General features: G+C 56.8%; 99 protein-coding genes, 5 tRNA genes, 2 pseudogenes and 1 riboswitch (1 of these 107 running past the window's edge). Of the genes and pseudogenes, 66 read left to right on the forward strand and 40 right to left on the reverse strand.

Features of this window, described 5'->3' with window-relative positions; genetic code table 11:
* Window positions 1–10: 10 nt before the first annotated feature.
* Complete coding sequence (gene gap / locus ABVN21_RS01505; RefSeq protein ID WP_339556095.1) at window positions 11–1,012, reverse strand: type I glyceraldehyde-3-phosphate dehydrogenase; 1,002 nt, start codon at window positions 1,010–1,012, stop codon at window positions 11–13.
* Between the two features lie 220 nt (window positions 1,013–1,232).
* Here gap and edd point away from each other — a divergent pair, with 220 nt between their 5' ends.
* From edd to ABVN21_RS01565, 12 genes are all read left to right on the forward strand, one after another.
* On the forward strand, window positions 1,233–3,059 hold the full coding sequence (gene edd / locus ABVN21_RS01510; RefSeq protein WP_339556096.1) for a phosphogluconate dehydratase: 1,827 nt from the start codon (window positions 1,233–1,235) through the stop codon (window positions 3,057–3,059).
* The gene (locus tag ABVN21_RS01515; protein WP_339556097.1) at window positions 3,056–4,006 is read left to right on the forward strand and encodes a glucokinase; all 951 of its coding nucleotides are present in this window, start codon (window positions 3,056–3,058) and stop codon (window positions 4,004–4,006) included. The genes edd and ABVN21_RS01515 overlap by 4 nt, the downstream gene beginning before the upstream one ends.
* A 173-nt stretch (window positions 4,007–4,179) precedes the next feature.
* Window positions 4,180–4,911, forward strand: coding sequence for a response regulator transcription factor (locus ABVN21_RS01520; RefSeq protein ID WP_339556098.1), 732 nt, complete (start codon window positions 4,180–4,182; stop codon window positions 4,909–4,911).
* On the forward strand, window positions 4,901–6,370 hold the full coding sequence (locus ABVN21_RS01525) for an ATP-binding protein (protein ID WP_339556099.1): 1,470 nt from the start codon (window positions 4,901–4,903) through the stop codon (window positions 6,368–6,370). The genes ABVN21_RS01520 and ABVN21_RS01525 overlap by 11 nt, the downstream gene beginning before the upstream one ends.
* Window positions 6,371–6,577: 207 nt before the next feature.
* On the forward strand, window positions 6,578–7,837 hold the full coding sequence (locus ABVN21_RS01530) for an AGE family epimerase/isomerase (protein WP_339556100.1): 1,260 nt from the start codon (window positions 6,578–6,580) through the stop codon (window positions 7,835–7,837).
* Between the two features lie 118 nt (window positions 7,838–7,955).
* On the forward strand, window positions 7,956–9,257 hold the full coding sequence (locus ABVN21_RS01535; protein ID WP_339556101.1) for an ABC transporter substrate-binding protein: 1,302 nt from the start codon (window positions 7,956–7,958) through the stop codon (window positions 9,255–9,257).
* A gap of 155 nt (window positions 9,258–9,412) precedes the next feature.
* A complete protein-coding gene (locus tag ABVN21_RS01540) occupies window positions 9,413–10,321 on the forward strand; it encodes a sugar ABC transporter permease (RefSeq protein ID WP_034149180.1) in 909 nt (302 codons plus the stop codon).
* Window positions 10,314–11,159: a carbohydrate ABC transporter permease gene (locus tag ABVN21_RS01545; RefSeq protein ID WP_056852625.1), complete on the forward strand. Its 846-nt coding sequence runs from the start codon at window positions 10,314–10,316 to the stop codon at window positions 11,157–11,159. Before ABVN21_RS01540 ends, ABVN21_RS01545 begins: the two co-directional genes overlap by 8 nt.
* A gap of 2 nt (window positions 11,160–11,161) precedes the next feature.
* Entirely contained in the window at window positions 11,162–12,322 is a 1,161-nt protein-coding gene (gene ugpC, locus ABVN21_RS01550; RefSeq protein ID WP_339556102.1) for a sn-glycerol-3-phosphate ABC transporter ATP-binding protein UgpC, read from the forward strand.
* Between the two features lie 198 nt (window positions 12,323–12,520).
* Window positions 12,521–13,867, forward strand: a complete 1,347-nt coding sequence (locus ABVN21_RS01555; RefSeq protein WP_339556103.1) for a carbohydrate porin — start codon at window positions 12,521–12,523, stop codon at window positions 13,865–13,867.
* A 142-nt stretch (window positions 13,868–14,009) separates the two neighbouring features.
* Window positions 14,010–14,864 carry a D-hexose-6-phosphate mutarotase gene (locus tag ABVN21_RS01560; protein WP_339556104.1) on the forward strand — a complete coding sequence of 285 codons (855 nt, stop codon included), beginning with the start codon at window positions 14,010–14,012 and terminating at the stop codon, window positions 14,862–14,864.
* A 365-nt stretch (window positions 14,865–15,229) separates the two neighbouring features.
* A complete protein-coding gene (locus tag ABVN21_RS01565; protein WP_339556105.1) occupies window positions 15,230–16,549 on the forward strand; it encodes a PAS domain-containing methyl-accepting chemotaxis protein in 1,320 nt (439 codons plus the stop codon).
* Window positions 16,550–16,642: 93 nt separating this feature from the next.
* Here ABVN21_RS01565 and ABVN21_RS01570 read toward each other — a convergent pair whose 3' ends face one another.
* The 4 genes from ABVN21_RS01570 to ABVN21_RS01585 form a co-directional block, all read right to left on the reverse strand.
* Window positions 16,643–17,203, reverse strand: coding sequence for a hypothetical protein (locus tag ABVN21_RS01570; protein WP_339556106.1), 561 nt, complete (start codon window positions 17,201–17,203; stop codon window positions 16,643–16,645).
* 167 nt (window positions 17,204–17,370) lie between these two features.
* Window positions 17,371–18,795: an MFS transporter gene (locus tag ABVN21_RS01575; protein WP_339556107.1), complete on the reverse strand. Its 1,425-nt coding sequence runs from the start codon at window positions 18,793–18,795 to the stop codon at window positions 17,371–17,373.
* A 143-nt stretch (window positions 18,796–18,938) separates the two neighbouring features.
* Complete coding sequence (locus tag ABVN21_RS01580; RefSeq protein WP_339556108.1) at window positions 18,939–19,577, reverse strand: glutathione S-transferase; 639 nt, start codon at window positions 19,575–19,577, stop codon at window positions 18,939–18,941.
* A gap of 109 nt (window positions 19,578–19,686) precedes the next feature.
* Window positions 19,687–20,718: a LacI family DNA-binding transcriptional regulator gene (locus ABVN21_RS01585; RefSeq protein ID WP_339556109.1), complete on the reverse strand. Its 1,032-nt coding sequence runs from the start codon at window positions 20,716–20,718 to the stop codon at window positions 19,687–19,689.
* A 215-nt stretch (window positions 20,719–20,933) separates the two neighbouring features.
* On the opposite strand from ABVN21_RS01585, the gene ABVN21_RS01590 reads away from it, so the two are divergent.
* Together ABVN21_RS01590 and ABVN21_RS01595 are read left to right on the forward strand one after the other, a co-directional pair.
* Window positions 20,934–21,467 (forward strand): gluconokinase, encoded by a 534-nt coding sequence (locus ABVN21_RS01590; protein ID WP_339556110.1) that lies wholly within the window; start codon window positions 20,934–20,936, stop codon window positions 21,465–21,467.
* Between the two features lie 82 nt (window positions 21,468–21,549).
* Window positions 21,550–22,902: a GntP family permease gene (locus tag ABVN21_RS01595; protein ID WP_075945384.1), complete on the forward strand. Its 1,353-nt coding sequence runs from the start codon at window positions 21,550–21,552 to the stop codon at window positions 22,900–22,902.
* 157 nt (window positions 22,903–23,059) lie between these two features.
* On the opposite strand, the gene alaC is transcribed toward ABVN21_RS01595, so the two are convergent.
* Window positions 23,060–24,277: an alanine transaminase gene (alaC, locus tag ABVN21_RS01600; protein WP_339556111.1), complete on the reverse strand. Its 1,218-nt coding sequence runs from the start codon at window positions 24,275–24,277 to the stop codon at window positions 23,060–23,062.
* Between the two features lie 139 nt (window positions 24,278–24,416).
* On the opposite strand from alaC, the gene ABVN21_RS01605 reads away from it, so the two are divergent.
* From ABVN21_RS01605 to ABVN21_RS01615, 3 genes are all read left to right on the forward strand, one after another.
* Window positions 24,417–25,079 (forward strand): LysE family translocator, encoded by a 663-nt coding sequence (locus tag ABVN21_RS01605; protein WP_339556112.1) that lies wholly within the window; start codon window positions 24,417–24,419, stop codon window positions 25,077–25,079.
* Between the two features lie 67 nt (window positions 25,080–25,146).
* Entirely contained in the window at window positions 25,147–25,632 is a 486-nt protein-coding gene (locus ABVN21_RS01610) for a GyrI-like domain-containing protein (RefSeq protein ID WP_339556113.1), read from the forward strand.
* 97 nt (window positions 25,633–25,729) lie between these two features.
* Complete coding sequence (locus tag ABVN21_RS01615) at window positions 25,730–26,218, forward strand: N-acetyltransferase (RefSeq protein WP_339556114.1); 489 nt, start codon at window positions 25,730–25,732, stop codon at window positions 26,216–26,218.
* A 124-nt stretch (window positions 26,219–26,342) separates the two neighbouring features.
* On the opposite strand, the gene ABVN21_RS01620 is transcribed toward ABVN21_RS01615, so the two are convergent.
* Complete coding sequence (locus ABVN21_RS01620) at window positions 26,343–26,828, reverse strand: GNAT family N-acetyltransferase (protein WP_339556115.1); 486 nt, start codon at window positions 26,826–26,828, stop codon at window positions 26,343–26,345.
* A 141-nt stretch (window positions 26,829–26,969) separates the two neighbouring features.
* Here ABVN21_RS01620 and ABVN21_RS01625 point away from each other — a divergent pair, with 141 nt between their 5' ends.
* From ABVN21_RS01625 to ABVN21_RS01635, 3 genes are all read left to right on the forward strand, one after another.
* A complete protein-coding gene (locus tag ABVN21_RS01625) occupies window positions 26,970–27,395 on the forward strand; it encodes a nuclear transport factor 2 family protein (protein WP_339556116.1) in 426 nt (141 codons plus the stop codon).
* 67 nt (window positions 27,396–27,462) lie between these two features.
* Window positions 27,463–27,807 (forward strand): YciI family protein, encoded by a 345-nt coding sequence (locus ABVN21_RS01630; RefSeq protein WP_339556117.1) that lies wholly within the window; start codon window positions 27,463–27,465, stop codon window positions 27,805–27,807.
* A 1-nt stretch (window position 27,808) separates the two neighbouring features.
* Window positions 27,809–29,041: an RNA polymerase sigma factor gene (locus ABVN21_RS01635; protein ID WP_339556118.1), complete on the forward strand. Its 1,233-nt coding sequence runs from the start codon at window positions 27,809–27,811 to the stop codon at window positions 29,039–29,041.
* 117 nt (window positions 29,042–29,158) lie between these two features.
* Here the strand turns inward: ABVN21_RS01635 and ABVN21_RS01640 are convergent, their stop codons facing one another.
* Window positions 29,159–30,013, reverse strand: coding sequence for a LysR family transcriptional regulator (locus ABVN21_RS01640; protein ID WP_339556119.1), 855 nt, complete (start codon window positions 30,011–30,013; stop codon window positions 29,159–29,161).
* An 89-nt stretch (window positions 30,014–30,102) separates the two neighbouring features.
* Between ABVN21_RS01640 and ABVN21_RS01645 the strand changes: the two genes are divergently transcribed.
* Window positions 30,103–30,537: a multidrug/biocide efflux PACE transporter gene (locus tag ABVN21_RS01645; RefSeq protein ID WP_339556120.1), complete on the forward strand. Its 435-nt coding sequence runs from the start codon at window positions 30,103–30,105 to the stop codon at window positions 30,535–30,537.
* A 120-nt stretch (window positions 30,538–30,657) separates the two neighbouring features.
* On the opposite strand, the gene ABVN21_RS01650 is transcribed toward ABVN21_RS01645, so the two are convergent.
* Together ABVN21_RS01650 and ABVN21_RS01655 are read right to left on the reverse strand one after the other, a co-directional pair.
* Window positions 30,658–32,271: an inorganic phosphate transporter gene (locus ABVN21_RS01650; protein WP_339556121.1), complete on the reverse strand. Its 1,614-nt coding sequence runs from the start codon at window positions 32,269–32,271 to the stop codon at window positions 30,658–30,660.
* A 166-nt stretch (window positions 32,272–32,437) separates the two neighbouring features.
* On the reverse strand, window positions 32,438–33,460 hold the full coding sequence (locus ABVN21_RS01655) for a transporter (RefSeq protein WP_339556122.1): 1,023 nt from the start codon (window positions 33,458–33,460) through the stop codon (window positions 32,438–32,440).
* A gap of 472 nt (window positions 33,461–33,932) precedes the next feature.
* Here ABVN21_RS01655 and ABVN21_RS01660 point away from each other — a divergent pair, with 472 nt between their 5' ends.
* Window positions 33,933–34,361 carry a hypothetical protein gene (locus ABVN21_RS01660; protein WP_339556123.1) on the forward strand — a complete coding sequence of 143 codons (429 nt, stop codon included), beginning with the start codon at window positions 33,933–33,935 and terminating at the stop codon, window positions 34,359–34,361.
* A 57-nt stretch (window positions 34,362–34,418) separates the two neighbouring features.
* On the opposite strand, the gene ABVN21_RS01665 is transcribed toward ABVN21_RS01660, so the two are convergent.
* Window positions 34,419–34,724, reverse strand: a complete 306-nt coding sequence (locus ABVN21_RS01665; protein ID WP_339556124.1) for a PepSY domain-containing protein — start codon at window positions 34,722–34,724, stop codon at window positions 34,419–34,421.
* Window positions 34,725–34,885: 161 nt separating this feature from the next.
* Window positions 34,886–36,013, reverse strand: a complete 1,128-nt coding sequence (locus ABVN21_RS01670) for a glycerophosphodiester phosphodiesterase (RefSeq protein ID WP_339556125.1) — start codon at window positions 36,011–36,013, stop codon at window positions 34,886–34,888.
* A gap of 197 nt (window positions 36,014–36,210) precedes the next feature.
* On the opposite strand from ABVN21_RS01670, the gene ABVN21_RS01675 reads away from it, so the two are divergent.
* Window positions 36,211–36,537 (forward strand): DUF2025 family protein, encoded by a 327-nt coding sequence (locus ABVN21_RS01675; protein ID WP_339556126.1) that lies wholly within the window; start codon window positions 36,211–36,213, stop codon window positions 36,535–36,537.
* A gap of 199 nt (window positions 36,538–36,736) precedes the next feature.
* On the opposite strand, the gene ABVN21_RS01680 is transcribed toward ABVN21_RS01675, so the two are convergent.
* Window positions 36,737–37,270 carry a DUF1003 domain-containing protein gene (locus ABVN21_RS01680; RefSeq protein ID WP_339556127.1) on the reverse strand — a complete coding sequence of 178 codons (534 nt, stop codon included), beginning with the start codon at window positions 37,268–37,270 and terminating at the stop codon, window positions 36,737–36,739.
* Between the two features lie 125 nt (window positions 37,271–37,395).
* On the reverse strand, window positions 37,396–38,007 hold the full coding sequence (locus ABVN21_RS01685; RefSeq protein ID WP_339556128.1) for a TetR/AcrR family transcriptional regulator: 612 nt from the start codon (window positions 38,005–38,007) through the stop codon (window positions 37,396–37,398).
* Between the two features lie 215 nt (window positions 38,008–38,222).
* On the opposite strand from ABVN21_RS01685, the gene ABVN21_RS01690 reads away from it, so the two are divergent.
* Entirely contained in the window at window positions 38,223–39,281 is a 1,059-nt protein-coding gene (locus tag ABVN21_RS01690) for an MBL fold metallo-hydrolase (protein ID WP_339556129.1), read from the forward strand.
* Between the two features lie 47 nt (window positions 39,282–39,328).
* Here ABVN21_RS01690 and ABVN21_RS01695 read toward each other — a convergent pair whose 3' ends face one another.
* On the reverse strand, window positions 39,329–39,646 hold the full coding sequence (locus tag ABVN21_RS01695) for an XRE family transcriptional regulator (protein WP_339556130.1): 318 nt from the start codon (window positions 39,644–39,646) through the stop codon (window positions 39,329–39,331).
* Window positions 39,647–39,765: 119 nt separating this feature from the next.
* The gene (locus tag ABVN21_RS01700; RefSeq protein WP_339556131.1) at window positions 39,766–40,737 is read right to left on the reverse strand and encodes a hypothetical protein; all 972 of its coding nucleotides are present in this window, start codon (window positions 40,735–40,737) and stop codon (window positions 39,766–39,768) included.
* 116 nt (window positions 40,738–40,853) lie between these two features.
* Here ABVN21_RS01700 and ABVN21_RS01705 point away from each other — a divergent pair, with 116 nt between their 5' ends.
* Genes ABVN21_RS01705 through ABVN21_RS01720 form a run of 4 tightly spaced genes read left to right on the forward strand, consistent with a single transcriptional unit; the run spans window position 40,854 to window position 43,443 of the window.
* Window positions 40,854–41,159 carry an IS3 family transposase gene (locus ABVN21_RS01705; protein ID WP_008047186.1) on the forward strand — a complete coding sequence of 102 codons (306 nt, stop codon included), beginning with the start codon at window positions 40,854–40,856 and terminating at the stop codon, window positions 41,157–41,159.
* Window positions 41,156–41,851: an IS3 family transposase gene (locus ABVN21_RS01710; protein WP_353637217.1), complete on the forward strand. Its 696-nt coding sequence runs from the start codon at window positions 41,156–41,158 to the stop codon at window positions 41,849–41,851. The genes ABVN21_RS01705 and ABVN21_RS01710 overlap by 4 nt, the downstream gene beginning before the upstream one ends.
* Window positions 41,793–43,169 carry an IS30 family transposase gene (locus ABVN21_RS01715; RefSeq protein ID WP_353637218.1) on the forward strand — a complete coding sequence of 459 codons (1,377 nt, stop codon included), beginning with the start codon at window positions 41,793–41,795 and terminating at the stop codon, window positions 43,167–43,169. Before ABVN21_RS01710 ends, ABVN21_RS01715 begins: the two co-directional genes overlap by 59 nt.
* Window positions 43,153–43,443 carry an integrase core domain-containing protein gene (locus ABVN21_RS01720; RefSeq protein WP_339555510.1) on the forward strand — a complete coding sequence of 97 codons (291 nt, stop codon included), beginning with the start codon at window positions 43,153–43,155 and terminating at the stop codon, window positions 43,441–43,443. Before ABVN21_RS01715 ends, ABVN21_RS01720 begins: the two co-directional genes overlap by 17 nt.
* A 447-nt stretch (window positions 43,444–43,890) precedes the next feature.
* Here ABVN21_RS01720 and ABVN21_RS01725 read toward each other — a convergent pair whose 3' ends face one another.
* The 5 genes from ABVN21_RS01725 to ABVN21_RS01745 all read right to left on the reverse strand — a co-directional run bounded on the left by ABVN21_RS01725 (window position 43,891) and on the right by ABVN21_RS01745 (window position 48,250).
* Window positions 43,891–44,640, reverse strand: a complete 750-nt coding sequence (locus ABVN21_RS01725) for a hypothetical protein (RefSeq protein ID WP_339555511.1) — start codon at window positions 44,638–44,640, stop codon at window positions 43,891–43,893.
* A complete protein-coding gene (locus ABVN21_RS01730; protein WP_339555512.1) occupies window positions 44,633–45,421 on the reverse strand; it encodes a hypothetical protein in 789 nt (262 codons plus the stop codon). The genes ABVN21_RS01725 and ABVN21_RS01730 overlap by 8 nt, the downstream gene beginning before the upstream one ends.
* Window positions 45,396–47,309: a hypothetical protein gene (locus ABVN21_RS01735; protein WP_339555513.1), complete on the reverse strand. Its 1,914-nt coding sequence runs from the start codon at window positions 47,307–47,309 to the stop codon at window positions 45,396–45,398. Before ABVN21_RS01735 ends, ABVN21_RS01730 begins: the two co-directional genes overlap by 26 nt.
* A 42-nt stretch (window positions 47,310–47,351) precedes the next feature.
* The gene (locus tag ABVN21_RS01740) at window positions 47,352–47,573 is read right to left on the reverse strand and encodes a hypothetical protein (protein ID WP_339555514.1); all 222 of its coding nucleotides are present in this window, start codon (window positions 47,571–47,573) and stop codon (window positions 47,352–47,354) included.
* 191 nt (window positions 47,574–47,764) lie between these two features.
* A complete protein-coding gene (locus tag ABVN21_RS01745) occupies window positions 47,765–48,250 on the reverse strand; it encodes a very short patch repair endonuclease (protein ID WP_339555515.1) in 486 nt (161 codons plus the stop codon).
* Here ABVN21_RS01745 and dcm point away from each other — a divergent pair.
* On the forward strand, window positions 48,216–49,961 hold the full coding sequence (dcm, locus tag ABVN21_RS01750) for a DNA (cytosine-5-)-methyltransferase (RefSeq protein ID WP_339561670.1): 1,746 nt from the start codon (window positions 48,216–48,218) through the stop codon (window positions 49,959–49,961). The two genes, ABVN21_RS01745 and dcm, sit on opposite strands and share 35 nt — an antisense overlap.
* A 104-nt stretch (window positions 49,962–50,065) precedes the next feature.
* Here dcm and ABVN21_RS01755 read toward each other — a convergent pair whose 3' ends face one another.
* Together ABVN21_RS01755 and ABVN21_RS01760 are read right to left on the reverse strand one after the other, a co-directional pair.
* The gene (locus ABVN21_RS01755; protein ID WP_075945352.1) at window positions 50,066–51,313 is read right to left on the reverse strand and encodes a ribonucleotide-diphosphate reductase subunit beta; all 1,248 of its coding nucleotides are present in this window, start codon (window positions 51,311–51,313) and stop codon (window positions 50,066–50,068) included.
* A 549-nt stretch (window positions 51,314–51,862) separates the two neighbouring features.
* On the reverse strand, window positions 51,863–52,126 hold the full coding sequence (locus ABVN21_RS01760; RefSeq protein ID WP_339555517.1) for a DUF2790 domain-containing protein: 264 nt from the start codon (window positions 52,124–52,126) through the stop codon (window positions 51,863–51,865).
* Window positions 52,127–52,575: 449 nt separating this feature from the next.
* Here ABVN21_RS01760 and acs point away from each other — a divergent pair, with 449 nt between their 5' ends.
* The 7 genes from acs to argR all read left to right on the forward strand — a co-directional run bounded on the left by acs (window position 52,576) and on the right by argR (window position 60,618).
* On the forward strand, window positions 52,576–54,531 hold the full coding sequence (gene acs, locus ABVN21_RS01765) for an acetate--CoA ligase (RefSeq protein ID WP_339555518.1): 1,956 nt from the start codon (window positions 52,576–52,578) through the stop codon (window positions 54,529–54,531).
* Window positions 54,532–55,233: 702 nt separating this feature from the next.
* On the forward strand, window positions 55,234–56,007 hold the full coding sequence (locus ABVN21_RS01770; protein WP_339555519.1) for an ABC transporter substrate-binding protein: 774 nt from the start codon (window positions 55,234–55,236) through the stop codon (window positions 56,005–56,007).
* A 92-nt stretch (window positions 56,008–56,099) separates the two neighbouring features.
* On the forward strand, window positions 56,100–56,789 hold the full coding sequence (locus ABVN21_RS01775; protein ID WP_339555520.1) for an ABC transporter permease: 690 nt from the start codon (window positions 56,100–56,102) through the stop codon (window positions 56,787–56,789).
* Window positions 56,786–57,484 (forward strand): ABC transporter permease, encoded by a 699-nt coding sequence (locus tag ABVN21_RS01780; protein ID WP_218441626.1) that lies wholly within the window; start codon window positions 56,786–56,788, stop codon window positions 57,482–57,484. Before ABVN21_RS01775 ends, ABVN21_RS01780 begins: the two co-directional genes overlap by 4 nt.
* Before the next feature lies 1 nt (window position 57,485).
* On the forward strand, window positions 57,486–58,598 hold the full coding sequence (locus ABVN21_RS01785; protein ID WP_339555521.1) for a M14 family metallopeptidase: 1,113 nt from the start codon (window positions 57,486–57,488) through the stop codon (window positions 58,596–58,598).
* A 27-nt stretch (window positions 58,599–58,625) separates the two neighbouring features.
* Complete coding sequence (locus ABVN21_RS01790; RefSeq protein WP_339555522.1) at window positions 58,626–59,390, forward strand: ATP-binding cassette domain-containing protein; 765 nt, start codon at window positions 58,626–58,628, stop codon at window positions 59,388–59,390.
* Window positions 59,391–59,637: 247 nt separating this feature from the next.
* Window positions 59,638–60,618: a transcriptional regulator ArgR gene (argR, locus tag ABVN21_RS01795; protein ID WP_339555523.1), complete on the forward strand. Its 981-nt coding sequence runs from the start codon at window positions 59,638–59,640 to the stop codon at window positions 60,616–60,618.
* A gap of 17 nt (window positions 60,619–60,635) precedes the next feature.
* Here argR and ABVN21_RS01800 read toward each other — a convergent pair whose 3' ends face one another.
* Window positions 60,636–65,660: a DUF6543 domain-containing protein gene (locus ABVN21_RS01800; protein WP_339555524.1), complete on the reverse strand. Its 5,025-nt coding sequence runs from the start codon at window positions 65,658–65,660 to the stop codon at window positions 60,636–60,638.
* 311 nt (window positions 65,661–65,971) lie between these two features.
* Here ABVN21_RS01800 and ABVN21_RS01805 point away from each other — a divergent pair, with 311 nt between their 5' ends.
* From ABVN21_RS01805 to astE, 7 genes are all read left to right on the forward strand, one after another.
* Complete coding sequence (locus ABVN21_RS01805) at window positions 65,972–67,192, forward strand: aspartate aminotransferase family protein (protein ID WP_339555525.1); 1,221 nt, start codon at window positions 65,972–65,974, stop codon at window positions 67,190–67,192.
* Window positions 67,193–67,429: 237 nt separating this feature from the next.
* Window positions 67,430–68,449 (forward strand): arginine/ornithine succinyltransferase subunit alpha, encoded by a 1,020-nt coding sequence (gene aruF, locus ABVN21_RS01810; protein ID WP_339555526.1) that lies wholly within the window; start codon window positions 67,430–67,432, stop codon window positions 68,447–68,449.
* Window positions 68,450–68,536: 87 nt separating this feature from the next.
* Window positions 68,537–69,562 carry an arginine N-succinyltransferase gene (astA, locus tag ABVN21_RS01815; protein WP_339555527.1) on the forward strand — a complete coding sequence of 342 codons (1,026 nt, stop codon included), beginning with the start codon at window positions 68,537–68,539 and terminating at the stop codon, window positions 69,560–69,562.
* Window positions 69,559–71,028, forward strand: coding sequence for a succinylglutamate-semialdehyde dehydrogenase (gene astD / locus ABVN21_RS01820; RefSeq protein ID WP_339555593.1), 1,470 nt, complete (start codon window positions 69,559–69,561; stop codon window positions 71,026–71,028). The genes astA and astD overlap by 4 nt, the downstream gene beginning before the upstream one ends.
* A gap of 165 nt (window positions 71,029–71,193) precedes the next feature.
* On the forward strand, window positions 71,194–72,540 hold the full coding sequence (gene astB, locus ABVN21_RS01825; protein ID WP_339555528.1) for an N-succinylarginine dihydrolase: 1,347 nt from the start codon (window positions 71,194–71,196) through the stop codon (window positions 72,538–72,540).
* A 61-nt stretch (window positions 72,541–72,601) separates the two neighbouring features.
* Window positions 72,602–72,892 carry a hypothetical protein gene (locus tag ABVN21_RS01830; RefSeq protein WP_034151456.1) on the forward strand — a complete coding sequence of 97 codons (291 nt, stop codon included), beginning with the start codon at window positions 72,602–72,604 and terminating at the stop codon, window positions 72,890–72,892.
* 12 nt (window positions 72,893–72,904) lie between these two features.
* The gene (gene astE, locus ABVN21_RS01835) at window positions 72,905–73,915 is read left to right on the forward strand and encodes a succinylglutamate desuccinylase (RefSeq protein ID WP_339555529.1); all 1,011 of its coding nucleotides are present in this window, start codon (window positions 72,905–72,907) and stop codon (window positions 73,913–73,915) included.
* Window positions 73,916–74,042: 127 nt separating this feature from the next.
* Here astE and ABVN21_RS01840 read toward each other — a convergent pair whose 3' ends face one another.
* Window positions 74,043–74,552 carry a 6,7-dimethyl-8-ribityllumazine synthase gene (locus ABVN21_RS01840; RefSeq protein ID WP_339555530.1) on the reverse strand — a complete coding sequence of 170 codons (510 nt, stop codon included), beginning with the start codon at window positions 74,550–74,552 and terminating at the stop codon, window positions 74,043–74,045.
* A 115-nt stretch (window positions 74,553–74,667) separates the two neighbouring features.
* Window positions 74,668–74,838, reverse strand: a riboswitch (FMN riboswitch).
* Window positions 74,839–75,034: 196 nt separating this feature from the next.
* On the opposite strand from ABVN21_RS01840, the gene ltaE reads away from it, so the two are divergent.
* From ltaE to ABVN21_RS01875, 7 genes are all read left to right on the forward strand, one after another.
* Window positions 75,035–76,039, forward strand: coding sequence for a low-specificity L-threonine aldolase (gene ltaE / locus ABVN21_RS01845; RefSeq protein ID WP_339555531.1), 1,005 nt, complete (start codon window positions 75,035–75,037; stop codon window positions 76,037–76,039).
* A gap of 146 nt (window positions 76,040–76,185) precedes the next feature.
* Window positions 76,186–78,810 carry an alanine--tRNA ligase gene (gene alaS, locus ABVN21_RS01850; RefSeq protein WP_339555532.1) on the forward strand — a complete coding sequence of 875 codons (2,625 nt, stop codon included), beginning with the start codon at window positions 76,186–76,188 and terminating at the stop codon, window positions 78,808–78,810.
* A gap of 91 nt (window positions 78,811–78,901) precedes the next feature.
* Window positions 78,902–80,143, forward strand: coding sequence for an aspartate kinase (locus ABVN21_RS01855; protein WP_034151451.1), 1,242 nt, complete (start codon window positions 78,902–78,904; stop codon window positions 80,141–80,143).
* Between the two features lie 187 nt (window positions 80,144–80,330).
* Complete coding sequence (gene csrA / locus ABVN21_RS01860) at window positions 80,331–80,519, forward strand: carbon storage regulator CsrA (protein WP_002554426.1); 189 nt, start codon at window positions 80,331–80,333, stop codon at window positions 80,517–80,519.
* A gap of 62 nt (window positions 80,520–80,581) precedes the next feature.
* Window positions 80,582–80,672, forward strand: a tRNA-Ser gene (locus ABVN21_RS01865).
* Window positions 80,673–80,780: 108 nt separating this feature from the next.
* Window positions 80,781–80,857, forward strand: a tRNA-Arg gene (locus tag ABVN21_RS01870).
* Between the two features lie 71 nt (window positions 80,858–80,928).
* Window positions 80,929–81,005 (forward strand) — tRNA-Arg (locus ABVN21_RS01875).
* A 19-nt stretch (window positions 81,006–81,024) separates the two neighbouring features.
* Here the strand turns inward: ABVN21_RS01875 and ABVN21_RS01880 are convergent.
* The gene (locus ABVN21_RS01880; RefSeq protein ID WP_339555533.1) at window positions 81,025–81,543 is read right to left on the reverse strand and encodes a cell envelope protein SmpA; all 519 of its coding nucleotides are present in this window, start codon (window positions 81,541–81,543) and stop codon (window positions 81,025–81,027) included.
* A gap of 320 nt (window positions 81,544–81,863) precedes the next feature.
* On the opposite strand from ABVN21_RS01880, the gene mgtE reads away from it, so the two are divergent.
* A complete protein-coding gene (gene mgtE / locus ABVN21_RS01885) occupies window positions 81,864–83,306 on the forward strand; it encodes a magnesium transporter (RefSeq protein WP_339555534.1) in 1,443 nt (480 codons plus the stop codon).
* A gap of 104 nt (window positions 83,307–83,410) precedes the next feature.
* On the opposite strand, the gene ABVN21_RS01890 is transcribed toward mgtE, so the two are convergent.
* Window positions 83,411–83,734: an Arc family DNA-binding protein gene (locus ABVN21_RS01890; RefSeq protein WP_339555535.1), complete on the reverse strand. Its 324-nt coding sequence runs from the start codon at window positions 83,732–83,734 to the stop codon at window positions 83,411–83,413.
* A gap of 578 nt (window positions 83,735–84,312) precedes the next feature.
* On the opposite strand from ABVN21_RS01890, the gene ABVN21_RS01895 reads away from it, so the two are divergent.
* Window positions 84,313–84,381 (forward strand) — tRNA-Arg (locus ABVN21_RS01895).
* Between the two features lie 133 nt (window positions 84,382–84,514).
* Window positions 84,515–84,586, forward strand: a tRNA-Arg gene (locus tag ABVN21_RS01900).
* 323 nt (window positions 84,587–84,909) lie between these two features.
* Here the strand turns inward: ABVN21_RS01900 and ABVN21_RS01905 are convergent.
* On the reverse strand, window positions 84,910–85,371 hold the full coding sequence (locus ABVN21_RS01905) for a helix-turn-helix transcriptional regulator (protein ID WP_339555536.1): 462 nt from the start codon (window positions 85,369–85,371) through the stop codon (window positions 84,910–84,912).
* A 130-nt stretch (window positions 85,372–85,501) separates the two neighbouring features.
* On the opposite strand from ABVN21_RS01905, the gene ABVN21_RS01910 reads away from it, so the two are divergent.
* The 5 genes and pseudogenes from ABVN21_RS01910 to istB all read left to right on the forward strand — a co-directional run bounded on the left by ABVN21_RS01910 (window position 85,502) and on the right by istB (window position 89,755).
* Window positions 85,502–85,897, forward strand: a complete 396-nt coding sequence (locus tag ABVN21_RS01910) for a hypothetical protein (protein ID WP_339555537.1) — start codon at window positions 85,502–85,504, stop codon at window positions 85,895–85,897.
* Window positions 85,898–86,124: 227 nt separating this feature from the next.
* Window positions 86,125–86,493 (forward strand): hypothetical protein, encoded by a 369-nt coding sequence (locus tag ABVN21_RS01915; protein ID WP_339555538.1) that lies wholly within the window; start codon window positions 86,125–86,127, stop codon window positions 86,491–86,493.
* Between the two features lie 252 nt (window positions 86,494–86,745).
* Window positions 86,746–86,874 (forward strand): annotated as a pseudogene (locus ABVN21_RS01920) (serine/threonine protein phosphatase); the annotation flags it as partial.
* A 588-nt stretch (window positions 86,875–87,462) separates the two neighbouring features.
* On the forward strand, window positions 87,463–88,959 hold the full coding sequence (istA, locus tag ABVN21_RS01925) for an IS21 family transposase (RefSeq protein WP_339555594.1): 1,497 nt from the start codon (window positions 87,463–87,465) through the stop codon (window positions 88,957–88,959).
* Window positions 88,952–89,755 carry an IS21-like element helper ATPase IstB gene (gene istB, locus ABVN21_RS01930; protein WP_130209155.1) on the forward strand — a complete coding sequence of 268 codons (804 nt, stop codon included), beginning with the start codon at window positions 88,952–88,954 and terminating at the stop codon, window positions 89,753–89,755. Before istA ends, istB begins: the two co-directional genes overlap by 8 nt.
* A 214-nt stretch (window positions 89,756–89,969) precedes the next feature.
* Here istB and ABVN21_RS01935 read toward each other — a convergent pair whose 3' ends face one another.
* The gene (locus ABVN21_RS01935) at window positions 89,970–90,230 is read right to left on the reverse strand and encodes a DUF4011 domain-containing protein (protein WP_339555539.1); all 261 of its coding nucleotides are present in this window, start codon (window positions 90,228–90,230) and stop codon (window positions 89,970–89,972) included.
* Window positions 90,231–90,392: 162 nt separating this feature from the next.
* Between ABVN21_RS01935 and ABVN21_RS01940 the strand changes: the two are divergent.
* From ABVN21_RS01940 to ABVN21_RS01960, 5 genes and pseudogenes are all read left to right on the forward strand, one after another.
* Window positions 90,393–90,530, forward strand: a pseudogene (locus ABVN21_RS01940) (transcriptional regulator); the annotation flags it as partial.
* A 266-nt stretch (window positions 90,531–90,796) separates the two neighbouring features.
* The gene (locus tag ABVN21_RS01945) at window positions 90,797–91,528 is read left to right on the forward strand and encodes a GntR family transcriptional regulator (RefSeq protein WP_339555540.1); all 732 of its coding nucleotides are present in this window, start codon (window positions 90,797–90,799) and stop codon (window positions 91,526–91,528) included.
* Window positions 91,529–91,661: 133 nt separating this feature from the next.
* Complete coding sequence (locus ABVN21_RS01950) at window positions 91,662–92,951, forward strand: MFS transporter (protein WP_339555541.1); 1,290 nt, start codon at window positions 91,662–91,664, stop codon at window positions 92,949–92,951.
* A 28-nt stretch (window positions 92,952–92,979) separates the two neighbouring features.
* Window positions 92,980–93,825, forward strand: coding sequence for an amidohydrolase family protein (locus ABVN21_RS01955; protein ID WP_339555542.1), 846 nt, complete (start codon window positions 92,980–92,982; stop codon window positions 93,823–93,825).
* A gap of 295 nt (window positions 93,826–94,120) precedes the next feature.
* Window positions 94,121–95,506 carry a gluconate:H+ symporter gene (locus tag ABVN21_RS01960; protein ID WP_339555543.1) on the forward strand — a complete coding sequence of 462 codons (1,386 nt, stop codon included), beginning with the start codon at window positions 94,121–94,123 and terminating at the stop codon, window positions 95,504–95,506.
* A gap of 299 nt (window positions 95,507–95,805) precedes the next feature.
* Here the strand turns inward: ABVN21_RS01960 and ABVN21_RS01965 are convergent, their stop codons facing one another.
* From ABVN21_RS01965 to ABVN21_RS01980, 4 genes are all read right to left on the reverse strand, one after another.
* Entirely contained in the window at window positions 95,806–95,976 is a 171-nt protein-coding gene (locus ABVN21_RS01965) for a hypothetical protein (protein WP_353637219.1), read from the reverse strand.
* 12 nt (window positions 95,977–95,988) lie between these two features.
* Window positions 95,989–96,147, reverse strand: coding sequence for a hypothetical protein (locus ABVN21_RS01970; protein ID WP_339555544.1), 159 nt, complete (start codon window positions 96,145–96,147; stop codon window positions 95,989–95,991).
* Window positions 96,148–96,643: 496 nt separating this feature from the next.
* A complete protein-coding gene (locus tag ABVN21_RS01975) occupies window positions 96,644–98,881 on the reverse strand; it encodes a HEAT repeat domain-containing protein (protein WP_339555595.1) in 2,238 nt (745 codons plus the stop codon).
* 213 nt (window positions 98,882–99,094) lie between these two features.
* Window positions 99,095–101,473 carry an arylsulfatase gene (locus ABVN21_RS01980; protein WP_339555545.1) on the reverse strand — a complete coding sequence of 793 codons (2,379 nt, stop codon included), beginning with the start codon at window positions 101,471–101,473 and terminating at the stop codon, window positions 99,095–99,097.
* A 1,086-nt stretch (window positions 101,474–102,559) separates the two neighbouring features.
* On the opposite strand from ABVN21_RS01980, the gene ABVN21_RS01985 reads away from it, so the two are divergent.
* Both ABVN21_RS01985 and ABVN21_RS01990 read left to right on the forward strand, forming a co-directional pair.
* A complete protein-coding gene (locus tag ABVN21_RS01985; protein ID WP_339555546.1) occupies window positions 102,560–103,666 on the forward strand; it encodes a DUF1254 domain-containing protein in 1,107 nt (368 codons plus the stop codon).
* A gap of 83 nt (window positions 103,667–103,749) precedes the next feature.
* Window positions 103,750–104,511, forward strand: coding sequence for a transporter (locus ABVN21_RS01990; protein WP_339555596.1), 762 nt, complete (start codon window positions 103,750–103,752; stop codon window positions 104,509–104,511).
* An 87-nt stretch (window positions 104,512–104,598) separates the two neighbouring features.
* Here the strand turns inward: ABVN21_RS01990 and ABVN21_RS01995 are convergent, their stop codons facing one another.
* The 3 genes from ABVN21_RS01995 to ABVN21_RS02005 form a co-directional block, all read right to left on the reverse strand.
* Window positions 104,599–105,603 (reverse strand): DUF1214 domain-containing protein, encoded by a 1,005-nt coding sequence (locus tag ABVN21_RS01995; protein WP_353637220.1) that lies wholly within the window; start codon window positions 105,601–105,603, stop codon window positions 104,599–104,601.
* Window positions 105,604–106,259: 656 nt separating this feature from the next.
* Complete coding sequence (locus tag ABVN21_RS02000; protein ID WP_339555548.1) at window positions 106,260–107,750, reverse strand: DUF1254 domain-containing protein; 1,491 nt, start codon at window positions 107,748–107,750, stop codon at window positions 106,260–106,262.
* Window positions 107,751–107,810: 60 nt separating this feature from the next.
* The gene (locus ABVN21_RS02005) at window positions 107,811–109,148 is read right to left on the reverse strand and encodes a DUF1254 domain-containing protein (protein ID WP_339555549.1); all 1,338 of its coding nucleotides are present in this window, start codon (window positions 109,146–109,148) and stop codon (window positions 107,811–107,813) included.
* 600 nt (window positions 109,149–109,748) lie between these two features.
* Between ABVN21_RS02005 and ABVN21_RS02010 the strand changes: the two genes are divergently transcribed.
* Complete coding sequence (locus tag ABVN21_RS02010) at window positions 109,749–109,988, forward strand: hypothetical protein (protein WP_339555550.1); 240 nt, start codon at window positions 109,749–109,751, stop codon at window positions 109,986–109,988.
* A gap of 853 nt (window positions 109,989–110,841) precedes the next feature.
* On the opposite strand, the gene ABVN21_RS02015 is transcribed toward ABVN21_RS02010, so the two are convergent.
* From ABVN21_RS02015 to ABVN21_RS02030, 4 genes are all read right to left on the reverse strand, one after another.
* Entirely contained in the window at window positions 110,842–112,377 is a 1,536-nt protein-coding gene (locus tag ABVN21_RS02015; RefSeq protein ID WP_339555551.1) for a TolC family protein, read from the reverse strand.
* Between the two features lie 162 nt (window positions 112,378–112,539).
* Window positions 112,540–112,887: a hypothetical protein gene (locus ABVN21_RS02020; RefSeq protein WP_339555598.1), complete on the reverse strand. Its 348-nt coding sequence runs from the start codon at window positions 112,885–112,887 to the stop codon at window positions 112,540–112,542.
* 271 nt (window positions 112,888–113,158) lie between these two features.
* Entirely contained in the window at window positions 113,159–114,739 is a 1,581-nt protein-coding gene (locus ABVN21_RS02025; RefSeq protein WP_339555552.1) for an arylsulfatase, read from the reverse strand.
* A 72-nt stretch (window positions 114,740–114,811) separates the two neighbouring features.
* Window positions 114,812–115,343: the 3' portion of an HAD family hydrolase gene (locus tag ABVN21_RS02030; RefSeq protein WP_339555553.1), read on the reverse strand. 497 nt of this gene lie beyond the right edge of the window; the window shows 532 of its 1,029 coding nt (coding positions 498–1,029); its start codon lies off the right edge, out of view — the gene reads right to left on this strand; the stop codon is at window positions 114,812–114,814.

Genomic DNA, 115,343 nt, shown 5'->3' on the forward strand with positions numbered 1-115,343 from the left:
CAGGCGAACATTACTCGGCGTTACACAGCGCCAGGCAGTTATCGAGCATGCGGTTGGAGAAACCCCATTCGTTGTCGTACCAGGCCAGCACCTTGAGCAGCTTGCCGCTGGACTTGGTGTGGTTGGCATCGAAGATCGACGACAGCGGGTTGTGATTGAAATCGCTCGAAACCAGCGGCAGTGTGTTGTAGCCGAGGATCTTCGAGTGCTGGCTGGCTTCCTTGAGCAGCGCGTTGACTTCATCGGCCGACGCTTCGCGTTTGAGCTGCACGGTCAGGTCGACCAGGGAAACATTGATCACCGGAACACGCACCGCCATGCCGGTCAGTTTGCCTGCCAGTTCCGGCAGCACCAGGCCGACCGCTTCGGCGGCACCGGTCTTGCTCGGGATCATGTTCTGGGTGGCCGAACGGGCGCGGTACGGGTCGGTGTGATAAACGTCGGTCAGGTTCTGGTCATTGGTGTAGGCGTGAATCGTGGTCATCAGACCGCTTTCGATGCCCAGTTCGCGGTGCAGCACTTGGGCCACCGGGGCCAGGCAATTGGTGGTGCACGATGCGTTGGAAATAATCTGGTGCGACTGGCGCAGAATGTCGTGGTTGACCCCATAAACCACGGTGGCGTCGGCGCCCTTGGCCGGAGCCGAGATGATGACTTTGCGTGCGCCGGCCGTAATATGCGCGGCGGCTTTGGCGCGGTCGGTGAACAGACCGGTGCATTCGAACACGACATCAATTTTTTCCGCCGCCCAAGGCAGGTCGGCCGGATTGCGAATGGCGCTGACCGCTATACGGTCGCCGTTAACGGTGAGGCTTTCCTGATCATGCTGGACATCGGCATCGAACGTGCCGTGAACCGTGTCGTACTTGAGCAAGTGCGCATTGATCGCGCTGTCACCCAAGTCGTTGATGGCGACGATCTGCAAATCCTGGCGATAGCCTTGGGTATAGAGTGCCCGGAGGACGTTACGACCGATACGGCCAAAACCATTGATTGCGATTCGAAGAGTCATTTATCAGCGCCGCCGTCGTTTTGTTGTTGGAATTACAAGATTATTCGCAAAAAAATAGAAAACAAGCCTTTTTAGTGGCAATATTTTGTTCAATCTACAACGAGTGACCTGAATCAACTGGTCCAACCGATCAAGAAAACCGTCTGTCATCCCATCGACACCGGCCTTTGATCAGCATAGACAATCAGGTCGCCACATCCGTTAGCCTGGAGTTCTACACATGCATCCCCGCGTCCTTGAGGTCACCGAACGGCTTATCGCCCGCAGCCGCGCCACGCGTGAGGCTTACCTTGCACTGATTCGCGGTGCGGCCAGCGACGGTCCGATGCGCGGCAAGCTGCAATGCGCCAACTTTGCCCACGGCGTGGCCGGCTGCGGCAGCGACGACAAGAACAGCCTGCGGATGATGAACTCCGCCAACATCGCCATTGTTTCGTCATATAACGACATGCTCTCGGCGCACCAACCGTACGAAGTCTTTCCGGAGCTGATCAAAAAAGCCCTGCGTGAAATCGGCTCGGTTGGCCAATTCGCCGGTGGCACCCCGGCCATGTGCGATGGCGTGACCCAGGGCGAACCGGGCATGGAACTGAGCCTGCCCAGCCGCGAGGTGATCGCGCTGTCCACCGCCGTGGCGTTATCCCACAACATGTTCGATGGCGCGCTGATGCTCGGCATCTGCGACAAAATCGTCCCGGGCCTGATGATGGGCGCGTTGCGGTTCGGTCATTTGCCGATGATTTTCGTGCCAGGTGGGCCGATGGTCTCGGGCATTTCCAACAAGCAGAAAGCCGATGTGCGCCAGCGCTATGCCGAAGGCAAGGCCAGCCGCGAAGAGCTGCTGGAGTCGGAAATGAATTCCTACCACAGCCCCGGCACTTGCACCTTCTACGGCACCGCCAACACCAACCAACTGCTGATGGAAGTCATGGGCCTGCACTTGCCGGGTGCTTCCTTCGTCAACCCGAACACACCGTTGCGTGACGCCCTGACCCGCGAAGCGGCGCATCAGGTGACGCGCATTACCAAACAGAACGGCAACTACCTGCCGATCGGCGAAATCGTCGACGAGCGTTCGCTGGTTAACTCGATCGTGGCTTTGCACGCCACCGGCGGCTCGACCAACCACACCTTGCACATGCCGGCGATTGCCATGGCGGCGGGTATTCAGTTGACCTGGCAGGACATGGCCGACCTCTCCGAGGTGGTGCCGACCCTGAGCCACGTCTACCCGAACGGCAAAGCCGACATCAACCACTTCCAGGCGGCGGGCGGCATGTCGTTCCTGATCCGCGAGCTGCTGGAAGCCGGACTGCTCCACGAAAACGTCAACACCGTGCTGGGTCACGGCCTGAGCCGCTACACCCAGGAACCATTCCTCGACAACGGTGAACTGGTCTGGCGTGAAGGCATCACCGAAAGCCTCGACGAAAGCATCCTGCGCCCGGTCGCGCGCGCGTTTTCGGCAGAGGGCGGTTTGCGGGTGATGGAAGGCAACCTCGGTCGTGGCGTGATGAAGGTGTCCGCCGTGGCGTTGGAAAACCAGATTGTCGAAGCGCCAGCGATGGTGTTCCAGGATCAGCAGGATTTGGCCGACGCGTTCAAGGCCGGTCTGCTGGAGAAGGATTTTGTCGCGGTGATGCGCTTCCAGGGCCCGCGTTCCAATGGCATGCCGGAGCTGCACAAAATGACGCCGTTCCTCGGTGTGCTGCAGGATCGTGGCTTCAAAGTCGCGCTGGTGACCGACGGACGCATGTCCGGCGCGTCGGGGAAAATCCCGGCGGCCATTCACGTCAGCCCCGAAGCTTATGTGGGCGGTGCTTTGGCGCGAGTGCAAGAGGGCGATATCATCCGCGTCGATGGCGTCAAAGGCACCCTGGAGCTTAAGGTGGACGCCGAAGAATTCGCAGCGCGCACGCCGGCCAAAGGCCTGTTGGGCAACAACATCGGCACCGGTCGCGAGCTGTTTGGTTTCATGCGCATGGCCTTCAGCTCCGCAGAGCAGGGCGCCAGCGCCTTCACTTCTGCCCTGGAGACGCTTAATTGAAACTGGCTTTGGTCGGTGACATCGGTGGGACCAACGCACGTTTCGCGTTGTGGAAAAACCAGCAGCTGGAATCAGTCCAGGTGCTGGCGACGGCAGATTTCGCCAGCCCGGAAGAGGCCATCAGCCTCTACCTGAGGGGGCTGGACCTGGCGCCGGGTTCGATCGGATCGGTGTGCCTGTCGGTGGCAGGCCCCGTGAGCGGCGACGAATTCAAGTTCACCAACAACCACTGGCGCCTCAGTCGCAAGGGTTTTTGCCAAGCCTTGCAGGTGGAGCAACTGTTGCTGGTCAACGACTTCTCGGCCATGGCCCTGGGCATGACCCGTTTGCAACCGGGCGAATTTCGCGTGGTCTGCGAAGGCACGCCGGAGCCGTTGCGTCCGGCGGTGGTGATCGGTCCCGGTACGGGATTGGGCGTTGGCACTTTGCTCGATCTGGGCGAAGGGCGTTTCGCCGCGCTGCCGGGGGAGGGCGGCCATGTCGACTTACCGCTGAGCAGTCCGCGCGAGACTCAACTGTGGCAGCACATCTTCAATGAGATCGGCCATGTCAGCGCTGAAACGGCGTTGAGTGGCGGCGGTTTGCCCCGCGTCTATCGGGCGATTTGTGCGGTGGACGGTCATACGCCGGTGCTCGAAACCCCGGAGGCGATTACCGCTGCCGGTTTGGCGGGCGATCCGATTGCCCTGGAAGTGCTCGAACAGTTCTGCTGCTGGCTCGGCCGCGTGGCTGGCAACAACGTGCTGACCACCGGTGCGCGCGGTGGTGTGTACATCGTGGGTGGGGTGATTCCACGGTTTGCCGATTTTTTCCTCGAAAGCGGTTTCGCCCGGTGCTTTGCCGACAAGGGCTGCATGAGCGATTACTTCAAGGGGATTCCGGTGTGGCTGGTGACGTCGCCGTATTCCGGATTGATGGGTGCGGGTGTCGCACTCGACCAGGCTTGAGACCCGGTCGTCTTGATCGCTGGCAAGCCAGCTCCTACAGGTTTTCGGTGTTCTTCCGTTCGCTACCCATTCTGTAGGCGCTGGCTTGCCAGCGATTGGGTATTCACCTGACACAAAGATCCATGTTCGATCAGGCATAATCCGCCCAATTCAAACAACAAGGACGCCGCCCCGTGAGCTCAGTCAACAAGTCGATTTTGTTGGTCGATGACGATCAAGAGATACGCGAGTTGCTGGACACCTACCTGACTCGCGCTGGTTTCCAGGTGCGCACCACGCCCGACGGTGCCGGTTTTCGTCAGGCGCTGAACGATGAGCCGAGCGATCTGGTGATCCTCGACGTAATGCTCCCGGACGAAGACGGTTTCAGTTTGTGTCGCTGGATTCGCCAGCACCCGCGCCGGGCCCAGGTGCCTATCATCATGCTCACGGCCAGCTCCGACGAGGCTGATCGGGTCATCGGCCTGGAGCTGGGCGCCGACGATTACCTCGGCAAACCCTTCAGTCCGCGTGAATTGCAGGCGCGGATCAAAGCCTTGTTGCGCCGCGCGCAGTTCGGCCAGGAGCGTTCCGGAAGCGAAGTGCTGGCCTTTGATGACTGGCGTCTGGACATGGTCAGCCATCGGCTGTTTCACATCGATGGCGAAGAAGTGATTCTGTCCGGCGCCGATTTCGCCTTGTTGAAACTGTTCCTCGATCATCCGCAGGAAATCCTCGACCGCGACACCATCGGCAATGCCACGCGCGGCCGTGAGTTGATGCCGCTCGATCGCATTGTCGACATGGCCGTCAGCCGTCTGCGCCAACGCCTGCGTGATACCGAAAAACCACCGCGCCTGATTCGCACCGTGCGCGGCAGCGGCTACCAACTGGCAGCCAACGTGGTTACCAGCAATGGTCACTGAGTTCCTGCGCAAACTCGCCGGACGGGTGCCGGTGCCGCGCTCATTGCTCGGGCGCATGTTGTTGCTGACGCTGTTGGCGGTCTTGTTTGCACAAGCGTTGTCCAGCGTGATCTGGGTCTCGCAATTGCGCGCAACACAACTTGAAGGCCTGGTCACCAGCGCCCGTAGCCTGGCGCATTCGATGACCGCCAGTGTCAGTTACTTCCGTTCGTTGCCGGTGGCGTTCCGGCCGTTGGTGCTCGATCAGTTGCGCAGCATGGGCGGCACGCGGTTCGTGGTGACGCTGAATGACAAACCCCTGGGCATGGAAGTGCTGCCGATCACCCCTCGCAAAGAGGCGGTGATCAAAGCGGTGGATGAAGTGTTGCGCCAGTCCCTTGGCCATGACACCGATATTTCGGTGACTTTCGTCAGCCCTGAAGATCTGCGGATCTTCAACGCCGGTCTGAAACTCGACGAACTGCCACGCTCCTGGGCGCATTACGCGCTGACCCTGGAGCCGGTGAATCCACCCGTACTGGTCACCCAGATCCAGATGGCGCCGGGCGAATGGTTGTACATCGCCTCGCTGTTGCCCGAGCCCTATACCAGTCTTGAGGAGCAAGGCCTGCCATCGCAGCAGGTGTGGTTCATTGTGCTCACCAGCGGTTTTTTGCTGTTGTTCATCGGTCTGCTGGTGCACTGGCAGAGTCGGCCGCTCAAGCGCCTGGCGCGGGCGGCGCGAGATCTGTCGTTGGGGGCTGACGTCGAGCCGGTGGCCGAAGGTGGCGGCAGTGAAGTGGTCGAGGTGGGGCGTGCCTTCAACACCATGCGCGAACGCATCAGCCGTTATCTGACTGAACGCAGCCAGTTGTTCAGCGCGATCTCCCACGACCTGCGCACGCCGATTACCCGGTTGCGGCTGCGGGTCGAATTGCTCGAAGACGAAAAGCTACAAGCCAAATTCAGCCGCGATCTGGATGAGTTGGAGTTGCTGGTCAAGGGCGCGCTGCAATGCGTGAAAGACACCGACATCCACGAAAACATCGAGCCGGTGGATCTCAATCACGTGCTCGATTGTCTGGTGGAGCCGTACTTGGCACCGAACGGCAACGGCCGTGTGACTCAGCATGGGCGGGCATTGGCGGCGTATCCGGGCAAGCCGCTGGCGCTCAAGCGCTGCATCGGTAACCTGATCGACAATGCCCTCAAGTACGGGCAAAACGCGCACCTGCACATCGATGATGACGACAGTGCGTTCGTCTTGCATGTCGATGACGAAGGACCGGGGGTTCCGGAGCAGCGGCTGGAGCAGGTGTTCGAACCGCACTTCCGGTTGGCCGGGCAGCAGCAGGGCTATGGGTTGGGGTTGGGGATCGCGCGCAATATTGCCCATAGCCATGGCGGTGAAGTCAGCCTGCAAAACCTGCGAGAAGGCGGGTTGCGGGTGACCTTGCAGTTGCCTCGAACAATAGAGTAACGCACCCGTCCTTGTAGGAGCCGGCTTGCTGACGATGGCTGAGTGTCAGTCAACGAATTCATCGACTGATCTACCGCTATCGCCAGCAAGCCGGCTTCTACAGAGGAATGTCACAAATTGGTGACATAACTCGCCTCCTTCGTTACAAGCTCCGCACCTTCCGTTGTTTATGCTGCCCCTCAGTCATAACAACAAAAAAGGTCCCCCATGCACACCTTCCAACCGGCCTTCAGCAGTTGGCTGAACGCGCCCGCTCATCAGCAATGGCTCGTCGCCGAAGGCCTGCGCCTGCTGGCGTTTGCCAGGGCATCCAAGCTCCCTGACGGCTTTGGCAATCTGGATGAAAAGGGCCACCTTAAAGCCAATGCCCAAGCTGAAACCATGAACACCGCGCGCATGACCCACAGCTTCGCCATGGCGCACATTCAAGGCTTGCCGGGTTTTGCCGAGCTGGTGGATCACGGCATCGCTGCCCTGCGAGGGCCGTTGCGCGATGCGCTGCATGGGGGATGGTTCGCCGTCGCTGAACACCGCGACGGCAATACAGGCAAGAACGCCTATCTGCATGCGTTCGTCGCGTTGGCCGCCAGTTCCGCGGTGGTTGCGCAGCGTCCCGGCGCGCAGGCCTTGCTCGACGATGCCATTGACATCATCGACACGTACTTCTGGAGCGAAGAAGAGGGCGCCATGCGCGAATCCTTCAATCGCGACTGGAGTGAAGAGGAGGCTTATCGCGGCGCCAACAGCAACATGCACGCCACCGAAGCTTTTCTCGCACTGGCCGACGTCACCGACGACAATCGCTGGTTGTGCCGCGCGCAACGCATCGTCGAACGAGTCATTCACGGTCATGCTGCTGCCAACGACTATCTGGTGATCGAGCATTTCGACCGTAACTGGCAGCCGCTGCGCGAGTACAACCACGACAACCCGGCCGACGGTTTCCGTCCTTACGGCACCACGCCGGGTCATGGTTTCGAATGGGCGCGGCTGGTACTGCATCTGGAAGCGGCGCGGGTTCAGGCCGGCATGTTGACGCCCGGATGGCTGGCCACCGACGCGCAAAAACTCTTCGAGCAAAACTGCCGCCACGGTTGGGACGTCGACGGCGCGCCGGGCATTGTGTACACCCTCGACTGGGACAACAAAGCGGTGGTCCGCCATCGCCTGCACTGGACCCATTGCGAAGCCAGTGCGGCTGCCAGTGCGCTGCTGCAACGTACCGGCGATAAGCAATTCGAACGCTGGTACCGACTGTTCTGGGAGTTCTGTGACAGTCATTTCATAGACCGTTGCGACGGCAGCTGGCATCACGAACTCGATCCATTGAACCGCCCAAGTGCCGATATCTGGCCGGGAAAACCGGATCTTTATCACGCCTGGCAAGCCGTGCTGATCCCTCGTCTACCCTTGTCACCCAGCATGGCAACGGCTCTGGCGCAATTGTCCCAGACCGGTTCTATGTAACCATGCAGTGACATTCGCACGTCCCTTCGTTACCTGCGCAGGGACATCCCCTGTTTAAACTCCTATGCAGCGCAAGCACCAGACTTGCATGCATAACAACAAGAAAGGTACATCTCAGATGAATGCGATTTCTCGCCTCGCTACTGTCATTTCTGTCGCCTCCCTGTTCCCGCTCGCCATTCTGCCTCTCAGTGTTTCCGCGGCCGATTCCAAAGGTTCGGTGGAAGTCGTGCACTGGTGGACGTCCGGTGGTGAAAAGGCTGCCGTTGATGTACTCAAGGCCCAAGTCGAAAAAGACGGTTTCACCTGGAAAGACGGCGCCGTGGCTGGCGGTGGCGGTGCGACGGCCATGACCGTGCTGAAAAGCCGCGCGGTTGCCGGCAACCCGCCAGGCGTTGCGCAGATCAAGGGCCCGGACATCCAGGAATGGGCGTCGACCGGTCTCCTTGACACCGATGTCCTCAAGGACGTTGCCAAGGAAGAGAAGTGGGACAGCCTGCTCGACAAGAAAGTCTCCGATACCGTGAAGTACGAAGGTGATTACGTGGCCGTGCCGGTGAACATTCACCGGGTGAACTGGCTGTGGATCAACCCGGAAGTCTTCAAGAAAGCCGGTATCACCAAGAACCCGACCACCCTCGAAGAATTCTACGCCGCTGGCGACAAGCTCAAGGCTGCCGGTTTCATTCCGCTCGCCCACGGCGGCCAGCCTTGGCAGGACAGCACCGTGTTCGAAGCCGTTGTGCTTTCGGTCATGGGTGTCGATGGTTACAAGAAAGCCCTGGTTGATCTCGACAACGGCGCGCTGACCGGTCCGGAAATGGTCAAGGCCCTGACCGAACTGAAGAAAGTCGCGACCTACATGGACGCCGACGGCAAAGGCCAGGACTGGAACCTTGAAGCGGCCAAGGTCATCAACGGCAAGGCCGGCATGCAGATCATGGGTGACTGGGCCAAATCCGAATGGACCGCTGCCAAGAAAGTCGCCGGCAAGGACTACGAGTGCGTAGCGTTCCCGGGCACCGACAAGGCGTTCACCTACAACATCGACTCGCTGGCGGTGTTCAAGCAGAAAGACAAAGGCACAGCAGCCGGTCAGCAGGACATCGCCAAAGTCGTGCTGGGCGAGAACTTCCAGAAAGTCTTCAGCATCAACAAAGGTTCGATCCCGGTGCGGAACGACATGCTCGCCGACATGGGCAAGTACGGTTTCGACTCGTGCGCCCAGACCGCGGCCAAGGATTTCCTGGCTGACGCCAAGTCCGGCGGCCTGCAACCGAGCATGGCGCACAACATGGCGACGACGCTGGCGGTACAGGGTGCGTTCTTCGATGTCGTGACCAACTACATCAACGACCCGAAAGCCGACCCGGCCGATGCGGCCAAGAAACTCGGCGCGGCGGTTCAGTCGGCCAAATAACCGCAAGCAACGCCGGCCCCTGTGTCGGAGCCGGCTTGCTGGCGATGGCTGAGTGTCAGTCAACGGATCCATCGACTGATCTACCGCTATCGCCGGCAAGCCGGCTCCTACAAGGGATCTGCATGTAGTCTTCATTCCTGTTACTGGATTTCCCCATGAGTTCTGTTGCTGTGTTCAGCAAGGCCTCGCCGTTCGATGCATTGCAACGCTGGCTCCCAAAACTGGTGCTGGCGCCGAGCATGTTCATCGTGCTGGTGGGCTTCTATGGCTACATCCTGTGGACGTTCGTTCTGTCGTTCACCACTTCGACTTTCCTGCCGAACTACAAATGGGCAGGCCTGGCGCAATACGCGCGGCTGTTCGACAACGATCGCTGGTGGGTGGCGAGCAAGAACCTGGCGCTGTTCGGCGGCATGTTCATCGGCATCACCCTGGTGATCGGCGTACTGCTGGCGGTGTTCCTCGACCAGCGCATCCGTCGCGAAGGCTTCATCCGCACCATTTACCTGTACCCGATGGCGCTCTCGATGATCGTCACCGGTACGGCCTGGAAATGGCTGCTCAACCCGGGCATGGGCCTGGACAAATTGTTGCGTGACTGGGGTTGGGAAGGCTTCCGCCTGGACTGGCTGATTGACCCGGATCGCGTGGTCTATTGCTTGGTGATTGCTGCTGTCTGGCAAGCCTCGGGTTTCATCATGGCGATGTTCCTCGCCGGCCTGCGCGGCGTTGATCAATCGATCATCCGTGCCGCGCAGATCGATGGCGCGAGCATGCCGCGCATCTACTGGAAAGTGGTGCTGCCAAGCCTGCGTCCGGTGTTCTTCAGTGCGGTGATGATTCTGGCGCACATCGCGATCAAGAGTTTCGACCTGGTGGCGGCGATGACGGCCGGTGGCCCGGGTTACTCCTCGGACCTGCCAGCGATGTTCATGTATTCCTTCACCTTCAGCCGCGGCCAGATGGGCATGGGCTCGGCCAGTGCGATTCTGATGCTCGGTGCGATTCTCGCAATCATCGTGCCTTACCTGTACTCCGAGCTGAGGACCAAGCGTCATGACTAGTCTCGCTGCCAAACCTGCGATCAGCCTCAGCCGTATCGCGATCTACGCGGTGCTGATCCTCGCCGTACTGCTTTACCTGATTCCGCTGGTGGTGATGCTGTTGACCAGCTTCAAGACCCCGGAAGACATCAGCACCGGCAACCTGTTGAGCTGGCCGACCGTGGTCAGCGGCATCGGCTGGGTCAAGGCCTGGGCCACGGTTGACGGTTACTTCTGGAACTCGATCAAGATCACCGTTCCGGCAGTGCTGATCTCCACGGCCATCGGTGCCTTGAACGGCTACGTGCTGTCGATGTGGCGCTTTCGTGGTTCGCAGTTGTTCTTCGGCCTGCTGCTGTTCGGTTGCTTCCTGCCGTTCCAGACCGTGCTGCTGCCGGCTTCGTTCACCCTCGGCAAGATGGGCCTGGCGAGCACCACCACCGGCCTGGTGTTCGTGCACGTGGTCTACGGCCTGGCGTTCACCACGCTGTTCTTCCGTAACTACTACATCAGCATTCCCGATGCACTGGTGAAAGCGGCGCGCCTCGACGGTGCGGGTTTCTTCACCATCTTCCGCCGGATCATCCTGCCGATGTCGACGCCGATCATCATGGTCTGCCTGATCTGGCAGTTCACGCAGATCTGGAACGACTTCCTGTTCGGGGTGGTGTTCTCCAGCGGTGATTCGCAACCGATCACGGTGGCGCTGAACAACTTGGTCAACACCAGTACCGGGGCCAAGGAATACAACGTTGATATGGCAGCGGCGATGATCGCCGGGCTGCCGACCCTGCTGGTCTATGTGGTCGCAGGCAAGTATTTCGTGCGCGGGCTGACGGCCGGCGCAGTCAAGGGGTAATCATGGCTACGCTCGAACTTCGCAATGTAAACAAGACCTATGGCGCCGGTTTGCCGGACACCCTGAAGAACATTGAATTATCGATCAAGGACGGTGAGTTCCTGATCCTTGTCGGCCCGTCGGGCTGCGGTAAGTCGACCCTGATGAACTGCATCGCCGGTCTCGAGACCATCACCGGCGGCGCGATCATGATCGGCGACCAGGACGTCAGCGGCATGAGCCCCAAGGATCGCGACATCGCCATGGTGTTCCAGTCCTACGCGCTGTACCCGACCATGAGCGTGCGTGAGAACATCGAGTTCGGCCTGAAAATTCGCAAGATGAGCCAGTCGGCCATTGATGAGGAAGTCACTCGCGTCGCCAAGTTGCTGCAGATCGAACACCTGCTCAATCGCAAACCTGGCCAGCTCTCCGGTGGCCAGCAACAGCGCGTGGCGATGGGCCGTGCGTTGGCGCGGCGGCCGAAGATTTATCTGTTCGACGAACCGCTGTCCAACCTCGACGCCAAGCTGCGGGTCGAGATGCGCACCGAAATGAAATTGATGCACCAGCGCCTGAAAACCACCACGGTCTACGTGACCCACGACCAGATCGAAGCGATGACTCTGGGCGACAAAGTGGCGGTGATGAAGGACGGGATCATCCAGCAGTTCGGTACGCCGAAAGACATCTACAACAACCCGGCCAACCTGTTCGTGGCGAGCTTCATTGGTTCGCCGCCGATGAACTTCATCCCGCTGCGTCTGCAACGCAAGGACGGTCGTCTGCTGGCGCTGCTCGACAGTGGCCAGGCCCGTTGCGAATTGCCGCTGGGCATGCAGGACGCCGGTCTTGAAGACCGCGAAGTGATCCTCGGCATGCGTCCGGAGCAGATTGTCCTGGCCAACGGCGAAGCGAACGGTCTGCCAACCATTCGTGCCGAAGTCCAGGTCACCGAACCGACCGGGCCGGACACCCTGGTCTTCGTCAATCTCAACGACACCAAAGTCTGCTGCCGCCTGGCACCCGATGTTGCACCGGCCGTGGGCGAGACCCTGACCCTGCAATTCGATCCGGCGAAAGTGCTGCTGTTCGATGCCAAGACCGGCGAGCGTTTGGGGGTTGCCGGCCTGCCGAAAACCGAGCCGCACGCGGCCAACGTCACCCAGTTCAAAGGTCGCTGAAGATCAAAAACTGTAGGAGCCGGCTTGCTGGCGATCGCGGTCTGACATTCAACATTGATGTCGACAGTCAGGTTGCTATCGCCAGCAAGCCGGCTCCTGCAGAGGGGGAATCCGTGGCGGATGGCCTGTCATCCGTTGCAACCGATGTAACCGCGTTAGAAAAAGAAAAGTTAATAACAATAAAACGAGGATGTAGGGATGAAGAAGAAGAACAACGCTCAGCTTATCTGCCAGTTATCGGCAATTGCGGCAATGATGCTGGCCGGTAGCGTGCAAGCGGCTGATGCGTTCAGCTCCGATTCCGAGTGGATGACCGGCGACTGGGGTGGCGAGCGAACCAAGCTGATCGAGCAAGGCATCGACATCAAGATGGACTACGTCGGTGAAGTGGGCGGCAACCTCCACGGCGGGTTCAACGATGACAAGACCGCGCGTTATTCCGACCAATTTGGTTTGGGTGCGGCGCTGGACCTGGAAAAGCTGTTTGGCTGGGATGACACCCAGGCGAAGATCCAGCTCACCAACCGTAACGGTGAGAACATCTCCAACGACCGCGTCGGCGATCCGCGTGCCGGCACCCTGAGTTCCTCGCAGGAAGTCTACGGTCGTGGCCACATGGTCCGTCTGACCCAACTGTGGATCAAGCATCAGTTCTTCGACAACAAACTGGACGTCAAGGCCGGTTACTTCGGTGAAGGCGAAGACTTCAACACCTTCCCGTGCGAATTCCAGAACCTGGCGTTCTGCGGTTCCCAGGTGGGTAACTGGGCCACCAACATCTGGTACAACTGGCCAGTCAGCCAGGCCGCAATCCGCGTGAAGTACAACTTCTCGCCTGAGTGGTATGCGCAGATCGGCGCGTACAACCAGAACCCGTCGCAACTGGAACACGGCAACGGCTTCAAGCTCAGCGGCAGCGGTACGAAAGGCACCGTCCTGCCGGTCGAACTGGTGTGGCTGCCTAACCCGGGTAACCTGCCGGGCGAATACCGTGTCGGTTACTACAAAAGCACTGCCAGCGCCGATGACGTTCGCGAAGATGACAACGGCGACGATGCGGCCACCAGCGGCAACGCTTATCGCAGCCACAGCAGCAAGCACGGTTACTGGTTCGTTGCCCAACAGCAACTCACCAGCCACAACGGTGATGCTACCCGTGGTCTGAACATCGCAGCCAACGCCACTTTCCACGACAAGGACACCAACATCGTCGACAACTACCAGTCGCTGATGTTCGTCTACAAAGGTCCGTTTGATGCGCGTCCGAAAGATGACCTCGGTATTGGTTTCGCCCGTATCCATGTCAACGATGACGTGAAGAAAAACGCCGAACTGGTCAACGCCTCCAATGGCGTCAGCGAATACAGTGATCCATTGTTCTCGCCGCTGCGTGACACCGAATACAACTACGAACTCAACTACGGCTTCCACGTTACCAACTGGCTGACCGTGCGTCCCAACCTGCAATACATCACTCACCCGGGTGGTGTGGATGAAGTCGACAACGCTTTGGTCGCCGGCCTGAAAATTCAGTCGGTGTTCTAACGCGACTGCGATAAGCTCCTCTCTATGTGCGCATTTGCGGACAGCCATGGCTGTCCGCTTTTTTTTGTGTATGAGAGCAATGCCACAGTGAGTTTGTTACTAAAGCGTTTGAATACCTCCATGTTTTTCAGGACCGTGGCACATGCTTGAGCATCCGCTACAACGCTTCTTCAAATCCTTGCGCGAACGTCCGGTGTTTGCGTGGGAGCGCTATCAGAAGCGCGACGTATTGGTGATTGATCATCCGCTGTGTCAGGCGGTGTTCAGTCGCCAGGGCGCGCAGTTGCTGCATTTCCAGCCCAAGGGCCAGAAACCCTGGCTGTGGTGCGCGGCGAAGTGGCCGCAGGTCGGCGCCATTCGTGGTGGCGTGCCGGTGTGCTGGCCGTGGTACGGCCGTCATCCGAGCGAAAACGCCTGGCCGTCCCATGGTTGGGCGCGCTTGCTCGACTGGAAGCTGCTGGACAGCAGCAGTGACGACGAGGGCGTGCGACTGCACTGGCAATTACAACTGTGCGACTGGACCGTCGACCTGCACGCACATCTGGGTGAAAGCATGGATCTGCGCCTGAGCACCGAGCATCAGGACGACATGCCTTGCCAGTTGAGTCAGGCATTGCACGCTTACTGGCGTATTGGTGATGTCGGTGAGGTAGCGCTGTCTGGGCTCGACGGCGCGAAGGGTTACGACCACTTGAACCGGCAGATGTGTCAGCAGGAAGGCGAGTTGCGCGTCGATGGCGGCTGCCAGCGAGTGTTCCAGCATGACGGAGAATTACAGCTCAACGACCATGCCTGGCAGAGGGCGCTGTGCATCGACACCGGCGACACGGCTGACACGGTGGTCTGGCATCCTGGTTCGCGACCGTTGCTGGGGGTGAGCTGGAACGAAATATCCGAGTTCGTCTGCGTCGAAGCAGCAAGCGGCGGCACCGACAGCCTCAGCCTGGCACCGGGGCAACGGGCGCATTTGAGTTTGCAGGCGCGGGCGGCGGCGTAGTAGAAAAATAATCCGCAAGAACCCCGGTGTAGTTGCACAGAAGGGGACGGGTCGCAAATGCGGAGATGAAACGTTTCAATCCTCGATAATGGCCGACTAGTGGCCTTGCAACCCTAACGCCGCTGGCTAAGCTCAGGAGAGTTTGCCAGTGAACACGTTGGGGTTGGCCCGTTTGCGGGCTATCAAGAGAAGGATGTCTTGATGAGGACGTCTCAACAAGGACCCTCCGATTCAACATCAAAAATCACCTGACAAGTCCTTCTTCTGGAGGGGCGCGTGTGCCTGTTCCGTGGAACGTAGTGGTGGATTTGAAAGACCCGTGACTTTCATTTGTCAAAAAAAACCGCGCTTAGGGTGATACGACCATGTTCAACCTACATCACAAGGCTGACTTGCTGGAAATCGAACGCTTCAGTTGTGCGCTGACCGAAGCCAATGCCAAGTTGGGCGCTATCAGTCGTTCAATGGCGATGATTGAGTTCTCCCCGGAAGGCATCGTGCTCGATGCCAACGAAAACTTCTGCAGCGCCATGGGTTACAGCGCTGATGAAGTGCGCGGCAAGCATCACCGGATATTTTGTGAAGAAGCGTTTTACCGCAGCGAGGAGTACGCCAAATTGTGGCGCGACCTGGCTCGCGGTGAACCGGTTAGCGGGACCTTTTTGCGCCTGAACAAGAGCGGCCAGGAAATCTGGCTCGAAGCCAGTTACATGCCGGTGTTCGGTCCCGACCGGCAGGTGCGAAGTGTGATCAAAGTCGCTACAGACGTTTCCGCCAGGGCTCGCAAGGAGCACGAAAATGCCAACATGCTCGCCGCAATCGGGCGTTCCATGGCGGTGATCGAATTCACCCCCGACGGCAAGGTGATGACGGCCAACGAAAACTTCCTGAAAACCATGCATTACTCGCTCAATGAAATCGTCGGGCAGCATCACAGCATGTTCTGTCACCGCAGCGAGAGTGAGTCGCAAAGTTACCGGGCTTTCTGGGCCTCGTTGAACCGCGGCGAGTATCACTCGCACCGTTTCGAACGCAAGGACAAGTTCGGTCATACGGTGTTTCTGGAAGCGTCCTACAACCCGCTGTTTGATGCCAAAGGCCGGCTATACAAAGTGGTGAAATTCGCCACCAATATCACTGGGCAGATGACTACTCTGCAATCCGCCGCGGATGCGGCCCACAGCACCTCGGTGCAAAACGACGCCTGCGCGCGCAAAGGTTCCGAGGTGGTGCAGCAAACGGTGCAGATTATTCAGGACATTTCTCGCGACTTGAACGAAGCGGCGCTGAGCATCGATGCCGTGAGTAAACAGTCGGACATCATCGGAACCATCGTCCAGACCATCCGAGGCATTGCTGATCAAACCAACCTGCTGGCGCTCAACGCCGCCATCGAAGCGGCCCGCGCAGGCGAACATGGGCGAGGGTTCGCGGTGGTAGCGGATGAGGTGCGCAGCCTTGCCGCACGCACCAGCCAGGCGACGCTGGAGATTGTTGATGTGGTGCGAAAGAACCACGATCTTTCATTGAGCGCGGTGTCGAGCATGCAGTCGAGCCTGAGCCGAACCGGTCTGGGCGTGGAGCTGGCGAACGAGGCGGGGGAGGTGATTCTGGAGATTCAACAGGGATCGCGGCATGTGGTGGATGCGATCAGCCAGTTCAATTCAACGCTGCAGCTGAACTGACACGTGAGTTTGCAGGAGCCCGGATTACCGGCGATGGCCATCTTGAAATCGCCATCGCCGGCAAGCCGGGCTCCTACGGAACGCACCTCACGGTCAAAGCGCTGCGAGGAATTTGTCGACCACCTGGCTAGCGTTTTTCTCGGTGCTGCTGTTGTCTTTCTCGGCCTGGGCCACTTGCACCTTGTCTTGCAGGCGGTCGGCAATCTCTTTGCCGATGGCCTGCTGCTGTTCAGGAGGCATGGCTTTTACCTCATCTTCCGTCAGCCCCATCTCTTGCAAAATGGCGTCGCGCATACGCTGTTCTGGCGTTTTGCTCATGTAGTCCTTGAACTCGGAAGTGGCCGAGCCATCGGCGATCCGGTCCTGGATGTCACTTGGCAATACTGAGTTATTGGCTTGCAGACCCACGCGGGTTTTGGCGAACGCTTCATCAACGTTGTCGCTGATTCTCGTGGCTTCGCTCACCTGTTGCGTGGCGAGTTGAGTGGCGGATTCCTGGGCTTGCGAAGTGGCTTGCGCGTTTTGCGCCTGCACATTGTTTTGCAGGGCTTGCGTCATGGCGCCTTGAAGGCCGGCGGCGGCCTCGGTGGTCGGATCTTCACGCAGCCGCTTGGTGAGCGGTGTAAACAGACTTAACTTTTCACTGACCAACATGATAGGTAGACCTTGTAGGTGTTTGTGGTGCAGTGCGTTGAGCAAATAGTATGCCTGTAATATTTAAAATAAATAAAAACAACAAGTTAGAGTTTTTTTGCCAGTAGAAAGGAACAAGAATGCGGTCAAGATTTGCCGACGGACGGCAAAGGTCGACCGCCGTATCTTCAGCGATGGGCGATGTTTTCCAACGCCAGATTGCGGGTGCGCGGGCCGAACCAGCCGATGGTTATCATCACGATCAGCATGCTGCTGACAATGAACGCCAAGACGCCGGGCGTGCCGAAATGTTCGAGAAAAATGCCGATCAGCAAACTGCTGAACACCGTCGACAAGCGACTGAACGAATAGCAGAAACCCACCGCACGTGCGCGGATGTTGGTGGGGAACAGTTCGCTTTGATAGGAGTGATAGCTGAAGCTCAGCCAGGCGTTGCAGAAGGTGATCATCACTCCGCAGAAAATCAGGCCGAACGCGCTGGTTTGCAGGGCGAACAAAGTACCGAAGGTCATGGCGCCCAACGCGGAGCCGACAATCTGCCATTTGTTCTCGAAACGGTTGGCGAACTTCACGAATAGCAGCGGTCCCAGCGGGTACGCGAGGGTGATGATAAAGGCGTACATCAGGCTGTGCGTGACGCTTACGCCCTGACCGTTGAGAAGCGCCGGCAACCAGTTGCCGAAGCCAAAGAAGCCGATGGCCTGAAACACGTGAAACACAATCAGCATCAAGGCGCGACGGCGGTAAGGCGGCTGCCAGATATCGGCGAAGCGACCCTTGCCCTGAATATCCACGTCGGCCAGTTCCGGCTCGTCCAGCGCTTTGCCTTGATCCTTCACGCATCGGGCTTCGATACGGGCGAGGATCTGGTCCGCTTCATCGAAACGCCCATGTTGGGCCAGCCAGCGCGGTGATTCCGGCAAGCGCGAACGCAGCCACCAGATAAACAACGCAAACACCGCGCTCGCCAACACCACCCAGCGCCAACCGGACACCCCAAAAGGCGCTTGCGGCACCAGCCACCACGACATCAGCGCCACCGCCGGCACCGACAGAAACTGCACGAAGAACGCGAAGGCAAACGCCGAACTGCGCATGCGCTTGGGCACCAGTTCCGAAAGATAGGCATCAATAGTCACCAACTCGATACCGAGGCCGATGCCCACCAGAAAACGCATGCAGATGATGCCCAGCGCTGAACTCTGAACCCCCATCAATACCGTGGCGACGGTGTACCAGATCAGGGCGAACGTGAAAATTGCGCGTCGGCCAAAACGGTCGGCCAATGGGCTCAGCAGACTGGCGCCGAGGAACAGGCCGAGAAACGTCGCCGAAGCGAACGCTGCCTGATCGGAGAAACCAAATACTCCCTGGCTGCCAGTGGCGAAGATGCCATCGCTGATCAGGCCGGGGCTGATGTAGGCAGTCTGGAACAGGTCGTAAAGTTCGAAGAACCCGCCAATCGATAGCAACGCCACCAAGCGCCAGATAGTCGAAACGGCGGGCAGGCGATCGATGCGAGCCGAAATCTGTGCGGCGCGCACCGGGTCTATTTCGTCTGCTTGAGCGGCAGCAGGGGTGTGAGCAGTCATGGGGCTAATCCAACTTTTATAGATGGAGAAGCTTAGCCTGCTATCGGAAATCAATGATTGTGAATCCCGGTGTTGGTACACCGGGATTCGATCAGTTATTGCAATGCGAGGTTACATTTTAGCGATTTATAGCGCTCGACTCCTCAAGGCAGGCCATTGCAGCAATGCTTGAGAAAGCCGGGATGCTGCGCCAGACGCCTGAAATACTCATCGACGGCAGGGTAATCGGGACGCTCAATCGGCGTCATCAACCAACGATTGACCGACAGCCCGACCACGATATCGGCCAAGGTGAATTTCGCCCCGGCGACATAAGCCTTGGTAACGGAAAGTTGATGTTCGAGGATGCCCATCTTCTGATTCCAGCCGCGCACGCCGACTTCGAGGCGATGCGGATCCTGGAACTCCGGATCCTTGCGCACCAACGACATGAACGCATAGCTCCAGGACGGATTGAGTTCAGTGGCTTGCCAATCCATCCACTGTTCCACCCGCGCACGCGCGGCGGGCTCGGTGGGTAGCAAATCGGCGTGGTGATGGTGATGCTTGCCGGTCAGGTAGCGACAGATGGTGTTGGATTCCCACAGTACGCCGTTCTCATCAATAAGCACCGGTACCTGTGCATTGGGGTTGAGCCGCAGAAACTCGGGGCTGTGGGTCGAGGCAAAACCGCTGCCCCAATCCTCGCGTTCGTAGGAAAGGCCCAGCTCCTCGCACGTCCAAAGGACTTTTCTGACGTTGATTGACGAGGCTTTGCCGAGGATTTTCAGTGCATGTTCCATGTTGCTACTCCGTCAGCGAATCAGGCGTCTGGAAATCATAACCTGCGCAGCACAGCGTTGATCTGTAGGAGCCGGCAAGCCGGCTCCTACAGAGAGATGATAGGCAACGTCAGGTACTCTCGCGCACCTTCAACTCAAATCCCATGTCCTGCACCGGTCTGGCCACGGTGTTCCCGGCCATCAACGTCAGCATCTGTTCCGCCGCGCGACGGCCAATGGCTTCGCGCGGGGTGTTAATGCTGCTCAGGCGCGGCACCATATGGGCCGAGCCCGGCAGGTCGTTGAAGCCGAGAATCGCCACCTGTTCTGGGATCTTGATGCCATGGCGCAGGGCTTCGAGCAATGCGCCGTGGGCCAGGTCGTCGTTGCCGAAGAAGATCGCGTCCACATCGGGATGACTGGCCATCATTTTCAGGAACAACTCACCGCCCAGGCCGACCGACGACGGGCGTGGCGTCAGCACTTCCAGCGCCGGGTCATACAGACCGGCCTTTTGCAGGGCGCGGCGGAAACCTTCGCCGCGCAGCAGCGTCCGCTGGTCGAGCTGTGCACCGATGTAAGCCAGGCGCTTGCGGCCGCGAGACAGCAAATGTTCGGCGGCCGTCTCGCCGGCAGCCAGTTGCGAGAAACCCACGCAATTGAGCCCGGCGGCGCTGTCCAACTCCATCATGTATACGCAGGGAATGTTGCTCGCCTCGATCATCCGCCGCGAACTTTCGGTGCGGTCAAAACCGGTCAAGAGCAGGCCGCGTGGCTGATATGCCATGTAGTTGCGCAGCAGGTTTTCTTCTTCGTCGCGGGAATAGTGGAAGTTGCCGATCAGCACTTCGAAGCCTTTTGGGCGCAAAACCTGATGAATGGCTTCCAGCGTGTCGATGAACAGCAAGTTGGATAATGAAGGCACCAACACCACCACCGAATGGCTCTGGGCCGAGGCCAATGCACGTGCAGCAGGGTTGACCACGTAGTTGAGTTCAAGCGCCGCTTTCTGCACTTTTTCCACCAGTTCGGTGGCCACAGTGCTGACGCCACGCAGGGCGCGGGACGCGGTAATCGGGCTGACACCGGCCAGGCGGGCAACTTCGCTCAAGGTAGGGCGGCCAGTGGTGCGCGTATTTTTATCGTTTTTAGTTGGAGTCATCGACGGCTTGCCAAACAAAATTCAAGGCACTAAGGTAGCGCTGTCTCGAAGCAGCTGCAAATGCGTGAGCGAGGGTTCGCCTGATCCTCGCTTTTTGGCGTTGGGACCACACATGCTGCAACCCACAAAATGACAAGAAAGGCGTCGGCAATTTCTGCTTTTGGTCTAGTGTCATAACTGGCAAAGGTAGCGCTGTCTGCGCGCTGAGGTGTTACATGAATCATCCCATCACCGCCCTGGTCATCATGGGCGTTGCCGGTTGCGGCAAGACGAGCGTCGGCGAGGCTTTGTGCCAGTTGAGCGGCGCCACTGCCATTGAAGGCGATTCTTTCCACCCTGCCGCCAATATCGAAAAGATGAGCGCGGGTACCCCCCTGAACGACGAAGACCGTGCCGGCTGGCTCGACAGCCTGTGCGATGAACTGCGCCGCATTGATGCCCTGGGCCAGCGCCCGGTACTGACCTGTTCGGCCCTCAAACACATTTACCGCGAACGTCTGCGCAGTGCCTTGCCGGGCCTGGGCTTCGTGTTTCTTGAACTGACCCCTGAAGTCGCCGCCGACCGTGTATCCCACCGGCCAGGCCATTTCATGCCGTCGACCTTGATCGACAGCCAGTTCGCCACCCTCGAATCGCCCGTCGGCGAGCCGTTGACCCTGGCCCTCGATGCGTCGCTCCACAGCGTCGATCAGTTGGCTGCCCAGGCCCACCACTGGTGGGTTGCGCACGGCCTGAAGCGCGTTGGTTAAATTTTGCTTGAAGAGATAGCGCTGTCCTTATGGCTTTCGAATTACCCGCTTTAATAACAACAACAACCAGGAGACACCCCTAATGTTTGGCATGTCCCACGAGACGTTCCTGCTGCTTGATGCAGTGGTCACGGTGATCGGGCTTATCGTTCTGATCACCAAGTTCAAGTTGCACCCCTTTCTTGCCCTGATCATTGCCGCAGCCTTCCTCGGGCTGACTTCCGGCATGCCGATCGGCACCATCATTAAAGCGTTCCAGGATGGCTTCGGTGGTGTGCTCGGTTTTGTCGGGATCATCCTGGCGCTGGGCACCATGCTCGGCAAAATGATGGCTGAGTCGGGCGGCGCGGATCAAATTGCCCAAACGCTGATTCGTGCGTTTGGCAAGGACAAAGTGCAGTGGGCGATGATGTTCGCCGCGTTCCTGGTCGGCATTCCGCTGTTCTTTGAAATCGGCTTCGTGTTGCTGATTCCGCTGGTGTTCATCGTTGCCCGTCGTACCGGTGTGTCGATCATCAAGATCGGTATCCCGCTGCTCGCCGGCCTGTCCGCAGTACACGGCCTGGTGCCACCGCATCCGGGGCCGCTGCTGGCGATTGGCGTGTTCGGTGCCGACATCGGTAAAACCATTCTTTATGGTCTGATCGTTGCGCTGCCAACGGCAATCATTGCCGGTCCGATCTTCGGTACGTTCATTGCCAAGCACATTCCCGGTCATCCGAACCAGGAACTGGTGGATCAACTGGCCCGCGAAACGGATTCGGCTGAACTGCCAAGCTTCGGCATCACGCTGGTTACCGTGTTGCTGCCGGTATTCCTGATGCTGCTCAAGACGTTCGCCGACGTGGTGCTGCCGGATGGCAACATCTTCCGCTCTTTCATGGACCTGATCGGTCACCCGATCTCGGCGTTGCTGCTGGCATTGCTGCTGTCGCTGTACACCTTCGGCTACAAGCAGGGCATCGGTTCCAGCCAGATGATGAAATGGCTGGACGCGAGCCTCGCGCCGACCGCCGCGATCATTCTGATCATCGGTGCCGGTGGTGGCTTCAAGCAGATGCTGGTAACCAGCGGCGTGGGTGACGTGATCGGCCACATGGCGGTCAACGCACAGATCTCGCCGATCCTGCTGGCATGGCTGGTGGCGGCGGTGATTCGTATCGCCACCGGTTCGGCGACCGTGGCGACCATCACTGGCGCCGGCATTGTGGTGCCGGTGGTGGGGATGATTCCGGGTGTTAACCGTGAGTTGCTGGTGCTGGCCACCGGTGCCGGTTCGTTGATCCTGTCCCACGTGAACGATGCCGGATTCTGGCTGGTGAAGCAGTACTTCAACATGACCGTGGCCGAAACCTTCAAGACCTGGACGGCGATGGAAACCATCCTGTCGGTGGTGGGCCTGGGCTTTATTCTGTTGTTGTCGCTGTTCGTTTAAGCGATTTGGCAGACACAAAAAAACCGCAGCGATGCGGTTTTTTTGTGTCCGATGAAAACCTCTGTAGGAGCCGGCTTGAACTGGCGATCGCATCGACGCGGTTATACGTTAAACCGAGTCGCCTGCATCGCCAGCAAGCCGGCTCCTACAGGTTACGTCAGGCATTGGTTTTCGGTGCTAACCCATCCGCCCGGAACATCCCGCGAATCCCGCGTACGGCCTGACGAATCCGGTCCTGGTTTTCGATCAGCGCGAAGCGCACATGATCATCTCCGTACTCACCAAACCCCACGCCCGGCGAGACGCAAACCTTCGCCTCGGCGAGCAGTTTCTTGGCGAATTCCAGCGAACCCAAATGCGCATACGCCTCGGGAATCTTCGCCCAGACGTACATCGATGCCTTTGGATTCTCGACCATCCAGCCCAGTTCATGCAGGCCTTTGACCAACACGTTACGGCGCTGCCGGTACTGCTCGGCGATGTCGCGCACGCATTGCTGATCGCCTTCCAGCGCGGCAATCGCCGCCACTTGCAGCGGAGTGAACGTGCCGTAGTCGTGATAACTCTTGATCCGCGCCAGGGCGTTGACCAGTTCCGGGTTGCCGACCATGAAACCGATGCGCCAACCGGCCATGTTGTAGCTCTTGGACAGGGTGAAAAACTCCACCGCAATGTCCTTGGCGCCGGGCACCTGCATGATCGACGGGGCTTTCCATCCGTCGTAGACGATGTCGGCGTAGGCCAGGTCGTGCACCACCAGCACGTCGTACTGTTTGGCGAGGGCGATCACCCGCTCGAAGAAATCCAGCTCCACGCATTGCGCGGTGGGGTTGGACGGGAAGCCGAGAATCATCATTTTCGGCTTGGGGATCGAACCGCGAATCGCCCGTTCCAGTTCAGCGAAGAAGTCCACGCCCGGCACCAGCGGCACCGAACGCACCTGGGCACCGGCAATCACGGCACCGTAGATGTGAATCGGATAACTCGGGTTCGGCACCAGAACGGTGTCGCCCTGGTCCAGGGTAGCCAGCATCAAGTGCGCCAGGCCTTCCTTGGAGCCGATGGTGACAATGGCTTCGGTTTCCGGGTCGATGTCGACCTCGTAGCGATCCTTGTACCAGTTGGAAATCGCCCGGCGCAGGCGCGGAATGCCCTTGGACGTCGAGTAGCCGTGGGTGTCTTCGCGTTGGGCAACTTGTACGAGTTTTTCGACAATGTGTGGCGGCGTGGCACCGTCGGGGTTGCCCATGCTCAAGTCGATGATGTCTTCGCCACGGCGACGGGCGGCCATCTTCAGCTCGGCGGTGATGTTGAAAACGTAAGGGGGGAGTCGATCTATGCGCGCAAAGCGGCGCGGCGAACCTTGTTCGGCCATTGTTGCCTCGGATAACGTAAGCGCCCGGAACCGTCCGAGCGACGCTGGTCACTGCGGTGACCTGTGGCGGAATGTACGGTCAGCTGTGGCAGACTGTCCAGCCTCAATGTAAACAAATTTGTCCGAAGGAAAGGGTTCGATGGAATTTACCAGTGGCTTTTTGCTGAGCCTTTCGCTGTGCCTGGATATCGGTGTGGCCAACATCGCGATGATTACGCTGGCGATGCAGCGCGGCTATTTTCAAGGCTTTGCGCTGGGGTTGGGCACCTGTGTCGGCGACCTGATCTACGCCGTGTTGGCACTGGCCGGGATGACGGTTTTGCTGCAGTACGAAACCGTGCGCTGGGTGTTATGGATCGGCGGCTCTGCGCTGCTGGTGTACTTCGCGGCGAAGATGATTTATTCGGCAATCCACCACGAAGCGCTGCTGGCCGAGTCAGCGGAAGTGGGCCACAACTCCCATCGCAAAGAGTTCTTTCGCGGGATTTTCCTCGCCATGTCGTCGCCCAGCGCGATCCTCTGGTTCGCCGCCGTCGGCGGCACATTGATCGCCCGCTCCGGCGGCGGTGGCGCGCTCAGTTCCGCACTGTTTCTCGGTGGTTTTCTCTGCGCGGGGATTCTCTGGTGTGTCGGCCTGTGTTTTGCCGCGAGCCACGGCGGCAAGTTGCTCGGTGACAAACTGCTGCGTTACTCGTATATGGCATCGGCGGCGATCTTCTGCTATTTCGCGGTGTACGTGATCCTGTCCGGCTACAACGAGTTTGTTGGCTCGGGCGCCGTCGAGCAGTTGCACGCGCTCTAACTGGGCGAACCGGGTTTGGCTTCTATACTCCCAGCCGAACCCACTTTTTCCTTCCAGGAGTCGAGTCATGGATGAGCAAAAAAGCGCCGAAGTGACGGAACCACGCTTCGAACATGGACACTTCCTGCTGATCGCAGGGCTTGGCGGACAATTTACCCAGCAAACGGTGAAAGGCATTCCCGAACTCTGGGAAAAATTCACACCCCACATTGGCAATGTTCCAGGGCAGAAAGGCGAAGTCACCTACGGTGTGTGCTGTAATTTCGATGGTAAGGGCGGCTTCGATTACATCGCCGGGGTCGAGATCAGCAAGCTCGATGACCTGCCGGATACCTACCGTTGGGTCGAGGTTCAGCCTCAGCAGTATGTGGTGTTCGAGCACAAGGGACCGTTGGAATCCTTGCCGCAGACCTTCCAGTACATCCATGGCACGTGGCTGCCGCAGTCCGGGCGCGAGCTGTTGGACGCCCCGGAATTCGAACGCTACAGCGAAGACTTCAACCCGAAGCTCCACACCGGCAAGCTGGAAATCTGGCTGCCCCTCAAAGGCTGAACACCTGCATCGAGAGACGGATCAGCGATTCGTCTCTCGATGTCATGTGGAGGCTGATTTATGATCCCCGGCCTTCCATCGCTGATACCGAGTCGCCATGAACACTGTTATCCGTAATGTCACCTCCGCCGATCTCGACCGCTGCTACGCCATCGAAACCGTTGCCTACGAAGGCGACGAAGCGGCGACCCGCGAGAAAATTGCCACCCGCATCGCCACCTGGCCCGAGGGTTTCATCGTCGCGGAAGTGGACGATGTGGTCGCCGGTTTTATCAATTCCGGTGCGGCTTTTCAGGTGGAAATGTCGGACGAAGCGTTCAAGGAACTGATCGGCCACGACCCGGCCGGGCCGCACGTGGTGATCATGTCGGTGGTGGTGCACCCGGATTATCAGGGGCGGGGTTTGGCGAAGCGTTTGATGGGCGAGTTTATCGAACGCATGCGCGCGATGGGCAAGGCCAGCATCAACCTGATGTGTAAGGAACGGCATATTCCGCTGTACGCCGGGTTGGGCTTTGCTTACGTCAAGCCATCGGCCTCCGACCATGGCGGCATGGCGTGGCATGAGATGGTGCTCAATCTCTGAACCCGCCGCAGATCCACTGTAGGAGCGAGCTTGCTCGCGATGGCGTCGTTGCAGTCAGCACCAATGCAAGCTGTTACACCGCAATCGCGAGCAGGCTCGCTCCCACATTTGGAAGGTGGTGACTTCAGAATTTCAACCCCATCCGCCGCTCATACCCGATTCGCCCCTTGTACGCCTCGCCACTGTCGACAAATCCAAACTTGGTATACAGCGCAATGGCCGCCGCGTTATCCGCATCCACCGACAACTCCAGCCCCCTGATTTCCGGCCACGCCTGTTGTGCAACTTCAGGCAAGTCTCGCAGGCAAGCCTTGCCATAACCTTTGCCCTGGGCACGCTGATCGACCTGCAACGCATGCAGCGTGGCACTGTGTTCATCGGCCCAGGCGGGCAACACCGGTGGGCGTTTGAGCAGCAAAAACGCAACGGGAATGTCTTCGGCCAGCAGGGCAAATCCTTTGACGCCGGGGCCGGGTTTGGACAGCAGGGTGTGCAATGCACCGTGGATGTCACCGGAGAATTTTATCTGCTCCGGGTGTACTTCAATGGCCTCGACCTGCTGGCGCTGCAGCGCATTCAGGCTTTCGTAAGGCACGAGTCGGGCTGTCACGGGAGTGTCCTTTTTCCAACATGAATAAAACCCCGGATTCTAGCGATTCCGGCGGTTTGGATTATTTTTATTTCACCTGTCGATTCGCCGGATCGCCAGACGACTAAGGGTGTCTTCCAGTAAAAACCACGGAGAACCACCATGAACTCGCAAACCCAGATTCAGAACCTGATCGAGAGCTATCGCCAGGCTGTCATGACCAAGGACGTGGAAAAAGTCATGGCCCTGTATGCCGATGACATCGTTTCCTTCGACGCGGTCAAGGCTTTGCAATTCAAGGGCAAGCCTGCCTATCGCGCACATTGGCAGGCTTGCATGGAAATGTGCCCCGGCCCGCACATTTTCGAGTTCCACGAAATCACCATCGAGCCGTCCCAGGAGATAGCGTTCGCCCATTGGCTGGCCCATTGCGGCGGCACCAATGACAAAGGCGAAACCCAGGCCTGCTGGATGCGTGTCTCGCAGTGCTATCGCCAGGAAGCAGGGTTGTGGCAGATCGTCCATGAGCACTGGTCGGCGCCGTTCGACATGGAGAGCGGGGCGACGTTGTTCAATCTGGAACCCTGATCGTCGGGAAGCAGGGCTAAGCTGCCGATCTGCAGCCATAGTTGAACCGTTCAATCGGGAGAGCGCGATGAAGTATTTATGCCTGGTCTACAGCGATGAGCACCTGCTGCATTCGCTGCCGGAAAGCCCCAAGGACGAGGAGTGCATGGCCTACGCCGAGTCGATCCAGGGCAGCGGCCGGATGGTCGCCGCCGAAGCGCTGGAGTCGGTGCAGACCGCGACCACCGTGCGCATGCGCAACGGCAAGGTGTCGATCACTGACGGCCCGTTCGCCGAAACCAAGGAGCAACTGGCCGGTTTCTACCTGATTGATGCAAAGGATCTGAACGAGGCGATTCAGGTCGCTGCGGACATCCCGGCGGCCCGGGTCGGTTGTGTGGAAGTGCGCCCCGTTCGCCAGTTGAATCCTTGAGATGACTTCGTCGGTCAAGGAACGGGTCGAGCAGGTTTATCGCCAGGAGTCGCGACGCATTCTGGCGACGCTTATCCGCCTGCTCGGCGATTTCGACCTGGCCGAAGAAGCCTTGCACGAAGCGTTTTTCGTCGCGCTCGAGCGCTGGCAGCAGGACGGCGTGCCGGACAATCCGCGGACCTGGCTGGTGTCCACCGGGCGTTTCAAAGCTATCGATGTGTTGCGCCGACGCGCCCGTTTCGCCGCCTCGCGACCGCTGTTGATCGCGCAACTGGAGGCGCTGGAGCAAGCCGACTGGAGTGACGAAGACGTGGAAGACGATCGCCTGCGCCTGATCTTCACCTGTTGCCACCCGGCGCTGGCGGCCGACGCCCAGGTGCCGTTGACGCTGCGGGAAGTCTGCGACCTGACCACGGAAGAAATCGCCCGCGCCTTTCTTTCCGCACCGGCGACCATCGCCCAGCGCATCGTGCGCGCCAAGGCGAAAATCCGCGACGCGAAAATTCCTTACCAAGTGCCGTCCCTAGCGGAATTGCCCGAGCGCCTGGACAGCGTTTTGCGGGTGATTTACCTGGTGTTCAACGAAGGCTATTCGGCGTCCATCGGCGCGCAAGTGACCCGCGAAGAGTTGACCCGTGAAGCGATCCGCCTCGGGCGTTTGTTGATGGAGTTATTACCGGAGCCAGAGGTGATGGGGCTGTTGGCGCTGATGCTGTTGCACGAGTCACGCCGGGAGGCGCGGACCTCGGCGACGGGCGAGTTGATTTTGCTCGATGAACAAGACCGCACTTTATGGAGCGGCGAGATGATCGCCGAAGGCTGCGCGCTGGTGGAACGGGCGCTGAGCTCCCGGCGCTTCGGTGCCTATTGCTTGCAAGCGGCGATTGCGGCGGTGCATGCCGAAGCGCCGTCGGTGGATGAAACCGACTGGGCGCAGATCGTCGGTCTGTATGACGTGCTGTTGCGGGCCGTGCCGTCGCCCGTGATCGAACTGAACCGCGCGGCGGCGATGTCGAAGCGCGATGGACCGTTGGCGGGACTGAGGTTGGTCGAGGCGATTCTGGCGCGTGGAGAACTGCTCGACTACCACTTGGCGCATTCCGCGCGGGCGGAGTTTTGTCGGCAGTTGGGGCGGGTTGAGCAGGCGCGAGGCGCATATGAACGGGCACTTGAGCTGACGCAGCAAGAGCCGGAGCGGCGGTTTATCGAGGGGCGGCTCAAGGCGTTGGAGTAGTGTGCTGTTTGCAGGCCCCGTCGCGAGCAAGCTCGCTCCTCCAGTTATCCGAGCTGATTGTGAGGACAGGGTCAAAATGTGGGAGCGAGCCTGCTCGCGATAAGGTCCGCAGAACCTTCACTCAATCATTTTGCCAAGTAACCAACTCCCTGCCGGCCCCGGCGGATGCAGTCGCGACCACAGCGCATCCACCGAAACGGTTTTCGGCCAGCCGCGCACCTGCAGTTCCTGCAACGAACCCAGCCCAAAACGCTCCACCAGCCAGCGGGGCAACGGCGCCCAGCCGAATCCACCCTGGGCCATTTCCAGCAACATCAGGTAACTCGGTGCCGACCAGACTCGACCCTTCGCCCGGCTTTCATACGGATTGACGATGGTCGCCAGACGCAGTTCGCGATGTTGCTGCAATGCATCCTGATCAACGTATTCCATCGCTGCCAAGGGATGCTCGGATGACACGAACAAGGCTATGTCCGTGCGTTCGTCCACCGTCGAATGGACCAGGTCTGGTGGATAGCTGTCCTGCATTTCGGCGAAGGCGAGTTGCGCCCGACCACTTTGCACGAGCGCCACCAAGTCATCGCATTCAGCGATCAGGCATTCGAGCTCCAGGTCCGGATATCGCTGCTCGAAAGCACTGAGTGACGCTTCGAAACGGTCGGACTGGTAAGTATCGGAAAGTGCCACGGTGAGCTTCGGCTCCACCCCTTGGGACAGCTGCGTGGCGGTCATTTCCAGACGGCTGGTGGCGGCGAGGATGTCCTCGGCCCTTTGCAGCATCACGTGCCCGGCCGGCGTCAGGGTCGGTTTGCGGCTGCTGCGGTCGAACAGCGTCAGGTTCAAGTCGATCTCCAGGCTGGACACCGCCGCGCTGATGGTCGACTGACTACGGCCCAGCTTGCGCGCCGCGGCGGAAAACGAGCCTTGGGTCGCTGCCTGGACGAACGCCAGCAACACTTCGTGGGAGGCCATGAACTATCGCCTTGATCGATGGTTAATAGTTTAGAAGTATCGATCTCGTATTGAATAATGGCAACCACAGTCACTCAAGGAGTTCGGCCATGAGCGCCAACAAATCCATCACTGAGCGTATTTTCCAGGCCATTGGTTTCGAACTGCTGGCTATTTTGATCTGTACCCCGTTGCTGGCCTGGATCATGGACAAACCGATGCTGGAAATGGGCGCCGTGACCGTGGTCATTGCCCTGTTGGCGCTGGCCTGGAACGTAGTCTTCAACGGCCTGTTTGACCGAGTACTCAAGCGCTTCGCCATTGCGCACAACGCTTGGGTCCGCGTGGTGCATGCGCTGTTGTTCGAAGGTGGGCTGGTCGCGTTGGGCGTGCCGCTGATTGCCTGGTGGCTGAATGTCAGCCTGTGGCAGGCGTTCCTGCTGGATATCGGCGTGCTGCTGTTTTTTCTGCCGTACACCTACGTTTACCACTGGATGTATGACGTGCTGCGCGAGCGAATGTTGATGGCTCGCCAGGCTTGCTGAATAGCGCTTGTGTGGCGAGGGAGCTTGCTCGCGCTGGCGCGCGAAGCGGTCCTGAATACTTGTGACCGCTGCCCAGCCGAGCAGGAGCCAGCTTCCTCGCCACAGTTTTTCCGCGATGGGTCAGAAAATCTGAGTAAACAACCAATACAAGCTACCCGACAACACAATCGCCGCTGGCAGGGTCAGTACCCAGGCCATCAGCAGGTTACGGATGGTCTTCATCTGCAAACCGCCGCCATTGGCGACCATGGTCCCGGCCACGCCTGATGACAGCACGTGCGTGGTCGACACTGGCAAGCCGAACATATCGGCGGCGCCGATGGTCAGCATTGCCACGGTTTCCGCCGCGGCACCCTGGGCGTAAGTCAGGTGAGTCTTGCCGATCTTCTCACCGACCGTCACCACGATGCGCTTCCAGCCGACCATGGTGCCCAGCCCCAAAGCGATGGCCACCGCAATCTTCACCCACAACGGAATGAATCGCGTGGAACTGTCGATCTGTTGCTTGAACAGTTGCAGCTTGTCGGTGGTGTCGGCGTCAAAGTTGCCGACCTTGTTCTTGTCCATCAGGCGAATGGTTTCGCTGGTCAGGTACATGTCGTTACGCACGTTGCCCACGGCTTCGGCCGGGACTTTCGACAGCGAACCGTAACCTTTGACCTCGGCGCCAATGCTGGCGGTCAGTGCGGCGAGCGCCGGCACCAGTTGTGGCGTCGCTTCCTTGCTGCGTACGTATTCGGAAAGGATTGGTCGCGGATCGGCCGGCGCCGGCAGTGGCGCACTTTTCACCAGTGCTTGCTGAGTGACTTCAGCCACCGCAGCAAATTGCAAAGCCTGGTCCGCTGGCATGGTGCGGTTCAGCGCATAAGCCATCGGCAAGGTGCCCACCAGAATCAGCATGATCAGGCCCATGCCCTTTTGGCCGTCGTTGGAACCGTGGGCGAAGGACACGCCGGTGCAGGTCAGGATCAGCATGCCGCGAATCCACCATGGCGGCGGGGTGTTGCCCTTCGGTTCCTTGTACAACGCACGGTTCTTGACGAAGGCGCGCAGGGCCAGCAGCAACAGCGCGGCACAACCAAAACCGACCAGGGGCGAGAGCAACAGCGCATAACCGACCTTGGTCGCCTGCGCCCAGTCGACGCCGCTGGTGCCATCGCGGCCGTGCATTAGCGCGTTGGCGATGCCGACGCCGATGATCGAACCGATCAGTGTGTGCGAGGAAGACGCCGGCAGGCCCAGCCACCAGGTGCCGAGGTTCCACAGGATCGCGGCGATCAGCAGGGCGAAGATCATCGCGAAACCGGCGGATGAGCCGACTTGCAGTATCAGCTCTACCGGCAGCAGGGCGATGATGCCGAAGGCCACCGCGCCGCTCGAAAGCAGCACGCCAAGAAAGTTAAAGAAACCCGACCAGACCACGGCAAAGTTCGGCGGCAGCGAGTGGGTGTAAATCACCGTGGCCACCGCGTTGGCGGTGTCGTGGAAACCGTTGACGAACTCGAATCCCAGGGCGATCAGCAGCGCCACGCCCAACAGCAGAAACGGCGTCCAGGTGGTTACCACCGTGCCGAGTTCGTTCATGTCGTGCATCAGGCTGTAGGCGGTGAACAACAGCCCCATGGCCAGCACGGCGAAAAACACAATAAGCGTAAGCAGGCTGGGTTTTTTATCGAGCTGCGGTTTGCCACTACTGACGGGCGCCTGGGCGGCGGTGAAGGAGGGCGTAGCCATGCCGGACATTCCTGAGGAGGGAAGGAGTGTCGTTCATGATCGTTGCCAAATGTTACAGGGAGACTGCCTTGGATCAGTGTTTCGCGGTTTTTACCTGATCCATTGATCTGAAATGAAGAACCTGTGGCGAGGGAGCTTGCTCCGTCGCCACGGTGATCGGAGTGAATCAGTAATCCTGCCGCTTGCGAAACGCCCATCGCCCGGCAATCACGGTAAAGGTCACCACCAGCGCCACGAGAATCCAGAACCCTTCCGGATCACCGGCCAGCGGCACCCCGCCGACGTTCATGCCAAAGAAACCGGCGATGATGTTGATCGGCAGCGCCAGCACCGTCACCACGGTCAGGGTAAACAGCGTGCGGTTGCTCTGTTCGTTGAGGTTGGCGGCGATTTCTTCCTGCAACAGCTTGATCCGCTCACCCAGCGCCGTGAGGTCGTTAATGATCAGCGCGAACTCCTCGGTGGATTTGCGCAGCTCCTTCACGTCTTCTTTTTGCAACCACGGCGGCGGTCGATTCAGCAGCCGCAGCAACGAACCCGGCTCCAACGCCAACAGCCGTTGCAAGCGCACCAGCACCCGACGATTGGCCCCCAGTTCGGCGCGATTGGTCGACAGTCGCGAGGACAGCAATTCATCTTCGACCTGATCGACGCTGAGGCTGGTCTTGCGCACGATCTGAGTCAGCACTTCGCCCTGATCGCGCAACAAGTGCACCAGAAATTCCAGCGGTGAACGAAAGCATTCACCGGCCTTCACCGACGAGCGCAATTTATCCACCGAGTGCAGCGGTTGCAGGCGCGCGCTGATGATCAGCCGACTGCGCACGCACACCCACAGCGTCGACACATCTGACGAGACCATGCTGCTGAGGTTGAACACCACATCGTTGACCACCGCCAGTAGCGCCGAGTCGACATGCTCGATGCGCGTCGACCGCGACCCTTCGTGCAAGGCTTCGAAAAACTCGTCGGGCAATTGCAGATGGCTTTTCATCCAGCGCTCGCACGCGGCATGGGCGAGGTTGAGGTGCAGCCAGAGGAATTCTTCGCTGTCGTCCGCTTGTTGCAGGCACTGCAACGCCCTCGCCGAATCGATCTCGCGCCCACGCTCGCCGGGGCGAAAACTGAATCCGTAAAGCAGGCCGAACGGATCCGGGTCGCGATGGCTTTGATCGATGCTGTGGTTCATGAGAGCTCGCAAGGGGAGGCGCCTGTCGCGAATTTTTACAGGTTCACTTGGACCGCATCATCGCAAGCGCTGATGACGGTTTTGTGACGATAAAGTGAACGCAAACGATTGTTCTATCGGTGCTCGGATTCGCCTCAAGAACCGCTCTGGCACGCCGATCCCGCTTGGGGTAAGTTGCGCGCCTTCGGCTAGAAGCCAACGCGGCAGACAGGGATGTCCGGACACTTTTCACGGCTTCACCGCGCGAGCCTAATTCCTGTCATGAGTACCTGGATAACGTGCAACGCACCGAAGCGGCGAGCAACAATTTGCACGGGTTGTCCGGGGAGTTGAATAAAGTCACGGCGCGCTTGAGCGCGTAATGAAGGCGGCTGTGTATCGGGTCGCTTACCGAGTGGGTACACAGTCGATCTCAATTGCCCGCCCGGCCTGTCGATGAAGGGGTTACCTTCGAACTACATTGGATAACCCCATGGTCAGCATCACGTCCGTTACGATCACGCAGCCCTTGTCGACCACTTCGACCAGCCCCAGCAGCACAGAAGACACGACCACGGCGGCAACGACGTCGGCGTCGACCGACGCCACCAAGGTTTCCGCTGGCGGCGCACCGGCATCGGGTGACAGCAGCTCCAGCAGCAGCGAAGAATCCGATTCGGTAAGAGAGCTGCGCCAGCAAATCGCCGAGCTGCAAAAGCAGTTGCAGGAACAACAGCAACAACTGCAAGCGGCCCAAGCCAAACAGGAAAGCGCCGATGCCAAGGCAGCCGACGTGGCGGCGGCTCAGTCACAGATATCGGCGACCTCCGCCTCGTTGCAAACGGCCACCGCTTCGCTGTTGCAAGCGTTGCAGGACGAGGGCGGCAGCACGTCCGGTTCACTGGTCAGCACTTCGGCCTGAATTGCAGATGCAAAAAAGCCGCACGTTTTTTATAACGTGCGGCTTGTGCGCTGTGCATCAGTCGTCTTTTTTGTTCTTCAGGACTTCGCCGGTGGCGGCGTTCAAATCCACATCCCATTCCACGTTTTGCGCGTCACGCAACTCGACTTCGTACTCGTAGCCGTTGAAGTGGTTGTCCAGGTCACTGTCGGTGATCGTGGCGCCCGGGTGCAGTTTCAGCACGATCTGGTTCAGCTCTTCGAGCGGCTTGATCTTGCCGTCCTTGACCAACTGAGGAATCTGGTCGACAGGAACATCAGCCTGGGCCAAACCAGCGGTGAGAGTCAGAGCAGCAGCGGCGAACAGGGCAGTCAGCGTCTTCATGAGGTTCATTCCTTGTGTGAACTGTTTAAGTGGAATCAGATTAACTGTGGCAACTTAATTCAGCCTTAATTCACAAACATCGCTGGCAAGCCAGCTCCTACAGGACGGAGTTGTTCACACCTCTCGCCAACGACCAGCGATGCAGGCGCCTCGGTCCCCGATCAATACCCGTTGTTTTTCAGCACCTGATCGACACTCGCCGCTGCCGGACGTTTATAGAACTTCAACAATTCACTGGCTCGATTGGTGAAGATCCCATCGACCCCGGCATCCATGACTTTCTGGTAATCCACCGCCTCGTCGATGGTGTAGACGTGCACCAGCAGACCCTGATCGTGGGTGTACTGGTTCATCCACGGCTTTACCAGATCCGCGTAACTCTGATCGCCACCCTTCGTCAATGCGGCGGACGGGCCGGTGCCGATCGCGCCCTGGGCCTTGGCGTAGTCGACCCAGCGCTGGAATTCGGCTTTGTCTTTCGGCTGCTGTTTGGCGTAATAAGTGGCTTTGTCTTTTTCGCCGGACTCGGCAAACGTTACTTGAGATTCAGGCTCGATGTTGCCTTCACCGACCCACAGCAGCAGGATTTTCGGTACCTGCGGCATTTCCTTCTGGAGCAATTCGAGACTGCTTTTTTCGAAGGTTTGCAGTATCACCTTGCCAGGGCCCTGGCCTATGGCCAATTCACTTTTCGCCAGTTTCGAACCTGCCGGACTCAACCAGCCACGCTCCTGCAGTTTGTCCTTGAGGTCACGTTCGATGCCGGGAAATTGCTTCGGCTCCTTGGTTTCAATGTACAGACCGGGCTTGTGCAGCGGGTTGCCCTGGGCGATGTCGATAATTTCATCGAGAGTGAGAATTTTCAGGCGGGCAAACGCAGGTCGCGCGCGATCCGGATAAGCCGCGTTGAACCAGCTGCCGGCATCCAGGGTTTTCAGTTCGGCCATGGTGAAGGCATTGGCCGGGCTGTCCTTGCGCTCAGGGAATTTGCTGACGACGTCAGTGGTGCGTTGCAGGTTGTTGTCGTGCAGGGCGAACAGCACGCCATCCTTGCTGCGTTGCAGGTCCAGTTCCAGATAGTCGGCACCCAGGTCGCGGGCGGTTTTGTAGGCGGCGGCGGTGGATTCCGGTGCATCGAACGACGCGCCACGGTGGGCGATCACCGCCGGGTGCGGGATGCCTGAACGGGTTGCCAGGGCATTGGGGTTTGGCTCGCTGGCGGCATGTGCCTGGACAAGGCTGAGCAACAGACTCAGCAGCAGGGCGCTTTTGCTGAAGGTAGCAGGCATGTCGAAATCCTTTCGCGATGGGTGGTCGGAGCCCTCTCTTTTAACAACTGAGCGTTACGAGCGCTATCGCCAAACCGACATCGATCTGTTCAAAGCGTTTTTTTGCAGTACCCTTAGCCCCGGCAATTTCCCCGGCAGAGGGAAATCCGTTCGCTGGCCTTGCGTGTAAACCCTCGATCACTTTCTGTGAGGTTTCCATGCGCATCACTTCCCAACTCATCTGCCAGGCTGCCGACCAACTCAAAGGCTTCGTCGGCCTCAATCGCAAGACTGGCCACTACATCGTCCGCTTCAGTGAAGACTCCTTCGGCATGGACGTAGCGGATGACGGCATCATCCCCACCAGCGAGTTCGTCTGGACCGCCAGCCCCGGGCAAACCATGACCCTCAAGCGTGAGTTGATTCAACTGCTGCTGGATCAGAACATTGACGACCGGATCAACATGACCGAACCGTTGAGGGTGTATATGAAACGGCGGGAAGTGCCGGAGATTTCGGCGGTGCGGAGTTTGGTGCAGAACTGAGTTTTGCTTTGCCAGTGCGGGACTCTTCGCGGGCAAGCTGAACTGGCCTAATGATTTTGGACACTTCAATCGGGCGCTATCATTGCGCCCAAATCTGAGGTGTTTGGCTATGCGTAAATCTTATTCGAGTGAATTTAAGCTCAAGGCTGCCAGCATGGTGCGGGCCGGGCTGCGTGCACTGGAGCTGTCGTGAAAATGCTCAGGGCTTTGGCTGATCGTTGCAAACGAAATGTTGATGCATCTCCGTCGTCAGGCTTTCGATACGTTCGGTCAGTTCTTTGGTCATCTGTGTCAGGCGGGTGTTTTGCTCCAGCAACGCCAACAGCTGCGCGGTGTTATGCGCGGCTTCGGCTTGCCGTTCAGTATTGGCAACCGCCAGCGCTTCACGGTGCTGAGCATCGGCTTCGGACTGCGCTTTGTCCCGCGCTGCCTGCCGAGTCTGAGCCAGCAAAATCAACGGCGCTGCATACGCCGACTGCAGGCTGAACGCCAGGTTGAGCAAAATGAACGGATACACGTCGAAGTGGGTAACACCGGAGACGTTGAGGATCACCCATAGCAGCACAATCAACGTCTGCGCCCCGAGGAAGGTCGGCGTGCCAAAAAAACGCGCAAAAGCTTCGGCACGCAGGGCGAATTTATCAGTGCCAAATGTCGGCGCCAGATGGGCATGTGGGCGATGGAAACGCAGGTGGTCGACGGGTGCGGCGGTGTCGCGGGTTGGCGTGATCATGGTGCTCTCGAAATGACATTGGGACTGAGGCTCACTATAGCCCCGACGCCAGTTTCATTCTGAAACACATTGCGGTGTTTGCTTCGCAGCTATTCACTGTTCGACAGGTCTGGCGAACATGTCATTTATTGCAGCTGATAACAGGCCAGGAACATGTCTAGCGCTGACTCCACAACGGCGGCTTGCTCCTCGGTGGGCAAGCTCGGACGGCCCATGGAAATCTGCGGCCAGAATGCAAAGCTTTTGAGCAAACCCTGGACTTGTTGGGCTGCGAACTCTGGGGCGACCGCTTTCAATCGACCATCCGCTTGAGCCGCACGAATCCACACGGTCAAGCCTTCTTCGCGTTCACCCATGCGAGCCACCATGCTCTGGGCACGCTCGGGAGAGTGAATGGCCGCGGCGATGGCGACTCGCGCCAGATCGAGAAAATTATCATCGCCCATCATTTTCAGTTTCGCCGTCAATTGCTGGCGCAATTGTTCGCGTAACGGTCGGTCGGTGCGGTAAGGCGCTTCCTGTTCCGCCGTCACTCGAACCCATAATTGATTAAGAATCTCGGCGAACAACTCTTCCTTGCTGGGGAAATGGTTGTACACCGTGCGCTTCGACACGCCGGCAGTGGCAGCAATCTTGTCCATGCTGGTGATGTCGAAACCGTTGGCACGGAATTCGGCAATCGCCGCGTGAATGATGGCTTCGCGTTTTCGGTCGGTGAGGCGCTGTGGAGCTGTCATAAGTACGCTTCGGCAGGAAAGGTTAAAAATTACACTCGGCAGTTTACTTGCGAACGGCTTTGCTGCAACCTTGGAACTACACTGTGCAGTGTAATGTTTTGTTAATGCTGCAACGTCAAAAATAGAGTTTCGGCTAATGCGTGCGTGCAGCGGCCATACATCGTCCCAAAGCGGAAAAGTCGTGAGACGTGCGGTTTTCCTGGAGTCATTCAGTCATGGCCAATTCAACTTCCCCGGCGGATAACGCCTCCACGCCTGAAGCATCGCTTCAGGTGGAAGGTCTCTTCCGAAACCATGCCCCTGTAAAGCGTGAAGGTTTTCGCAAAACCTTGCGCATCTTGTGGAACGTCATCTTCCACAAACCGCAAGACACCCGCCCGAGTGGTCAAGTTCCGGTACAACCCCTGACGCAAGCGGCACTGATTGCAGCTCCCAACCATAGCGTCTACCGCCTCGGCCATTCCACGGTATTGCTTAAGTTGCGCAACAAATTCTGGATCACCGACCCGGTGTTCGCCGAACGCGCCTCGCCTGTGCAATGGGCCGGACCCAAGCGATTCCATCAGCCACCGATAAGCCTGGAAGAGTTGCCACCGATTGAAGCAGTGATTCTTTCCCACGATCACTACGACCACCTCGATCATCAGGCCGTGCTGAAACTCGCCGATAAAACCAAATACTTCCTTACCCCGTTGGGCGTGGGCGATACCCTGATCAAGTGGGGCATCAATGCCAGCAAAATCCGGCAACGGGATTGGTGGCAAGGCACCGAAGTCGATGGCATTCAGTTCATCGCCACCCCGTCGCAACACTTCTCCGGCCGCGGCCTGTTCGACAGCAACAGCACCCTTTGGGCCTCATGGGTGATGATCGACGGCGACACACGCATTTTCTTCAGCGGCGACAGCGGCTATTTCGACGGCTTCAAACGCATCGGCGAACAATACGGCCCATTCGACCTGACCCTGATGGAAACCGGCGCCTACAACGTCGACTGGCCTCACGTGCACATGCAGCCCGAGCAAACCCTGCAAGCCCACATCGACCTCAAGGGCCGCTGGCTGTTGCCGATCCACAACGGCACCTTCGACCTATCAATGCACGCCTGGTACGAACCCTTCGACCGCATCCTGGCGTTGGCCTGGGAGCGCAGCGTTTCGATTACCACGCCGCAAATGGGCGAAGCGTTCAACCTGTTACATCCCCAGCGTGGTGAGGCGTGGTGGTTGGCGGTGGAAGGGGAGAGTGAGCGGGTGACAGTGCAGGGCGTGTGATGCACTTCAACCGGGCCGCTTACTGTTAAGCGGCCCGAGCAAAGCTCTCACTCCACCATCGCAAAATCCGACCGCCCAACCGGGTTCGGCGTAGACCCTCTCAAGTTCATCCCTCTACCCGGCGCAAACCCCGGGAAAAATACCAACCCTTCCGATTCAAACCGATACGCCAACGCCAACCGAGTGACATCCAGCACATCCTGCTGCGCTTCGAACCGCTCAATCGCGTCAACAGAAACCGAAGCCTCCCGCGACAACTCCTCCACACTCCAGCCCAGCATCGCTCGGGCCTGGGCGCAGTGAGCCGGGGTGAATTGGAAGAGGGCGATACGTTCCAGGGTGATTTTCATCGCTTGAGAGGCCATGGTGTTCTCCGGCTCGAGAGTGTTGATTCAAAATATACTGTGTTTTTGTACAGTTGTTTTGAGCCGGGATCAAATGCAATTTTTGATTTGTGTTTTTGGTCAGACGAACGGCGTGTGCTTTATTTACCCGCCAACCCCGGTGCCTCCCGCACCATAAAGTGATCCAGATTCTCGATGTTGGCGCTGAACACCCCGAACGTCTGCTCGGGGTTTTTCTTGCTCGGCACCTGCTTCAACTCCGGCGTCACGCCGTAAAAGAAACAATAGAGTTCCCGCCCGCTCTCGATGGCGTGCTTGATCTCTTCCAGGAACGCCTTGCGCTTGCGGTAGGTGTCGACCAGCTTCTTGCTCAGGTAAACATTGACCGAATACGGCTTCTTCTCGAACCAGACCTTCTTCTCGAAATCGATGCGAAAGCTCTGGGTGTAATCCTTGATCTCTTTGATCTTGCCCCAGTAAATCAGCCCCTTGTTGTCTTGCAGGTATTCGATCTTTTTGAAGAAGGATCCATAAGGCGCGGTGTGCTCGCCGATCTTCAGCGGCATGCGCTTGAGCAGATCCTTGTCGTCGAAATTCGACACGAAGCATTCCACCGGGTGGGCGAAGACGCTGGTCTTGTCCGGCGCCGACTCGCGGCTTGGCTGCTCAGTGCTGCTGGATTGCGAGGGGATTTGTGGCTCATCGCGTTGAACATCCGCGCCCGCTACCGGGCTGGATGACTTGCGCACATACGCACGGCGAGTCAGCAACAGCTCTGAAGGAAAATGCTCCTCACGACTGTCATCCGTTTCCGCACCATCAGGGTCTACGCCCGACGCCGGTGCTTTCAGGCTGACATAAGGACAACCCTCGACATGCCGCGTACTTGGCAGGTTCTTGAAGTGCGGCGTGCGCACGTAATTCACGTTCTTGGCGTTGAACGTCCCCAACTCATTGGCCGCATCAAAGGCTAAACGACACGCATCGTTGGGACACTGGAAATGCTCTTTCGCAGAATCGAACGCCATGGTCTCGTCGAAATTGAGATCGCGCACGTCATAGATCGACAGCTTGTCGTCGAGGCTTAGGCAGTAGGCGAGATCGAATTTCATGGCGGGGCTCGGGTCCGTGAGGGGGAAGGGTATTAATAACGGGAGGCGAGTTGAACTGGCCTAATAATTCCGGACACCTCTTAAGGGCGATATGATTTCGCCAACTTGGAGGTTCCATGAACGAAAGAAAGGTCTATACCCGCGAGTTCAAGCTGCATGCGGCCAGCATGGTGCTTGATGATAACTGCCCCGTGCCAGACGTTTGTGCATCGCTGGACATCGGCCCTACCGCTTTACGGCGCTGGGTCGATCAGGTTCGTAAGGAACGTGAAGGGCAGCCAGTCAAAGGCACCAAGGCAATCACCGAAGATCAGCGCCAGATCCAGGAACTAAAAGCCAAGATCAAGCGCATGGAGATGGAAGCCGAAATCCTAAAAAAGGCTACCGCTCTCTTGATGTCGGATCCCGATCGTTTTCGATGATCGCAGAGCTAAGAGAGTCATTCCCGACTGCCATTGTGTGCCGTGTTTTCGATGTGAAGCGCAGCAGCTTTTATGAGTGGATTCAGCGGCGCACCAAGCTGCGGCTCAGTCGCGAAGAGCTCAAGTCGAAAGTGGTTGAGCTGCACAGCGAAAGCCGGGAAGCCATGGGCTCCAGAATGATCAGCAAGGGCCTGAAGTCGCAAAACATAGCGGTCGGAAGGGAGCTGGCCAGAACGCTGATGAAAGAGGCCAACATTGTCAGTAAACAACGCCAGCCGCATCCATTCAGATCCAAAGGCGTTGAAGCATTTGTTGCGCCCAATTTGCTCAAGCGCAATTTCAAGCCGACTGCTGTCGATCAGGTCTGGTGCGGCGACGTTACTAGCCTAATGGTGGGCAAACGCTGGGTTCATCTGGCCATCGTGATCGACTTGTTTGCTCGCCGAGTGATTGGCTGGGCGTTTTCGCTGGTCAATGACGCCAACTTGGTCAGCAAGGCGCTACGCATGGCGACAGAGGTACGAACGTGCCCTGCGGGCCTGATGTTCCATTCGGATCAGGGCTGTCAGGGCGGATTCAACCGGTCGTCGCAACACCTTGATCGAGGTGTTTATGGGACGACCCGCAGGATGGATGCAAAAAATGACGGGCCGGGGAGCGATGCGTTCTCCAGGTGCACCCTCACTTCGTAATGAGATCGAGCGGCTATTTTGGGTGCAGATTGCAACAGGCATCACAAGCGAAAAGGCAGCACATGCCGTTGGCGTATCAACAGCGGTAGGTACACGCTGGTTCCGTCATCGAGGCGGGATGCCATTATTCATGTCGAATCACATATCAGGACGTTACTTATCGTTTGCAGAGCGAGAAGAGATTGGGCTGCTTCGAGCGCAAAGTGTTGGCGTTCGTGAGATCGCCCGTCGCCTTGGACGAAGCCCATCGACAATTTCACGGGAGCTGACACGAAATGCTGCTACCCGTTGCGGTCGGCTTGAATATCGAGCGTCAGTAGCGCAATGGAAGGCAGAACTGGTGGCCAAGAGGCCGAAACCAGCAAAGCTGGTCACTAACCCTCGACTGCACCAGTACGTACGCGACCGCCTTGAGGGCAAGGTTCAAGACGCCGATGGTCGTGAGATCTCTGGGCCTCGGCAAGCGCCCTTCAAAGGTCGAAATAAACCGCATCGCAGTGACCGTAAATGGGTCAATGGCTGGTCGCCCGAACAGATTGCCAACCGGCTCCAGATCGATTTTCCGGATGATGAATCCATGCGCATCTCTCATGAAACCATATATCAGGCGCTCTACATTCAGGGTCGAGGAGCTCTCAAGCGCGAACTGGTGAGCTGCCTGCGCTCAGGACGAGCATTGCGCGTGCCGAGAGCCAGAGCGCAGGCCAAAGTGTGGGCACACGTCAGCGAGGACGTCATGATCTCCAGTCGCCCTGCTGAGGTAGAAGATCGGGCTGTACCCGGGCATTGGGAGGGCGACCTGATCATCGGTCTGAACCGTTCTGCGATTGGAACTCTGGTCGAGCGCTCAACTCGATTTACCATGCTCGTCCATCTGCCCCGCGAGAAAGGTTATGGGCTAATTCCCCGCACGAAGAACGGCCCGGCGCTGGCTGGCTATGGGGCTGTTAGTATGGCCAATGCATTGAAGAAGACGGTGACTGATCTTCCCATCGAGCTGTGGCGATCTTTGACCTGGGATCGTGGAAAGGAGCTGTCGGATCACGCTCGATTTACCATCGAGTCCGGAGTAAAGGTTTTCTTTGCTGATCCACATAGTCCATGGCAGCGCGGCACAAACGAAAATACGAACGGCCTTCTACGGCAATACTTCCCGAAAGGCACTGACCTCTCTCGTTGGAGTGCTCAAGAAATACAGGCGGTAGCTCACGTACTTAACACTAGACCTCGAAAAACACTCGGCTGGAAAACACCTGCCGAAGCACTGAATGAGTATCTAAAGTCTGTACAACAATCCAGTGTTGCGACGACCGGTTGAATCCGCCCAGTACACCAGTCGCAAGTTTCAAGAGGAACTGCTGCGCCATGGCATTTTGCAAAGCATGAGCCATCGCGGGCAGTGCTGGGACAATGCTCCAACGGAGCGATTTTTCGGCACGCTGAAGTCAGAGTGGGTCCCTCGCAATGGCTACAGCCTGATCGAGGAGGCGAAAACCGATATGGTGCGTTTTTTCCTGTACTACAACCGCACCAGGCTCCACAGCTACAACAACTACCTGTCGCCAATAGCCATGGAGCAAAAAGCGGCATAAACACCGTAACCGGTGTCCGGGATTACTTGACCAGTTCAAATTGAGAGCCTAGGGGGTCAACGCAGCATGGTCAACCCTTCAAACTCGGCAATCATTTTCAGCCCAAAAGATATGGTGGCTTCAGACTTGTGCGTCTCTTGAATTCGAGAGGTAGGCGATCTCTATTTTTTGTAAGGCATTCCCAAATGGTCACAACCTTCAACCCTGCCCCGCGCTTGCTGATTTTTTTGAGAGGTCTTTCAGCATTTTTCATCAAGATTGCTCTGCCAGAAGTTGATTCTGTGGGCAGTGTGCGTATTTGCACTTGGGATGTTGATTCCAAAGGCTGCCATGCACGAAAACCTCCTCGGATTACGCGAGAGGTTGACGTGCAGGCTCGAGCAATCCTGGGCGATGTACGAGACTGCGCACAACCTGTTCCTGAGTGCGCAGTTTCGGAACGGTTGATCAGTTCCCCTCACGCCATTTGACGTACTCAGTAGGCAGCAGCGTCGCAATTTCGTCGCTGTCCATTTGACGCAAATTGTAGGTGCGCTCGAATTGTTTGAAGGTAAAAGGTAGGCGACGGATGCCACCTAACCCCGCTTTACTCTTCGGATCGCAGCGATCTTTCTTCTGGCGCTGAGAAGTCACCCCCTTTTTTATCGATCCATCCGGCATGGCGTAAAGCGAATTGGCTACCGGCCAAAAACTTCGATGGGCGTAGATTTCCTGGCGTGACGTCATCTGTTCGGCCATTTCACCCCATGGGGATCTCAGGGAACCCAAGGCAACCTTGGCTGCCGTCCCATGTAGGCTTACCAGGTCCCATGCAGTTCGAGCAACTAGGCGGTAAGCCAGTCGCGGAGACTGCATGATGTAGTGCGGTTTTGCTAAAGGCTTTCCTATACCAGTGCCTCGACCTTTACTCACTAGGCTTTCCATGAAAGCTAACGAAATCCATGCCCACATACCATGATTTGACAAGAGGGAAAATCGGTCCACTCTGCCTACAAAAACTTGGTTTGCTAGATATTCCCCCAGCTCGAAACTGGTTGAAAACCTTCTGGACAAGTCGATTGGGTATTCACCATCAACAACATCGGTAAAAGTATCGTCCGTCAAAAGCTCTTTTGGAGCTGCGCTGATAGGGTTATCGATCCATGCTGCAAGCTTGGCGATGCCGACATCACTCAGTGCTCGGACTTGGTTAGTCATGACTGTTTCCTTCCATCTCTGCCAAAGCCTCAGCCATGTGGTGTTTGAAAATTCCCTTTGCAGCGAACCTCGTGACAACGTCATCGGCCCAAGCCTCTTGAGCTAGGATGTCGTCATCCTCAAACTCGATGGGAGGATTTGCACCCAATGTGGAGATGAAGTCAGCCCATTCTGCAATCCAATTTTCCGGGTCATCGAGTGCCGATGGATCTTTTGCAATTGCAATTGCAACTTGGCGCATGACTTCAGGCATAACAAGAGCGCCAAACCAAGGTTGATTTACTGCAGAAGCGGCCGTAGGGAATAAAGATCGTTCCACTAGCACATTCGGTTTATCGCCTGTCCCCCTTCCCTCTGGAAGTACAAGTTTCCAAGCGATGCCGTGCAGATCGGTGGGCTCAATGTCCACTAGGCTGGAGCCGAGATTGCCGGCCTCATCCAAAGCCCTGACATTGTCCGTGTATCCGATGAGCCGTGATTCGCCCGGTTTGTTAAAAATGAACCTGAACTTCAATGGCTTATCTGTAGCAATATCCCGGATGCTCGTAGGGGTTTTCTTGAACTCAGACAAGGGACCAAGTTCGAAATATTCTTCCGTACTTCCTGCATGGACAATGCAGCCCAGCAGCACGGAAGGATCAAGATCAGCCGCTTCGTAATCGAAGCTATCCAACCAGAAAATTCTACCGTCAGAGGACTCATTCCTGACTCGTACCACGAAGTGCTTCTTGTCGATCTGTCTTAAACGGGTTGGGTTAGTTGTCCTCGTTATTTGCCCCATCGGACACCTCCTGATACTTCACGCGGATTTCAAGCTGGCGGTTGCTATCAAAACCGGCAACTGACAGCCAAGAGTTTTCATCGTCCAAGCGGAAACTCATCGTATTAAGTGCAGTGGTAGGCTCGGAAATCCTCGAATGCTCGCGTGGATACAACGATTCATCACCTATCCAGAAGTCGGCGGCATCCCACAGCTTGAACGCGTCTCCCACCACAGTGGCGTAGGCCAGAGTAATTTTGCAATCGATCGGGAAACTGAATCCTTCCGCTGCATTCGCACGAACCTCGAATCCTTTCTCAAGAATCTTGAGTACGACAGGTTTGGGTTTTGGCTTCGGAATTTCTTTCGGCGATTGTTGTTCACCCTTAGGTGTTTCCGGCGTAATCCCGCCTCCACCTAAACGTTTGGCAGGTTCGGAAGCCGGATCGGCGAAGTAAATCGCCAAGGCGGTGTCATCCTTTTTGCCTTCCGGTGAGATCAGTTGCACTAGTCGAAGCGCTGCATTACGAACTGCATTCAGCGCATCATTGGGCGAAAAATATTGAGCCACGACCTTCGGCCGCTTAGCATTCCAGTTGCGATGGGTCGGTTCTTCGGCTGCCACTAGCAAATCGGAAAGCTTGGGATCCTGAATGAAGGTAAGAGCCATCACCGGGACGATGATTCGTGCTGCTTTTAATCTCTTCTCGCCATCGATTCCTAAGTCTTGCCGAACGAACAGCTCTTGGCTTTTTTCTGCACTTTCGTCTTGCTGGAGGAAAACTCGGAATTTTGCGGTTGAAGTTTCTTTCGGTTGTTTCTTTTTGACAGGGATAAGGAAATCCACCGAAACCATTTCGGAGTTGCCGAATTTTTCCTTCAATGATGTCAGCTCAGTTTCCTCAAATGCACCTACTGTCAACCTCGCTTCTTTCGACCACGAATCCTTTGCCGTGGCAGTGACCACTTCATCCGCAAACTTCGCGGTTAGTGCGAGAAAATCGCGGTAATTCCTGGTCAGCCGGCAATCCGCTCCCATGTTATTCGCCACATCGGCGATACTTGTCGAATCCAAAGTAATATTGCCGACTTTCACCACTAGACGACCACGATTGATGGCGAAAAAGAACTCGTTGACCACGGCATTCCGCAACGCCTTTTCCGTGATGTCACCCGCCGGCATAGGGACAATGAAGGTCGTTCCGGCTTCTTGTTCCCTCGCTAATCCAAGTTCGCCCTTGATTCCGTCAAGTACCTGAGTTTTGTCGATTGGGACCGCCAGTTCGTTCGGGTCACTGATCGCTCCCCACCTCGCCTCCTTTGCCCAGCGCCTATTGTCGTCGGGCAGTTTATAGTTACGTTTGAAGCGGCAGCAGCCGAAGATAAGTTCGATGTCATCTGATTTGCGCTTAGTTAGAGCAAAAACGCTCCTCAACTTGCTAGCTAAGTACAAGGTGATTTTTCCTTGGCCAGCTCCACCATTGGATTTTGTCGTTTTCGCGCCTTCGCCTTCACGGAACCAGAATGCATTCCAATTTTCGGTCGAGCCTTCAGATGACGAGTCCGTGTAGCATCCCTCCAAACCGGTCGTTCCGAAATCCTCGATGACAAGAAACGTCATTTCGGTAGGGAGTGCATCGCTTTCTATCAACTCGCCGGCTAGGAAGTGAGTTTTCCAATCATCTGAGAAGATGGATCGAGCGAACTTGGTGGTAGCCAAGTCCACCGTGACCAGCTTGTATTCGACGCGAACAACGCTTTCGCTGCTTCGCGCATCCAATGGATTCTGCAGAGTTTCACGGACGAGGATTTCAACGCTGGTACGCTCTTCATCCGCAAAATTGTCGTCTGAAATGCTAGACCCTGAAGTCTCGTTCGGATTCAGCGGGCGGAACTGCCAATGAGCCACAATCAATTCTCCCTATTCGTAGTAGTTCCAGAACATTCACTGCTATAGCTTGAAGTCGCCACCAGCCGCATTTTCGGCGTCAGAGAAGCGCATTTTTGCCTGATCAAGCTCTTTCTGTAGAGTCTTGAAGATCTTTTTGATGTCTTCATCTGTAAAACTGTATGCACTTCTATTTGAAAGGTTTCCGATCAGACGGACATCGTTGAGCGCACGATTTACGCGTTGCTCTGCAAGCCTTACAAATTTTTCTCTTTTTTCTGACATTTGTTCCTCACATTTCCTACAGGACAATCAGATATTTCTACAATCTATGTCAAATATTTAGGAAATATTTGAGTTTTCGTCAAGTTTTTTTTGCGGTCTGCCGGCATTCGCCCAGTTAGGGGCGGTTGCGGGGGCGGGTGCTTAAGGGGGGGAAGTCGGAGCTAGTCAGGTGTCTGTATGTGAGCGTTTTGTCAGTCTGGCTCGTCTACGTGGAGAGATTCAGAGGCCTTTCCCATAAAGAGGTCAGGCCAAGAGACGGTTTTTTGATTACAATCTCTGATCGCATCCAGAATCCAGATCATTTCGGTTTCTGGGCCACGTATGCCGCATTCCCACAGTTCGAAAACGCGCCACCCTGATGCCAGTAGGCTCTCTTTGTTCTTGGTATCCCGGGCGACGTTCTGGTCAAATTTTGTTCGCCAGAATTCGTCATTGGTTCTCGGGGTGGTTGCATACCGGCAGCCGGGGTGCCTGTGCCAGAAGCAACCGTGAACAAAAATGCAGACCCGATAGCGCGAGAGCACCAGATCGGGCCTTCCGGGTAGATTCCGTTGGTGTAAGCGATACCTGAAGCCATGCCGATGCAGCATGCGCCGGACTATTTTTTCTGGCGTAGTATTGCTACCACGGATGCCAGCCATCATGCGAGACCTGACTTCTTTGCTGACTATGTCCATGAATGACTCCCAGATAAATTTGAATCTTCCAGAAGACGAGACTCCGGAAACTATCGGATGTCTCAATGAGCCAATTCAAGTCGTAGACCTCTTTGCCGGCCCCGGAGGGCTTGGCGAAGGTTTTACTTCCTTGGGTGAAGGCAAACGCTTCGAGATCGTTATTTCTGCGGAAAAAGACCCAAAAGCTTGGCAAACCCTTCGATTACGAGCTTTCTACCGACTGCTTAAAGCTCGAAGGCCCGACCTCCTTTTTGAATATTACAATTTCTGCAATGATCCAATGGCCCCCGAGACTTTCAAGCCAACTGTCGATACAGAGCACTTTTGGGACTTAGCTGGAGAGGAAGCCCAATGCATTACTCTGGGAAGCAGAGAGGGTAATACAACTCTAGATGACGTTCTGGACGCCAAGCTGAAACATAAGCGGCCATGGGTTTTGATCGGCGGGCCTCCCTGCCAGGCCTACTCGATTGTGGGGCGAGCGCGAAATCAGTCCAAGGTCGACTACAAGGCAGAGGAAGACCAGCGACATTTTTTGTACAAGGAATACCTGCGAATCATTCGGGATAGACAGCCCACGATGTTCGTTATGGAAAATGTAAAGGGAATTCTCTCTTCTAAGGTTAACAATGAGCGGATATTTTCGAATATTTTGAAGGACCTTTCAGACCCCGGCCAAGCACTTCACTTAGAAGGAGTGAGTAAAAAGTACCGTATCTACTCATTGGTGACCGGTAGCTCCTTTGGGCCTGGAGAGGATGTGGAAAAAATTGATCCAAGAACCTTTATTATCAGGGCAGAGGATTACGGTATTCCCCAAGCGAGGCATCGAGTAATCCTTTTAGGTGTTGCTACAGATAGTCTTCCGGCTTCGAATGACTGGGTAAAACTGGCTTGTGGAAAGAAGAAAGAGTCGCAAGTTTCTGTAGGGCAAGTGCTGAGCAATCTGCCTAGGCTTCGCAGTGGTCTTTCAAAAACAGCAGATAGTCAAGCAGGGTGGGTTGATGTCGTAACGGAGCAGTTGAATTATCTTAAGAGCCAGACTAATCCTGTTGACGTAAAGCTCTGGGGGGCGCTTCAAGACCTGACTAGGACCTTCGAGGGGCCGAACGTGCCGGTAAGCCCTGGTGGGAAAAGGGTAAAAAGAAAAGATTCGAGGGATGATGGCTCGACCGATAATCCGAGCTTGGATGAATGGTATTTAGATAAAAATTTAGGCTATTGGCTAAATCACGAGTCTCGTGGGCATATGCCGACAGATCTGCGTAGATATCTATTTGCTGCGGTCTACGCCAAACTTCGGGGTACTTCGCCTAAAGGTCATGATGGATTCTTCTTAGAGGGGCTGGCGCCTGATCATAAGAACTGGAAAACAGGGAAGTTTAGCGATCGATTTAGAGTGCAAGTCGAGGATAGGTACGCTACGACCATTACAAGCCATATTTCCAAAGATGGGCACTATTTCATTCATTACGATCCGACTCAGTGCAGGAGTTTGTCTGTTAGGGAGGCCGCTCGTATCCAGACATTTCCAGACAATTATTTCTTCCAAGGCAGCAGAACCGATCAGTTTCACCAAGTTGGGAATGCAGTGCCACCATTATTGGCGTCAAAGATATCGAAGGTTGTGTTTGGCATCCTATTCGACAAGGTAAGGGATTACGACCTGCGTTTTGCTGAAGAGGCGAAGGGCGAAGAGAGCTGCGTCTAAATTGTTTGAGAGTTAGCGACTGAAACTAAAAAACCCCGATAGGTCGGGGTTTTTTAGTTTTGCTACTTAAATTTTTACTAGCGAGTCACTAGCAAATCCAAGGATCAATCCCAGCTCAAAGCCCCACCAGTCTGATACTCAATAACCCGAGTCTCAAAGAAGTTCTTCTCCTTCTTCAAGTCCATAATCTCGCTCATCCAAGGGAACGGGTTAGTCGTCCCTGGATACTCTTCCTTCAGACCAATCTGGCTCAAACGACGGTTAGCGATGAACTTGAGGTAGTCCTCCATCATCGCCGCGTTCATGCCCAGTACGCCGCGAGGCATGGTGTCACGTGCGTATTCGATCTCCAGCTGAGTACCCTGCAGAATCATCTGGGTCGCTTCTTCCTTCATCTCGGCATCCCACAGGTGCGGGTTTTCGATTTTGATCTGGTTGATCACGTCGATGCCGAAGTTCAGGTGCATGGATTCGTCGCGCAGGATGTATTGGAACTGCTCGGCGACGCCGGTCATTTTGTTGCGGCGGCCCATGGAGAGGATTTGGGTGAAGCCGCAGTAGAAGAAGATGCCTTCCAGAACGCAGTAGTAGGCGATCAGGTTGCGCAGCAGTTCTTTGTCGGTTTCGACGGTGCCGGTTTCGAACTTCGGATCGGAGATCGAGCGGGTGTATTTCAGGCCCCAGGTGGCTTTTTTCGCGACCGATGGGATCTCGTGGTACATGTTGAAGATCTCGCCTTCATCCATGGCCAGCGATTCGATGCAGTACTGGTAGGCGTGGGTGTGGATCGCCTCTTCGAACGCTTGGCGCAGGATGTACTGGCGGCATTCCGGGTTGGTGATCAGGCGGTACACGGCCAAGACCAGGTTGTTGGCAACCAGGGAGTCGGCGGTGGAGAAGAAGCCGAGGTTGCGCATTACGATGCGGCGCTCGTCGTCGGTCAGGCCTTCCGGGTTTTTCCAGAGGGCGATGTCGGCGGTCATGTTGACTTCTTGCGGCATCCAGTGGTTTGCGCAACCGTCCAGGTACTTCTGCCAGGCCCAGTCGTACTTGAAGGGTACGAGTTGGTTGAGGTCGGCGCGGCAGTTGATCATGCGCTTTTCGTCAACGGCGACACGGGCGGAGGCGCCTTCGAGTTCGGCGAGGCCTTCGGCGACGTCGAGGGAATCCAGGGCAGCTTTGGCGCGGGCAACGGCAGCGGAGTCAGCGGCGGTTACGGCGCGGGCTTCGAGGGCGGCGGCACCGCCAGCGCTGTCGAGACGGTCCATGTTGGCTTCGGTGGCGTGGCCAGCGTTAGCGCTCTTGACTGCTACTTCCGTGTCTTCTTTGTCGAATTCGTCCCAGCTCAGCATGACGTGTCGTCTCCTGCGTGAGGGCCAGATTGCCCGTGTGAAATTGATTGGTTGGTATTTCACACGGCTGTACTGGCCGCGTTGGATCTAAAGGAATCGTTTTTTGCACCAGCCAAGGCAGGCAATAAAACAGAATTTTGTACGGGGTTCCGAGAGCCTCTGATGGGCGCAATCAGCATCGAATGCTGCTGCGGGGCTTCAGACTGGCTATTCATCCCTGTAAGGGGATATTGCAGGCCCGTTTAAGGCGGCATTATAGGGAAATTTTCACGGGCGTGGTGGGGCGAATCCGCGCATGGGGCGGTCGAAAGGGCAGGTTTTTCGGTCGGAGCGAGGGTTTACAGGGCTTTGGCGGGTGCAGATTTTTTTTCGCAAAAAATGCTTGAAATCGGTTTTGCTCAAAAAACAATCAAAAAAAGGCTTTTTTCACTACATCTTGTGTTTCGGAACGCTTTTCGACGACTCAAGACACAACTGAGCCCGACCGGAATCGGGCTGGAATCGACCTTCAGCCATCCGCTGAATTGATCCGATTCGGTGCAGTCACCATCAGTCGCTGGAGCAGCCGTTGCCCATGACGCTGTAACGCAGGATATGCCGCTGACCTTTAGAGTCGTCGTATTCCATTTTCGCCGGGACAACTTCACAGACATTGGGAACTTCGCTCAGGGCGATAACTTTGGCGATGTCCAGGTGCATCGAGTAAGTGTATTCCTCGATAGCCGGTTGTTGCTGCGCGACATCAGTCTGAACCTCGTCTGCCATGGCGGTTGCGCACAGACTGCTGAGGGCCAGAACCAATAAAGCTTTCATCTGAAATTTACCTTTTTTAGGTCGAATGGGGTCACGCAACCTTTGTGGGGTTGCGTGTGGATCTAACTACTTGGATTTGGGTTAACTGCCTTCGTGGGGGCTGTAACTTGGTTAACTCAGGTTGCCGGGTTGGCGGAGCGAATTTTAGGCGTGGGGGTTACATTCATATAGGCGTGCTTTTGATAAACACCTTTGACAGTTTTCGTAACAATCATTGAAAACCACTTGTAGGAGTCGGCTAGCTGGCGATATTGGCGACGCGCTGCGTCGGGTGGGGCGTCATCGCTGGCAAGCCAGATCCTACGGGGTGTGGGGCGACAGGAAATCGCTGGATTACTTATCCACGACACTTGTAGGGCCTTGTTACTACCATCGTCGAATGGTTCTATTGGCCCAGCACGGCTACAACGTGGTCATACAAAAACAACTATTCCACCGAGGTAAGAAAGATGAGTGCGGCTTCCCTGTATCCCGTTCGTCCCGAGGTTCTGGCCAATACGCTGACTGACGAGGCGACCTACAAGGCCATGTACCAGCAGTCGGTCGTCAACCCGGACGGCTTCTGGCGCGAGCAAGCCAAGCGCCTCGACTGGATCAAGCCTTTCACCACGGTGAAGCAGACTTCCTTCGACGATCACCATGTCGACATCAAATGGTTCGCCGACGGCACCCTGAACGTTTCCTACAACTGCCTCGATCGTCATCTGGCCGAGCGCGGCGATCAAGTCGCGATCATCTGGGAAGGCGACGACCCTGCCGAAAGCCGCAACATCACCTACCGCGAGTTGCACGAACAAGTCTGCAAGTTCGCTAACGCCCTGCGTGGCCAGGATGTGCATCGCGGCGACGTAGTAACTATCTATATGCCGATGATCCCCGAAGCCGTGGTCGCTATGCTGGCCTGTACCCGGATCGGCGCGATTCACTCGGTGGTGTTCGGCGGTTTCTCGCCAGAAGCCTTGGCTGGCCGCATCATCGACTGCAAGTCGAAAGTGGTGATTACCGCCGATGAAGGCGTTCGTGCCGGCAAAAAGATCCCGCTCAAGGCCAACGTCGACGACGCCCTGACCAACCCGGAAACCAGCAGCATCCAGAAAGTCATCGTGTGCAAGCGCACAGGTGGCGACATCAAGTGGAACCAGCATCGCGACATCTGGTTCGAGGACCTGATGAAAGTGGCGGGCACCGTGTGTGCGCCGAAAGAGATGGGCGCTGAAGAAGCACTGTTCATCCTTTACACCTCGGGCTCCACCGGCAAGCCGAAGGGCGTGCAACACACCACTGGCGGCTACCTGTTGTACGCGGCCATGACCCACGAGCGCGTGTTTGACTACCGTCCCGGCGAAATCTACTGGTGCACCGCCGACGTCGGCTGGGTCACCGGCCATAGCTACATCGTCTACGGCCCTCTGGCGAACGGTGCGACAACGCTGCTGTTCGAAGGCGTGCCGAACTACCCGGACATCACCCGTGTGGCGAAGATCGTCGACAAGCACAAGGTCAACATCCTCTACACCGCACCAACCGCGATCCGCGCGATGATGGCGGCGGGCACTGCCGCTGTTGAAGGCGCTGATGGCAGCAGCCTGCGCTTGCTCGGTTCGGTCGGCGAACCGATCAACCCGGAAGCGTGGGATTGGTACTACAAGAATGTCGGCAAGTCCCGTTGCCCGATCGTCGATACCTGGTGGCAGACCGAAACCGGCGGCAACATGATGAGCCCTCTGCCGGGCGCTCACGCGCTCAAGCCGGGTTCTGCCGCCCGTCCGTTCTTCGGCGTGGTGCCAGCGTTGGTAGACAACCTGGGCAACATCATCGAGGGCGAGGCCGAGGGCAACCTGGTGATTCTCGATTCGTGGCCAGGCCAGGCACGTACCCTGTACGGCGACCACGACCGCTTCGTCGACACCTACTTCAAGACCTTTCGTGGCATGTACTTCACCGGTGACGGCGCGCGTCGCGACGCCGATGGTTACTACTGGATCACCGGTCGCGTGGACGACGTGCTCAACGTGTCCGGCCACCGCATGGGTACTGCCGAGATCGAAAGCGCGATGGTCGCCCACCCGAAAGTCGCCGAAGCAGCGGTGGTCGGTGTGCCGCATGACATCAAGGGGCAGGGCATCTATGTCTACGTCACGCTGAAAAACGGTGAAGAGCCGAGCGAGCAACTGCGCCTGGAACTGAAAAACTGGGTGCGCAAGGAGATTGGTCCGATTGCCTCGCCGGATGTGATTCAGTGGGCGCCGGGCCTGCCGAAAACCCGTTCGGGCAAGATCATGCGCCGTATCCTGCGCAAGATTGCTACAGCCGAGTACGATGGGTTGGGTGATATCTCCACCTTGGCCGATCCGGGTGTGGTGCAGCATTTGATTGATACGCACAAGACGATGAATGTGGCGTAAGCGCCGACTCTGAGTCACAGAAAGCCCCGTCAGGTGTTGAGCCTGGCGGGGCTTTTTTGTGACTGAGGGTCTTGTGTTGGCTGGGATGGCCTCATCGCTGGCAAGCCAGCTCCTACAAGGATTTTCGGTGTGCGCGCGATCTGAGTTACGCCACAAAAAATTGTGGGAGCGGGCTTGCCCGCGATAGCGGTGTATCAGACACCACTTAAGCACCGGCCAATAATTATCGGCCTCCACTCTCGGAACGTTCCTACTGTTACCCACGATCTTTCAAGTTACTGAATGTGTAACCGCATCGCATCGATCCGGGGCATAGGGAAACGCAAAGCACCGATTCAGGGCCTCAAGACCATCCGCGAAAAATAAGACCCAACGCTGCGCTTGCCGGATTAGAAGGCTTTGCCAATAATAGGCCCGCAATTTGCAGCTAAGATCGGTTCACTGTCTTTTGCCTTTGCATTATTTTGCAGGGCTGTCAACGTGCCCAAACGGCTTTCTCGGTGCATCTGTAACTAGTTGTCGCATTGAAGAAATATCGGCTTCGGGCCTGTCGTTAGAATGCCGATCACTCGCTCGTCGTTGCCTGTGTTGAAAATGCGCACGCGCAATGTAGGACGCAGCAACGCTTTCCGGTTCCACTCATTCGCATATTGGGCTATCGCTCACTCTGCCGTTTCAGCCCTTTACCGATGGAGTCCCAAGATGAAGAAACTCGTGCTGCTTGGCGCCCTGGCACTGTCCGTGCTGTCCCTGCCAACCTTCGCCGATGAAAAGCCTCTGAAAATTGGTATCGAGGCGGCTTACCCTCCGTTCGCGTCCAAAGCGCCGGACGGCAGCATCGTTGGTTTCGACTACGACATCGGCAACGCCCTGTGCGAAGAGATGAAGGTCAAGTGCGTGTGGGTCGAGCAAGAATTCGACGGCCTGATCCCGGCACTCAAAGTGCGCAAGATCGACGCGATCCTGTCGTCCATGTCGATCACTGAAGACCGCAAGAAATCCGTGGACTTCACCAACAAGTACTACAACACCCCGGCCCGCCTCGTCATGAAGGAAGGCACTCAGGTCAGCGAAGGCCTGACCGAGCTCAAGGGCAAGAACATCGGCGTGCAGCGTGGTTCGATCCACGAGCGGTTCGCCCGCGAAGTCCTGGCCCCGCTGGGTGCCGAGATCAAACCGTACGGTTCGCAGAACGAAATCTACCTCGACGTCTCCGCCGGTCGCCTCGACGGCACCGTGGCAGACGCTACCCTGTTGAATGACGGCTTCCTGAAAACCGACGCCGGCAAAGGCTTCGCCTTCGTTGGCCCGGCATTCACCGACGTCAAATACTTCGGCGACGGCGTGGGTATCGCGGTTCGCAAGGGTGACGCGCTGAAAGACAAGATCAACACCGCGATCGCTGCCATCCGCGAGAACGGTAAGTACAAGCAAATCCAGGACAAGTACTTCGACTTCGACATTTACGGCAAGTAAATACGTCGCAACGACAAGTCCGAAATGGCGCAAGCAACAGGATCTCTGAGGTTTGCGCCATTTTTTCATCCTAACTTTCGAGGACCTGAATCATGTTGAAAGGCTACGGGGCTGTCATCCTCGATGGCGCTTGGCTGACGCTTCAGCTCGCCTTGTCGTCCATGGCGCTGGCCATTGTCCTGGGCCTGATCGGCGTGGCGCTGCGTCTGTCGCCGGTGCGCTGGCTGGCCTGGCTGGGCGACCTGTACTCCACCGTGATTCGCGGGATTCCCGACCTGGTGCTGATCCTGTTGATTTTCTACGGCGGTCAGGACCTGCTCAACCGCGTCGCACCGATACTCGGTTACGACGACTACATCGACCTCAACCCGCTGGCCGCCGGTATCGGCACTTTGGGCTTCATCTTCGGTGCGTACCTGTCGGAAACCTTCCGTGGCGCGTTCATGGCGATCCCGAAAGGTCAGGCTGAAGCCGGCATGGCTTACGGCATGAGCAGTTTTCAGGTGTTCTTCCGGGTGTTGGTGCCGCAGATGATTCGTCTGGCGATTCCGGGTTTCACCAACAACTGGCTGGTATTGACCAAGGCCACCGCGCTGATTTCGGTGGTGGGTCTGCAAGACATGATGTTCAAGGCCAAGCAGGCGGCAGACGCTACCCGCGAACCTTTCACCTTCTTCCTCGCAGTGGCGGCGATGTATCTGGTGATCACCAGTGTGTCGTTGCTGGCATTGCGTCACCTTGAGAAGCGCTACTCGGTAGGCGTAAGGGCGGCTGATCTATGATCTTCGACTACAACGTCATCTGGGAGGCCTTGCCGCTGTACTTCGGCGGCCTGCTGACCACCCTCAAATTGCTCGCGCTGTCGCTGTTCTTCGGCCTGCTGTGTGCGTTGCCGCTGGGCCTGATGCGCGTCTCGAAAAACGCCGTGGTCAACATGACCGCCTGGCTCTACACCTACGTGATTCGTGGCACGCCGATGCTGGTGCAGCTGTTCCTGATCTACTACGGTCTGGCGCAGTTCGAAGCGGTACGCGAAAGCTTCCTCTGGCCGTGGCTGTCCAGCGCAACGTTCTGCGCGTGCCTGGCGTTCGCGATCAACACCAGCGCCTACACCGCCGAAATCATCGCCGGCAGCCTGCGCGCCACGCCGAACGGTGAGATTGAAGCGGCCAAGGCCATGGGCATGTCGCGCTTCAAGATGTACAAGCGCATCTTGCTGCCATCAGCCCTGCGCCGCGCGCTGCCGCAGTACAGCAACGAAGTGATCATGATGCTGCAGACCACCAGCCTGGCGTCCATCGTGACGCTGATCGACATCACCGGTGCCGCGCGCACGGTCAACGCCCAGTTCTACCTGCCGTTCGAGGCCTATATCACCGCCGGCGTGTTCTACCTGTGCCTGACCTTCATTCTGGTGAAGCTGTTCAAACTGGCCGAGCGCCGCTGGCTGGGCTACCTGGCCCCGCGGAAGCACTGATATGGAACGCATCGATCATTCATTGCCATGGAGCCACCTGGGCAGCGAACGGCAGATTTCGGTGTTCCGCTTCGGCAGTGGCGAGCGTAAGGCTTATATCCAGGCCAGCCTGCACGCCGATGAATTGCCGGGGATGCGCACCGCTTGGGCGCTGAAAAAGCGCTTGGCCGAACTCGAAGCCCAAGGCTTGCTCAACGGTGTGATCGAACTGGTTCCGGTAGCTAATCCACTGGGCCTCGGTCAACTGCTGCAAGGCAACCATCAAGGACGTTTCGAGGCGGGCAGTGGCAAGAACTTCAACCGCGATTTCGTCGAGCTGAGCGCGCCTGTCGCCGCAGCACTCGATGGCCATCTCGGTGATGATCCGCACGCCAATATTCGCCTGATCCGTCAGGCGATGGCTGATCATCTGGCTGCATTGCCACCGGCCAGCAGCCAGTTACAGGGCATGCAGCGCATTTTGCTCAGCCATGCCTGCACCGCCGACGTGGTGCTGGACCTGCATTGCGATGCCGAAGCGGCGCTGCACATGTACGCCTTGCCGCAGCACTGGCCGCAATGGCGTTCGCTGGCTGCGCACTTGAATGTGCGGGTCGGTTTGCTGGCTGAAGATTCCGGCGGCAGTTCGTTCGACGAAGCCTGTTCGCTGCCGTGGTTGCGCTTGTCGCGTCTGTTCCCGGACGCGCAGATTTCGCTGGCTTGCCTGGCGACTACCCTTGAATTGGGTGGTCAGGCCGATACCGGTCGTGCTGAGACCGAGGCGTACGCCGAGGGCATTCTGGCGTTCCTCGCCGAGCAAGGACTGATCAATGGCGACTGGCCAAAACCTGCGCAGGAAGCGTGCGAAGGCCTGCCGTTCGAAGGCACCGAATTGCTGTTCGCGCCGCATCCCGGTGTGGTGAGTTTTCTGCGTCAACCCGGCGAATGGGTTGAAGCCGGAGACGAGATTTTTGAAGTGATCGATCCGTTGTCGGATCGGGTCAGCACGGTGTGTGCTGGTACGTCCGGGGTGCTGTTTGCCATTGAGCGGCTGCGTTATGCCCAACCCGGTTTCTGGCTGGCCAAGGTGGCGGGGCGCGAAGCGCTGCGTCACGGGCGCTTGCTCAACGACTGACTGACTGTTTTTGTGAGAACCGACCGCATGTACAAACTTGAAGTCCAAGACCTGCATAAACGCTATGGCAGTCACGAAGTGCTCAAGGGTGTGTCCCTGAAAGCGGCGGCTGGCGATGTGATCAGCATCATCGGCTCCAGTGGCTCCGGCAAAAGTACCTTCCTGCGCTGCATCAACCTGCTGGAGCAGCCGCACGCGGGCAGGATCCTGCTCAACAATGAAGAGCTGAAGCTGGTGGCGAACAAGGACGGCGGCATGAAGGCCGCCGATCCGAAACAGTTGCAACGCATGCGTTCGCGCCTGTCGATGGTGTTCCAGCATTTCAACCTGTGGTCGCACATGACCGCGCTGGAAAACATCATGGAAGCGCCGGTCCACGTGCTGGGCGTATCCAAGGCCGAGGCCCGTGAAAAGGCCGAGCACTACCTGAACAAGGTCGGCGTGGCCCATCGTAAAGATGCTTATCCGGGCCACATGTCCGGCGGCGAACAACAACGCGTGGCGATTGCCCGTGCGCTGGCGATGGAACCGGAAGTGATGCTGTTCGACGAACCGACCTCGGCCCTCGACCCAGAGCTGGTCGGCGACGTGCTGAAAGTGATGCAGGCCCTGGCCCAGGAAGGCCGGACCATGGTCGTGGTAACCCACGAAATGGGTTTCGCCCGTGAAGTGTCGAACCAGTTGGTGTTCCTGCATAAGGGTGTCGTCGAAGAAAGCGGCAACCCGCGCGAAGTGCTGGTGAACCCGCAATCCGAGCGTCTGCAGCAATTCCTTTCGGGCAGCCTGAAGTAATCAAGGCTGCCGTTGTGCACCGGGATAGTGCATGCTTCGCGATTTAGAAGCTGGCCCGATCCTCTGTAGGAGCCGGCTTGCTGGCGATAGCAGTGGGTCAGCTTGCATATCTGGCACAGACAGTCCGCTATCGCCAGCAAGCCGGCTCCTACAGGTTTGTTCGGTGCTGGTTTGAAGATTTGCGTTCATTTACGGGCTAGCATTGGCCCATGCCTTCATCACTGTTCTTCGCTTCGGATTGCTCACCATGACTGCCCATCGAATTGGTTTCCTGATTTGGCCCAGCACCAAAGCACTGACGCTTGCGCTGGCTGAGGAGGCCTTGCGCGTTGCCCAGCGTGTGCATCCGGACGTGGTCTACGAACTGTCGTTCTTGCAGGCCGAAGCGCCGGGCGAAAGCAGCTGGCAATTGCCCGGTGAACCCTGGACCGGCAAGCTCGAAAACTTCCAGAAACTGTTCCTGCTCGCCGACGAGCCACCGACCGCGTTGGCGCCGGCGCTCAGCAGTGCGCTCAAGCAACTGGTGCGTGCCGGATGCGTGATCGGCGGTTTGTCGGCCGGTGTCTACCCGTTGGCGCAACTCGGTTTACTCGACGGTTATCGTGCTGCCGTGCACTGGCGCTGGCAGGACGATTTCGCCGAACGCTTCCCGAAAGTGATTGCTACCAGCCACCTGTTCGACTGGGATCGCGATCGCCTGACCGCGTGCGGCGGCATGTCGGTGCTCGATTTGCTGTTGGCCGTTTTGGCCCGCGATCACGGTGCAGAACTGGCCGGCGCGGTCTCTGAAGAACTGGTGGTCGAACGCATCCGCGAGGGTGGCGAACGCCAGCGCATCCCGTTACAAAACCGTCTCGGATCCAGCCATCCGAAGCTCACCCAAGCGGTGCTGCTGATGGAAGCCAATATCGAAGAGCCGCTGACCACTGACGAAATCGCCCAGCACGTGTGCGTGTCCCGTCGGCAGCTGGAGCGGATCTTCAAGCAATACCTCAACCGCGTGCCTAGCCAGTACTACCTGGAGCTGCGCCTGAACAAGGCCCGGCAAATGTTGATGCAAACCAGCAAGTCGATCATCCAGATCGGCCTGTCGTGCGGCTTCTCCTCCGGGCCGCATTTCTCCAGCGCCTACCGCAACTTCTTCGGCGCCACGCCGCGGGAAGATCGCAACCAGCGGCGCAGCAGCAGTCCCTTCGAGTTGTCATCTGTGCCGCCGGAGCGCGGTTGATCCACACCTGAGCTTGATCAATCTTCCGGGGCTGAATCCTCGGAAGTCGACACCTCCATTTCTGCTCGTTCAATCACGGCCTGAACACCGAAATCGATGTTGGTCAGCCTGAAATATTCGAGCAGGATTTGCAGGCTTTCTTCGGAAAACGGATTGTCCCGAAGTTCGATGCTCTCGGCGATTTCCATCGGTAATTCCAGAATGTCGCTGGGTATCCGGGTAATCGCGTTACTGCTGAGATCCGCGGTATCCAGACTCTTGAGTTGCAATAACCCGGAAGGCAATTCGGTGAGGCCGCAGTTTGTCAGCTGCAATGTCGCCAGATCGCTCATCTGGCTGACATCGGGTGCAAGCCCCAACGGGTTATTGCTCAAGTCCAGGAAGTTCAGGCGCGTCATCTCAGCCAGGCCCGAGACGGACTGCGGGGTCAGGGTGATATTGCACTCGGGAAAATTGACTGAGGTCAGCTCGTCCATGCGGAAAATCGACTCCGGCAAATCACCCAGGCGGAAGTCGCATAGGCTGATGGTCTGGAGTTTAGGAAAGCGCTCCAGAAATCTTGTAACGCCAGTAGTCAGGCCGGATTCGCTGTTCATGTAAACCATCGAAACGTGGCTGAAATCTGCGCTCAGGGTTGGCAGGTCACCGGTAATCAAGGTGTCCAGGCTCAAATCAAACGTCGGTTGCATCAAGTCGTAGAAGTCATTCAGTTCGCTTTCTCGACGCCAGCAGCGCAATACAAGCTGTTTGAATTCGTCCCGGGTCGAGTGCTCAAACAGCAACTGCTGGGCATCGAACGGTTGGTTGGTGTGCGGGTGTACGGCCGGGATGTTGGCAGTCCAGGCAGACAGCTCGTTTTCGAGGGTTGCGAGTTCGGTTTCCAGGCGACTCAGTACGACTCGACCTTCGACCAGCGTACCGGGTAGCAGGTGCACGAATCTGCTCGCGACCTCTTGATCCATCATTGGGTACAGCGCCTGAACGCGACGTATGTCGGATTCAACTGCGAAGATCCCGAAGTCCTGATGGGTGTTTTGGAAGTGTTGCTTGAGGCGTTCTCGGCTGGCTGCTACGAGAGGGTTATTGCCCAGGTCGATGCCTTCTTGAGTGCTGCGTTGCAGGGTGAACAGCGCTGAGGGCAATTCCTCAATCAGGTTGTCATTAAGCAGGGCTGTACGCAGGCGCGGACGCGTTAGCAAACCGTGTGGCAGACCGGTAATGCCCGTATGCGACAAGTCGATGTAGTTCAGGTTGGGCATGCTGTCTACATTTGGTACCCGTCCCAGCGGATTCTTGTACAGATCCAGTATCGTCAGCTCGTGAAGTCCTGCGAGTGTGGTTTGGTCTTCGGGGCTGAGGACGATCGAACAATCGCTGAGTACCAAAGACTTCAGTTGCGGTGACTGGAGCAAGTCGGGAAGTCGGGCAAGGTTGAAGTTGCGTAACGTGAGGGTGCGCAAACCGGAAAAATTGCGCATGAACTCATGTATGCCACGCGTGGCGTTGCTGCCATCCAGCGTCACCATGGTGACCGCACCGAAGTCGGCGCTTAGCAAAGGCAGCTCGCCGATAATCGGGCGGAAGAAGCTGAAATTTAGCGTATCCCGAATGGACTCGGGAAGGGTCCATTGCTGTCGCCAGCAGTCCAGCAAATCGATCATGAATTGCTGGCGGGTTTGCTTTTGGAGGGCCAATTGCTCCGGGGTGAGCCTGATGTGATATTCAGGAATGAGCAACGGGATTTCTTCGGTCCAAGGCGACAGTGTCTCGACAAGTCGCTGGTGGTCAGTGATAAGCCGACTCAACTCTGCCCGTGGTCCGCTTGGGTGTTGTTGCAGGCGCAGGACGAAGGCTTCCAGCTCCTCGGCCGATAGATGCGGAAACAGGGTTTGAGCACGGGCTTGCAAGGTTGGTGTGTTCTTCGGCATCAGACGATAGCCATCACCACCGCCCAGCAGGCGCATCACTGTTGGATCGTAGGCAGGTTTGTAAATGGGCTGTGCAGCCAGCAAATTGCGCAAGGCATTGCGGCTCAACGTGTGTTGGCGAATCAATTGTTTAAGGCGTTCGCCTTCGCCGATATGCATGTTCAGTGCAGCTCGCTCACTGTCCGGCACTGCTTGCAAAAGACTGTCGTGAAACGAGGACGAACCGCTGAGCGCTTCGCCGGAGCTATCGAAAGGTTGGTAAGCGCCCGCTTCGGTGAGGACAAGGACCTTGCGGATCGGAGCGTCCGCACTGCCAAGGCTGTCGAGCAGGCGACCTTCAACGGAATAGTGGCGGATTTCCAGGCGCATCTGTCCTGTCCAGCCCGGCAAATTTTCCAGGGTGTGCAGGGCCAATCGATCCGAGTCGAGATTGGCTGTGGTCGACGGCAACTCAAGCCCTTCGTAGGCGCGGGAGACGCGCACTTGCAATACGGCTTCCTGGCTGAGGTCTGTCAGGCGCGGGGAAACGGTTCCGTGTTTGAGCTGTAGCAATTCTGGATCGCTCGCAGTACTCATAAGTGCTTCTGCGACGCTGATGGGTAAGCCCGGTTCGGCGTCCATGAGGGTTTGCACCGCGGGAGGTGCGCCGCGCTCGAGTTTGCGATAACGCTGCTCGAACAGGGTTTGTCGCTTGCGTTCGGCAATGTTTTCCAGTGTCCGGCGCAAGCTGCGCGTGCGGCTTTCGATGTGAGGGGAAGGCAGGCCAAACTCTTCGCCCATCAGGGTTTTTATTTCGGTATCCGAGAGGGCCAGCAGAAAGGTTTTGAGCAGGTCGCCGTTGCTGAGTCTGGTGACATCGATTTGTTGAACCGGCACATCGGGGGCGGGACTTTGCCAAAGTGTTTGTGCTGATCCATCGGTCAATCGCAGCCCTTTATTTGGCGGCCAATAGCCGTTTTCGTTGAGCAGCTCCAGTTGCAACAGCGGATCGGCCTTGAGGTAATTTTCCGGCGTCTCGCTGCCGATTTGCTGAATAAACGTTTGAATGTCTTGGTCGATCTTGAAGCGTATCAGCGTGTCGGCCAACAGCGGCGGTATTTGTCCGCCATTTACATGCATCTTGCGCAGGACATCTTCGCGGCAACCGCTGATGGCGAGGATTCGTTCGCGCTCGCTTTCGGAAAAGCGCTGCATGTCTGGTCCGATTCGTCGCAATACGGTGGGATGGTCCCAGGTCAGCGGTTGGTCGAGCTCGGTTTGCCAGGCGCCGGCGCGGTTATGTTTGAGCTGAGGCTTGTAGGCTTCAGAAAGAGAGGGATGGTCGATGCGATGCTCGCCGGTCACAGAGTCCTCGCTGACGGCGTAGTGTTTGCCTTCCAGTGGCAACAGGGTTTTGCCTTGATGCCGGTGCAGCCCGAGTGAATCCGGTTTCGAGCCAGCCGGGAGCGAGGTGGGCTGCTCGTAGGCAGTCAGATCGGGTTTCCAGTAGCGGGTATCGCCATTGGGTCGCTTCACCGAATTGAACCGATCGATGAACTGCACAACTTCCTTGGGCAGGATGGCGCGGAACTCTCCCGCCGCGACTACGCCACCCACTGCAAAGGTGCCGAGTTGCACAGCAGATTCAACCGCCCCCATGAAATGCGCGAAGGCCTCGGTGGCGTGGCCCTCGGCCCAATCGACTAAGCTTTCGAAGGTTTCGTCGAGTAGCTGATAAGCCATATAGCCCAGCATCAGTTCTCCGAGGAATGGCACGAATGGCAGTGCAATGAAGGCGGCGATGTTCAACACGAACGAGGCGACTTCCGTGAAGGAATCCCACAACGCCCAACGGGCTTTTTGGTCGACAGTTGCGGTGGACACCGCAATGACGCGCGCATCGTTGAGGATCTTGTTAAGCCTGCTTTGAAAGAAGTGGGTCAGTAATTGGCCTTTGACCGGCGTTGCCACAATGCGCAGATCGGGACGTTCGTTGGGCTGTTCCCTCCAGGTCGGCCGTGGATCGCCCGGCGGAACAGGCTGCCAGGTAATGGACGAAAGCTCGTTGTTCAACTGTGCGAAGAAGCGACCAAGGTCCTCATGATTGATGAAGCGACTGATGAACTGTTGGTATTCAGGTGTACGCAAACGCCGGCCAAGGTCCTCTGCGAATGCAGCGGACGACGGGTATTCCTTGATCGGATGTTCGGGGTCGTCAGGAATGTAGGCCACCACCCTGGCCACTTCCGTCGCCCGCTCCAGGTCCGGTGAAAACATCACGATGCCAGTCAGGGGGACGTTCATGACGGTCAATTCATGGTAGCCCCAGGATTGACCGCGCAATCGCAAATTCGGCAGGTTGTCGATCAGGCCAAGTATCAGTCGGTGCACGTCACTGCCCAGCAGTTTTTGCATGTGCGCCATGTGCAGGGCTGCGGTCAGTGCGGCTTTCTGGCTGTCGTGGATTTTCGACTTCAGTAAGGCCGCGGCCACCGGATTGCTGATGCCAAGATTGTCCTCCAGATACTCTTTATAGCGCTGGCCAATATCCAGCTCGCGGCAGAGACTTGTGAATGCCGTGATGGGCATCTTGTCCAGAATCTGCGGCACTGTATCGAATTGCCCGCTGGCCGAGGGAGGCGTGATGTAAGTCGAGGCCGGCTCGAAGGCGTCTGCTTTGGTTTCGCCGCTTTCAAAGTTGTGCAGCGCGGCATCGACCAGCGACACCGTCCAGATGCGCGCAGCCCCGGACTTCAACCGTAGCCATGGGATGTGATCCGGGATGTACAGGTGAAGGAAGGTTTTGTGAGCGTCCAGTTTCAGGCCGAACCGAGTCTTGAGTGCCGGTTCGAGCAACGATTGGGCGAACTCGGCAGGGCTCTGCAGTTTTGCCATCATCTGATCGACCTGATTCTGGCTGGTCACCTGTCTGGCGATGAGTTTGCCCAATTGCGCATGCTGATGGGGCGGCGCGTCCTTGAGTCCGGACGGCATGCCTGGCCTGCTATTGCGCAGTGCCTCACGACGTTGGGGCGTTGCCTGATGCAGCCAGGACGGGATCACGTTGATGAGGTGCTGAAAGTGAGCGTCCGGCCTGAAAGCATCGGAAGCGAGGTCGGTGGTTTCGGTATTCATGCGGTAACGGTGGCCATTGAGGTTTGATTAGGCCTTAGGAAACCCCGCGAGCACGGATAACGTGCGGTACATATTTACCGCACTCGTCGAAATGCCATGGGTTACAACGGAGCAAGCCTGCCGCAAACGCTCTGCGCCAGTTAAACTGCGCCTTTGCGACCCTATATGTCGCATTGCCGTAAACCCGGAAAAAACCGGGGTTTGCGCTATAAGAAGTTGTCGCTTGGCGGCAAGGCCGGGCTGAAAACTGTCCTTACAATCCTCACCAAGCTCGCCAGTTTCAGGCGAGTGTTCCTTTTCAGGAGACTCCGATGTCCGTTGAGCACGCTGCGGTACAACGCGCCGATTTCGACCAGGTAATGGTTCCCAACTATGCGCCTGCCGCATTCATTCCTGTGCGTGGTGCCGGTTCCCGCGTTTGGGACCAGTCCGGCCGCGAGCTGATCGACTTCGCCGGCGGGATCGCCGTCAACGTATTGGGCCATGCGCACCCGGCGCTGGTGGGTGCCTTGACCGAGCAAGCGAACAAGCTGTGGCACGTGTCCAACGTGTTCACCAATGAGCCGGCCCTGCGCCTGGCCCATAAGCTGATCGACGCCACGTTTGCCGACCGCGCGTTCTTCTGCAACTCCGGCGCCGAAGCCAACGAGGCCGCTTTCAAGCTGGCCCGTCGTGTCGGTTTCGACCGTTTCGGCAGCGAGAAGTACGAAATCATCGCCGCGCTCAACAGCTTCCACGGCCGTACCCTGTTCACCGTGAACGTCGGTGGCCAGTCGAAGTACTCCGACGGGTTCGGTCCGAAAATCACCGGTATCACTCACGTGCCGTACAACGATCTGGCCGCGCTGAAAGCCGCCATTTCCGACAAGACCTGCGCTGTGGTCCTAGAGCCGATCCAGGGCGAGAGCGGTGTAATTCCGGCTGAACTTGAATACCTGCAAGGTGCCCGCGATCTCTGCACCGCGAACAACGCGCTGCTGATTTTCGACGAAGTGCAAACTGGCATGGGCCGTACCGGCCATCTGTTCGCCTACCAGCATTACGGCGTGATCCCGGACATCCTGACCAGCGCCAAGAGCCTGGGCGGTGGTTTCCCGATCGCAGCCATGCTGACCACCGAAGACCTGGCCAAACACCTGGTCGTCGGCACCCACGGCACCACGTATGGCGGCAACCCGCTGGCGTGCGCTGTCGCTGAAGCGGTGATCGACGTGATCAACACCCCTGAAGTGCTGGCCGGCGTCAACGCCAAGCACGACAAGTTCAAGGCGCGCCTTGAGCAGATTGGCGAGAAGTACGGCCTTTTCACTCAGGTTCGTGGCATGGGCCTGTTGATTGGTTGCGTGTTGAGCGATGCCTGGAAAGGCAAGGCCAAGGACATCTTCAACGCCGCCGAGCATGAAGGCCTGATGGTCCTGCAAGCCGGCCCGGACGTGGTGCGTTTCGCCCCGAGCCTGGTGGTGGAAGACGCCGATATCGATGCCGGCCTGGACCGCTTCGAACGCGCTGCAGCTAAGCTGACCCAAGCCTGATAGACCTTTCGGCGCCTGACCTTTCAGGCGTCGATCCCAATTTTTTTACCGGACTCGTCCTGACGCACCACCCCTGTAGGAGCCGGCATGCCGGCGATGAGGCCTGAAAGCTTCGCGGCGATCAATCGGCCGCCATCGCCAGCAAGCCGGCTCCTACAAAGGTGTTTCACGGTGAACCCGGTATTTTTTCCCTGTCGACCAAACGGGTCGACCTGTTCTTGATTAAGGAGTGACACCATGCTGGTGATGCGCCCCGCGCAAATGGCTGATCTGGGCGAGGTACAGCGTCTGGCTGCGGACAGCCCGATTGGTGTCACTTCCTTGCCGGATGACGTTGAGCGCCTGAGCGACAAGATCGCCGCGAGCGAAGCCTCGTTCGCCGCCGAAGTCAGCTTCAATGGAGAGGAAAGCTATTTCTTCGTCCTCGAAGACACCGCCACCGGCAAACTTGCCGGTTGCTCGGCGATCGTGGCGTCGGCCGGTTATTCCGAGCCGTTCTACAGCTTCCGTAACGAAACTTTCGTTCACGCTTCCCGCGAGTTGAAGATCCACAACAAGATCCACGTGCTCTCGCAGTGCCACGACCTGACCGGCAACAGCTTGCTGACCAGTTTTTACGTGCAGCGCGAGTTGGTGGGTTCGCCTTGGTCGGAACTCAACTCCCGTGGCCGTTTGCTGTTCGTCGCCAGCCACCCGGAGCGCTTCGCCGATTCCGTGGTGACCGAAATCGTCGGTTACAGCGACGAAAATGGCGACTCACCGTTCTGGGACGCCATCGGCCGCAACTTCTTCGACCTCAACTACGCTGAAGCCGAGCGTTTGTGCGGTCTGAAGAGCCGGACTTTCCTCGCCGAGCTGATGCCGCATTACCCGATCTACGTGCCGTTGCTGCCGGACTCGGCGCAAGAAGCGATGGGCCAGGTCCATCCTCGGGCGCAGATCACCTTCGACATCCTGATGCGCGAAGGCTTCGAGACTGATCACTACATCGACATCTTCGACGGCGGTCCAACCTTGCACGCCCGCGTCTCGGGGATCCGTTCGATTGCCCAGAGCCGCGTAGTGCCAGTGAAAATCGGTGAGCCGGTCAAAGGCGCCGGTCGTCAGTACCTGGTGGCCAACGCCCAGTTGCAGGATTACCGCGCGGTATTGCTCGAACTGGATTACGCGCCGGGCAAACCCGTGACCCTGGATATGGAAGCGGCCGAAGCCCTGGGCGTCGGTGAAGGTGCCAGCGTGCGCCTGGTGGCGGTTTAACGCCTGCTGCTATGCCTATAAAGAGTGAATGCTTAGTAAAGCAGCGAGTTTCACGGGTGGCGTTAGCGGCCCGTTTGAGGAGATAGCATGATCGTTCGTCCCGTACGCAGCAGCGATTTACCCGCTCTGATCGACCTGGCCCGTAGCACCGGCACCGGCCTGACCACTTTGCCGGCCAACGAAGAACGGCTGGCCCATCGGGTCGGCTGGGCCGAGAAAACTTTTCGCGGCGAAGCCGGGCGGGGCGACGCGGACTATCTGTTCGTACTCGAAGATGACGATGGCCGCGTGGTGGGCATTTCCGCCATCGCTGGCGCTGTTGGCTTGCGTGAACCCTGGTACAACTTCCGCGTCGGTTTGACGGTCAGCGCTTCGCAAGAGCTGAACATCTATCGCGAAATCCCGACGCTATTCCTGGCCAACGACCTGACCGGCAACTCCGAACTGTGCTCGCTGTTCCTCCATGCCGATTACCGCAGTGGTCTGAACGGCCGCATGCTGTCCAAGGCGCGGATGCTGTTCATCGCCGAATTCCCGCAATTGTTCGGCAACAAAATCATCGCCGAGATGCGCGGTGTCTCCGACGAGGCCGGGCGCTCGCCGTTCTGGGAAAGTCTGGGTCGACACTTTTTCAAAATGGAATTCAGCCAGGCCGATTACCTGACCGGCGTGGGCAACAAGGCGTTCATCGCCGAGCTGATGCCGAAATTCCCGCTGTACACCTGCTTCCTGTCCCCGGATGCGCGCAACGTGATCGGTCAGGTCCACCCGGACACCGAGCCCGCGCTGTCGATGCTCAAGAGCGAAGGTTTCAGCTATCAGGGCTACGTCGACATCTTCGACGCGGGCCCGGCCATCGAATGCGAAACCGGCAAGATCCGCGCCGTGCGCGACAGCCAGGCGCTGGTGCTGGCCATCGGCACGCCGGGTGACGATGCCACGCCGTTCATCATTCACAACCGCAAGCGCGAAGACTGCCGGATCACCGCGGCACCGGCACGCTTCGCCGCCGGCACGCTGGTGGTCGATCCGCTGACCGCCAAACGTCTTCAACTCAACGCCGGCGATCAAGTGCGCGCCGTTCCGTTGTCCGCTGCACGGGAGTCGAAATAATGAAGTCGCTATACATTGCAGGTGAATGGCTGGCCGGTCAGGGCGAAGTCTTCGAGTCGCTGAACCCGGTGACCCAGCAAGTGCTGTGGTCCGGCGAAAGTGCCACCGCCGCACAAGTTGAATCGGCCGTGCAAGCGGCGCGTCAGGCGTTTCCGGACTGGGCTCGTCGCACGCTGGAAGAGCGTATCTCGGTGCTGGAAGCCTTCGCCGCTGCATTGAAAAATAACGCTGACGAACTGGCTCGCACCATCGGTGAGGAAACCGGCAAACCCCTGTGGGAGTCGGTAACTGAAGTCACCAGCATGGTCAACAAAATTGCGATCTCGGTGCAGAGCTACCGTGAACGCACCGGCGAGAAGAGCGGCCCGCTGGGCGACGCCACCGCCGTTTTGCGCCACAAGCCACATGGCGTGGTCGCGGTGTTCGGTCCTTACAACTTCCCGGGTCACCTGCCTAACGGTCACATCGTCCCGGCGTTGCTGGCCGGTAACAGTGTGCTGTTCAAGCCAAGCGAACTGACACCGAAAGTCGCCGAGCTGACGGTCAAGTGCTGGATCGAAGCCGGTCTGCCGGCTGGCGTGCTGAACCTGCTACAAGGCGCGCGTGAAACGGGTATCGCCCTGGCGGCGAATCCAGGCATAGACGGTCTGTTCTTCACTGGCTCCAGCCGCACCGGCAATCACTTGCATCAACAATTCGCCGGTCGCCCGGACAAGATCCTCGCGCTGGAGATGGGCGGCAACAACCCGCTGGTGGTCGATCAGGTCGCTGATCTTGATGCGGCTGTTTACACCATTATTCAGTCGGCATTCATTTCTGCCGGTCAGCGCTGCACTTGCGCGCGCCGCTTGCTGGTGCCGCAAGGAGCCTGGGGCGACACGTTGCTGGAGCGCCTGGTGGCGGTCAGCTCGACAATTGAAGTCGGCGCTTTCGACCAGCAACCGGCGCCTTTCATGGGCTCGGTCATTTCCCTCGGCGCGTCGAAAGCGCTGATGGAAGCTCAAGAACATCTGTTGGCCAATGGCGCCGTGGCGCTGTTGGAAATGACTCAGCCTCAGGCGCAGGCCGCGTTGCTGACCCCCGGCATTCTGGACGTGACGGCGGTGGCCGATCGCCCGGACGAAGAGCTGTTCGGCCCGCTGCTGCAAGTGATCCGCTACGCTGATTTTGAAGCGGCGATCGCTGAAGCCAACGACACCGCTTATGGCTTGGCAGCCGGTCTGCTCTCGGATTCCGAAGCGCGCTACCAGCAATTCTGGCTGGAAAGCCGCGCCGGTATCGTCAACTGGAACAAGCAATTGACCGGCGCCGCGAGCAGCGCACCATTCGGCGGGGTCGGCGCCTCGGGCAACCATCGCGCCAGCGCTTACTACGCAGCCGACTACTGCGCGTACCCGGTGGCCTCGCTGGAAACACCGAGCCTGGTGATGCCTGCCAGCCTGACGCCTGGCGTGAAGATGGCGTGATGTCCATCGCTGGCAAGCCAGCTCCCACAGGTCCTGCGTCGAACACAAAATATGTGAACACCGCTGAACCCGTAGGAGCTGGCCTGCCAGCGATCGGCCGCGAAGCAGCCGCCAATCCTTTGTTACTGATGCCTATAAAAAACAGATTCTCGTGGAGCCTCGCTGATGAAATCCTATGAAGTCAATTTTGACGGTCTAGTGGGGCCGACCCATAACTACGGCGGCCTGTCCTACGGCAACGTCGCATCCCAGAGCAACAGCCAGCAGTCTTCCAATCCGAAGGAAGCTGCGCTGCAAGGCCTGGCGAAAATGAAAGCGCTGACCGACATGGGCTTTCAACAAGGCGTGCTGGCACCACAAGAGCGCCCGGACGTGGCCGCACTGCGTCGCCTGGGCTTCAGCGGCACCGACGCTCAAGTGATCGAGCGCGCCGCCAAAGAAGCCATGCCCCTGCTGGTCGCCAGTTGCTCGGCATCGAGCATGTGGGTAGCCAATGCCGCCACCGTCAGCCCAAGTGCAGACACCGCGGACGGTCGCGTGCATTTCACCGCCGCCAACCTGAACTGCAAATACCACCGCAGCATCGAACACCCGACCACCAGCCGCGTGCTGGGTGCAATGTTTGCCGACCAGAAGCACTTCGCCCACCACGCTGCGTTGCCGGCTGTGGCGCAATTCGGCGACGAAGGCGCGGCCAACCACACACGTTTCTGCCGTGAATACGGCGAAGCCGGCGTTGAATTCTTCGTCTTCGGTCGTAGCGCGTTCGACACTCGCTACCCGGCCCCGCAGAAATACCCTGCGCGCCAGACCCTCGAAGCGTCCCAGGCCGTTGCCCGTTTGCACGGCTTGAGCGATGACGGCGTGGTCTACGCCCAACAAAACCCTTCGGTAATCGATCAGGGCGTTTTCCACAACGACGTGATCGCGGTGGGTAATGGTGAGGTGTTGTTCTATCACGAGGACGCGTTCCTCGAGACTGAGCAGATGCTCGCTGAGTTGCAGAGCAAACTCGCCAAAGTCGGTGGGAAATTTCAGTCTGTCTGCGTACCGCGTTCCGCAGTAACCGTCGAAGACGCGGTTCGCTCCTACCTGTTCAATAGCCAGCTGCTGTCGCGTCCTGACGGCTCCATGCTGTTGATCGTGCCGGAAGAATGCCGTGGCAACGAGCGCGTCTGGCACTACCTGCAGGGTTTGACCAGCTCCGGCGGCCTGATCCGTGAAGTTAAAGTCTTCGATCTCAAGCAGAGCATGCAGAACGGCGGAGGCCCGGCTTGCCTGCGACTGCGCGTCGCGCTCAACGAAACCGAACTGGCGGCGGTCAATCCAGGGGTTATCATGACCGCACCGTTGTACGGCACGTTGACCGAATGGGTCGACAAGCACTACCGCGACCGCATGACCGAAAACGATCTGGCGGACCCGCAATTGCTGCTTGAGTGCCGGACGGCACTGGATGAACTGACGCAAATCCTTAAACTGGGCGCGGTTTATCCATTCCAGATCAATTGATCGACGGCGCGTTGTTGTGCACGACAACGCGCCGCTTTATCTCAACCGAGAGCGTAAAAACATGAGCGATACCCTGCAGCTGATCCTTGAAGACACCGACGGCACGCAACTGGAAACGTCCTGCACCCGCGTCGCGGTCATGTGGCAAGGCAAAGAGCTGTGGATCCAACAGGACGGCCGTGGCCAGTTGCTGATCGGCGTGGACGTCGAAGAAGGTGACGCCGAATACGCTAACCTGCTGTTGCGCCCACTGGCGACTAATCTGGTAAGTCTGCAACTGGAAATGGAACCGGCGGAAATCGGTGACGACGAGGACCACGTTCACGGCCCGGATTGCAATCACGACCATTAAGGAAGCCGCTCTATGCTCGCCCTCGGCAAACTGCTTGAACTGACCCTCGCCGGCCGCGAACCGGCGGAGAAGACTCAACTGACTGTCGAAGGCGTGCGCATGCGCTGGTTGAGCGAAGGTGCGCTGGAAGTCCGGCCACCTGAAGCTCGCGACAATGGCCTGGACCTGCTGCTATCGGCCGGTATCCACGGCAACGAAACAGCGCCTATCGAATTGCTCGATCGCCTGTTGCACGACATCGCCCGCGGTGATCTGAAACCGCGTGCACGTATTCTGTTTCTGTTCGGCAATCCCGAAGCGATCCGCAAAGGTGAGCGATTTGTCGAGCAGGACGTCAATCGGCTGTTCAATGGCCGTCACGAACAAAGCAGCGGATCCGAAGCGTTGCGTGCTTGTGAGCTGGAGCGTTTGGCCGCCAGTTTCTTCAACCTGCCGGACCGCCAGCGCTTGCACTACGACCTGCACACCGCAATTCGTGGTTCGAAAATTGAACAGTTCGCGTTGTATCCGTGGAAGGAAGGCCGCCAGCATTCGCGCCAGGAACTGGCCCGCCTGCGCGCCGCCGGCATGGAAGCGGTGCTGCTGCAGAACAAGCCGTCCATCGTTTTCAGTTCCTACACCTACGACAAACTGGGTGCTGAGGCTTTTACCCTGGAACTGGGCAAGGCACGGCCGTTCGGGCACAACGATGGTGTCAACGTGTCGCTGCTGGAAACCCGGCTCAAACAGATTATCGAAGGCACCGAACCGGAACTGACTGAAGAAGCGCTCGATGGTTTGCAGTTATTCAGCGTGGCGCGGGAAATCATCAAGCACAGCGACAGCTTCCGCCTGAATCTGCCGGCGGATATTGAAAATTTTTCTGAGTTGGAAGTGGGTTATCTGTTGGCGGAAGACATCGCCCAGACCCGCTGGATCATCGAGGAAGAGGGCGCCCGGATCATCTTCCCGAACCCCAAGGTAAAGAATGGCCTTCGCGCCGGCATCCTGATCGTGCCAACGACCGACGAAAACCTGGCCTGAACCAGCCTCAGGCCCGACATGAATCCCTGTAGGAGCCGGCTTGCTGGCGATAACGGTGTGTCAGCCAACACAAGATTTGACTGACAGTCCGCGATCGCCGGCAAGCCAGCTCCTGCAGGTTCTGTGTTTAAACGGCTACCGCACGCGGCTCAGTGCGACGCAGCGAGCGGATCTTGTGCAGCGTATCCGCACACGTCTTCGCCGCTTCCTGACCTTTATGCACGAAATGCTCGAAGAAGAACTTCTGGTGTTCTTCGCCAGCGTGGAAGTGGTGCGGGGTCAGGGATACCGAGAACACCGGCACTTCTGTTTCCAACTGAACCTGCATCAAGCCGCTGACCACCGACTGGGCGACGAATTCGTGACGGTAGATCCCGCCATCCACCACCAGGGCTGCGGCGACGATGCCGGCATAACGACCGGTCTTGGCTAACAACTTGGCGTGCAGGGGCATTTCAAATGCGCCGCCGACTTCGAAGAAATCGATGTCGGATTCCTGATAACCCTGGGCAATCATTTCGCTGACGAAACCCTTACGGCTCTGATCAACAATTTCCTTGTGCCAGCAGGCCTGGATGAACGCAACGCGCTCGCCCTGATGGTGTTTGCTTTTGCTATCGATTGCGGTGGGTTGCATGTTCTGACTCCTGTTTGTGTGAAAAACAGGGCGTTATGAATCGAATGGGATTTAAGGGTACGCACGCACAAGTGCCTGCGGACGGCGCTTTGGTATAGAGCCTAGGCGGCGCCAATCCCGTTCTCTCTTCATCCGGACTATGACCGTCGGCCCCGGGATCACACCGGGTCTGCTGACCTTGCCGCCAAACACCGCCGAAGCCGTGCTGCCACCAAGCGCTCGCGGGCTATGCGCATTGCGCGCAATTACCGCCGGTGGGGAGTTGCACCCCGCCCTGAGAACGTTTTGCCGCCAGGATGTTTGGCGGCGCAGCGTTTTTATCACATATCTCCTACGTGTGCATTCATGCTTTCAGATGATCCCCATCGACTTTTTCGTTTGATTAGCAGCCTTTTCCTCGCCCAAGGGTTGATTATTCAGCGGCAAGACCGCAGTAATTCCTTTATGAAAGGGATTTCCCCCTGCTTACCGAGGCCAGATTCATGAGTGTTATCGATCTTCGCAGCGACACCGTCACCCAACCTTCCGCCGGCATGCTCGACGCGATGGCCACCGCCGCCACCGGTGACGACGTGTATGGCGAAGATCCGACGGTCAATCGTCTGGAAGGTGAATTGGCAAAGCGCCTGGGTTTCGCAGCTGCGCTGTTTGTTCCGACCGGCACCATGAGCAATCTGCTGGGCTTGATGGCCCACTGCGAACGCGGTGACGAATACATCGTTGGTCAGCAGGCGCACACCTATAAGTACGAAGGTGGCGGTGCGGCCGTGCTAGGTTCGATCCAGCCGCAACCGCTGGAAGTGCAGGCCGATGGCTCGCTGGATCTGGCGCAAGTCGCCGCCGCGATCAAACCGGACGACTTCCATTTCGCCCGCACTCGTCTGCTGGCGCTGGAAAACACCATGCAGGGCAAGGTTCTGCCACTGGAGTACCTGGCCCGCGCGCGTAGTTTCACCCGTGAACACGGCTTGCAGTTGCACCTGGATGGCGCACGGCTTTACAACGCAGCGGTCAGGCTAGGCGTTGATGCGCGGGAAATAGCTCAGCATTTCGATTCCGTCTCGGTTTGCCTGTCCAAAGGCTTGGGCGCGCCGGTCGGTTCAGTGTTGTGCGGCTCGGTTGAGTTGATCAGCAAGGCGCGGCGCCTGCGCAAAATGGTCGGCGGCGGCATGCGTCAGGCCGGGATTCTCGCAGCGGCAGGCCTTTATGCACTGGATCACAATGTCCAGCGCCTGGCCGACGATCACTCCAACGCCCAATTGCTCGCCGAAGGCTTGCGTGAGGCGGGCTACGAAGTCGAGCCAGTGCAGACCAACATGGTTTATGTGTCGATGGGCGACAAGGCCGAGGCGATCAAGTCGTTTGCTGCGGAGCGAGGGATTAAGCTCAGTGCCGCCGCTCGTCTGCGGATGGTTACGCACATGGACGTCAGCCGTGGGCAAATTGAGCAGGTCGTCGCGACATTCGTCGACTTTTCCCGTAAGTGATAGCGTTAGCGCTTCAATTGACTGTTTCTATCGTATAAACACGCTGTACCCCGCGCGCAGGGCCGATATAATGCGGCCCTTTGCCGTCGCTTCGTCTGTTGACGTTTCGAACAGGCCTTTGGCCGCAGCCTCCGTGGAAGAACCTAATGAAAAGCGCAGAAATCCGTGAAGCCTTCCTTCGCTTCTTCGAAGAGCAAGGCCACACCCGTGTAGCCTCCAGCTCTTTGATTCCGGGCAACGACCCGACCCTGCTGTTCACCAACGCGGGGATGAACCAGTTCAAGGACTGCTTCCTGGGCCAGGAAAAACGCGCGTACACCCGCGCGGTCAGCAGCCAGAAATGCGTGCGCGCCGGCGGCAAGCACAACGACCTGGAAAACGTCGGCTATACCGCTCGTCACCACACATTCTTCGAAATGCTGGGTAACTTCAGCTTCGGTGACTACTTCAAGCGTGACGCCATCACCTATGCCTGGAACTTCCTGACCTCCGAGAAGTGGCTGAACCTGCCGAAGGAAAAACTTTGGGTCACCGTCTACGCCAGTGATGACGAGGCGTACGACATCTGGACCAAGGAAATCGGCGTTCCGGCCGAGCGTATGGTTCGCATCGGCGACAACAAGGGCGCGCCTTACGCTTCCGACAACTTCTGGACTATGGGCGATACCGGCCCATGCGGTCCTTGCACCGAGATTTTCTACGATCACGGCGCCGACATCTGGGGTGGCCCACCGGGTTCGCCGGAAGAAGACGGCGACCGTTACATCGAAATCTGGAACAACGTGTTCATGCAGTTCAACCGCACCGCCGATGGCGTGTTGCACCCGCTGCCAGCGCCGTCGGTCGACACCGGCATGGGCCTGGAGCGGATCAGTGCCGTGCTGCAGCACGTTCACTCGAACTATGAAATCGACCTGTTCCAGAGCCTGCTGAGCGCATCGGCCAAGGCCATCGGCTGCACCAACGACAATCAGGCTTCCCTGAAAGTTGTGGCTGACCACATCCGCTCCTGCGGTTTCCTGATCGCCGATGGCGTGCTGCCATCCAACGAAGGCCGCGGCTACGTGCTGCGCCGGATCATTCGTCGCGCTTGCCGTCACGGCAACAAACTGGGCGCCAAGGGCAGTTTCTTCTACCAGATCGTCGCGGCGCTGGTCGCCGAGATGGGCGAAGCCTTCCCTGAGTTGAAATCCCAGCAGACGCACATTGAACGCGTGCTGAAAGCCGAAGAAGAGCAATTCGCCAAGACCCTGGAGCAGGGCCTGAAAATCCTCGAGCAGGATCTCGCCGAACTCAAAGGCGACGTGGTGCCGGGCGACGTGGTGTTCAAACTCTACGACACCTACGGTTTCCCGATGGACCTGACTGGCGATATCGCTCGCGAGCGTAGCCTGACCATCGACGAAGAAGGTTTCGAACGTGAAATGGAAGCCCAGCGCGTCCGTGCCCGTTCCGCCAGCTCCTTCGGCATGGACTACAACAGCCTGGTCAAGGTTGATGTCGATACCGAATTTACCGGTTATCACGCCACCAAGGGTTCGGCGAAAGTTGTTGCCCTCTATAAAGACGGGCAATCGGTCGACGTACTGAATGAAGGCGAAGAGGGCGTGGTCGTCCTGAACCAGACGCCGTTCTACGCTGAGTCCGGTGGTCAGGTCGGTGACTGCGGTTATCTGCAGGCGGGCGCTTCGCGTTTCGACGTGCGCGACACCACCAAGACCGGCGGCGCCTTCCTGCACCACGGCGTGCTGGCTTCGGGCAGCCTGTTGATCGGCGCACCGGTGGAAACCCACGTTGAGGCTGACGTGCGTCACGCCACCTCGCTGAACCACTCGGCAACTCACTTGCTGCACGCTGCCTTGCGCAAAGTGCTGGGCGACCACGTTCAGCAGAAAGGTTCTCTGGTCGACAGTCAGCGCCTGCGCTTCGACTTCAGCCACTTCGAGGCGATCAAGCCTGAGCAGCTGAAAGCGCTGGAAGAGATCGTCAACGCCGAGATTCGCAAGAACTCTGCCATTGAAACTGAAGAAACCGACATCGAAACCGCCAAGCAGAAAGGCGCGATGGCGTTGTTCGGCGAGAAGTACGGCGACAACGTACGCGTGCTGAGCATGGGCGGTGATTTCTCCGTTGAACTGTGCGGCGGTATCCACGCCCACCGTACCGGCGACATCGGCCTGCTGAAAATCATCAGCGAGGGCGGTGTGGCGTCGGGTGTGCGTCGTATCGAGGCAGTCACCGGTGCTGCGGCACTGGCCTACTTGAACGCTGCAGAAGAACAACTCAAGGAAGCGGCCAACCTGGTCAAGGGCAGCCGCGACAACCTGATCGACAAGCTGTCGGCTGTGCTGGAGCGCAACCGTCTGCTGGAGAAGCAACTCGAGCAGCTGCAGGCCAAGGCAGCCAGCGCGGCGGGCGATGATCTGTCGGCTTCTGCGCTGGATGTCAAAGGCGTGAAGGTACTGTCCGTGCGTCTCGACGGTCAGGACGGCAAGGCGCTGCTGGCGCTGGTCGATCAGCTGAAAAACAAACTCGGCCGCGCAGTGATCCTGCTCGGCAGTGTCCATGAGGAAAAGGTCGTTCTGGTTGCAGGCGTAACCAAAGACCTGACTGGCCAACTCAAAGCCGGTGATTTGATGAAGCAAGCCGCTGCGGCAGTGGGCGGGAAGGGCGGTGGTCGTCCAGATATGGCGCAAGGCGGCGGTATCGACGCTGGCGCACTGGATGCAGCACTCGCGTTGACCGTTCCGTTTGTAGAGCAGGGTTTATAAGGCAGTACTTGTGGCGCGCAGTCTAGTGGCGAGCCGCAACGCTGTTTGAGTGATTATTTGGGCGCCCTTCATGGGCAGAGGCGGCTTTGAAATGGCTTTGATCGTACAGAAATTTGGAGGCACCTCGGTCGGCACTGTCGAGAGAATCGAGCAGGTCGCCGACAAGGTTAAGAAATTCCGCGATGCCGGCGATGACCTGGTGGTTGTTCTGTCTGCAATGAGCGGCGAAACCAACCGTCTGATCGATCTGGCCAAGCAAATCAGTGGCGACGGCCAACCGGTTCCGCGTGAGCTGGATGTGATCGTTTCCACCGGTGAGCAGGTGACGATTGCCCTGTTGGCCATGGCGCTGATCAAGCGCGGTGTGCCGGCAGTGTCCTACACCGGCAATCAGGTACGGATTCTGACCGATAGCGCACACAATAAAGCGCGTATCTTGCAGATTGATGACCAGAAGATTCGCGGCGACCTGAAGGCTGGTCGCGTTGTGGTTGTCGCCGGTTTCCAGGGCGTCGACGAACACGGCAACATCACCACCCTCGGTCGTGGCGGTTCCGACACCACCGGCGTGGCTCTGGCGGCAGCCTTGAAGGCTGACGAGTGCCAGATCTACACCGACGTCGATGGCGTCTACACCACCGACCCGCGTGTGGTGTCCGTGGCTCAGCGACTGGACAAGATCACCTTCGAAGAGATGCTGGAAATGGCCAGCCTCGGTTCCAAGGTGTTGCAGATCCGTGCGGTGGAATTCGCCGGCAAGTACAACGTTCCGCTGCGCGTACTGCACAGCTTCAAGGAGGGTCCGGGCACCCTCATTACTATTGATGAAGAGGAAACCATGGAACAGCCGATCATTTCCGGTATCGCTTTCAACCGCGATGAAGCCAAGCTGACCATCCGTGGCGTGCCAGACATCCCGGGCGTTGCCTTCAAGATTCTCGGCCCGATCAGCGCCGCGAACATCGAAGTCGACATGATCGTGCAGAACGTCGCGCACGATAACACCACCGACTTCACCTTCACTGTGCACCGCAACGACTACCAGGCGGCCCAGACCGTGCTGGAAAACACTGCTCGCGAAATTGGTGCCCGTGAAGTCGTTGGCGACACCAAGATCGCCAAGGTATCGATCGTCGGCGTTGGCATGCGCTCTCACGCAGGCGTCGCCAGCCGCATGTTCGAATCCCTGGCTAAGGAAAGCATCAACATCCAGATGATCTCGACTTCGGAAATCAAAGTCTCCGTAGTGATCGAAGAGAAGTACCTGGAACTGGCCGTGCGCGCCCTGCACACGGCTTTCGAACTGGACGCGCCTTCCCGCCAGGGTGAGTGATGCGTTTGCCAGAAGGCGCGGTCTGACTGCGCCTTTTGTTTTTTTGAATGGCGCGACCCCGAAGCTGTTCTTTTGCTCGCGCTAGTCAATACTCAGGCATGTAGGGCTGCGACCGCTCCGGTTGTAGGTCGAGTGCCTTTTTTTTGCAGACTGTTGTCCCTGAAATGTAAGGCGTGAGGAGAAAGGTATGTTGATTCTGACTCGTCGGTGCGCAGAAAGCCTGATTATTGGTGATGGCGAAATCACCGTGACCGTGCTCGGCGTCAAAGGAAATCAAGTGCGTATTGGTGTCAACGCCCCGAAAGAGGTCGCGGTCCACCGTGAGGAAATCTACCTGCGTATCAAGAAAGAGAAGGACGAAGAACCAAGCCATTAATTTTTATCGTTTTTTATGTTTGCAAACGGGGAAAAGGTTGGTTAAGATACGCCCCGTGTTGCGGAGAGCTGGCCGAGTGGCCGAAGGCGCTCCCCTGCTAAGGGAGTACACCTCAAAAGGGTGTCGGGGGTTCGAATCCCCCGTTCTCCGCCATTATTTGCGTAGTACGTTGTAATCTGGCTTCTTCGGTAAGTTGTTGAAATTACTAGAAAAAAGCGCTTTACAAACAGATTTAACGGCCTATAATGCGCGGCAACAAATGCACTCGTAGCTCAGCTGGATAGAGTACTCGGCTACGAACCGAGCGGTCACAGGTTCGAATCCTGTCGAGTGCACCATTTAAGAGTTGTTTGCAGCAATGTAAATGACTTGGCTCCAACCAGTTGTGATCTGGTATAAAAACACTAATGCACTCGTAGCTCAGCTGGATAGAGTACTCGGCTACGAACCGAGCGGTCACAGGTTCGAATCCTGTCGAGTGCACCATACAACAAAAAGCCCGCATTTAATGCGGGCTTTTTGCCGTCTGGGATTTGGCTTTACCTTTCGTGCATCCTCTCTCATCGAACTCGATCTGTGCACTGCGGCCTCGCTTGGTTTCGTAGCGGTAACTCGTGGACGAATTCCGAATGCTGATCTTGTCGGGTTTGCCCAGGGCGCTTTCGACGTCCTGCTGGCTCATGCCAGCCACGACCCGACGATTGATGATCGCTTCGCGCCGCTCTCTGGCGCTGATCAGATTTCCGCATTTGTCTTCTGGCTCGCCGACGATTGTCGGATCGCGGCTTTTGATTTTAATGCCTGATGTTTCTTGGTAGCTGGCTTCTGGCATAAGTGCGACGGCGTTACCGGGCAAGTAGGTGTGCACTTCCTGGATGGAAAGGGTGTCTCCAACAGCGCAGCTCATCGTGGTAAAGGTAATGCGCCCGTTAGGCGCCTCGCAGCGGTGGATGGTCGTGGCAGGTGCCGCAAACGCCAGGCAGGGTAGGGTGATTAGCAAGAAACGGAAAATTTTCGGTGGCATTCGACGTCCTCCATGACGGCTCCAATCAAGGGTAGCTGCTACATTTTAAGATGCCGGTGTGTTTTCTTTTCAGGATGAGTCGTCGCAGTTTGAAGGATCAGGGCGGTGCTCAAGTTTGTCTCGCAAGCGCTTGTTTCAGCCGCGATTTTTTAACATTTAAACCCGTCAGGCGGTGTATCATTGCGCCCGTCAGCCCCGCCGGGGCTTGTGGAATACCTCCATGGACTTACCCAGTAGTTACTCAGTAAACCGCTTTTCCAATCATGAATTGACTGATTGATCCTTCCGGCGTGTTCCACTGCTGGGAGTGGAGTTCGCCTATGTCTGAAGTTGAAGTAAAGAAAACGCAGGAAAGCTTGCAGGACCGCCTGGCTCAAGTTGTTGAGCTGTTGCAGCGTCAGCGAGTTGTTGAGGACCTGACTCATCGCCAGGAAGGCCCGCATCACGATCGGGTCGAAAACCTGGTTCACCGGCAGAACCTCGTCGAGCTGCAACGTAAGCTTGATGATCTGCACTCCGCCGACGTCGCCTACATTCTTGAAGCCTTGCCGCTCGACGATCGCCTGACACTCTGGCAATTGGTAAAGGCTGATCGCGACGGCGACATCCTGCTCGAAGTATCCGACTCCGTTCGAGAAACCCTGATCGCCGACATGGATGATCATGAGCTCCTGGCTGCGGCCAAGGACATGGATGCCGACGAACTTGCTGACCTGGCCTCCGAGCTGCCGCGAGACGTCGTCCATGAGCTGATGGAGACTCTGGATAACCAGCAACGTGAGCGAGTTCGTTCGGCGCTGTCCTACGACGAGGAGCAGGTTGGTGCATTGATGGACTTCGAGATGGTGACAATCCGTGAGGATGTCAGTCTCGAAGTGGTTCTGCGTTATCTGCGGCGCCTTAAGGAGTTGCCGGGTCATACCGATAAGTTGTTTGTGGTCGATTACGACGGCGTCCTCAAGGGCGTGTTGCCGATCAAGCGTTTACTGGTCAACGATCCTGAAAAGCAGGTTTCCGAGGTCATGGCCAGCGATCCGGTAAGTTTTCACCCGGATGAAGATGCCTACGATGCGGCCCAGGCGTTCGAGCGCTATGACTTGATTTCGGCGCCGGTAGTCGACAAAAATGGCAAGTTGATCGGACGTCTGACTATCGATGAAATGGTCGACCTGATACGTGAAGAGAGCGAGAACGAAGTTCTCAACATGGCGGGTCTGCGCGAAGAAGAAGACATTTTTGCGTCGGTGTGGAAGTCCCTGCGTAACCGTTGGGCCTGGTTGGCGGTGAATCTGATTACTGCATTCGTTGCATCTCGCGTGATCGGTCTGTTCGAAGGGTCTATCGAGAAATTGGTGGCACTTGCCGCATTGATGCCGATCGTGGCGGGTATCGGCGGAAACTCTGGCAACCAAACCATTACCATGATCGTTCGGGCCATGGCGCTGGACCAGGTGAGTACCGGTAATACTTCGCGTCTGATGCGCAAGGAGTTGGCGGTCGCCCTGATCAATGGTGTGGTGTGGGGTGGAGTAATTGGCGTTGTTGCCTACCTGCTTTACGGTAGCTGGTCTTTGGGTGTGGTGATGACTGCCGCCATGACGCTCAACTTGTTACTAGCGGCGTTGATGGGAGTATTGATCCCAATGACGTTGGCTCGACTTGGGCGCGACCCCGCGATGGGAGCTAGCGTGATGATCACTGCCATGACTGATAGTGGCGGCTTCTTTATCTTTCTTGGGTTGGCGACAATTTTCCTGCTCTAAGCCTTCTAGTTTTAATAAACCCACCATCCGGTGGGTTTTTTTATACCTGAATTTTAGGCAAAAAAAGCCAGCAATTAAGCTGGCTTTGGGTTTTTTCGGTGAGATCAGGCGTCTGCGGCCATTTCGGCATCATGGGCAATCAGCGAAACAAGGGCGTTTTGCTGACGGTGAGAGAGTTGGCGGAAACGTTGCAGCAATTCACGCTCATGCAGAGAGAGTTCTGGGCTGTCCAGGCGCATGCTTAATTCTTCGCCCAGCGCGCCTTCCTGAATAAGGCTTTGCTCAAGACGTGCGATGATTTCAGAGTTCATGCTGCGATGATGATTGCGAGCCACCTCGGCAATGCGTTCACGCATTCCGTCTGGCAGACGTACGACGAACTTGTCAGCCGTACGGCTGGAATAAATTGCCTGTTTCAATGGGCGCATATATTTAACCGGTTAGTTCAGGGGAGCGGTTCTCGGGATTGGCCGCAGGATGTCTGATAGGACAAGCCCTCTGGCCAAATGTTCAACCTGAATTGAAGAGGCTGGCATGATGCCTCAAAATTGCCAGATCATTGGCGCCAATTCTGTGACAAATATTGAACTGGATAAAGGCGTTATGCCAGCACCAATTGTCAGAAATGCGGACTGGTTTGGAAACTTGGCTTTGTCCGTATTGCTGGTCGCGTCCACTGCCCGACAGTGATTCTCAAAATACGAAGGGCGTGTCGTGCGAATTCAGTCACTGTTCCTTGTCTTTATAGGATAGTGGCAAATGGCCGATTTACTAGGGCTAGGTGCATCGGCAGCGCAATTTAGGATAGAGGGCGACGGATTTTCCTCAGTAGAGGGTCAGGGATTTACAAGTCTTCGTGGGGGTGTTTGGCTTATGCGGCGGATCGCAAAGGCTATGCAGGCGTTTGCCTACACTCAATTCGCCTAAGGACGACATGACAAAGCCTTGCTCGCCCGTTAACATGCACGCCGTCAATTGCTTCGCGAGTTCTCGCAGGCAAATTTATGTCTCAGTAGCTCAATTGGATAGAGCATCCCCCTCCTAAGGGGAAGGTTGGCAGTTCTTATCTGGGGTAGGGTCTAGTCTCCTGTTGTAATTAGCTGTTACCCGCTCTGAGCTAGTGATGGTGGATAAGGGATGCCACAGCGCTTGGCATGAACCGCAAGCTTTCCTAAGTGCTTGATTTTACGTAAGATACATCGCTCAATGTCCTCTTAGTTCAACGGATAGAACGAGCCCCTCCTAAGGGCTAGATGCAGGTTCGATTCCTGCAGGGGACACATCCTTCAGCTTTGCCATTCCCTTCTAGTGCTTTCTTCTGCCAGTAGCTCTATCCCTCCCAGGCCGAACACGAACCAGATTGATGCTCGCCGTCTGGCAACAGGCCTGGCTCGAAGTCTCCGTTCCTCAAAGCGCCCGAAATCTCTTGCGTCGTCGGGTGAGCTGTGAGAAATAGCGATTTTTCGACGCAAATACGCTCATAGCTCCTCATCGCCAACTCTGGGGTGGTGAAATGTTGCCACGCCTCGGCATGACCGTCACTCCGTAAAGAACTGAGCAATTTTCCCGCAATGGCTCAAGTCCATTATCAGCTAGTGATACATCAGTCATTCATTTTCCGATGCCACAGCCGCCGGAGCGTGCTTTCAGGTATGCCCAATTCCTTTGACGCTTGAGATTGACTAAAACCTCGGGCTTTTAACTCCTGAACAGCCTGCCATTTCTTTCGTGCTTCCAGCACGTCTGTACGAGTTAAGGCTTGCGCTCTCGTAGGGAGCAGAGTGTCGGCTAGTCCTAAATCTTCAGCCTGCGCCAGAGAGGCTAAGAGAGCCTCACGCACCGTCCGCTTCTCATGAGACGCAACAGCGAGTGCGAGTAGGGTGATTGGCTCAACTTTGAGGGCTTCGGCGAGTTGAGCACTCATGTCGACAGTCGCTGAGCTTTTTCCAAGCTCCAGGTTGCTGACGTGCGTTTGCGTAAGTGAACCCGAGAGATCCCCCTGAGATAGACCTTTCTGAGTGCGCAGCAGTTGAACTACTGCTGCATAAGATTCGCGCAGCGACATTTTGCGATCCCGACAAAATGAGACGGTATGTCGCATTTGCCTACCGCCACACAAACAGATATATTGGTGGTTGTGGCGACATCATGCACTAGCTTGCATTTATTGAATATTGACAAAGAGGGGAAGGAGCGTGAACGGCGTCATCGATGAAGGTCTACTAGGTGATCCAGGCGTCGAACTAAAGGGCTCTGATCTCTCCCTCAACGAAGCCCTCGCGTTGGCCAGAAAGACCTACAAATGGATGCCCCTCTGCGCCGTTGAAGAATGGGTAATTTTGGATGCAATTGTCACCGAGGTTGAGCGAGCCAGAGTCGCCGCAGCAGGTTGCGTGCCGATGTTTATGTTTGCCCACAAAGTTGTGGACGATGAGCAGAGGAGGTTCGAGCCAGGCCACTGGGTTCGTTCAAGCATGGGGACTGCATTCAATGACGGATACCTGTTCGTAACTCGGAATACGATCTACGTCTTGCTTGGGCCAGGTCATCGCAAGTCAGCATCCGTCCAAGCGATCTTTTCCTTATTTTGAACGTATCTACTGCGCCGTTGCGGAGAACCAAGAATCCCGAGGCGAGTGATATGCAGAACCCAATGGCTAATTTTCTTGGTGTTGCTGAGATGGTTGGGGGAGTGGGCGTACTAGGCCGTCTGATGTGGTGGGGCAGTATTAGATGATTAGCATTGACGAAATCAAGGAAGCCATTGCTTTTGCGAATTCTTAAGTCACTGTTTGATGAGTAAAAAAAGGAGTAAGCAGTGAGTCATAACATTGAGGTCGAGTTTCTCTTCAAGCGGCTTACGGACTTTCAGTTGTTGCGCATTGTTCGTGCACAGAAACATGCCTATGTCGCTTGGATTACGGCTTATTTGAGCGATGTGTTTATCTCGAACCGCGTGGCATATGGCGTGACCTTTGCCCACACATTGCGTGATACAAACGTACGATACGCTGATGGTCATTTCATTCGTACCGCCGCTATCCGTTCCGTATGCAAGGAAGGTCGGTTCTGGGTTGTGTCCACATCCGATGCTCGGTATGTCATTACTTCTTTTAAAAAAGACGTTGGGCGCGCGAGCTTTCACACTCTATTGCGTTCATCCGTGGAAGGGTTTCGCACTCCTTAGCCTTGCTCACTCAACGACCTTTGAAAACTCTAGGTTTTAACAATTTTGAGGTTAAAGACCTGAGAGCGGACAGCTGGAAAAAGCAATTGCTAAACTTTCAAATCAATACTGATCAGTCCAGCAAATTATTCGCTACCGCTGGCGTCGCTTGAAAAGCTAGGCGCTGCGCGAAGGAACGATAATTTTTACCAGTGTGCATGGTGATTCGTTGCATGCTCATATTTACCGTGGCTGGCTTGGCGATGAGATTTTATGAAGCTCCACATGCTCTCAGATCTACACCTTGAGTTTTGCTCTTTCGTTCCGCCACCGAACGACGCAGATGTTGTGATCTTGGCAGGAGATATTCATACCCAAGGCCGGGGAGTGAAGTGGGCGGATGGTTATGAAGTCGTGATTGCAGCCGATGGTGGTAAGTATGTCGTAGCCCACTGTATTTATGAGAATGGTGCGTTAGATGGGTTTGATCGAGTTCACTGACGTCGATATCGTATGCCAAGAGGATTTATAGTTGGGTTTCCCAAAGAGCGTGTTGGAGGCACAGGAAATTGATTTCAGTGTCCCGATCACCGGGTACCTTTGCTGTGCTGAAATTCAGTCTCCGTGCATGACTGGAGTTGTTTTTTCAGAAACGCGGGCCCGATTTGTAGATGGCGGGAGAATCCGCACTTCTAGGATCAAAAGGCTGTTCGAGCTCAAGGGGTATTGGGTTTGCGAGACACGTAATGGTAGTAGGTACGTGATCTGTCACTGGTGGTACCAAAACGGTGCCTTGCCCCTGGTCGATATCATCCACTGACTTGATGCATTCATGCCCTCGATGATGTGAGGGCGATCCGCTAGTGAAACGATTGTGTTGCCGCTGACCGAAAACTGACCCAGTAAAGGCTGTTCTGCCGACTGAAAACTGACCCAGGTGTTCAACTGCTTCTGCTCACTTTTCGAGCAGGAGAACACAGGGTGATCAGCATGGAAATGTTGGGAAAAATCCGGCGGATGTACTTCCGCGACAAGCTCTCGCTGCACCAGATAGCCAAGCGTACCGGGCTGTCGAGAAACACCATCCGAAAATGGGTCAGAGCGCCCGAAGCCACTCATTCGGCGTACCAGCGGTGCGCGACCTTCAACAAACTCAGCCCCTTCCACGACACGCTGGAACAGGCGCTGAAAGCCGATTCGTTCCGGGCAAAGCACAACCGCAGAAGCGCAAAAGCACTTTTCGAGCAGATCAAGGCCGAGGGTTATGACGGCGGCTACAGCCAGCTCACGGCGTTTGTACGCTCGTGGCGAGGCGAGCAAGGCAAGTCGTTACGCGCTTTTGTACCGCTGACGTTTGCACTGGGTGAGGCTTTTCAATTTGACTGGAGCGAAGAAGGACTGCTGATCGGTGGCCTGTTTCGACGCATCCAAGTCTCCCACATGAAGCTGTGTGCCAGTCGTGCATTCTGGTTGGTTGCATACCCTAGCCAAGGTCACGAGATGCTGTTCGATGCCCATACACGCTCGTTTGGAGCGTTAGGTGGAGTGCCGCGTCGCGGCATCTACGACAACATGAAAACGGCTGTCGACAAGGTCAACAAAGGCAAAGGCCGCACGGTCAATGCCCGGTTTTCCGTGATGTGCGCGCACTACCTGTTCGATCCGGATTTCTGCAACGTAGCCTCTGGCTGGGAAAAGGGCATTGTCGAGAAGAACGTTCAAGACAGTCGACGACGCATCTGGCTTGACGCTCAAAACTGCATGTTCCACACCTTCGAGGAACTGAATGCCTGGCTCGGCCTACGCTGTCGTGCGCTCTGGAGTGAGCTGCTGCATCCGCAGTACAGCGGGCTGACGGTGGCGGAAGTTTTGGAGCTGGAACGGGTCGAAATGATGCCGATGCCGACCGCCTTTGATGGCTACGTCGAGCGCACCGTAAGGGTTTCCAGCACCTGCCTAATCAGCGTGGCACGAAATCGCTACTCGCCTTGTGAGCGAGTCGGCCAGTGGGTCAGCAGCCGTCTTTACCCATCCCGGATTGTGGTCATCGCCGATGACATGATGATCGCCAGCCACGAGCGTCTGTTTGATCGAGATCAGGTCAGTTTTGACTGGCAGCATTACATCCCACTCATCGAGCGCAAGCCGGGTGCACTGCGCAATGGCGCACCGTTTGCCGATCTGCCCAATCCGTTGCGGCTTCTCAAACGGGGCCTGAGACGTCACAGCAATGGTGATCGAATCATGACGCAGGTGCTCGCTGCCGTGCCCATCGCCGGTCTCGACCCGGTGCTGGTAGCGGTAGAACTGGTGCTTGAGTCGGGAAGTCTGAGCGCCGATCACATCTTAAATGTTCTCGCCCGACTCACCGCTACTGCACCACCGCCTTCCGTAGAAACCAGCCTGCAACTCAAGGTGGCTCCCGTTGCCAACACGGCCCGATATGACCAACTCCGTACAACAGATGAGGAGAGCCGCAATGCGTGACTTGATGGCAGAACTTAAAGAACTGCGTCTGCATGGCATGGCGCAAGCTTGGGAAGAACTGGCGGCCCAGGGAGAAGCTTCGACGGCATCCTCGAAGTGGCTGCTTGAGCATCTGCTCCAACAGGAGCAGGCAGATCGCGCCGTGCGCTCTGTGAATCATCAGATGAACATGGCAAAGCTCCCCATGCACCGTGATTTAGCTGGCTTTGACTTCAGCGCTTCCAGCGCTGATGCACGTCTGGTCAAGGAATTATCCAGCCTTGAGTTTACGGAGACTGCGCAAAATGTCGTGTTCATCGGTGGGCCTGGAACCGGAAAAACACACCTGGCCAGTGCCTTGGCCGTGTCCGGAATCACCACTCATAACAAACGAGTACGGTTCTTCTCCACGGTTGATCTCGTCAACCTGCTGGAGCGTGAAAAGTACGATGGTAAGGCAGGCCGAATCGCCCAAGGACTGCTTCGGACAGACCTGGTGATACTCGATGAGCTGGGGTATTTGCCCTTCAGTCAGAGTGGTGGCGCGCTGTTATTTCACCTGCTTTCAAAACTGTACGAGCACACCAGCGTGGTCATCACCACCAACCTCAGCTTCTCGGAATGGTCGAGTGTGTTTGGCGACGCCAAGATGACCACAGCGTTGCTGGATCGGCTGACACACCACTGCCATATCGTCGAAACGGGCAACGAGTCCTACCGCCTGCAACACAGCACCTTGGCCGCCCAGACAAAGATCAAATCGCGTGAACGAAAGCGCAAGGACGAAGATGGTATCGAGGACGATGAACCGTTTTGATCTGCACCGTAAACACCCTTCCGCATGCCTGCATGCGGTGGGGCCAGATGCGTCTTCAACCAGGACACTACTGCTAAGCTTATCCACAATTGCTGGGGCAACAATCAGCAATCCGCCCTGGGTCAATTTTCAATCGGCAGGGTGGGTCAGTTTTCAATCAGCGCCAACACTCTGCAGCCTTCGACCAGTCAAGACCATCTAGCTCATGGATCAACTATTCGTCGTTTGCAGATTCCTCGTCATCCGTTGACGGGCTCACAGACTTGGCCATTTCCTGAAGCTTACCGCGCGCCATTGAGGCAAAAACCATGGCTTTTTCTTGCCGATAAAGGGTGTTGAAAACCTCTTCGGAAAGCTCGTCCACTACGATAAGGATTTTAGCTGTCTTTCGGAAATTGAGCATATTGTTGCGAAGCCCGATATCCAGAAGCTCTTTCCGGCTGCCTTGTAGCTTCTGAATAACGCCTGTGCTCATGTACAGCCTCTCTCTCTGATCTTGACGATCTCAATGGTTGATTTCGCCCGGAAATGCCTTGCTCACGGGAAAACTGCTTTGCGGGTGGACACTATCTATTTGCTTTCAAAGTGTCCATCCATGACCCGCCCCGTCTGTCTTTTGTTGAGTCTTTAACCATCAAATCGCTATCCATTAAAGGTCTACAAAAAACCTCACACCGGCGAAGTCGTCGAAACCAAAGGCGGCAGCCACAAGACGCTGAAGGAATGGAAAGCTGAGCACGGCTCCGCGACTGTTGAGTCCTGGCTGAGCAAGTGATTTTGGTTTGAGTACAAAAAGGCCCACCAAGGCTTTTTTGTTGCCTGGGTAAGGGCAGTTAAACGGCTTAATCTGCTTCGAATTTTTGAAGGTATTGGTGCGGTAAGCATTGAAAATCACTGAGCTGGCTAGATGTGAGGAGGTCTGGTCAATGGCTCACCATTCGTCAGCACGGTGGCATGACCCTTCTTGACATCGGCGGCGTCTGGGGAAATACTCGCCTCAAGATTCATATAGATGACTATATAACAAGGTGAATAAAGTCGATGAGTACTCTCCCAAGTGATACTCGCCTGCCGCTCTACCAACGCCTGCGCGACCAATTGGCTGAGCAGATCGCCAAAAATCGCTGGCGTCCTGGCGAGGCGATTCCTACCGAGGCTGCGCTTTCAGCGGAGTACGAACTGTCTACCGGTACGGTGCGCAAAGCGATTGATGCGTTAGTCAGTGAGGGCATTCTGGAGCGTCAGCAGGGGCGAGGGACTTTCATTCGTCGTCCACAATTTCAATCCTCCCTGTTCCGCTTCTTTCGATTTCAGTCTGCTTCTGGTGAGCGCCAGGTACCGGAGAGCCGCATCCTGTCAATCGAGCCAGTGGCCGCGCCCTCGGCCGTAGCCCAAGCGCTCGGGTTGCCCGTCGATGCGCCGGTGATTCGCATTGTGCGTTTGCGTCTGCTGGAGGTTCAGCCGGTGCTTGCCGAAGAAATCTGGTTGCCGCGCAGCCGGTTCCAACCCTTGCTTGAGACCGACCTCAGCCTGAAAGGGCCATTGCTATATCCGATTTACGAAGACCTCTGTGGCCAGGTCGTTGCCTATGCAGAAGAGACCCTCACCGCCGAGTCGGTCAATGACGTACACGCGCGCCTGTTACAGGTGCCGATTAACAGCCCGGTGGTGGTGATCGAGCGTCTGGCTCGGAATTACGCGGGTACACCGCTTGAGTGGCGTCGCTCTCGCGGCCACGCCGAGCACTTTCGCTACAGCGTGGATATTCGCTAGCGCCTGCCCGTGTAGCGAATTGCTCAGCGGCGAATAAGTCGTCGCTGGTTTCCTGATTGTTTGCCAAGACTGGCCCTGTAGCGGTGCGGTTCGCTCTCGGCTGCCTTACGTTCCACTTATAAGGATAAGAACCATGTTCAGCTGGTATCGCCAAGTCACTCCTCGGGAGCGCAAAACGTTTTGGGCCTGCTTCGGCGGATGGTCGCTCGATGCACTGGAAGTACAAATGTTCGGCCTGGCGATTCCTGCGCTGATCGCCGCTTTCGCCCTGACCAAGGGCGATGCAGGACTGATCAGCGGCGTCACGCTCGTCACTTCGGCCATCGGTGGCTGGGTAGGGGGGACTCTGTCCGACCGTTACGGTCGAGTGCGCACCTTGCAGTGGATGATTTTGTGGTTCTCGTTCTTCACCTTTCTCTCGGCATTTGTCACCGGTTTCAACCAGCTGTTGATCGTCAAGGCGCTGCAGGGTTTCGGCATCGGCGGCGAGTGGGCAGCAGGTGCAGTATTGATGGCCGAAACCATCAATCCGCAGTATCGCGGCAAAGTGATGGGCACCGTACAAAGTGCCTGGGCCGTGGGTTGGGGGCTGGCCGTCGGAGTTTTCACACTGATTTATTCCTTCGTGCCGCAGGACATGGCGTGGCGCGTTATGTTCCTGGTCGGGCTGCTACCGTCGTTCCTGATTATCTGGGTGCGTCGTAATGTCGAGGAGCCCGACAGCTTCCAGCGTCTGCAAAAAGAAAACGCCATCCCGCAAAGTTTCTTCAAATCCTTGGCCGGCATCTTCCGCCCCGAGTTGATCCGCGTAACGCTGTTCGGTGGTCTGTTGGGGCTGGGTGCGCACGGTGGTTACCACGCGGTGATGACCTGGCTGCCAACGTTCCTCAAGACTGAGCGCAATCTGTCCGTACTGAATTCGGGCGGCTACCTGGCGGTGATCATCCTCGCGTTCTGGTGTGGGTGTGTAGTCAGCGGCTTTTTGATTGACCGTATTGGCCGGCGCAAAAACATCGTGCTGTTCGCGCTTTGCTGTGTCGTCACTGTGCAGAGTTATGTGTTCCTGCCGCTGACCAATACCCAGATGCTGTTCCTGGGGTTCCCGCTCGGCTTTTTCGCGGCCGGTATTCCCGCGAGCCTTGGCGCACTGTTCAACGAGCTGTACCCGGCGGATGTACGCGGTGCCGGTGTGGGCTTCTGCTACAACTTTGGCCGAGTGCTTTCAGCGGTGTTCCCGTTCCTGGTCGGTCACATGAGCGACTCCATGTCCCTTGGGTCTGCGATTGGTATCGACGCCGGGATTGCCTATGGCGTGGCAGTGATCGCAGCACTTTGTCTGCCGGAAACCCGTGGTCGTGCCCTCGAAGCCTCGAACACTTCGGTGCCAGCAACGATCAACGGCAACGAGAGTGCGCGGGCCTGATGCCCTTTACCTTTTATAGATGAACGCTATGACTGATACCTGTTCTACGCCGATCATCGGCATCGACTCCCATGCGCACGTGTTTAGCCGTGATCTAAATCTGGTCGGCGCACGGCGCTATACCCCTGATTACGACGCCACGCTTGAGCAGTATCTGACGCACTTGCACGCTCATGGTCTGAGTCATGGCGTATTGGTGCAACCGAGCTTTCTCGGCACCGACAATAACTACTTGCTGGCGGCGTTGAGGCAAGCGCCGGATCAATTGCGAGGCGTGGTTGTGGTGGAGCCAGGCGTCAGTCGCGCCATGTTGAATGACATGGATCATCTGGGCGTGGTCGGCGTTCGCTTGAACCTGATGGGTAAGACGTTACCTGATTTCCGTAACAGTGCCTGGAGGGAGTTTTTCAGCCACATTGCTGATCTTGACTGGCATGTCGAGTTGCATCGGGAGGTAAAGGATCTGCCGGGACTGATCCGTCAATTGACGCCGTTCGGTTTGAAGTTGGTGATTGATCACTTTGGTCGACCGGATGCGAACTCGGGTGTCGATCAGCCCGGGTTTTGCGAGTTACTGGAGCTGGGATCGAAAGGTTCGATCTGGATGAAGGTCTCGGGAATCTATCGTTTGGGAGGTACGCCGCAACAGAACATCAATTTTGCTCGAATGGCTTTACCGCTGCTGGAACAAAGTTTCGGCCTTCGCCAGTTGGTGTGGGGTAGCGACTGGCCGCATACGCAGCATGAGCAAAGCATCGGTTTCAGCACCGTAGTCGATCAGTTGCAAGCCATGGAGTGTTCGACGCAGGTTAGCTATTCGTTGCTGGTGCAAGCCCCTCGAAGGTTATTCGGTTTTGCAGAAGGCGAAAGCTGAAATTTACGCCTGCATTTGCAGATGACCATTCATCTCACCCATTTAAACGAATACATACAGAACGTTCGAAGTGCGACGTTGCAGTCAAACCTCTCGTGCCGCATCGGGAAGTTCTGCGTAATAGCAGCTATTCCAATTACAAGAGAGTGGATTCCATGAACACGTTATCCAATGCCGAGGTTGAAAGCACCCAAACGATGTTTGGTTTATCGCGAGCGCCGACCGGCATTACGGTTTCAACTTTCTCTTTCAAATCTGAGTGCAGTTTGGGCGCCAGCCCAACCGAGATCCTTTCATGACTCCTTTAGATATAGACCTCTTACTGACCGCATTGGTGAGCGTCCTGATGCTGGTGGCGCTCATCGTGTCGCGTCTCAAAATGCACCCGCTCCTGGCCTTGCTAGTAGTTTCCGTTGGCGTTGGCTTTGCAACCAGTATGGAGCCAGAATCCATCGTCACCCACTTGATCACCGGCGCCGGGAAGACACTGGGGGCAGTAGGGGTCGTAATCGCGCTTGGAGCGATGCTAGGCAAAATTCTTGCTGACGCAGGCGTCACAGAGCAGATCGCCGAGGTCATCCTCAAGCGAACATCGGATCGGATGATTCCTTGGGCCATGATGATGGTTGCATTTGTAACTGGCATTCCCATGTTTTTCGAGGTGGGCTTGGTGATCATGCTGCCGCTGATTTTCAGCGTGGCGCGAAAGTTGGAAAGCCAGGCTCGCTTCAAAGGTTCAGCGTATGTGTATGTAGGTGTTCCGGTGATTGCGGCACTTGCAGCCATGCACGGGATGGTACCGCCGCACCCGGGCCCCTTGACGGCCATCGCCGCGCTCAAAACCTCAGTTGGGCCCACAATGCTCTATGGCTTCCTTGCGGCTATTCCTGCAATGATTTTAGGCGGCCCGCTTTATGGCGCATTCATTTCGCCGCGCATGAGCACTCGGCCCGATCAGGCTTTGCTGGATCAGTTCACCCTTGCTGAAAAAGGTGACGATCAACCAAGCACCAGCGTATGCCTTGGCGTGCTGGCAGCCTTGCTTCCGGCGATCCTGATGCTGATTCATGCCGTCGCTGAGATGGTATTACCCAAGGGCAATGCGTTCCTGAACATGGCTAGTTTCTTGGGCAATCCCCTGATAGCCATGCTCCTAGGCGTGCTGTTCGCAGGGGCAAGTCTGGTACTCGCGCGGGGTGGCGATGCGGGGCAATTGCGCGAATCCCTGGGCAAGAGCCTCAAGCCAATCGCCTCAATCATCATGATCATCGCCGGCGGTGGTGCCTTTCAGGAGCTGCTGACCAGCGCCAAGGTGGGCGATGCCATTGTGCACCTGACTCAGCAGTCTGCGTTTCCTCCGTTGATCTTGGGTTGGTTGATCGCGATGTTGCTCTCGGTATCTACCGGTTCCGCCACTGTAGGTATCGTTGGTGCTGCTGGCTTGCTGGCGCCGCTTGCAGGTGCTGATCCCAGCCTCAACCTGCCTCTGCTTGCCTTGTCCATAGGCTGCGGCTCACTGTTCTTCAACTATGCGAACCATGCGGGCTTTTGGATGGTGAAGGAATCCTTCGGCATGACTATGGGCGAAGCCACCAAGACCATTTCGGTGGTTCAATCCATCGTAGCCGTGGTCGGTTTGATTGTGGTGTTGATATTGAATGCGGCTGTCACGGTGATTTGAGTCAGGATCTGTTCGCAGGTAGTAACCCTGACCTGACCTGACCTGACCTGACCGAGCGAGTTTGCCGAGGGTGGGAGATAGAGTTACGTTTCGGGTCTATAAATACCCTCACACTGGCGAAGTCGTCTAAGCCAAAGGTGGCAACCACAATCAACTGAAAGAATGGAAAACCGGTATCGCCATGCTGGTCGCTGGCGGAGTCGGAACGCGCACGGTTTCCGGGTGTGTGGGGCGTTCGCCAGACGACGCCGTCGACCCCCAGCAAACGCAACCCAGCCCAGGTCGGGTAGCCGGTCGCTTCATGCCAGCTTTTCTGCATCAGATTGAAGACCCGTCGTACAGCCTCCGCTGCCCAATCGCTGACAGGCCTGGACTACGGCACTGGGCGCCAACAACGGACGGTGACCTGGCAGCATGATGTTCATGCAACTGACTACATCCCACGCCGACATGCGCCGGAAAAACGCCATGGAGATGACGCATCACAGCATCATTCCAAGGGCACGCGCCGCTTGCGCAACGCCGGCCTGTTCTAGCGTCTGCTCGACCAAAGAAGGATCGAGCAACGAGCCCAACACCTCGATGGCGTAGGGGGTGGAGGCGATGTTGTGGGTCAGTTCCAGTGCCCGAGCGAGACGCATAAAAAAATCCGATGCTAGTACAGGCATCGGATTTTGAATTCTTGCGGCCAAAGGTCAAGCGAGAAGGCTTAACTGATCGGCATTAGCCCGAGTGGGCCATTTTTTGCGAGTGTCGCACATTAAGCAGACGCATCTCTTCGCTGGGTCTACGTACAATGAAGTAAAGGCATGCCGATTAGAGTTATCAGCGATCCGAGGGTCGACGATCAATATCGTGTTGGACACAAGCGAGCCATCGCGACGGTAAAACTCTGGAAGCATAAATGGCCCTGTGCCGGTCGGCAGGGCGCTCAGAAGCAGAGCAGCTTGTGCCCACATCAGCGGTAGGCGAAATACATAAAAGGCGAGCAACCAAGTGATCAGCGGATGGGCAATCAGTTTGATAGCACCAGACTCTTGCCTCGTTCACTGCGCCCTTCATGATGTTGATGAACTCTTCCAGAAACGCTTGTCTCCCTTCGACCGGATCGTTCGGTGATCTCCTTGGTTTAGGGCTTCAGCGACTTCGTAGCTGTTGTTTTAAAGCGGGCAGGCGCTCATCTTCCGGGGCGGTATTTTCGAGCTGTTGCAGGTAATCACGCGCCTGATCAAGTTGGCCGGTCACCGCATTCAGGTAGATCAGCGCATACAGCAGATCGGAGTCGTTGGGTGATTGCTTCAGCCCCGCCAGCAATTTTTCCCGGGCTTGGTCAGTGCGTTGCAAGCGTAGTAGCAGGAGCCCCTGGTTGTAGCGAATGCGTGAGTTCTGCGGAAGTTCATTGGCGGCGGTCTCCAGCCATTGAAGTGCCTCTTCTGCGTTGTCGTGTTCGACCAAAAACAAGGCGAGCATGTAGGCCAGATTGCCGTGATCCTGCTTCGGCATGCCCTTCAATGCCAGGCCTACGCGCAGCGCCGACTCGGCTTCTTCGGGCCTGAGCAGATCATTGGCCAGGTTAACCAGGTTGACCCTGGCGGGGGAGAAGTAGGGGTCAAGCCGCAGGGCTTGCCGGTACTCTTCAAGGGCTTCCAGTTGGCGATTGTCCCGTTGCAGAAACACCGCAAGGTTCAGGCGATTACCCGGCAGGTCGGCGTTGCCTCGCAGGCGCCGCTCGTAAGCGGCCAACTCTGTTTTGAGGGTTTCTCGCCTGCTTTCAGGCAGTGCCGAAGTGGGGATGCCCACCAAGGCTCGCAAGACTTCATCACGAACCGATAGCGCCGGGTCGTCCAACAGTTCAAGCAGCTGTTGCACGCGAGGTACCGGTGGCAGGTTGGTGAAGCCTGCTACGGCATAGGTGCGTACCAACGGACTATCATCCTTCAGTGCCTGGCGCAACGAAGGCAAGGCCGGCTCGCCCATGCTGGCCAGTTGCTCGGCAGCGGTGGCCCGCACAATGGCAGGTTTTCCTAGATCCTTGATCACCTCGCCCAGCAACGCCAGGCTATCGCCCGAGCCCTCGCGAACGCTGTGAAAGGTTTCGCCATAGTGCGCCGGGCGTTGCCGTGGGCCGAACCAGTCGTCAATCGCCTTGGCCGCCCAGGCGGGTGTCTTGCCTTGGTGGCAGGTGGTGCAGGCATCCGGGCTGGCGGTTTTTTCGTCCAGATCAGGACGCGGGATGCGCAAGCTGTGGTCACGACGGGGGTCGACGATCATGTAGGTCTTGGCCAGCATGTGGCAGTTGACGCACTGGGCCCCTGGGGAGCCTGCGGGGTGATGGTGGTGATCGGGCGTGTCGTAATTCTTTGCCAGCAGGCTGGGGAACCGGGATGGCGGCGCGGGGTTGTGGCATTGCTGGCAAAGTCCATTGCCCTGGATTTTCACCTTGGTGGTGTGCGGGTCATGGCAATCGGTGCAAGTAACGCCGGCGGCAAACATCTTGCTCTGGGCGAATGAACCGTAGACATAGACTTCACCATCGATTTGCCCGTCCGGATGGTAGAGATCCTGTCGTAAGGTGGCGGGCAGGGTGGCGGCCAACTGGCTGCGGCCGGGCTGTTGACCAACCCCCAGGCTTTGCCGGCGGCTGTGGCAATAGGCGCATTGTTCGACCAGCCCCTGGCTGCCCAACGCCTTGAAGTCGACCTTGAGACCGATGTTTTGAGCCGAGGGATAGGGCGTCTTGGTCGTTGCTCCTTTAGCCCAGTCGACATGGGCTTGCCCGGGCCCGTGGCAGGCTTGGCAACCTACGTTCGGTTCATGCCAGGTGCTGGCGAAGGTGTCCTGCTTGTCGTTGTAGTGCTTGAGCAGGTTGGAGGAGTGGCAGTCGGCGCACATGGCGTTCCAGTTCTGGTACCGCCCAGTCCAATGCAGCGGATCGCCGGGTGCAAATCGCTGGCCTGGATACAGCGAAAACCAGCGCTGACCACCGGCTGGTTTGCGCCGACTGTCCCAGGCAATGGTCAGGGTCTGTAAACGGCCTCCGGGAAAGGCGATCAGGTACTGCTGAAGCGGGAAGTGGCCGAAGGTGTACCGCACTTCAAAGTCCGCGACCTTGCCATCGGCACCTTCAGTGTTGACGAAGTAACCTTGGCCCTTGCGAAAGAACCGCGTGGTGACACCCGCATCGGAAAAGCTGGTGTTGTTGAAGTTGCCAAGCACATTTTTTGGCGTTGCTTCACGCATGGCCCAATCATGATCGGAACCTTTCCAGGCAACAGCCTGCTTGGCATGACAGCCCAGACAACTATTCGCTGGGGCATATCCCGCCATATCGCTGGCGAGTCCTGGAGGGGGAGAAGGCTCTTCTGCTGACGCCATTTGCTGGCCCAGCGCGTACAAAACCAGCAGAACTAGAGATATCAAGCGCAACGGGTTTCCTTATCCTGAGCCTGCCTCAGCCCGGAACTTTGCAGTCGGAACGAATCTGTTCAGCCGAAAATGGCAGAAAACCGCTTTCAAGCAAAGCGGTTATCTTGGTGGAAGGCAATGTTATCCATGAGTGGAGTCATGGATAACATGCTGGATGAGCCACTACTTGGGAAGATCGACCACCACTTGCCCTAGGGTGCCCTCGAAATTAAAGGGCGGGGTGTAATCATAAGTGACCGGCGTACCCGTATCTGAACCAATGTCCTGGTTTTCCGACAGCGAATACTTAAACGGCGTCGTTCTCTCGATCTTGCCCGAGCCAACGGCTTTTCCGTCCACCGACAACGTCAAGGTGCCGCTTTTGCCTGGTGCCTTGCCGCCATCATAGGTGAACGCCATTTTCAGTTCGTGATCGCCGGCGGCCACCGGGTCGTTGCTGGTGACTGAATAACGTTGAACGTCCAGGAAGTTGTGAACACCCGAAAGTTTTCCGTCTTTTATATAGAACGCCCAGCCGCCGGTATTGCCACCCTGGGTGAAAATCATCCCGTTGGCATTGTCCTTGACGGTGACCTTGGCTGTGATGCTGAAGGATTTGTTCTTCAGGTCAGGCGCTGAAGCTTCCGGTAGTCCGGTCAGCGCGACCGGGTAGACATAAGTGCTGCGGCCTGCGGCCAGGTTTGGCTTGCCGGTGAGTTCGGAGCTGAAACGCTCCGCGCCACGCCAGTCAAGCGGCAACGCTTTGTTGGCCGAGGCCTGGGCCCACCAGAGTGCCTCCATCTCGGCCAGTTTTTCTGGGTTTTCCTTCGCCAGGTCGTGGGCTTGCGAGAAGTCCTTGTCGAGGTTGTAGAGCTCCCACTTGGATGTCATTGGATCGAACTTGCCGCGCTCCGGCTGCCAAGGTTCGAAGGCCAGCGAGCCCGCCCACCAGCCATCTTTGTACATGCCGCGATTGACGAACATTTCGAAATACTGGCTGGTACGGAACTCTGGTGCCTTGGTATCCACCAGCGCGTTGAGGAAGCTGCGCCCTTGAATAGGCGTCTGCGGCGTGCCGTCCACGCTGCGCGGTTCATCGATTCCAGCGGCAGCCAGGATGGTCGGAGCAACGTCGATGATATGGGTGAACTGGTTGCGTACTTCACCGCCATGATTAAGTTTGGCCGGCCATTTCACGATCATCGGATTTCGAGTGCCGCCCAGGTGACTGGCAACTTGTTTCGTCCACTGGAACGGGGTGTTCATTGCGTGCGCCCAACCGGCGGGGAAGTGGTTAAAGTGCTTCTCGGTACCGATTTCATCGATTTGTCCCAGCATCTCCTCAGTCTTCATTTGATAGGCATTGAAAAACGCGTTCTCGTTCAACGTGCCGTCCATGCTGCCTTCTGCAGACGCACCGTTGTCGCCCACGATGTAGATGATCAGTGTGTTGTCAGCGTCGGGCAACGCGGCCACGTAGTCCAGTACCCGGCCGACCTGTTGATCCACTTGATAGCCATAGGCGGCGAACACTTCCATCATGCGCTCGTACAGGCGTTTCTGATCCGCATTGAGCGAGTCCCAGGCCGGCAGACTGGCAGGGCGAGCCGTGAGGTCGGTGTTCTGTGGAATGACGCCCATTTTCTTCTGACGTTCGAAGACCTGCTCGCGGTAGGCGTCCCAACCCATGTCGAACTTGCCCTTGAATTGATCGATCAGCTCTTTGGGCGCCTGATGGGGAGCATGCGTCGCAGCCGGGGCGAAATACATGAACCAGGGTTTGTCCGGCTGCACGGATCGGATGGTTTCAAGCCAGTTGATGGCGTGATCGGTGAGATCGACACTCAGGTAATAGTCCTTCGCGGTTGGTGTGCCGATCGGGGTCTGGTTCTGGTACAGATAAGGGCGCATCTGATTCGTATCGCCGGCCATGAAGCCGTAGAAGAAGTCGAACCCCAGCTTGTTGGGCCAATGATCGAACGGCCCCATCGGGCTGGTTTCGTAGATCGGTGTGTTATGGTTTTTCCCGATCCAGGAGGTGATGTAGCCATTTTCCCGGAGGATCTCTCCAATGGTCGCCGTGTCCTTGGGAATGATCCCGGTATAGCCATCAAAACCAGTGGCAACCTCGGTGATATTACCGGTTCCTGCAACGTGATGATTGCGACCGGTCAACAGCGCGGCCCGTGAAGAAGAGCACACTGCGGTGGTATGGAAGCGGTTGAACAGCGCCCCTTCCTTGGCCAACTGATCCATCTTAGGTGCCGGTACGCCGCCTCCCGATACCGAAAACTGACCAAAGCCCACATCATCCAGGAGAATCAACAAGACATTCGGTGCGCCTTTGGGCGCCTTCAGCGGAGCAGGGAACTCCGCCGGGTCGGAATTCAGATATGTGGTGCCCACACTACCTCGGTACTTTTGCTCGGCGTAGGGCAGTACCGTCTGCCCCCCCCTGGCTGCTGTACCTTCTTGCGGTGCGTCGGTGGCCAAAGCTGCGGAGCAAAACGCCACCCATAGTGAGGCGCTGACGAATAGTGTTTTGAGTTTGGGAGTCGCCATAACATTACCTTCCCGTCTGGTTTGTCAATGGACTTAAGCACATTGACAGTAGATCAGCACCGGGGGTGGCGCAAACACTTGGCTGACTATGTGAACGTTGAATTGTTAGTTTTTTCTCACGTAGCAGCACCTGGTGACCGCCGCTAGAGGTAAGGTTGGTACGTACTGTTTAAGTCGACAGAGTAGATACTGCTTCCGTCTGGGGTGGCCCAGAGGGTATCAAAGTACTTTGGCGAACACTCGTGATGGTTCTTAGGAAACATCGGGAGGAGCATCCACGAAGCGCTTCATTAAAGATGAACGTCGAGACCAAAGTGCTTTACTTTTCGAGAGCCTCGACGACTAGATCAACGATACCCCGCTGGTGCGTTAGTCAGCATCTCGCTGGCACTGCATCTCTGCCTTCTGGTGATCCGAATAGCGATGCATTAATGATTCATCTGTGCGCGTGCCCACGGTCTAAAAATAGCGCTCTACGTTGTGATCAGCGGGTAGTGGGGCTCTTTTGAACAACAAAAAAGTCGTCCATGGTCTATTTTTTCGCTTCTTGGCAGTGGTTTCATTGCGAGTGAAAGTCTAGAACATAATTACGATGTGCTCTATTTGCTATGCTGTTCTTCGCGAGAGTCATTTGATACGAGTATACGGTATGACCAACCTCTGAAATTTTCGTCCATTGGCTCAACACCAACTCACGGCCAGTTTTGAATTGCTACCTGTATTAGTCAATAGGCAGTTATGGGTCGAACCTATAAGTGATGTAAGTGCAATTGCGGTTACTTAACCATTTATTGCAATCAGCATTATTCGGCACTTGCATCGGGCTTAAACCTTGACTGCCGAGCATTTCACGACTGGACAATGCAGAGCAGCTCAATTCGACTCGTTGCTGCGTAACTGTAAAGCTTCATTCACCGCTCTAGCCCAGAGAAACGTTGCAGATTGGTCACAATTGCCTACGCTTTGCATTTGGTGGCCCCCATGATGGACTTCTTGCTGCCGAATGGTGGCAGGCCTTCAATCAGCCGGCGGCATTACTGGAGCGTTGACACGCTCAATTTGAATTTTTTGCAAGGAGCGATTTCGATGAAGTTACTGGCACCGACTACTGTCCTGTTGAGTCTGTTGGCAATGAGTATCCATGCGGCACAGGCCGAGGAGAAAACGCCTCTGCTTAGCCTGGATGCTGCCCGTCAATTGGAAACTACGTTGGTAGGACAAAAGAATGTGGCTGTCACACCAGAAAATTTCGCTTTCTCCACACTGGATGAGTCAATGCAGAACGAGGTGAAACTCGGAGCGACTAACAAGTTTTACAACCACCGCAAACCCATGGAACTCGACAAGCAGCCAGCAGTGTTGATGAATCGCGATACGCTGTACTCCTTCGCCATCATCGACGCGTCTCACGGCGCCACCATCCATGTGCCCAAGGGCGATGGCCGTTACACCTCGGTGCACGTCATGCAGCACGACCACGTCACCGACAACGTCTACTACGGCGAGGGTGAATACACCATCGACCCGAAAACCGTCACCAATTTCGTCGTGGTCAATATCCGTACACAAGTAAACCCCAATGATCCAGCCGATGTGGCGAAGGCTAATGCCATCCAGGATCAGTACAAGGTCAGTTTTCCAGCCGGCTACACGCCAAAAGCCTTCAAGGCCATTGACTGGAACCAGGAGCAACTGAAGCAAGTTAAAGCGCACTACGTGAAGGTGGCCGACACCCGTGGGGTAAGCAAAACCATGGGGGCTCGTGGCACCATTCCACAGGATGACATCAACGTCGGTGTGGCAGTGGCGACCGGGCTGCTGCCTGATCAGCACGCCTGGTATTCCTTCAAGTCATACAAGGTCAAGAAAGACACCTGCTACACCGCGAATTACCCCGTGCCTGGCATGGCCAACCCGCAGCTGGGTTTCTATTCCATGACGATTTACGGGAATGATCTTTACCTGCACACCGAGGAGGGCTCCAGCCTTTCGAACCACGAGATCGTGCCCAACAAGGATGGCAAGACCTTCACCCTGCACTTTGGCAGTCCGCAAAGCTGCGGCAAGGATGCAGCGAACTTGCTGACCGCACCCACGGACAATTGGACACTCGCGTTCCGGGTCTATATGCCCGACAAGTCGGTTCAGAACAACGAGTACAAACTGCCGGAGCCAAAGCCTTTCAGCCAGTGATCATTGACCTATAGGGGCGAAGTATGGGGATGGATAAACAATGCTGGAGCAGGGGGGCGACGCTCGTCGCTATCCTGGGGTTCATGCCGGGGGCTCAGGCAGAGGACTCGGCAGAGCTGGCCAAGAAAGCGCTTAATCCGGTCGCGGCCATGTACAGCCTGCCGGTGCAGTACAACTGGGATCAGAAGATAGGCCCGACCGGTGACGGCATGCACAGCGTCACCAATATTCAACCGGTGCTGCCGTTTTCATTAAATGATGACTGGAATCTCATCTCTCGCACCATCCTGCCGGTCATCGACCAGCACGGCTTGGCACCCAATGGCGCGGCGGACAAATCGGGTGTCGGAGACATCACCCAGAGTTTTTTCTTTTCGCCCAAACAACCCACTGACAGTGGCTGGATACTCGGGGTGGGCCCGGCGATATTGATTCCTACCGGCAGCGACGAGTTACTCGGTAACGAGCAATGGGGGATCGGCCCGACCGCCGTTGCCTTGAAGCAGGAAAACGGCTGGACGCACGGCATTCTGGCCAATCACATCTGGGGATTGGAAGGTAGTCCGCCGGATGACAAGGACAAGGTTAACCAAACGTTCCTGCAACCCTTCCTGTCCTACACCACCAGCACCTTCACCACGTGGGGGGTGAACTCCGAGTCAACCTACAACTGGCAATCACGCGAATGGTCGGTGCCGGTCAACCTGATGGTCACGCAACTACTAAAAATCGGCGGCCAGCCCCTGACGCTGCAAGCGGGGCCGCGTTACTGGGTCGACAGCCCTGACGATGGCCCGCAAGGTTGGGGTTTTCGTTTCGCTGTCACCTTGTTGTTCCCACGCTGAAAAAGCACTTTGGCCAGCGGGTGTCACTCCCGCTGGCCAAAGCTGTTTAAAGGGTTTGCAGCGTTTTCAGCCCTGAAGCGATACCGCCTAGTTGACAGCAGTCGGTTCCGGTATGGCGTACTTGCCACTGATAACACTTTCGCCAGGACGATAGATGCGCATGCCGAGGTACCAGTTATCGCCCGGTGTCGGCAGCCAATTCGCCACCTCCCCACATTTTGCCTTCGGCCCGTAGTGCACCGTAAAGGTTCCGTCGTCGTTGAAGTGCATCGCTCGATTGTTCAGGTTGGAGTCTTCGCTTTTCAGGTATTTATCGGCTCCATACATCGTGAAGGAAAAGAACCCGCCCTCCAGAATCTCGGGCTTGGCATAGGTCGCCTTGTAGCATTTGTCGCCACTCAAACCGTAATCACGGTAGAGGTACACGGCATCTTTCGCCGGCAGCAGCCCCAGTGCAACTGACGCACTGAGTCGAAGCATTTCCGGCTTGATGACCCCACGAGCGCCTGACGTGTCGTTGAAATTCGTTAGCTTGGCGGCCTCTTTTTGATATTCGGAGCGCAGTTTCATACGGCTGGCGTCATCCCAGTCGACGATTTTGTATTCCTTCGGCACGGTGCCTTTTGGCCAATTGACCTTGATGCCATCCTGAAGCGTTTTGACGTTTTGGGTATCGGCAGGATCGTTCGGATTGATCTGTGTACGCATGACCACCGCAGCAAACTCGGTTTTTGACTTGATCTCAAATGTCCCCGGCGCGTAGAAAACCTGATCGGTAAAATCGTCGTTCTGCATGATCATGGCCGACTGATAACGATTATCGGCTGATTTCGGCAAGGTGATGGTTGTACCCTCGGGCACGTAAAACACACCAAATGAATACACCGTGTCACGGTTCATGGTGACCGCAGGCTGCTTGTCCAAGGGCATAAGCGCCCTGTCGTGGCGAAAGGCGTTTGACCCCACATCTTTGACGATATTTTTATAGGATTCGTCCACTTCGGCGCGGGAGTAGTTGTCAGGTGTCACCAGCTGCCCAGCGTGTGCAGTGGCCGTTCCCAATAGGGTTGTACAGAGCAAAATCTTTCTCATGCCTATCATTGGTTCTATTCCTTTATTTCCCATCGACTGCAATTAAAAGTAGATGCAAATCTGGCGATGCGTGTCGACTAGGTTTTCGAGTTTGCGTGAAGAAGGTGCGAGTGACCTCCAGCCCGAAGCGTAGTCTAGAAATGAGATAGAGCAGGGCATGCCGACTGCTATACAGGTGCGTCGGATTGATGGTCATCAGCGGATTTAACCGCTGCAAATAGGCTAAGAGCTCCTTTGCAGCACCGCAACCTAGCGTTCAGAGTGCCGTAAAATAAGCGATAGTAACCAATGTCACATTCCAAATCCGATTTCACGGAACGACTGCTCATCGATGCAAAAATATGCAAAGGAGTGCGAATTTTTGATGTGCGTTGCGGCTCTGGAAACTTTACGTTCTGCTCGCAGCACTGGTAGGAAATACTGGGGATGTATTGGGAGTTCTACATGATACCAAATCACTCAGCATTACGTGTCAACGTCCCTCCGCTGAGAGCCATGCAGTACCGAAACTCAACGAATCTAACCTGCTTGGCCTTCCCAATTCATTAGGTGGATTTGAAGCGGTTGTTGGTCGGCGAGTGCTGAGTATCAAGTCAAATCAGCGCTGGCCATATTTATCGCCTCCAGCGCTGATTAGCTGATCCTGTTCTAGATCATTATTTCACCTTGACGACATCGTCCGGCTTCCAGGTTTGGTCATAGAACGCGTCTTCCGCGCCATAGAGACGCAAGGCAACCAGGAAGTTACGACCGGGAATGGTCTGGATGAACGCGGAGTCCGCGACATCAGCAGGCTTGTCCGGCCCGAACCAGATTTCGATGGAGCCGTCCGCCTGCTTGGGAATGTCGTAATAACCATTGGTAGAGGGCATCAGCTGTTTGGTCTGCGGCATGGTGCCGTCGGTGATGTTGTAGGCCGTGACGGCCCAGAACAGCGCAGCCGGGGCATTCGGCGGCAAACGCAGTTTATAGGTGCTGGCACCTTCCAGGTATTTCCCGTCCTTGTCGCGAGCGGTGAACGGGTATTTGGAACCGGCGCCAGTGGTGTGCATCACCATCGCCGGTGCCGACGAATAGGCGAACTGGAAGAAGTTGGCGCGCTGGCTCACGTCCAGGTAACTGTCCTGCATCCACTCCGCCGTGCCGCCTGCCCAGGTGTTCTCGTACTGGCGATCCGCATAGTAGAGATTACGCTTGTCCTCACGCCCTAACTGGCGGTTAGCCAGGATCATTCGAGGCGCCATCTCGACCGCCTTTTTCAGCAGGGCCTGCTGCTGCTCGGTTGGCTTGAACGGCTCGCCCTTGATGATACCGATGGAGGCCAGCACTCCCCGTAACTCAGGATCAATCGCCTCTACCGGCTCATAGTCGACAAACGCCTTCAACTTATTCCAATACTCGTTGTCCGTCGGATACATCATGTCCAACGCCTTGCCGCTGGCGTCGGGGAACTCCATGGGCTTGGCATCCTTCTCCGTTGCCCACAGTGGGTAGACGCGTGTGGTCTCGGCAGACTTGACCGCAGGTGCCGGGTCAGGCTTTCCCTCACCCTTGGCCATGACGGTGCGAAAAAACAGGAACACGTTATAGGTGCGCGACTTGACGGCAAAATAGCTGGACGGCACAGGCCCGGTGTAGTCCGGTGGCAAAATCAAGTACAGACCACCCCGCGCGCGGTCTGGCCCCACAGCACCGACGTCGGTGAGCGTGCGCTGGAAGAAGTCGGTGAACATGCCGATGACGTTAGGTGGCGCCTTGACCACCAGCGGCCCGGTTTTCTTCAGATCCAGATAGCTCATGGAATAGATCACGTCAGCATTCGGCGTCGGCACCATGGCACGAGAGTCCATACGCTGCTTCCAAATTGGCAGCACGTTGTAGCCACTTCCGAATGCTTTCTCCGATCCGTCACGCAAGCCAATGACATTGAGTGCAGGCAGCATGGTCATGTACGCGTGAATTGCGCGCTGGTAGTACAGCTCGTCACGCAGGGATTCGGCCTCTTTCGGATCGAGCCAATTGCCATTGTTAAGTTGTTTGATCAGTGGTGAAGCTGGTGCGCTGTCTGCCGCGTAAACGCTTGGCACCAGTAGCAAAGCTGCGACCAGTGCCGAGACGGCGAATCTCCGTTGCTGATATAAAGCCATTACCGTTCTCCTGAACACGATTGAGTGGAGCAGCAAATACGCTGCTGCACAGTCACGGCGTCATTTAATTTTCTTGATCACCGGAGGCTTCCAGCTGCCATCAAGGATCGCCTGTTGACCCCAGTAAGCGCGGATGTAGAGCGAGATGTTTTCTTTCGGTGAAGGCAGCCAGTTGGCTTCTTTGTCCTTGCCCGGTGAAGTCGGCCCGACATACAGCGTCAGCGAACCATCGGCGTTGCGCACCAGATCTTTGTTTTTGGTGCCCAAAGAGTAACGTTTGAGCGGGTTGTCGCTGAACAGGTGTTGTTTGTTATATAGCGTCAGCGACCAGAAGCCTTGGACTGGTGGTTCCTCGCCCTTGGCGAACGTGATTTCATAGCCATGGCTGCCATTGAGCTGGGCACCGGCGCCATCGAAGTCGGTGTAGTAGTACTGGGTCTCGGTGGGACGGTTGTCGAACATGTTCGACTTGGATGTTCCGGTGCGATTGAAATAGTCCACTCCCCACTGTGCATTATTGGCTGAGCGGTTCCAGCCATTGCCCGCCGGACGACCGTTATGTTTCCACTCGAAGAACGGCTTGATTACCTCTTGTTCGGTTTGCGTGGCCACCTCCACAAGCACTTTTTTGATCGCCGGGTCTTTCGCGGCGGCATCCATCAATTGGCGGAACTGTGCGTACATCGCCTCTTCTCCCGGCAGGGGCGGAACCATGTCTAATACCTGCGGAAGCTCATCGAAAAACTTCTCCGGGATAACCCAATGGGTTTCTCCCGCCTTGGCGGACGTGGCATTTGGATTTGGGATGATCGGCGCTTTCTTCCAGTCGACGGTTTTCATCTTGCCGTCGAATTCAGAAAGCGGGTAGAAAACGATCTGATTAAGTTTTTCCTGGATGGCCACTCGATCTTCAGGCGTATCGTCCATGAACACCCGTGGTATGGCGTTGGCCAATGCAGTCGGGCTACGAAGAATCCCTTCAATCCCCTCGGGCTTTTCGCCCTTCCAGTTAGGGCCTACCAGCAAGTAGAAACCTGGTTTGGTGTTGTAGGGTTTGCCCACCTCGCCAAACTGGTCGGTGCGCTGGTCATACAACGCATAGACCCAGAACCGGTCACCGAAGTCTGGCACCTGGGCCACGACGGGATGTTCGTCTAGTGAGAAAAAGCCCAGGCCGTAAGTCACGTCCTGGTTCGGGCAGGTGACAAAGGTTTCGGACGGCTCGATGTAGTCATGCAACATGCTCAGCCGGCCGAATGGCGCCACCGGCAGGATGCCGCCCAGCAAGCCTGGCTGGGGTGCCTTGGTGATGGTCTGGCTGCGGTTGAGCTGGTTCACCATTGGCCAGCCCCAGACATATGCCATGCGCGCAATAGTCTTCGCATACTCAGTGTGCATAACCACGTCACTGGTAGGCTGTGTCAGATTCGCGAAACTGGTTTGCTGTAGTTCCTGCGCATGGACAGGGGCATTAAACGCCAGAAAAACCACGGCTACGGATAGTGCTTTCAATGTATGGGGCATCGATGATTTCCTCTCTGGAATTGTTGACTTGCGCCTTGCGCCGTGGAGTCAAATTTACGCGCTGATGGTAGCTTCCAATGGAATCGTAAACTCCCGTTCGTGCTCCCCCCGCTTGACGCGTAGGAGTCTAGATGTCAGGGGGCATATCGCAAGAAAGGTGTTGGTAGGTGCATCATCAAGTGGCCCCTGATGGTCGTTTTCCGTCGGTGATGTCTTTGAATCGTGTAGTTCAAATCCAATGCAAATGACTGATCAGGTCGAATGCATATGGATAGGCAAATCTATGCAAATATCCAATTGCTCTCTAGGAAAGATTGGCATAGCAGAGGGGCTTTAGAAGCACACAATCTCGCTCTGAAGCGACTCCACTCAGTGACTTTGGCCGTCCGTGTTTTCATCGGAAAACAAAGTTCATCTCTTGCTGTGGTGGCCAACAGCCGCTATTAATGATGAATAAATGGAGAGGGCCTGAAAATGATTTCGAGATTTGTCGTTGTCCCCGCAGTACCAACAGAAACGGAGTCTATGCGCAGCGGAGTGCGTTTCTACTGCAAAACAGCTCCGATCGGCTTCAACCTCTACGACAACGAAGAAAAGCTGCGCCTCAAAACTGTCTATGAGACACGTGCTCAAGCAGAGAGTGCTTGCCTAGAGCTTAATCAAGAATGCCTGCAAAGCATGCTTTCAGAGCATGATTCCTTGCCGACCTCGTAACCATTCCACACGGACGGCATCGTGATCTTCTGTCTGGAACCTAACAGCCATGTCAGAGCGAGGCTGCAGATGCATTGAGTTTTTATCCTGTGAATTGGGGCCTTCAACGTTGAGCAAACAGCGTCTGCATCTGTCCTAATTCTGAACATGCCATGCTTGCTGGCTGCCCCCCTCTACGAGATCAACAACACGATATCGCGTGCTTCCATCGTTCGATGTAGTGGTCTCAATCACTCTGAATCTTGCGTGCATGGTTGCTTCTCCGTCCGAGCGCTCGCATCCCCATGGCTAAGCTGTGGTGTGTGTCATCAATGGCTCCGCGAGGTACCAAGAGCCTACTCACTCAGGCGTCACCAGAACCGCCAACGTCAGGTTGTTGATTTCTGCGTTCTTTCACCCGAAGCGAAAAAGCCGCTGGCGGGAGCAAGCTGTTATTCCCCCACAGGATGTCTCAGCGGAGTTCGATGCAGACGATGTATTTAGGTATTAAGTCGATTAACCGACAGCTTTCATGGTTGGCCGTCGCAGAGAACGGTAGAGTTATCAGGCAGCGAGGAGTCTCACTTTACCTAAGCTATCCGGTTGAACGGGGTGAAAAATGAACACACGCCAACGCCGCCAACAAATCATATTTTGGCGAGGCTCATTCCCAGTGATATTTGGGTTTGTTGTCTTGGCAGTGGCGTTAGCGCTTGCTGACCGAATAGCTCCCGTAAGCATCCAAGAATCTGACGACGAAAATCAAAAACCGCAGGTGGAGCAATCAACTGAATTGAGGAGCCAAGAGGCCGCGCCAGCAGTAATCCAACCACAATAATTTAAAGTTAATCCATCCTCGATCCGAGAATAGGACTCAAGGGCGGTTTTGCGCATTCGGCGTTCCTTGCTGAGTGATGAGCAGGCGTCGCTGCTCTTGTTCGTTCAATGTGCGCTGGATTTCCCGGGATAGGGTCTTGATGTCGTTCTTGGAAATTTCCTCCGGCAGGACGTCCAGGCCCACGGAGTTGTACAGGCGACCCCATGCGGCCTGGGCACTGGAGAATGCTGCCTCCCGCTGATAGCGCGAGAGCAGGTAGCGGCCTTCGGAGCGGATCACTTCGAGCTCGGAACCCAGTGCACCGGTTTTCGCCGCCTGGGCATAGTCGAGCAGGCTGCGGTCGACCCGCAGGCTGTCTTCGGTGAACTCCACTTCCTGGCGCGCCAGTTGATAGCGCAGAGTACCGACCCGTACTTGGGTCAGGATTGCCATTGACAGCGCCACGCGCCGGGTGTCATCGGTCTCGCTCTGGGATTTTTGCGCGGCATTAAGCGACGGCAATTGCAGCAGGCGCAGCAGGTTCATCGAGACTTGCAGGCCGGTGGCGTTCCAGTCGTTATTGTAGAGGTATTTGTTGGAATCGTAGCGGTAACCGAAGTCGACACTGACGTTGGGCCACAATTGCGCCTTGGCGATGTCCAGGTCTTTCTGGTTGACCCGTTTGCGGTACCACTCTTCCATGATTTCCGGGCGGTGCTCAAGCGACAATTGCTCAAGCTGTGCCATGCTCTGTCCAACTTCGGGCAGCGGTGGATCAGGAACGTCGGCCAATACCATTTTCGATCCTGGCGGCAGCGACATCAGCGCCGACAGCTCGGCCTGAGCGAACTCCAGATCCTGGCGGCGCACCGTTAGCAAATAGACAGAGTCGAGAAGGGCGCGCTGGTAAGCGAGGATCTCTTGACGTGGCAACAGTCCACGGGTTTCCGCTTCACGAGCCGAGGTCAGCGCGGTGTGGGTGCGCATCAGCAGCTTGTCGACTTCCGGCATCAATCGTTGCGCGCCGAGTGCCCGCCAGTATGCGTTGCGCACATCCTGCAGGACGTTTTGCGCAACTTTGCGGCGACGCTCTTCGGCCATTAGAATCTGGTCGGACTTCTGTTGCGTGCGGTAATAGGCGACGCCGAAATCGAGCAGACTCCAACTCAAACCCAAACCGTAGATTTCGCGGTAACGTTCCTCGGAAGTCGACGGGCGCAAGCTGACCTGGCGGTCTTCGATGCCGATCGAGGTTCCGCCGGAATCATTGTTCCGCCCAGCATAACCTGCCGAGGCCACCAGTTTCGGCAGCATTTCATGGCTGGAGACGTCGCGCAGATCTGACGCCAGCGCGCTCTCCATCAGCTTCAGCCGATAATCGAGGTTGTATTTGAGCGCTCGGGCGGCCGCGTCGTAGAACGTAATCGGCGCTGTCACCGGTTCCTGCCCAGAATACATGCGCGATTGATCGGCGATAATGCGTTGTCGGTTTTCCTCGTCGGTGGAAGGTTTAAGCTCCAATCCAGAGCAGGCGCAAAGCAACAGCGCTCCTGTCATGGCCGTACTTAGAAGTCTGATATCCGCATTACGCATATTCAATCCTTTTTGTTGCACACATAGGAGGAGGCTGACAGCGTCTGTTCGGTGAAAGCACAGACTCCTATGAGCTGGGAGTGAGATCTGAAGCTGGAACTGGAGCGCTGTAGGCGCAAGCAAATTTAGATTTCACTGGTATTGATAAACTCAGAGCAAACGTTAGTCATTCGGTTTTTTTACGGGATTTTTAACCATGGTCAGACATCCGATACTGATTTTCTGACTTAATAAGCGTAGAAGCTTTCTTATGTTTTGCCCCGCATTACGATTTTCACGGTTGGCCGGTTGTACCTTAAGCAGGCCATCGAGAATCGCGCATGCTCCATCGACCTTGTCGCTGTCGTGTAGCGCTATCGCTATCGCTATCGCTAACACATAACCATACTGTGCATTTTTTTTTGGCTCCAGTTGCGCAGCCAGATGCAGCGCCGCCATCGCTTCGTTGGTTTTTTCCTCGAGGCTGTCGGCGAGCAGTGTTAGCGCTTCCCTAGCAAACCGACAAAGCACGCGCGGATCCCGGTGGGGATGGCATAGACCTCAACTCCAACCGTGGCACCTGCTTTATCCATCACACTTGATACACCAGTGCCGCAGCACAGGAGGCAAACAGCAAAAGAGCTGGTGCCAGAATTATCGGAGGGGCAATGTGAGGGGAAGGTATGGCGACCGACGACTTGTTATCGCCGCTCTGGTTGAGTTGATTATTTATATAGGTAGTTATTTGAAAACTAAAAGGTAAGGCCGCTCGCCAACGAGGCCGAGCGGCGGTCTAGCAGTCTTACTGTGCAGCTTTCATTTTTTCAGCGATTTTGGCGTCTACCGCAGCACGGATCTGATCCACGCTGAAGCTGGCCGGTTTTTGGCTTGGCGGATAATCGATGAAAGTCTGCAGGAACGCTGCGGCCTTACCGACTGCCATTTCAGTCAGATAAACGTTTTTGGTCGCCCAGTCATAGTACTGGTCGGAAACGATATCAGCACGCTCATACGGATCCATGCGCAGGTTGAACACTTTCGGTACGCGCAAGCATACGAACGGTTCGCTCCAGACCTTGAAACCACCCGGTGCGCGTTGTTCGCAGAACACGGCTTTCCAGTTGCCGAAACGCATCGACACCAGCACGCCATCGTCGTTGAAGTAGTAGAACTCCTTACGCTCACCTTTTGGGCTTTGGCCGGTCAGGTACGGCAGTTGGTTGAAGCCATCCAGGTGTACTTTGAAGCTGGTGCCGCCGGAAGTCGGCGCCCAGCCTTTGAGCAGCTTGTTGGTGACGTCGGTGTCACCTGCGGCGGCGAGCAGTGTCGGGAACCAGTCCAGACCGGAGAACAGCTCGTTGGAGACTTCACCCGGTTTGATCTTGCCCGGCCAGCGGATCATTGCTGGCACACGGTAGGCGCCTTCCCAGTTGGAGTTTTTCTCGTTACGGAACGGGGTGGTCGCCGCGTCCGGCCACGACCACTGGTTAGGGCCGTTGTCGGTGGTGTAAACCACGATAGTGTTGTCGGTGATTTTCAGGTCATCGAGGGTTTTCAGCAGTTTACCGACATCACCGTCGTGCTCGATCATGCCGTCGGCGTAATCATTGCCGGGCATGCCGCTCTGGCCCTTCATCGAATCACGCACGTGGGTGAACGCATGCATTCGCGTGGTGTTCATCCAAACAAAAAACGGTTTGTCCGCTTTCGCCTGTTTCTCGATGAAGGCTTGCGCAGCGGCGGTGGTTTCGTCGTCGATGGTTTCCATGCGTTTCTTATTCAACGCACCGGTGTCCTCAATTTTGCCATCGGCAAAACTGTGGATCACACCGCGAGGGGACGTCGCCTTGACGAATTCCGGGTCATCTTTTGGCCAATACGGACGTTCGGGTTCTTCTTCTGCGTTGAGGTGATACAGGTTGCCAAAGAATTCGTCGAAGCCATGATTTGTCGGCAGGTATTCGTCCTTGTCGCCCAAGTGGTTCTTACCAAACTGCCCGGTGGCATAACCTTGGGACTTGAGCGCCTGGGCGATGGTGATATCACGCTTTTGCAGGCCCACCGGAGCGCCTGGGATACCGACTTTCGAAAGGCCGGTGCGCAGCGGCGTCTGACCAGTGATAAACGAAGACCGTCCAGCGGTGCAACTGTTCTCCGCATAATAGTCGGTAAACATCATGCCTTCTTTGGCAATTCGGTCGATGTTCGGTGTCTTGTAGCCGACCACGCCCATCGAGTAGGCACTGATGTTGGTCTGGCCAATGTCATCACCGAAGATCACCAAAATGTTGGGTTTTTCGGCGGCCCCGGCTGTTGCCGAGATCGCCATAACCGAAGCTGCCACGAAGGCCAGTTTCGGTATCCACTTGCGTATGCGATTCATTGAGTGCTCCTTTCGCTAGCTTCAGTCACTTATCCGCGACCAACTTGTCTTACGATCCTGCGTAAACCACTCTTATTGCGCTTGCTCGGGGGGCGGGAGGTCAAAGGGATAGACCCGACTCCAGTCGAACGCCATGTCTACGATAGTCCAGTCATGATTTTTTGCCTCATCTAGAGCCTTATCCAATCGACCGATATCGGATTTTCGGTCATAAGCCCATTCACGCTTGGCGTCGGTGTGATGCACCAATCCCATGAGGCTTTTGCCCGGGCCTTGCGCAGTCCACTGCAGCATTTGCAGGTCACCGTCGGAATTGCCGAACGCCAGGATTGGTCGTTTGCCGATCACCGCGTCGATGCTTTCCGGTTTGCCCGGGCCGTCATCGTTGTGAGCCAGTTTTGGCGTGCGCAGGATCGACGCCTTACCGTTCTTGAACTGAAATGCGGTGACGAACGTCGTACCGATCACCTGCTCCGGTGGAATGCCATAGACTTTTTGTGCAAAGGCGCGCATGAACGCGGTATCGCCACCGGACACGATATAGGTCTTGAAGTCCTGGCTGCGCAGGTAATCGAGCATTTCCAGCATCGGCTGGAATATCATT

Origin of the sequence: Pseudomonas sp. MYb327 (genome assembly GCF_040438925.1) — a bacterium.
Classification (GTDB): domain Bacteria; phylum Pseudomonadota; class Gammaproteobacteria; order Pseudomonadales; family Pseudomonadaceae; genus Aquipseudomonas.

Coding starts and splice junctions, on each gene's coding strand:
- csrA (WP_002554426.1), top strand. CDS start 80,331: ATGTTGATTCTGACTCGTCGGTGCGCAGAAAGCCTGATTATTGGTGAT.
- ABVN21_RS01730 (WP_339555512.1), bottom strand. CDS start 45,421: ATGGGGCAAATAACGAGGACAACTAACCCAACCCGTTTAAGACAGATC.
- ABVN21_RS01775 (WP_339555520.1), top strand. CDS start 56,100: ATGTTGAAAGGCTACGGGGCTGTCATCCTCGATGGCGCTTGGCTGACG.
- ABVN21_RS01610 (WP_339556113.1), top strand. CDS start 25,147: ATGGATGAGCAAAAAAGCGCCGAAGTGACGGAACCACGCTTCGAACAT.
- aruF (WP_339555526.1), top strand. CDS start 67,430: ATGCTGGTGATGCGCCCCGCGCAAATGGCTGATCTGGGCGAGGTACAG.
- ABVN21_RS01605 (WP_339556112.1), top strand. CDS start 24,417: ATGGAATTTACCAGTGGCTTTTTGCTGAGCCTTTCGCTGTGCCTGGAT.
- ABVN21_RS01630 (WP_339556117.1), top strand. CDS start 27,463: ATGAAGTATTTATGCCTGGTCTACAGCGATGAGCACCTGCTGCATTCG.
- ABVN21_RS01950 (WP_339555541.1), top strand. CDS start 91,662: ATGTTCAGCTGGTATCGCCAAGTCACTCCTCGGGAGCGCAAAACGTTT.
- ABVN21_RS01785 (WP_339555521.1), top strand. CDS start 57,486: ATGGAACGCATCGATCATTCATTGCCATGGAGCCACCTGGGCAGCGAA.
- ABVN21_RS01670 (WP_339556125.1), bottom strand. CDS start 36,013: ATGCCTGCTACCTTCAGCAAAAGCGCCCTGCTGCTGAGTCTGTTGCTC.
- dcm (WP_339561670.1), top strand. CDS start 48,216: ATGCGAGACCTGACTTCTTTGCTGACTATGTCCATGAATGACTCCCAG.
- istB (WP_130209155.1), top strand. CDS start 88,952: ATGCGTGACTTGATGGCAGAACTTAAAGAACTGCGTCTGCATGGCATG.
- ABVN21_RS01715 (WP_353637218.1), top strand. CDS start 41,793: ATGCAAAAAATGACGGGCCGGGGAGCGATGCGTTCTCCAGGTGCACCC.
- edd (WP_339556096.1), top strand. CDS start 1,233: ATGCATCCCCGCGTCCTTGAGGTCACCGAACGGCTTATCGCCCGCAGC.
- ABVN21_RS02005 (WP_339555549.1), bottom strand. CDS start 109,148: ATGCACACTGAGTATGCGAAGACTATTGCGCGCATGGCATATGTCTGG.
- ABVN21_RS01645 (WP_339556120.1), top strand. CDS start 30,103: ATGAGCGCCAACAAATCCATCACTGAGCGTATTTTCCAGGCCATTGGT.
- ABVN21_RS01945 (WP_339555540.1), top strand. CDS start 90,797: ATGAGTACTCTCCCAAGTGATACTCGCCTGCCGCTCTACCAACGCCTG.
- ABVN21_RS01540 (WP_034149180.1), top strand. CDS start 9,413: ATGAGTTCTGTTGCTGTGTTCAGCAAGGCCTCGCCGTTCGATGCATTG.
- ABVN21_RS01985 (WP_339555546.1), top strand. CDS start 102,560: ATGAAGTTACTGGCACCGACTACTGTCCTGTTGAGTCTGTTGGCAATG.
- ABVN21_RS01755 (WP_075945352.1), bottom strand. CDS start 51,313: ATGCTGAGCTGGGACGAATTCGACAAAGAAGACACGGAAGTAGCAGTC.
- ABVN21_RS01830 (WP_034151456.1), top strand. CDS start 72,602: ATGAGCGATACCCTGCAGCTGATCCTTGAAGACACCGACGGCACGCAA.
- ABVN21_RS02025 (WP_339555552.1), bottom strand. CDS start 114,739: ATGAATCGCATACGCAAGTGGATACCGAAACTGGCCTTCGTGGCAGCT.
- ABVN21_RS01745 (WP_339555515.1), bottom strand. CDS start 48,250: ATGGACATAGTCAGCAAAGAAGTCAGGTCTCGCATGATGGCTGGCATC.
- ABVN21_RS01625 (WP_339556116.1), top strand. CDS start 26,970: ATGAACTCGCAAACCCAGATTCAGAACCTGATCGAGAGCTATCGCCAG.
- ABVN21_RS01970 (WP_339555544.1), bottom strand. CDS start 96,147: ATGCGTCTCGCTCGGGCACTGGAACTGACCCACAACATCGCCTCCACC.
- ABVN21_RS01990 (WP_339555596.1), top strand. CDS start 103,750: ATGCCGGGGGCTCAGGCAGAGGACTCGGCAGAGCTGGCCAAGAAAGCG.
- ABVN21_RS01975 (WP_339555595.1), bottom strand. CDS start 98,881: ATGGCGTCAGCAGAAGAGCCTTCTCCCCCTCCAGGACTCGCCAGCGAT.
- ABVN21_RS01690 (WP_339556129.1), top strand. CDS start 38,223: ATGGCCAATTCAACTTCCCCGGCGGATAACGCCTCCACGCCTGAAGCA.
- ABVN21_RS02000 (WP_339555548.1), bottom strand. CDS start 107,750: ATGGCTTTATATCAGCAACGGAGATTCGCCGTCTCGGCACTGGTCGCA.
- ABVN21_RS01890 (WP_339555535.1), bottom strand. CDS start 83,734: ATGCGCCCATTGAAACAGGCAATTTATTCCAGCCGTACGGCTGACAAG.
- ABVN21_RS01995 (WP_353637220.1), bottom strand. CDS start 105,603: ATGAGAAAGATTTTGCTCTGTACAACCCTATTGGGAACGGCCACTGCA.
- ABVN21_RS01635 (WP_339556118.1), top strand. CDS start 27,809: ATGACTTCGTCGGTCAAGGAACGGGTCGAGCAGGTTTATCGCCAGGAG.
- ABVN21_RS01955 (WP_339555542.1), top strand. CDS start 92,980: ATGACTGATACCTGTTCTACGCCGATCATCGGCATCGACTCCCATGCG.
- ABVN21_RS01790 (WP_339555522.1), top strand. CDS start 58,626: ATGTACAAACTTGAAGTCCAAGACCTGCATAAACGCTATGGCAGTCAC.
- ABVN21_RS01655 (WP_339556122.1), bottom strand. CDS start 33,460: ATGAACCACAGCATCGATCAAAGCCATCGCGACCCGGATCCGTTCGGC.
- ABVN21_RS01685 (WP_339556128.1), bottom strand. CDS start 38,007: ATGACAGCTCCACAGCGCCTCACCGACCGAAAACGCGAAGCCATCATT.
- ABVN21_RS01840 (WP_339555530.1), bottom strand. CDS start 74,552: ATGCAACCCACCGCAATCGATAGCAAAAGCAAACACCATCAGGGCGAG.
- ABVN21_RS01710 (WP_353637217.1), top strand. CDS start 41,156: ATGATCGCAGAGCTAAGAGAGTCATTCCCGACTGCCATTGTGTGCCGT.
- ABVN21_RS01565 (WP_339556105.1), top strand. CDS start 15,230: ATGTTCAACCTACATCACAAGGCTGACTTGCTGGAAATCGAACGCTTC.
- ABVN21_RS01905 (WP_339555536.1), bottom strand. CDS start 85,371: ATGTCGCTGCGCGAATCTTATGCAGCAGTAGTTCAACTGCTGCGCACT.
- ABVN21_RS01615 (WP_339556114.1), top strand. CDS start 25,730: ATGAACACTGTTATCCGTAATGTCACCTCCGCCGATCTCGACCGCTGC.
- ABVN21_RS01705 (WP_008047186.1), top strand. CDS start 40,854: ATGAACGAAAGAAAGGTCTATACCCGCGAGTTCAAGCTGCATGCGGCC.
- ABVN21_RS01980 (WP_339555545.1), bottom strand. CDS start 101,473: ATGGCGACTCCCAAACTCAAAACACTATTCGTCAGCGCCTCACTATGG.
- istA (WP_339555594.1), top strand. CDS start 87,463: ATGGAAATGTTGGGAAAAATCCGGCGGATGTACTTCCGCGACAAGCTC.
- ABVN21_RS01650 (WP_339556121.1), bottom strand. CDS start 32,271: ATGGCTACGCCCTCCTTCACCGCCGCCCAGGCGCCCGTCAGTAGTGGC.
- ABVN21_RS01555 (WP_339556103.1), top strand. CDS start 12,521: ATGAAGAAGAAGAACAACGCTCAGCTTATCTGCCAGTTATCGGCAATT.
- ABVN21_RS02010 (WP_339555550.1), top strand. CDS start 109,749: ATGATTTCGAGATTTGTCGTTGTCCCCGCAGTACCAACAGAAACGGAG.
- ABVN21_RS01695 (WP_339556130.1), bottom strand. CDS start 39,646: ATGGCCTCTCAAGCGATGAAAATCACCCTGGAACGTATCGCCCTCTTC.
- ABVN21_RS01855 (WP_034151451.1), top strand. CDS start 78,902: ATGGCTTTGATCGTACAGAAATTTGGAGGCACCTCGGTCGGCACTGTC.
- mgtE (WP_339555534.1), top strand. CDS start 81,864: ATGTCTGAAGTTGAAGTAAAGAAAACGCAGGAAAGCTTGCAGGACCGC.
- ABVN21_RS01680 (WP_339556127.1), bottom strand. CDS start 37,270: ATGATCACGCCAACCCGCGACACCGCCGCACCCGTCGACCACCTGCGT.
- ABVN21_RS01800 (WP_339555524.1), bottom strand. CDS start 65,660: ATGAATACCGAAACCACCGACCTCGCTTCCGATGCTTTCAGGCCGGAC.
- astA (WP_339555527.1), top strand. CDS start 68,537: ATGATCGTTCGTCCCGTACGCAGCAGCGATTTACCCGCTCTGATCGAC.
- alaC (WP_339556111.1), bottom strand. CDS start 24,277: ATGGCCGAACAAGGTTCGCCGCGCCGCTTTGCGCGCATAGATCGACTC.
- ltaE (WP_339555531.1), top strand. CDS start 75,035: ATGAGTGTTATCGATCTTCGCAGCGACACCGTCACCCAACCTTCCGCC.
- ABVN21_RS01665 (WP_339556124.1), bottom strand. CDS start 34,724: ATGAAGACGCTGACTGCCCTGTTCGCCGCTGCTGCTCTGACTCTCACC.
- ABVN21_RS01580 (WP_339556108.1), bottom strand. CDS start 19,577: ATGGAACATGCACTGAAAATCCTCGGCAAAGCCTCGTCAATCAACGTC.
- ABVN21_RS01725 (WP_339555511.1), bottom strand. CDS start 44,640: ATGACTAACCAAGTCCGAGCACTGAGTGATGTCGGCATCGCCAAGCTT.
- ABVN21_RS01590 (WP_339556110.1), top strand. CDS start 20,934: ATGAATCATCCCATCACCGCCCTGGTCATCATGGGCGTTGCCGGTTGC.
- ABVN21_RS01640 (WP_339556119.1), bottom strand. CDS start 30,013: ATGGCCTCCCACGAAGTGTTGCTGGCGTTCGTCCAGGCAGCGACCCAA.
- ABVN21_RS01560 (WP_339556104.1), top strand. CDS start 14,010: ATGCTTGAGCATCCGCTACAACGCTTCTTCAAATCCTTGCGCGAACGT.
- gap (WP_339556095.1), bottom strand. CDS start 1,012: ATGACTCTTCGAATCGCAATCAATGGTTTTGGCCGTATCGGTCGTAAC.
- ABVN21_RS01545 (WP_056852625.1), top strand. CDS start 10,314: ATGACTAGTCTCGCTGCCAAACCTGCGATCAGCCTCAGCCGTATCGCG.
- acs (WP_339555518.1), top strand. CDS start 52,576: ATGAGTGCGGCTTCCCTGTATCCCGTTCGTCCCGAGGTTCTGGCCAAT.
- ABVN21_RS01965 (WP_353637219.1), bottom strand. CDS start 95,976: ATGGCGTTTTTCCGGCGCATGTCGGCGTGGGATGTAGTCAGTTGCATG.
- ABVN21_RS01675 (WP_339556126.1), top strand. CDS start 36,211: ATGCGCATCACTTCCCAACTCATCTGCCAGGCTGCCGACCAACTCAAA.
- ABVN21_RS01570 (WP_339556106.1), bottom strand. CDS start 17,203: ATGTTGGTCAGTGAAAAGTTAAGTCTGTTTACACCGCTCACCAAGCGG.
- ABVN21_RS01935 (WP_339555539.1), bottom strand. CDS start 90,230: ATGAGCACAGGCGTTATTCAGAAGCTACAAGGCAGCCGGAAAGAGCTT.
- ugpC (WP_339556102.1), top strand. CDS start 11,162: ATGGCTACGCTCGAACTTCGCAATGTAAACAAGACCTATGGCGCCGGT.
- ABVN21_RS02015 (WP_339555551.1), bottom strand. CDS start 112,377: ATGCGTAATGCGGATATCAGACTTCTAAGTACGGCCATGACAGGAGCG.
- astE (WP_339555529.1), top strand. CDS start 72,905: ATGCTCGCCCTCGGCAAACTGCTTGAACTGACCCTCGCCGGCCGCGAA.
- ABVN21_RS01760 (WP_339555517.1), bottom strand. CDS start 52,126: ATGAAAGCTTTATTGGTTCTGGCCCTCAGCAGTCTGTGCGCAACCGCC.
- ABVN21_RS01585 (WP_339556109.1), bottom strand. CDS start 20,718: ATGACTCCAACTAAAAACGATAAAAATACGCGCACCACTGGCCGCCCT.
- ABVN21_RS01575 (WP_339556107.1), bottom strand. CDS start 18,795: ATGACTGCTCACACCCCTGCTGCCGCTCAAGCAGACGAAATAGACCCG.
- ABVN21_RS01780 (WP_218441626.1), top strand. CDS start 56,786: ATGATCTTCGACTACAACGTCATCTGGGAGGCCTTGCCGCTGTACTTC.
- ABVN21_RS01740 (WP_339555514.1), bottom strand. CDS start 47,573: ATGTCAGAAAAAAGAGAAAAATTTGTAAGGCTTGCAGAGCAACGCGTA.
- ABVN21_RS01530 (WP_339556100.1), top strand. CDS start 6,578: ATGCACACCTTCCAACCGGCCTTCAGCAGTTGGCTGAACGCGCCCGCT.
- ABVN21_RS01960 (WP_339555543.1), top strand. CDS start 94,121: ATGACTCCTTTAGATATAGACCTCTTACTGACCGCATTGGTGAGCGTC.
- ABVN21_RS01595 (WP_075945384.1), top strand. CDS start 21,550: ATGTTTGGCATGTCCCACGAGACGTTCCTGCTGCTTGATGCAGTGGTC.
- astB (WP_339555528.1), top strand. CDS start 71,194: ATGAAATCCTATGAAGTCAATTTTGACGGTCTAGTGGGGCCGACCCAT.
- ABVN21_RS01700 (WP_339556131.1), bottom strand. CDS start 40,737: ATGAAATTCGATCTCGCCTACTGCCTAAGCCTCGACGACAAGCTGTCG.
- argR (WP_339555523.1), top strand. CDS start 59,638: ATGACTGCCCATCGAATTGGTTTCCTGATTTGGCCCAGCACCAAAGCA.
- ABVN21_RS01770 (WP_339555519.1), top strand. CDS start 55,234: ATGAAGAAACTCGTGCTGCTTGGCGCCCTGGCACTGTCCGTGCTGTCC.
- ABVN21_RS01660 (WP_339556123.1), top strand. CDS start 33,933: ATGGTCAGCATCACGTCCGTTACGATCACGCAGCCCTTGTCGACCACT.
- ABVN21_RS01535 (WP_339556101.1), top strand. CDS start 7,956: ATGAATGCGATTTCTCGCCTCGCTACTGTCATTTCTGTCGCCTCCCTG.
- ABVN21_RS01805 (WP_339555525.1), top strand. CDS start 65,972: ATGTCCGTTGAGCACGCTGCGGTACAACGCGCCGATTTCGACCAGGTA.
- ABVN21_RS01525 (WP_339556099.1), top strand. CDS start 4,901: ATGGTCACTGAGTTCCTGCGCAAACTCGCCGGACGGGTGCCGGTGCCG.
- ABVN21_RS01880 (WP_339555533.1), bottom strand. CDS start 81,543: ATGCCACCGAAAATTTTCCGTTTCTTGCTAATCACCCTACCCTGCCTG.
- alaS (WP_339555532.1), top strand. CDS start 76,186: ATGAAAAGCGCAGAAATCCGTGAAGCCTTCCTTCGCTTCTTCGAAGAG.